Origin of the sequence: Mediterraneibacter gnavus ATCC 29149 (assembly GCF_008121495.1) — a bacterium.
In the GTDB taxonomy this organism is placed as follows: domain Bacteria; phylum Bacillota; class Clostridia; order Lachnospirales; family Lachnospiraceae; genus Mediterraneibacter; species Mediterraneibacter gnavus.
Genome location: NZ_CP043051.1, coordinates 917,110 through 1,032,452, shown reverse-complemented (window position 1 = coordinate 1,032,452; position 115,343 = coordinate 917,110). Strand labels below are relative to the sequence as shown.

The 115,343-nt window shown below is 43.4% G+C and carries 105 protein-coding genes and 3 pseudogenes (2 of these 108 only partly in view); 88 read left to right on the top strand and 20 right to left on the bottom strand.

Annotated elements, in window-relative coordinates; translation table 11 throughout:
• Window positions 1-29, top strand: the 3' end of a protein-coding gene (locus FXV78_RS05035) for a leucine-rich repeat domain-containing protein (RefSeq protein WP_039959987.1). The gene continues 883 nt to the left of window position 1, outside the view; the window shows 29 of its 912 coding nt (coding positions 884-912); its start codon lies beyond the left edge, outside the window; it ends in the stop codon at window positions 27-29.
• A 280-nt stretch (window positions 30-309) separates the two neighbouring features.
• Here FXV78_RS05035 and FXV78_RS05030 read toward each other — a convergent pair whose 3' ends face one another.
• Window positions 310-1,818 (bottom strand): MarR family transcriptional regulator, encoded by a 1,509-nt coding sequence (locus FXV78_RS05030; protein WP_004844586.1) that lies wholly within the window; start codon window positions 1,816-1,818, stop codon window positions 310-312.
• Window positions 1,819-1,926: 108 nt separating this feature from the next.
• Between FXV78_RS05030 and FXV78_RS05025 the strand changes: the two genes are divergently transcribed.
• The 13 genes from FXV78_RS05025 to FXV78_RS04965 all read left to right on the top strand — a co-directional run bounded on the left by FXV78_RS05025 (window position 1,927) and on the right by FXV78_RS04965 (window position 23,673).
• The gene (locus FXV78_RS05025; protein WP_004844086.1) at window positions 1,927-2,649 is read left to right on the top strand and encodes a hypothetical protein; all 723 of its coding nucleotides are present in this window, start codon (window positions 1,927-1,929) and stop codon (window positions 2,647-2,649) included.
• A gap of 19 nt (window positions 2,650-2,668) precedes the next feature.
• The gene (locus tag FXV78_RS05020; protein WP_004844087.1) at window positions 2,669-3,163 is read left to right on the top strand and encodes a hypothetical protein; all 495 of its coding nucleotides are present in this window, start codon (window positions 2,669-2,671) and stop codon (window positions 3,161-3,163) included.
• A 106-nt stretch (window positions 3,164-3,269) separates the two neighbouring features.
• Window positions 3,270-3,686, top strand: a complete 417-nt coding sequence (locus tag FXV78_RS05015) for a hypothetical protein (protein ID WP_009244115.1) — start codon at window positions 3,270-3,272, stop codon at window positions 3,684-3,686.
• A 215-nt stretch (window positions 3,687-3,901) separates the two neighbouring features.
• Window positions 3,902-4,153, top strand: a complete 252-nt coding sequence (locus FXV78_RS05010; RefSeq protein WP_009244114.1) for a hypothetical protein — start codon at window positions 3,902-3,904, stop codon at window positions 4,151-4,153.
• Window positions 4,154-4,158: 5 nt separating this feature from the next.
• Window positions 4,159-4,650, top strand: a complete 492-nt coding sequence (locus tag FXV78_RS05005) for a hypothetical protein (RefSeq protein WP_004844091.1) — start codon at window positions 4,159-4,161, stop codon at window positions 4,648-4,650.
• A 106-nt stretch (window positions 4,651-4,756) separates the two neighbouring features.
• Complete coding sequence (locus FXV78_RS05000) at window positions 4,757-5,197, top strand: phage holin family protein (RefSeq protein WP_039959990.1); 441 nt, start codon at window positions 4,757-4,759, stop codon at window positions 5,195-5,197.
• Window positions 5,194-6,456, top strand: a complete 1,263-nt coding sequence (locus tag FXV78_RS04995) for a glucosaminidase domain-containing protein (RefSeq protein ID WP_004844093.1) — start codon at window positions 5,194-5,196, stop codon at window positions 6,454-6,456. The genes FXV78_RS05000 and FXV78_RS04995 overlap by 4 nt, the downstream gene beginning before the upstream one ends.
• A 265-nt stretch (window positions 6,457-6,721) precedes the next feature.
• The gene (locus tag FXV78_RS04990) at window positions 6,722-10,795 is read left to right on the top strand and encodes a glycoside hydrolase family 98 domain-containing protein (RefSeq protein WP_039959992.1); all 4,074 of its coding nucleotides are present in this window, start codon (window positions 6,722-6,724) and stop codon (window positions 10,793-10,795) included.
• An 18-nt stretch (window positions 10,796-10,813) separates the two neighbouring features.
• Entirely contained in the window at window positions 10,814-12,853 is a 2,040-nt protein-coding gene (locus FXV78_RS04985) for a leucine-rich repeat domain-containing protein (RefSeq protein ID WP_004844095.1), read from the top strand.
• 108 nt (window positions 12,854-12,961) lie between these two features.
• Window positions 12,962-19,675 (top strand): glycosyl hydrolase family 95 catalytic domain-containing protein, encoded by a 6,714-nt coding sequence (locus tag FXV78_RS04980; protein ID WP_172624242.1) that lies wholly within the window; start codon window positions 12,962-12,964, stop codon window positions 19,673-19,675.
• A gap of 264 nt (window positions 19,676-19,939) precedes the next feature.
• A complete protein-coding gene (locus tag FXV78_RS04975; protein ID WP_004841948.1) occupies window positions 19,940-22,330 on the top strand; it encodes a glycoside hydrolase family 31 protein in 2,391 nt (796 codons plus the stop codon).
• A 107-nt stretch (window positions 22,331-22,437) separates the two neighbouring features.
• Window positions 22,438-23,439: an SPFH domain-containing protein gene (locus FXV78_RS04970; protein WP_004841949.1), complete on the top strand. Its 1,002-nt coding sequence runs from the start codon at window positions 22,438-22,440 to the stop codon at window positions 23,437-23,439.
• A gap of 48 nt (window positions 23,440-23,487) precedes the next feature.
• Window positions 23,488-23,673, top strand: coding sequence for a type II toxin-antitoxin system antitoxin (locus FXV78_RS04965; protein WP_009244104.1), 186 nt, complete (start codon window positions 23,488-23,490; stop codon window positions 23,671-23,673).
• A gap of 49 nt (window positions 23,674-23,722) precedes the next feature.
• On the opposite strand, the gene FXV78_RS04960 is transcribed toward FXV78_RS04965, so the two are convergent.
• Entirely contained in the window at window positions 23,723-25,228 is a 1,506-nt protein-coding gene (locus FXV78_RS04960) for a response regulator (RefSeq protein WP_004841953.1), read from the bottom strand.
• Complete coding sequence (locus tag FXV78_RS04955) at window positions 25,219-26,928, bottom strand: cache domain-containing sensor histidine kinase (RefSeq protein ID WP_039959536.1); 1,710 nt, start codon at window positions 26,926-26,928, stop codon at window positions 25,219-25,221. Before FXV78_RS04955 ends, FXV78_RS04960 begins: the two co-directional genes overlap by 10 nt.
• A 205-nt stretch (window positions 26,929-27,133) precedes the next feature.
• Between FXV78_RS04955 and FXV78_RS04950 the strand changes: the two genes are divergently transcribed.
• The 21 genes from FXV78_RS04950 to dnaB all read left to right on the top strand — a co-directional run bounded on the left by FXV78_RS04950 (window position 27,134) and on the right by dnaB (window position 50,404).
• Entirely contained in the window at window positions 27,134-28,450 is a 1,317-nt protein-coding gene (locus tag FXV78_RS04950; protein WP_009244101.1) for an ABC transporter substrate-binding protein, read from the top strand.
• A 79-nt stretch (window positions 28,451-28,529) separates the two neighbouring features.
• A complete protein-coding gene (locus tag FXV78_RS04945; protein ID WP_004841961.1) occupies window positions 28,530-29,417 on the top strand; it encodes a carbohydrate ABC transporter permease in 888 nt (295 codons plus the stop codon).
• Window positions 29,418-29,429: 12 nt separating this feature from the next.
• A complete protein-coding gene (locus FXV78_RS04940) occupies window positions 29,430-30,278 on the top strand; it encodes a carbohydrate ABC transporter permease (protein WP_004841963.1) in 849 nt (282 codons plus the stop codon).
• A gap of 19 nt (window positions 30,279-30,297) precedes the next feature.
• The gene (locus FXV78_RS04935) at window positions 30,298-32,292 is read left to right on the top strand and encodes a putative glycoside hydrolase (RefSeq protein ID WP_004841964.1); all 1,995 of its coding nucleotides are present in this window, start codon (window positions 30,298-30,300) and stop codon (window positions 32,290-32,292) included.
• Window positions 32,293-32,365: 73 nt separating this feature from the next.
• Window positions 32,366-33,238 carry a YitT family protein gene (locus FXV78_RS04930; protein ID WP_004841965.1) on the top strand — a complete coding sequence of 291 codons (873 nt, stop codon included), beginning with the start codon at window positions 32,366-32,368 and terminating at the stop codon, window positions 33,236-33,238.
• Between the two features lie 7 nt (window positions 33,239-33,245).
• Entirely contained in the window at window positions 33,246-34,664 is a 1,419-nt protein-coding gene (locus FXV78_RS04925) for a leucyl aminopeptidase family protein (protein WP_004841967.1), read from the top strand.
• Window positions 34,655-37,183, top strand: a complete 2,529-nt coding sequence (locus FXV78_RS04920) for a transglutaminase domain-containing protein (RefSeq protein WP_004841968.1) — start codon at window positions 34,655-34,657, stop codon at window positions 37,181-37,183. The genes FXV78_RS04925 and FXV78_RS04920 overlap by 10 nt, the downstream gene beginning before the upstream one ends.
• Window positions 37,184-37,409: 226 nt before the next feature.
• On the top strand, window positions 37,410-38,378 hold the full coding sequence (locus tag FXV78_RS04915; RefSeq protein ID WP_004841970.1) for a leucine-rich repeat protein: 969 nt from the start codon (window positions 37,410-37,412) through the stop codon (window positions 38,376-38,378).
• A 25-nt stretch (window positions 38,379-38,403) separates the two neighbouring features.
• A complete protein-coding gene (locus FXV78_RS04910; protein WP_004841971.1) occupies window positions 38,404-39,732 on the top strand; it encodes a vWA domain-containing protein in 1,329 nt (442 codons plus the stop codon).
• On the top strand, window positions 39,723-41,237 hold the full coding sequence (locus tag FXV78_RS04905) for an ATP-binding protein (RefSeq protein WP_004841973.1): 1,515 nt from the start codon (window positions 39,723-39,725) through the stop codon (window positions 41,235-41,237). The genes FXV78_RS04910 and FXV78_RS04905 overlap by 10 nt, the downstream gene beginning before the upstream one ends.
• Window positions 41,238-41,374: 137 nt before the next feature.
• Entirely contained in the window at window positions 41,375-42,286 is a 912-nt protein-coding gene (locus FXV78_RS04900) for a Cof-type HAD-IIB family hydrolase (protein ID WP_004841978.1), read from the top strand.
• A complete protein-coding gene (locus tag FXV78_RS04895; RefSeq protein WP_039959539.1) occupies window positions 42,268-42,903 on the top strand; it encodes a lactate utilization protein in 636 nt (211 codons plus the stop codon). Before FXV78_RS04900 ends, FXV78_RS04895 begins: the two co-directional genes overlap by 19 nt.
• 36 nt (window positions 42,904-42,939) lie before the next feature.
• Entirely contained in the window at window positions 42,940-43,728 is a 789-nt protein-coding gene (srtB, locus tag FXV78_RS04890; protein WP_105084796.1) for a class B sortase, read from the top strand.
• A gap of 3 nt (window positions 43,729-43,731) precedes the next feature.
• Window positions 43,732-43,920 (top strand): DUF951 domain-containing protein, encoded by a 189-nt coding sequence (locus FXV78_RS04885; protein WP_004841982.1) that lies wholly within the window; start codon window positions 43,732-43,734, stop codon window positions 43,918-43,920.
• 119 nt (window positions 43,921-44,039) lie between these two features.
• Window positions 44,040-44,327, top strand: coding sequence for a 30S ribosomal protein S6 (gene rpsF, locus FXV78_RS04880; RefSeq protein ID WP_024853895.1), 288 nt, complete (start codon window positions 44,040-44,042; stop codon window positions 44,325-44,327).
• Window positions 44,328-44,343: 16 nt separating this feature from the next.
• Window positions 44,344-44,790 carry a single-stranded DNA-binding protein gene (locus FXV78_RS04875; RefSeq protein WP_004841984.1) on the top strand — a complete coding sequence of 149 codons (447 nt, stop codon included), beginning with the start codon at window positions 44,344-44,346 and terminating at the stop codon, window positions 44,788-44,790.
• A gap of 39 nt (window positions 44,791-44,829) precedes the next feature.
• Window positions 44,830-45,096: a 30S ribosomal protein S18 gene (gene rpsR / locus FXV78_RS04870; RefSeq protein WP_009244089.1), complete on the top strand. Its 267-nt coding sequence runs from the start codon at window positions 44,830-44,832 to the stop codon at window positions 45,094-45,096.
• Window positions 45,097-45,256: 160 nt separating this feature from the next.
• Window positions 45,257-46,459, top strand: coding sequence for an AI-2E family transporter (locus FXV78_RS04865; RefSeq protein ID WP_004841993.1), 1,203 nt, complete (start codon window positions 45,257-45,259; stop codon window positions 46,457-46,459).
• A 98-nt stretch (window positions 46,460-46,557) separates the two neighbouring features.
• Window positions 46,558-48,597 carry a DHH family phosphoesterase gene (locus tag FXV78_RS04860; protein ID WP_148844602.1) on the top strand — a complete coding sequence of 680 codons (2,040 nt, stop codon included), beginning with the start codon at window positions 46,558-46,560 and terminating at the stop codon, window positions 48,595-48,597.
• A gap of 1 nt (window position 48,598) precedes the next feature.
• Complete coding sequence (gene rplI / locus FXV78_RS04855) at window positions 48,599-49,045, top strand: 50S ribosomal protein L9 (protein WP_004842004.1); 447 nt, start codon at window positions 48,599-48,601, stop codon at window positions 49,043-49,045.
• A 15-nt stretch (window positions 49,046-49,060) separates the two neighbouring features.
• Window positions 49,061-50,404: a replicative DNA helicase gene (dnaB, locus tag FXV78_RS04850; protein WP_004842006.1), complete on the top strand. Its 1,344-nt coding sequence runs from the start codon at window positions 49,061-49,063 to the stop codon at window positions 50,402-50,404.
• On the opposite strand, the gene FXV78_RS04845 is transcribed toward dnaB, so the two are convergent.
• Together FXV78_RS04845 and FXV78_RS04840 are read right to left on the bottom strand one after the other, a co-directional pair.
• The gene (locus FXV78_RS04845; protein WP_022038453.1) at window positions 50,395-51,045 is read right to left on the bottom strand and encodes a helix-turn-helix domain-containing protein; all 651 of its coding nucleotides are present in this window, start codon (window positions 51,043-51,045) and stop codon (window positions 50,395-50,397) included. The two genes, dnaB and FXV78_RS04845, sit on opposite strands and share 10 nt — an antisense overlap.
• A gap of 207 nt (window positions 51,046-51,252) precedes the next feature.
• Complete coding sequence (locus FXV78_RS04840; RefSeq protein ID WP_009244075.1) at window positions 51,253-51,423, bottom strand: DUF362 domain-containing protein; 171 nt, start codon at window positions 51,421-51,423, stop codon at window positions 51,253-51,255.
• Window positions 51,424-51,725: 302 nt separating this feature from the next.
• On the opposite strand from FXV78_RS04840, the gene FXV78_RS04835 reads away from it, so the two are divergent.
• The 6 genes from FXV78_RS04835 (at window position 51,726) to FXV78_RS04810 (ending at window position 55,759) form a co-directional block, all read left to right on the top strand.
• Window positions 51,726-52,886 (top strand): substrate-binding domain-containing protein, encoded by a 1,161-nt coding sequence (locus FXV78_RS04835; RefSeq protein ID WP_004842009.1) that lies wholly within the window; start codon window positions 51,726-51,728, stop codon window positions 52,884-52,886.
• 14 nt (window positions 52,887-52,900) lie between these two features.
• Window positions 52,901-53,500 (top strand): PHP domain-containing protein, encoded by a 600-nt coding sequence (locus FXV78_RS04830; RefSeq protein ID WP_004842010.1) that lies wholly within the window; start codon window positions 52,901-52,903, stop codon window positions 53,498-53,500.
• A 96-nt stretch (window positions 53,501-53,596) separates the two neighbouring features.
• Window positions 53,597-53,899: an ArsR/SmtB family transcription factor gene (locus FXV78_RS04825; RefSeq protein ID WP_004842012.1), complete on the top strand. Its 303-nt coding sequence runs from the start codon at window positions 53,597-53,599 to the stop codon at window positions 53,897-53,899.
• A gap of 80 nt (window positions 53,900-53,979) precedes the next feature.
• Window positions 53,980-54,993, top strand: coding sequence for a permease (locus tag FXV78_RS04820; RefSeq protein WP_004842014.1), 1,014 nt, complete (start codon window positions 53,980-53,982; stop codon window positions 54,991-54,993).
• Between the two features lie 84 nt (window positions 54,994-55,077).
• Window positions 55,078-55,500, top strand: a complete 423-nt coding sequence (locus FXV78_RS04815; protein ID WP_004842018.1) for an arsenate reductase ArsC — start codon at window positions 55,078-55,080, stop codon at window positions 55,498-55,500.
• Window positions 55,472-55,759 (top strand): hypothetical protein, encoded by a 288-nt coding sequence (locus tag FXV78_RS04810; RefSeq protein WP_131588773.1) that lies wholly within the window; start codon window positions 55,472-55,474, stop codon window positions 55,757-55,759. Before FXV78_RS04815 ends, FXV78_RS04810 begins: the two co-directional genes overlap by 29 nt.
• 4 nt (window positions 55,760-55,763) lie before the next feature.
• Here FXV78_RS04810 and FXV78_RS04805 read toward each other — a convergent pair whose 3' ends face one another.
• From FXV78_RS04805 to FXV78_RS04795, 3 genes are read right to left on the bottom strand one after another with little or no spacing between them, the layout of a single operon-like run.
• Window positions 55,764-57,167 carry a sensor histidine kinase gene (locus FXV78_RS04805; RefSeq protein WP_039959544.1) on the bottom strand — a complete coding sequence of 468 codons (1,404 nt, stop codon included), beginning with the start codon at window positions 57,165-57,167 and terminating at the stop codon, window positions 55,764-55,766.
• A 19-nt stretch (window positions 57,168-57,186) separates the two neighbouring features.
• Complete coding sequence (locus tag FXV78_RS04800; protein ID WP_004842022.1) at window positions 57,187-57,888, bottom strand: response regulator transcription factor; 702 nt, start codon at window positions 57,886-57,888, stop codon at window positions 57,187-57,189.
• Window positions 57,889-57,913: 25 nt separating this feature from the next.
• On the bottom strand, window positions 57,914-60,289 hold the full coding sequence (locus tag FXV78_RS04795; protein WP_004842023.1) for an endonuclease MutS2: 2,376 nt from the start codon (window positions 60,287-60,289) through the stop codon (window positions 57,914-57,916).
• Window positions 60,290-60,416: 127 nt separating this feature from the next.
• Here FXV78_RS04795 and FXV78_RS04790 point away from each other — a divergent pair, with 127 nt between their 5' ends.
• The 3 genes from FXV78_RS04790 to rlmD all read left to right on the top strand — a co-directional run bounded on the left by FXV78_RS04790 (window position 60,417) and on the right by rlmD (window position 64,154).
• Entirely contained in the window at window positions 60,417-61,709 is a 1,293-nt protein-coding gene (locus FXV78_RS04790; protein WP_039959548.1) for a S1C family serine protease, read from the top strand.
• A 34-nt stretch (window positions 61,710-61,743) separates the two neighbouring features.
• Entirely contained in the window at window positions 61,744-62,685 is a 942-nt protein-coding gene (locus FXV78_RS04785; RefSeq protein ID WP_004842025.1) for a 3'-5' exoribonuclease YhaM family protein, read from the top strand.
• Window positions 62,686-62,759: 74 nt separating this feature from the next.
• Window positions 62,760-64,154, top strand: coding sequence for a 23S rRNA (uracil(1939)-C(5))-methyltransferase RlmD (gene rlmD, locus FXV78_RS04780; protein WP_004842026.1), 1,395 nt, complete (start codon window positions 62,760-62,762; stop codon window positions 64,152-64,154).
• A gap of 216 nt (window positions 64,155-64,370) precedes the next feature.
• Here rlmD and FXV78_RS04775 read toward each other — a convergent pair whose 3' ends face one another.
• Complete coding sequence (locus FXV78_RS04775) at window positions 64,371-65,123, bottom strand: hypothetical protein (RefSeq protein ID WP_004842027.1); 753 nt, start codon at window positions 65,121-65,123, stop codon at window positions 64,371-64,373.
• A gap of 112 nt (window positions 65,124-65,235) precedes the next feature.
• Between FXV78_RS04775 and FXV78_RS04770 the strand changes: the two are divergent.
• The 5 genes and pseudogenes from FXV78_RS04770 to FXV78_RS04750 all read left to right on the top strand — a co-directional run.
• Window positions 65,236-66,513, top strand: a pseudogene (locus FXV78_RS04770) (MSCRAMM family protein); the annotation flags it as partial.
• A gap of 126 nt (window positions 66,514-66,639) precedes the next feature.
• Window positions 66,640-67,050: a hypothetical protein gene (locus FXV78_RS04765; RefSeq protein ID WP_004842029.1), complete on the top strand. Its 411-nt coding sequence runs from the start codon at window positions 66,640-66,642 to the stop codon at window positions 67,048-67,050.
• 23 nt (window positions 67,051-67,073) lie between these two features.
• Window positions 67,074-67,331, top strand: a complete 258-nt coding sequence (locus FXV78_RS19025) for a hypothetical protein (protein WP_039959549.1) — start codon at window positions 67,074-67,076, stop codon at window positions 67,329-67,331.
• 213 nt (window positions 67,332-67,544) lie between these two features.
• Window positions 67,545-67,637, top strand: a complete 93-nt coding sequence (locus FXV78_RS18950) for a DUF4357 domain-containing protein (RefSeq protein ID WP_242973168.1) — start codon at window positions 67,545-67,547, stop codon at window positions 67,635-67,637.
• 111 nt (window positions 67,638-67,748) lie between these two features.
• A pseudogene (locus FXV78_RS04750) lies at window positions 67,749-67,937 on the top strand (terminase large subunit); the annotation flags it as partial.
• A 42-nt stretch (window positions 67,938-67,979) separates the two neighbouring features.
• Here the strand turns inward: FXV78_RS04750 and FXV78_RS04745 are convergent.
• Together FXV78_RS04745 and FXV78_RS04740 are read right to left on the bottom strand one after the other, a co-directional pair.
• Window positions 67,980-68,309, bottom strand: coding sequence for a type II toxin-antitoxin system RelE/ParE family toxin (locus tag FXV78_RS04745; RefSeq protein WP_004842037.1), 330 nt, complete (start codon window positions 68,307-68,309; stop codon window positions 67,980-67,982).
• The gene (locus FXV78_RS04740) at window positions 68,306-68,611 is read right to left on the bottom strand and encodes a type II toxin-antitoxin system RelB/DinJ family antitoxin (protein ID WP_009244066.1); all 306 of its coding nucleotides are present in this window, start codon (window positions 68,609-68,611) and stop codon (window positions 68,306-68,308) included. Before FXV78_RS04740 ends, FXV78_RS04745 begins: the two co-directional genes overlap by 4 nt.
• Before the next feature lie 896 nt (window positions 68,612-69,507).
• On the opposite strand from FXV78_RS04740, the gene FXV78_RS04730 reads away from it, so the two are divergent.
• The 11 genes from FXV78_RS04730 to FXV78_RS04680 all read left to right on the top strand — a co-directional run bounded on the left by FXV78_RS04730 (window position 69,508) and on the right by FXV78_RS04680 (window position 79,438).
• Window positions 69,508-70,974, top strand: a complete 1,467-nt coding sequence (locus FXV78_RS04730; protein ID WP_004842039.1) for an anthranilate synthase component I family protein — start codon at window positions 69,508-69,510, stop codon at window positions 70,972-70,974.
• Window positions 70,971-71,540 carry an anthranilate synthase component II gene (locus FXV78_RS04725; protein ID WP_004842042.1) on the top strand — a complete coding sequence of 190 codons (570 nt, stop codon included), beginning with the start codon at window positions 70,971-70,973 and terminating at the stop codon, window positions 71,538-71,540. The genes FXV78_RS04730 and FXV78_RS04725 overlap by 4 nt, the downstream gene beginning before the upstream one ends.
• Window positions 71,541-71,543: 3 nt before the next feature.
• A complete protein-coding gene (gene trpD / locus FXV78_RS04720; protein WP_004842043.1) occupies window positions 71,544-72,569 on the top strand; it encodes an anthranilate phosphoribosyltransferase in 1,026 nt (341 codons plus the stop codon).
• Between the two features lie 2 nt (window positions 72,570-72,571).
• Window positions 72,572-73,354 (top strand): indole-3-glycerol phosphate synthase TrpC, encoded by a 783-nt coding sequence (trpC, locus tag FXV78_RS04715; RefSeq protein ID WP_004842048.1) that lies wholly within the window; start codon window positions 72,572-72,574, stop codon window positions 73,352-73,354.
• Entirely contained in the window at window positions 73,351-73,959 is a 609-nt protein-coding gene (locus FXV78_RS04710; RefSeq protein WP_004842050.1) for a phosphoribosylanthranilate isomerase, read from the top strand. The genes trpC and FXV78_RS04710 overlap by 4 nt, the downstream gene beginning before the upstream one ends.
• Window positions 73,956-75,146 (top strand): tryptophan synthase subunit beta, encoded by a 1,191-nt coding sequence (gene trpB / locus FXV78_RS04705; RefSeq protein WP_004842051.1) that lies wholly within the window; start codon window positions 73,956-73,958, stop codon window positions 75,144-75,146. The genes FXV78_RS04710 and trpB overlap by 4 nt, the downstream gene beginning before the upstream one ends.
• Window positions 75,139-75,909, top strand: coding sequence for a tryptophan synthase subunit alpha (trpA, locus tag FXV78_RS04700; protein ID WP_004842052.1), 771 nt, complete (start codon window positions 75,139-75,141; stop codon window positions 75,907-75,909). The genes trpB and trpA overlap by 8 nt, the downstream gene beginning before the upstream one ends.
• A gap of 88 nt (window positions 75,910-75,997) precedes the next feature.
• Window positions 75,998-76,672 (top strand): response regulator transcription factor, encoded by a 675-nt coding sequence (locus tag FXV78_RS04695; RefSeq protein ID WP_004842054.1) that lies wholly within the window; start codon window positions 75,998-76,000, stop codon window positions 76,670-76,672.
• Window positions 76,673-76,759: 87 nt separating this feature from the next.
• A complete protein-coding gene (locus FXV78_RS04690; RefSeq protein ID WP_004842055.1) occupies window positions 76,760-77,677 on the top strand; it encodes an ABC transporter ATP-binding protein in 918 nt (305 codons plus the stop codon).
• Window positions 77,670-78,521: an ABC transporter permease gene (locus tag FXV78_RS04685; RefSeq protein ID WP_004842056.1), complete on the top strand. Its 852-nt coding sequence runs from the start codon at window positions 77,670-77,672 to the stop codon at window positions 78,519-78,521. Before FXV78_RS04690 ends, FXV78_RS04685 begins: the two co-directional genes overlap by 8 nt.
• Window positions 78,522-78,523: 2 nt before the next feature.
• The gene (locus FXV78_RS04680; RefSeq protein ID WP_004842057.1) at window positions 78,524-79,438 is read left to right on the top strand and encodes a sensor histidine kinase; all 915 of its coding nucleotides are present in this window, start codon (window positions 78,524-78,526) and stop codon (window positions 79,436-79,438) included.
• Window positions 79,439-79,642: 204 nt separating this feature from the next.
• On the opposite strand, the gene FXV78_RS04675 is transcribed toward FXV78_RS04680, so the two are convergent.
• The 3 genes from FXV78_RS04675 to FXV78_RS04665 are packed head-to-tail and all read right to left on the bottom strand — an operon-like array spanning window position 79,643 to window position 81,928.
• Window positions 79,643-80,431 (bottom strand): ABC transporter permease subunit, encoded by a 789-nt coding sequence (locus FXV78_RS04675; protein ID WP_004842059.1) that lies wholly within the window; start codon window positions 80,429-80,431, stop codon window positions 79,643-79,645.
• Entirely contained in the window at window positions 80,428-81,309 is an 882-nt protein-coding gene (locus FXV78_RS04670) for an ABC transporter ATP-binding protein (protein WP_004842061.1), read from the bottom strand. Before FXV78_RS04670 ends, FXV78_RS04675 begins: the two co-directional genes overlap by 4 nt.
• 4 nt (window positions 81,310-81,313) lie before the next feature.
• Window positions 81,314-81,928, bottom strand: a complete 615-nt coding sequence (locus tag FXV78_RS04665; protein ID WP_004842062.1) for a TetR/AcrR family transcriptional regulator — start codon at window positions 81,926-81,928, stop codon at window positions 81,314-81,316.
• Window positions 81,929-82,199: 271 nt separating this feature from the next.
• Here FXV78_RS04665 and FXV78_RS04660 point away from each other — a divergent pair, with 271 nt between their 5' ends.
• The 9 genes and pseudogenes from FXV78_RS04660 to FXV78_RS04620 all read left to right on the top strand — a co-directional run bounded on the left by FXV78_RS04660 (window position 82,200) and on the right by FXV78_RS04620 (window position 88,862).
• Window positions 82,200-82,598, top strand: a complete 399-nt coding sequence (locus FXV78_RS04660; protein WP_004842063.1) for an RrF2 family transcriptional regulator — start codon at window positions 82,200-82,202, stop codon at window positions 82,596-82,598.
• Between the two features lie 211 nt (window positions 82,599-82,809).
• Window positions 82,810-83,820, top strand: coding sequence for a helix-turn-helix domain-containing protein (locus tag FXV78_RS04655; protein ID WP_004842065.1), 1,011 nt, complete (start codon window positions 82,810-82,812; stop codon window positions 83,818-83,820).
• Between the two features lie 17 nt (window positions 83,821-83,837).
• Window positions 83,838-84,167 carry an MFS transporter gene (locus tag FXV78_RS04650; protein ID WP_004842067.1) on the top strand — a complete coding sequence of 110 codons (330 nt, stop codon included), beginning with the start codon at window positions 83,838-83,840 and terminating at the stop codon, window positions 84,165-84,167.
• 121 nt (window positions 84,168-84,288) lie between these two features.
• Complete coding sequence (locus FXV78_RS04645) at window positions 84,289-84,930, top strand: endonuclease III domain-containing protein (RefSeq protein ID WP_004842068.1); 642 nt, start codon at window positions 84,289-84,291, stop codon at window positions 84,928-84,930.
• Window positions 84,931-84,932: 2 nt separating this feature from the next.
• On the top strand, window positions 84,933-85,610 hold the full coding sequence (locus tag FXV78_RS04640; protein ID WP_004842069.1) for a YoaK family protein: 678 nt from the start codon (window positions 84,933-84,935) through the stop codon (window positions 85,608-85,610).
• A 142-nt stretch (window positions 85,611-85,752) separates the two neighbouring features.
• A pseudogene (locus FXV78_RS04635) lies at window positions 85,753-86,752 on the top strand (MATE family efflux transporter).
• A gap of 178 nt (window positions 86,753-86,930) precedes the next feature.
• Entirely contained in the window at window positions 86,931-87,875 is a 945-nt protein-coding gene (locus FXV78_RS04630; RefSeq protein ID WP_039959552.1) for an L-lactate dehydrogenase, read from the top strand.
• 94 nt (window positions 87,876-87,969) lie between these two features.
• Window positions 87,970-88,257: a hypothetical protein gene (locus FXV78_RS04625; protein WP_004842076.1), complete on the top strand. Its 288-nt coding sequence runs from the start codon at window positions 87,970-87,972 to the stop codon at window positions 88,255-88,257.
• A 2-nt stretch (window positions 88,258-88,259) separates the two neighbouring features.
• Window positions 88,260-88,862 (top strand): LysO family transporter, encoded by a 603-nt coding sequence (locus FXV78_RS04620; protein WP_004842077.1) that lies wholly within the window; start codon window positions 88,260-88,262, stop codon window positions 88,860-88,862.
• Between the two features lie 213 nt (window positions 88,863-89,075).
• Here the strand turns inward: FXV78_RS04620 and FXV78_RS04615 are convergent, their stop codons facing one another.
• Genes FXV78_RS04615 through FXV78_RS04595 form a run of 5 tightly spaced genes read right to left on the bottom strand, consistent with a single transcriptional unit; the run spans window position 89,076 to window position 94,560 of the window.
• Entirely contained in the window at window positions 89,076-89,885 is an 810-nt protein-coding gene (locus tag FXV78_RS04615; protein ID WP_004842080.1) for a Cof-type HAD-IIB family hydrolase, read from the bottom strand.
• 3 nt (window positions 89,886-89,888) lie between these two features.
• Entirely contained in the window at window positions 89,889-91,259 is a 1,371-nt protein-coding gene (locus FXV78_RS04610) for a UDP-N-acetylmuramoyl-tripeptide--D-alanyl-D-alanine ligase (RefSeq protein WP_004842082.1), read from the bottom strand.
• A 27-nt stretch (window positions 91,260-91,286) separates the two neighbouring features.
• A complete protein-coding gene (locus FXV78_RS04605; protein ID WP_004842084.1) occupies window positions 91,287-92,342 on the bottom strand; it encodes a D-alanine--D-alanine ligase family protein in 1,056 nt (351 codons plus the stop codon).
• Window positions 92,343-92,356: 14 nt separating this feature from the next.
• Window positions 92,357-93,805, bottom strand: a complete 1,449-nt coding sequence (locus FXV78_RS04600; protein ID WP_004842085.1) for a nicotinate phosphoribosyltransferase — start codon at window positions 93,803-93,805, stop codon at window positions 92,357-92,359.
• Window positions 93,806-93,825: 20 nt separating this feature from the next.
• Window positions 93,826-94,560 (bottom strand): lysophospholipid acyltransferase family protein, encoded by a 735-nt coding sequence (locus FXV78_RS04595; RefSeq protein WP_004842087.1) that lies wholly within the window; start codon window positions 94,558-94,560, stop codon window positions 93,826-93,828.
• 169 nt (window positions 94,561-94,729) lie between these two features.
• On the opposite strand from FXV78_RS04595, the gene FXV78_RS04590 reads away from it, so the two are divergent.
• The 13 genes from FXV78_RS04590 (at window position 94,730) to FXV78_RS04530 (ending at window position 108,218) form a co-directional block, all read left to right on the top strand.
• The gene (locus FXV78_RS04590; RefSeq protein ID WP_022036959.1) at window positions 94,730-95,164 is read left to right on the top strand and encodes a protease complex subunit PrcB family protein; all 435 of its coding nucleotides are present in this window, start codon (window positions 94,730-94,732) and stop codon (window positions 95,162-95,164) included.
• 9 nt (window positions 95,165-95,173) lie between these two features.
• Window positions 95,174-96,736 carry a DUF3794 and LysM peptidoglycan-binding domain-containing protein gene (locus tag FXV78_RS04585; RefSeq protein ID WP_004842090.1) on the top strand — a complete coding sequence of 521 codons (1,563 nt, stop codon included), beginning with the start codon at window positions 95,174-95,176 and terminating at the stop codon, window positions 96,734-96,736.
• Between the two features lie 80 nt (window positions 96,737-96,816).
• Window positions 96,817-97,692 (top strand): 4-(cytidine 5'-diphospho)-2-C-methyl-D-erythritol kinase, encoded by an 876-nt coding sequence (gene ispE / locus FXV78_RS04580; RefSeq protein WP_004842092.1) that lies wholly within the window; start codon window positions 96,817-96,819, stop codon window positions 97,690-97,692.
• Between the two features lies 1 nt (window position 97,693).
• Window positions 97,694-98,365: a GntR family transcriptional regulator gene (locus FXV78_RS04575; protein WP_009244029.1), complete on the top strand. Its 672-nt coding sequence runs from the start codon at window positions 97,694-97,696 to the stop codon at window positions 98,363-98,365.
• 109 nt (window positions 98,366-98,474) lie between these two features.
• On the top strand, window positions 98,475-99,101 hold the full coding sequence (locus FXV78_RS04570; protein WP_039959554.1) for a stage II sporulation protein R: 627 nt from the start codon (window positions 98,475-98,477) through the stop codon (window positions 99,099-99,101).
• Window positions 99,102-99,128: 27 nt separating this feature from the next.
• Window positions 99,129-100,307 (top strand): cation diffusion facilitator family transporter, encoded by a 1,179-nt coding sequence (locus FXV78_RS04565; RefSeq protein WP_004842098.1) that lies wholly within the window; start codon window positions 99,129-99,131, stop codon window positions 100,305-100,307.
• A gap of 31 nt (window positions 100,308-100,338) precedes the next feature.
• Entirely contained in the window at window positions 100,339-101,040 is a 702-nt protein-coding gene (locus tag FXV78_RS04560; RefSeq protein ID WP_022036965.1) for an acyl-[acyl-carrier-protein] thioesterase, read from the top strand.
• A gap of 46 nt (window positions 101,041-101,086) precedes the next feature.
• Window positions 101,087-101,908 carry a CvfB family protein gene (locus FXV78_RS04555; protein ID WP_004842100.1) on the top strand — a complete coding sequence of 274 codons (822 nt, stop codon included), beginning with the start codon at window positions 101,087-101,089 and terminating at the stop codon, window positions 101,906-101,908.
• 70 nt (window positions 101,909-101,978) lie between these two features.
• Entirely contained in the window at window positions 101,979-102,215 is a 237-nt protein-coding gene (locus tag FXV78_RS04550) for a hypothetical protein (protein WP_004842101.1), read from the top strand.
• A gap of 116 nt (window positions 102,216-102,331) precedes the next feature.
• Window positions 102,332-105,805: a DNA polymerase III subunit alpha gene (locus tag FXV78_RS04545; RefSeq protein WP_004842102.1), complete on the top strand. Its 3,474-nt coding sequence runs from the start codon at window positions 102,332-102,334 to the stop codon at window positions 105,803-105,805.
• A gap of 84 nt (window positions 105,806-105,889) precedes the next feature.
• On the top strand, window positions 105,890-106,903 hold the full coding sequence (gene pfkA, locus FXV78_RS04540) for a 6-phosphofructokinase (RefSeq protein WP_009244023.1): 1,014 nt from the start codon (window positions 105,890-105,892) through the stop codon (window positions 106,901-106,903).
• 12 nt (window positions 106,904-106,915) lie between these two features.
• Window positions 106,916-107,746, top strand: a complete 831-nt coding sequence (gene murI, locus FXV78_RS04535; protein ID WP_004842104.1) for a glutamate racemase — start codon at window positions 106,916-106,918, stop codon at window positions 107,744-107,746.
• Between the two features lie 10 nt (window positions 107,747-107,756).
• Window positions 107,757-108,218: a YwiB family protein gene (locus tag FXV78_RS04530; RefSeq protein ID WP_004842105.1), complete on the top strand. Its 462-nt coding sequence runs from the start codon at window positions 107,757-107,759 to the stop codon at window positions 108,216-108,218.
• A gap of 46 nt (window positions 108,219-108,264) precedes the next feature.
• Here the strand turns inward: FXV78_RS04530 and FXV78_RS04525 are convergent, their stop codons facing one another.
• The gene (locus FXV78_RS04525) at window positions 108,265-108,717 is read right to left on the bottom strand and encodes a hypothetical protein (RefSeq protein ID WP_004842106.1); all 453 of its coding nucleotides are present in this window, start codon (window positions 108,715-108,717) and stop codon (window positions 108,265-108,267) included.
• Window positions 108,718-108,876: 159 nt separating this feature from the next.
• Here FXV78_RS04525 and cls point away from each other — a divergent pair, with 159 nt between their 5' ends.
• From cls to FXV78_RS04495, 6 genes are all read left to right on the top strand, one after another.
• Entirely contained in the window at window positions 108,877-110,355 is a 1,479-nt protein-coding gene (gene cls, locus FXV78_RS04520) for a cardiolipin synthase (protein WP_004842108.1), read from the top strand.
• Window positions 110,356-110,492: 137 nt separating this feature from the next.
• Window positions 110,493-111,665, top strand: a complete 1,173-nt coding sequence (gene tig / locus FXV78_RS04515) for a trigger factor (RefSeq protein WP_039959559.1) — start codon at window positions 110,493-110,495, stop codon at window positions 111,663-111,665.
• Between the two features lie 111 nt (window positions 111,666-111,776).
• Window positions 111,777-112,649, top strand: coding sequence for an aldose 1-epimerase family protein (locus FXV78_RS04510; protein WP_009244019.1), 873 nt, complete (start codon window positions 111,777-111,779; stop codon window positions 112,647-112,649).
• Between the two features lie 9 nt (window positions 112,650-112,658).
• Complete coding sequence (locus tag FXV78_RS04505) at window positions 112,659-114,032, top strand: MATE family efflux transporter (protein WP_004842112.1); 1,374 nt, start codon at window positions 112,659-112,661, stop codon at window positions 114,030-114,032.
• Window positions 114,033-114,078: 46 nt separating this feature from the next.
• On the top strand, window positions 114,079-114,534 hold the full coding sequence (gene bcp / locus FXV78_RS04500) for a thioredoxin-dependent thiol peroxidase (protein ID WP_004842114.1): 456 nt from the start codon (window positions 114,079-114,081) through the stop codon (window positions 114,532-114,534).
• Between the two features lie 285 nt (window positions 114,535-114,819).
• Window positions 114,820-115,343, top strand: the 5' portion of a protein-coding gene (locus FXV78_RS04495; protein WP_004842117.1) for a hypothetical protein. Its footprint extends 307 nt past the window's final position; the window shows 524 of its 831 coding nt (coding positions 1-524); its start codon is at window positions 114,820-114,822; its stop codon lies beyond the right edge, outside the window.

Here is a 115,343-nt window from a genome sequence, read left to right as displayed (position 1 = left end):
AGTTACCATCGGAATATATGTTGTATTAATCTGAGAAGATTGTGTTTGATGAAAGTCAATAAAGAGTAAAACAGTAAGAAACTGTCGATATACAGAGGAAACTGCCACTTCTGATGTATATCGGCAAGAGGGGGGATAAAAAATCTGTGATGAATCATTTTTATTATACGATGAAAATCTATATCGGAAGCTATCCATCAGAAATCATTGGACGTGAAATGTTGGAAATTGCAGATGAGATTTCTTCTATTTTAGGCCACTTATAAATGATTTTCTACGCAAAATGGCAAAATTTCGGCATCAGGAAAATCAAGATGTAAGCGCCGGAACAAGGATAAGGTTTTTTATCGATAAACCAGCAGCTATGATCTCTTTTCCAAGAGCCGTTATCAAATATTTATAGGATCCTGGGATTTTTTCAATCAGTCCATGGACTTTCAGACGTTTAAAGATCCTTGTCATGGCAGACGGAGTGATTTTCGGAAGATGCTGGCGGATCTGTTTTCCTTGTATCCCGAATGTCATGTATTCCCCTTTGCTGATGGCTTCCAGTACAGACAGATCACGGGAATCAAAAAAGTTGAATCCGCGATAGGTTCGTTCCTTTTCCCTCCGGGAATGACTGACTTCATCCAATTTCTTCCTGCCGCTGCTGTGATCATCAAAGGATGAGATAAATTCAAGGTATCTGTAATTCGCAGATTTCAGGATTGTGAATAACTGATATAAGCTGTAAATACTCTTTTTTAAAGGGGCTTTCCGAATATCGGATGTTCCATCCCTATGCTGAACTTCCCGCTCCACACGGAACGTACTGATATCATTGCAGGTGCTTTCAATTCGCAGTACACAGCCAAACTTGTCATACATTTTTATGGACACATCACCCATGTGGTGCTTGATCCTCGTTCCGAGGATGCGCTGATTATAGTTTGTGCCAATCTCTTTGGTACAGTTATAAGTGATTCGCTGTCCAAGGAAAGTGGCGATGTTGTCAGGCTTCACAGTATATATCGCAGTGTGGATGATTTCATCATAGATTGGTGCCAGGTATTCCGGCTTACGGAACATGATATCCGTGGCACATTCGATCTGCTGAACCGTCCAGGTATAACCCAGCCCGAGAGATTCCGGAACGGGACTGTAGCGTCTGGCAAAGACATCGAGAACTTTATGGAGCCCTTGCGGGTTGATACGGTCAGAAAGTTTCTGAGCAGTTTCAATATCGGAGATTTCAAGGAACGCGTTGTCCTGCATCCGGTAAGAAAGCTGTTTTTTATCAAGCTTATAGGCGAGCAGGTTATGACCGTTCATGTAAAACTGAAGACGGAAAGGCGGCCATGTAGGGACACGAAGATAGCAAAGGCCAAGTTCCCTGTCGATAAAATAGAAATAGTAATGAAGACACTTGCTCTGGTCAAACTTCAGGAAGGTCTTCCCAGTTGTTTTATCATGCCAGGGCCTGTAGGTATTACAGCATTCCATAGCAGAAAAGATATGGATCAGACCTTCCGTTTTTCCGGTTTCGGCAATGATGTTCTGGATGCGGTCATCTTTTCGAAAAGCATGGAGTTTTCGGATGAACTCAATTTCCATTCCATTTTCGTGAGCAATCTTTTCCGCATTCTGACGGACCTGTTCCGTAAGGGGCTGGGAGAAACTGGTGGGATAATCAAAAATACGGATACCGTTGAGTTTCATATAGGCAGTCATTGCTTCCGCATGGCTCCAGTTTGGGATATATCCCTGAATGATCATGCGGTCATAACAGGTAATGATGCCATGAATTTTATCAACGTATTTATCAGTGAGTAACATATAAAAACCCCCTTTTTCTTTAGAATAACACAAGGGGTAGAAAATAAAAATAACTTTTCCGGTTTATCCGGGTTAGGATGTACTTATGAAAAATTAGGATATTCATTATTGCATCCAGATTATGATTATAAGCAAATTGGAAAAAGTTTCCGTAATGGAAAAAAGGGGAGAACAAAATTTATAAATTTACAAATTCCTATGTTGTATTATGGCGAAGAAACAGATTCTTCGCCAACGATAGAATTTGAATGCCATATGAAAAATAAGGATATATTTCCGTATTTTTCAATTGAACTTGATTATACATTTCATAGTGATTATTTAATAGCTGAAGTAAATGTTAGAAGAGATTTATTAAAAACAGAGTTGTCATTGAAAGAATTTGAAAAAATTTTGATGGTGTTTGAAAACAGAAAATATAGGGTAAATTCTGCGTTTGTGCACTGTTACGGCGGAAATCATCGAAGATTTTTGATGTCAGGTATTTATAATGGATTGAATACGATAGAAGACGTGCGAATTGCAAATCATATAGGAAACTACAGGAATCATTGGAAGAATAAAATGGTAGGTGTATTTTATATGAATTGTGTTAGAAAAGAAGGGATGCCAGATTCAGTGTTCCATGCTATATGCAAGATTGTTGGAAAGAAAAATGCAATCCAGGAGAATAATCTGGTTCTGTTTAAGCTTCCACAATGTCCGATGTTGTATCGAATGAATCGCTATTTTCCCACATATAGCAGATGGATTGTGAAACATATTTTACAAAAAGAAAAAATATGCGAAAAAGATATGACATGGATAGCGGCGATATTAGATTTAATTTGATATACGAAGGGAAATTTTTATGAAACCATTTAAGTGGATGTTTGAAGAACAAAATGCAACAGAGATAGAGTATAAGGGCAAGCAAGTAAGTTCATTTTATCGATACGATAAAAAGGGGAAGTATCGACTAAAATTTACTTTTGTAAGTACTAATTCGCAACATGAACAGTCAATTATTTTACATTTGGATGGATTTAAGGGGAAAATATTCTGGAATGGAAAACGTTTGAAAAAGGAAAGGAGAAGATTTCCGCAGATTATTTTTGAGGAAACCTGGGCTCCGAAAGAATTTGAACTAGAAATCATTTTGGAAGAAGGAGATATTGGGATTAGCAACGGGTGTTTAAGACCTAGATCAGATATGATCACTTGTTTCGTAGAAGGCTGCGCCATGATCAAAGAAGAATTGGGCGAGGATAAGTTTCGGTTTTACTGCAACGATATTGATTGGGATGATGACTTTGACGATTTGATTTTTGATCTTGAAATCGAAAAGGTGGCGTATGAGGAATAAGTATTGTTATTGTTAAGTAAATCGTGTTTGATTAAGATATAGAATTGTCAAATGGATGGATTACAGGACGTTCAGTTTGTTGGGGATTATTTGTGAGGAGATTTTAATGAAATTTGTTTATACATCTGATAAAGATGATGAAATAGTGAAACACGAAAAAATAATGTTAGAAAAATGTTCGAATATTCTTGACAGTTATAGAGCAATATTTAAGGAGTACAATTGTTCATTGGAAGTAGGATACGGATGGGAAAATTTCTTAAAAAAAGAACATTCAACAAATAGGCTGCCTTTTAAAAATGGGTATGAGTGTTATATTTATTGCGAGGTACAGAAAGATGGTACAGAGGTACGTATAGGAAGTAATGATGGCGAAGTGGATTATTATGTATTATCAGTTTCATGGACAGTATCATCCATAGAAAGGCGGTTTTTTAAACTCAATGTATCCTTGAGTTCGGATACCGACGATATTGAAAATGATATGAACGAATTATTTCAATTATTATCTAATGGAAAATAGATGTGGTATACACATCACCGTAAAGTAAACTGTCGATATACAGAGGAAACTGCCACTTCCGATGTATATCGGCAAAAGAGGAATTTATGAAACCATTTTAAAGGATGTTTGAAGAACAAAATGCAACAGAGATAGAGTATAAGAGCAAGCAAGTAAGTGCATTTTATCGATACGATAAAAGGGAAAATATCTGAATGGCTGTAAGGAGAAGACATATGAAATTCACAAATACATATCGTTATGTGGTATTAAAGCAGGTAATGTTCTTGATTCTATTCTTAATTATTTTAGTGTGCATGATTAAAATAGATTTAGAATACTTAAAACAAGAAGTGCGTATAGTCTTTGCGTTTGTAATATACTTTGCCATAAAAATAGGTTTATTTTTTATTGACAGATTATGTGGAGTGCAAAAAGAAAAGATGCAGTATCATGGCATGAAAGCAGTTTATGATGAAAAGGGATAAACATTATGGATCACATTTGGACGATAGAAAACTGGGAACAGAACATTGATTTTATGGAAGAAGGTCATCGGACGGGCTTCAGGCTTCGGTTTGATAGTGGGATAGATCCGGAGGTACGAAGGGCATGTAAAGAGTTTGCGGCATTTTTGAGAAAAGAATATTTCTTTCCTCTCAGAGTTGTTGCCTACATAAAAAATAAAAAGAAAATACGGGCAATGGACGGGGATCTGGTATATGGGACATTCTGGAGTATGGAAGATGATTATACAGTGGAACCGTATATCCGGGTTGCGGCAGGAGACTATTTAGATTTATGTGACAAATGGGGAAAGGACAGTGCATTGACGGCAATCTTGCTTACAATAGGGCATGAACTGACACATTATTTTCAGTGGATCAACGCATTGGAATTAACCCCGATCGGGATGGAGCGTCAGGCAACAAAATATGCAAGATATGTGTTAGACGATTATGCAGAAACAAGGGAGCATCCTTGAGTGAGGATCGAATGAAAAAAGGAAAAGAAAAATGAGTGGCAGAGTAGAACATTCTTTGAAAAGAATGCCGTCTATTCTGCTTTTTTAATTGAAGGTGGTGAAGGATATGAAGCAAATGGTGACGAGCTTGTTTGGAATGTTTGGGAGTGCAGTTGCCCTTTTATTTGGCGGATGGGATGTCGCACTGCAGACATTGGTTCTTTTTATGGGAATCGACTGGATCACAGGCGGGATTCTTCTGCCGGTGATTTTTAAGAAAAGTCCGAAGTCAGAAAATGGCAGACTGGAGAGTCGTGCGGGCTGGAAAGGGCTGTGCCGAAAAGGAATGACACTGTTGTTTGTTTTGATCGCAGTCCGTCTGGACCTTTTGATGGGGACAAATTATCTGAGGGATGCCGTGTGCATTGCGTTTATCGCAAATGAAGCATTGTCTATTCTGGAAAATGCCGGGCTTATGGGGATGCCCATTCCAGAAGTACTCAGACAGGCAATTGACATTTTAAATGGAAAAGCAGAGAAATATACAGAAAGCAGGGGAGAACGATGAAGAAAGAGGAATTTATTCAGAAAATCGCAGGATATGTAAAGAAATATGCGGCTGCATATGAAATCAAAGTATGCAGTCCCATCATTGCACAGGCAATTTTGGAGTCCGGCTGGGGAGAATCCAGGCTGGCGAAAGACTATCACAATTATTTTGGGTTGAAATGTGGGACGAAATGCCAGGGGAAGTCCGTCAATCTGGCAACCTGGGAGGAATACGAAGCCGGAACGGCAACCGTGATTTCCGATTATTTCCGGGTATTTGACAATATGGAAGAGGGGGTGAAAGGATATTTTGAACTGCTTCAGCTTCCACGTTATCAAAATCTGAAGGGAATCACAGAACCCAGACGATATCTGGAAACCATTTGGGCAGATGGGTATGCGACTAGTTCTGTCTATGTGCAGAAAAATATGGAACTGATTGAGCAGTATCAGTTAATGAAGTATGATGAAAATGCATCGGGAAGAAGCGCTCAGGATGTATTGAACGTGATGCGTTCGTGGATTGGCTACAGTGAAGCAAACGGGAAGTTCCGGCAGATTATTGATCTGTATAATTCGCATCAGCCACTGGCGAGGGGATATGCCGTACAGTATACCGATGAGTGGTGTGATACCGCAGTTTCTGCAGCAGCGATTCAGGCAGACTGTGTGGACTTGATCGGAACAGAATGCGGATGTGAAAAGCATATTGAGATTTTCAAAGAAAAGGGAATCTGGATCGAAGATGGAACCATAGTGCCACTGCCCGGAGATATCATTTTGTATAACTGGGATTTCCAGGTACAGCCAAATGACGGGTATTCCGATCATATCGGGTATGTAGAGTCTGTTTCAGGCCAAATGATCACAGTGATGGAAGGGAATTATAATGAGGCAGTGGCAAGACGAAAAATTCCGGCAGGTTGGGGGCAGATTCGCGGATATGCAAGACCAAAGTATGCAGAGGGCGTGACAGGGCAGCCGTCCAAAAGTATTGAGGAAGTTGCCGGGGAAGTGATACAAGGAAAATATGCAAACGGTAAAGAACGAAGAAAGAAGCTGTGTGATATGGGATACGATCCGGATGCTGTTCAAAGGGAAGTAAACAGACAGTTGAGTCAAAATGAGGCTCCGGCGGAATATTATGTTGTGCAGGAAAATGATACTTTATCAGAGATTGCAAAGTGTTTTGCAACAACTTATCTGGAACTGGCAGCATGGAATGGAATTGCAGATCCGAACATGATCTACGTTGGACAGAAAATCAGGATTCGATGAAGAAATATTGGCAGAAATGATTGAAAAATTACCGTAAAAATTTGATGTGAAAACGTAAAATGTAAAAAATAGACAAAATAAATGAGCAAAATCTATTGTGATAGTAAAGAAAGTACAATTTCTGGTAAATATATTCCATATTAAAGGAGGGAACAGTATAGTACTCTAGAATTCAAGCGGGAAAATCCCAGACATGTAAGGAACCAGAAAAAATAAAGCATTTTCTGGTTTTACTTTCATGTGGAAGAAAAGGAGGAAAATGAGGATGAAAACCAGAAAAGAAGGGAGCAAAGCCAGATTACTCGGACTGTCATGCATGGCGCTTGTGCTGACGGCATTTGGGGTAACAGGAGTCCGTGCAGATGCGGCAGATGCAAAAAAAGCACCGCCACTGGTCAATCTGGCAGAGGAAAAGGATGTCAAAGTCACAGTCGGGGAAAATATGGATCTGAAAAATGCGGATTTATTAACCGACGGTGACAAATATTATCTGCAGCATGATGCTACAGGTAATAAAGAGGGAAACAACTGGGAGAATTATCAGGAACAGGGAACAGAAGTCACCAGCACTGCAGAAGGAAAAAACGGGGTGTGGGTACAGGTGGATCTGGGTGCATCCTATCCGTTGGAAGTCATCAACCTGAAACGACAGGTATATGATGGACAGGCGACAATCGGAAATGGAAATCCGAGTGGTCAGGGAAAACGTCTGAAAGGAACCAAGATTTCTTATAAAAATACTGCCATTGTGATTGGAAACGAAGAGGATTTATCGGACGGTCAGATCGTTTATTATGAAGGAAATCCGACACTTCCGGATGGAGTGAAACAGCCGGAGAATGTTTCAAAGCCATACGAAGAAGCGATGGGTGGACAGTGGTTCTATATGGATTATGCAAACAAGAATGGACTTGGGGCCACAGAGCTTGGAACAACAAAAGAGGCACGTTATATCAGAGTGTATACAGAGAATCCAAAAGGTGCCGCAGTAAAATTCATGGAACTGGGTATTTATGGATATGAAAATGAGCAGGATGTGCAGTCACAGGATGGTCCAAGACGTGTGATCGATAACGAACATCCGATGATGATCGCAACAGCGTATTCCAACGATGTCTATGAGATAGGACAGGAAGAAGGACCAGAATTACAGGGATCTAACACAGTAGACGGAAGATGGAATGCTATTCCGGATGATCTGAAAGAGAATAACGTTTTGCTGTTACATACAAACAACCTCAGACAGTTTGCTCCGGATCATATCGGACAGGCTTATCTGCAGGCATTCCATGAACATGGGCTGCAGATTGCCTATGAACAGGGAGCGCCGATTATGCTTCTTGGATTGACAGCAGCTGCAACACCGGAAAATGGAGGAACACAGTACAATATTACAGCGGATATGGATTACGGCTGGTTGGATCTGATGTACCGTATGTATCCGAATATGCAGGGTGTGTTCAATACAGAGAACTTCTGGGCAGGTATTCATCCTCCATGCGAAGGAAGCGCTAAGATGCTGGAGATTGCTGACCGATTCGGTGGATTCTTTGTATGGTCAGATCAGGATCACGGTTCTACAGTGACGAATATTGTCAGCAATGCAAATATGAAAAAGGCACTGGAAAAACACGGAGATGCATTCTACTTGATTTATAAGAACACAAGTTCAAATCAACCGGATGATTTGAAAACAAGCAGTTTCTTCCAGGGAAGCTGGCTGGCAGGATATACCGGAGGCTGGGGAATGCTTTCCGATACCTGGGCATGGGACAAGCAGTTCTCAAAACTCTGGCAAGGAGCTGGAAGCTATAACAACTGGCAGAGACTTTGTGGAGAACCGGAAGCATTGCTTGGAATGCAAATGATGAGCACCTATCTGGGCGGTGGTGTGATCTACACGTTTGAGTTCCCGGAAATCGTATATGGAACAAGCAACACGAACAGTCCGGCAAATACACATGTCCTGACAGAACTGTTCCGTTACATTGTCAATCATCCGGCACCGTCCAAAAAAGAGATCATGGAAGAGACCAAAGCGGTTCTCTATGGAAATGTAAGTTCTGATTTTTACAGTGGTTTATCCGGAAAACCGACAGGATTCCAGATTTATGAAACAGGACGTTATGGCATTATTCCGGTTATTCCGACATGGGGAACCAGAGCGGAAGTAACAAAAAAACTGATTCAGGAAGCAGACAAACTGGGCGTAACCCCTCCGAATGTACTGGATGTCAAAGACAAGAATCTGTCCGGACAGGCAAAACAAAAGTATTTCAAAGATCTGTATCCAATCGAATATGTAGGAAATGCATTTGCTGACAAATGGGAGGGCACATGGTATCTCTACAACAATAAAGTTAATACAAATGAAAAGCAGCATGCAATTTTACCTCTGGAAGGGGAAGAAGAAAGCGCACGTCTGAAAGTAGAGATGGAGCCTCACGAATTTATGATCATGAATGAATCTGGAGACGGAACAGCGATGGATATCACGCTGAATAACTACAGGGTAAATAAAGATGAGATTATTTTTGATAATAAATTCGGCTTAACGTGGACAGGTGATTTTTCACCGGGACAGACTACAATTAATGGAAAATTATCAGTATATAAATATATGGATGAGTACAATGTGGTAAATGCGCCGGAAGGAAAATTGTCTCCGGAAGATAATGAGCTGCGTACCACTACATTTGAACTGACAAAACTGGCGAAGGAACCAAAAGTGCAGGTTGTAAAGGGACAGCAGCCGGACACAGACGGACAGCCGCAGTACACAGAACCAAAAGTAGAATTTAACGAAGAAACAGGAAAAGCAGTTATCACGATCCAGACAAACGGCTGGGTGGATCTTTCCATTACAGGTCTGGAGTTTGTATATGATGAGAATGCACAGAAAATAGAAGATGAGCCGATCAAATCTGAGAGAACCAATCTGGCAAGAGGCAAAAATGTGAGCTTTTCAGAAGATGCAAGTGAAGCTTCCAGAAGAGACGATGCTGTAGATGGAAATAAGACGAATCCTGATAACTACTCAGATCCTGGCAGAAATAACGGAGGTGCACAATGGCTGCAGGTAGATCTTGGTGGGTTACATCATGTTGAGGAAGTGAACCTGTATCGGTATTGGAATGGAACGCGTAAATATCATGATACCGTCGTACTTCTGTCACCGGACAGTTCCTTTGATCCTACTAAAACGTTGGTGCTTTGGAACGGAAATCGGGATGCAGACAGAGAGTGGCCGGCATCTTTAAGTGGAACACAAGGAGAGACACACAAACTTCCAAAAGGCGAAAAAGAAGAATACATCGAGACAAAAGATGGAAAAAACATGAAAGTGTATGGTGAAGGTGTATCTTGGTTAGATACGGACACAAAAACACCATTGCCGAAAGATGGAGAACATTTTGATGCGGGATACATCCGCGTATATATGAACGGAAGTACAGAAGGAAATACAAACCACGTTGTAGAACTGGAAGTAATGGGCGAAACAGGGGATGTGGTGATCAAAGATGAAGAAGCACCAACTGTGCCGGGCAATCTGAGAGTCGTATCTCCGAAGGCATCGGAAGCAGAAATTCGTTTCCTTCCGTCAGTAGATAATACAGGAGTCGAAAAATACAAAGTAAGCTGGAGTAAAGGCGGAGAACAGGTTGGTTTCCGTGAAGTTACACAGACTGCGCTGATCTTAGATCCGTTGGAGGCTGGCAGCGAGTATACTGTTCAGGTAAAAGCTGTGGACAGATATGACAATGAATCTGAAGCGGCAGAAGTATCCTTTACAGCAATGGATATTCAGGTAAGCGCAGATGTTGCTTCCGGACAATATGATTCTGCACAGCAGGTGACATTGACAGCAGGTGAAGGAGCAGAGATTTATTATACTCTGGACGGCAGTCAGCCATTTGAGAAAAATAAAGAAGTTTCTGAGTCCGCTAAAAAATATGAAGGACCGATTACAGTCGAGAAAAATACAATTCTGCGGGCAGCAGCAAGAAAAGATGGGGTAGAGTATGGAACAGGTTCCTGGTATTACCTGATCGGAGCGCAGAGTCAGGACAACTGGGAAACACCGAAAGCTCCAAGCGACGTGAGAATTGACAGCAAATCTTCGTCTTCTGCAAATATCAGCTGGGCTGCGGAAGAACCGGGATGTACATACCGTGTGTATGCAAATGGTAAGATGGTATGGGAAGGAAAAGAAATGAATCAGACGATTCAGGAGCTGACCCCGCTTACTACATATCAGGTTTATGTAACTGCAGTAAATGAGAGAGGAATTGAATCTCTCCGTTCAGAAACAGTAGAATTCGTCACTATGGCACAGTAGATAGTAGGAGGGAAAAAGATGAAAATAAAGAAATTAACTGCGTACCTGCTGATGTCCGGAATGATTTTAGGAACGATGAGCAGCGATTTGTATACGATCAAAGCACAGGCTGTAGAAACAATAGAAGAAACAGAGGATAAGACACCGGAAAATGAGACACCTCAGATACCGGAAACTCCTGAACAGCCGGAGACAGAACCAGAGAATGAAGAAGTGACGGAAGCAGCACCGGTGGGAGAAATTGAACTTTCTGCAGAACAGTTTCCGGATCAGGTGATACTGACATTTGCAGGAACCTGTGACAAAGATGGAAATGGAAGCCTGTCGGAAGCAGAGTGCATGGAAGTGGAAGAACTGGCAATGCCGAATGCAGGAATTACCGATTTAAAAGGTGTGGAGAATTTCCGAAATTTGCAGCGCGTGGATGTCAGCCAAAATGCGATTGGGGATTTTGCACCGGTAAAAGATCTGTCATCTCTGCAGATTTTGAAAGTAAACGGAAATCCGGCTTCCGTGCTGGATGTGACAGGATGCAGCAGTCTGAAAAAGCTGTATGCTCAAAATAGTACATTTTCAGAGCTTCATGTGACAGGACTTGGAAGTCTGGAAGAAGTACGGATTGAAAATAATCATCTTACAGATCTGGATCTGACAGGCCTGACTTCACTGCGTGCATTAAGCTGTTATGGAAATCAGCTGCATACACTGGATGCAAGACCGGCAGCGGCTCTTGAAGTGCTTCAGGCAGACAGTAATGGAATGGAAAGCCTTCTCGTAGAAGGACTTGGAAATTTAAAAACACTTCATTGTCAGAATAACAACCTGCAGCAGATCTCACTCTCAGGTCTGGGAGCATTGGAGGAATTTAACGCAGCAAATAACAGTCTGAGAGAACTGATCGTGGATGAAGCAACTGCATTAAAAACGGTTCTTGCAGGAAATAATCAGTTATCCGGAGAGTTCCGTTTCGGAACAGCAAAACAGGTCAGTGTGGAAAACAACCAGATCACAAATCTGATCGGGGTAGAAGAAAATATTGCATACTTAAATTTTAACAACAACCAGCTTACCAGTCTTAAGATGGACAGTGCTGCGCCGGAAAGTGTTTATGGAAACGGAAATAACCTGTCACTGCTGCAGTTTGGAGATGTTTCAAACCTGAAAACATTGTATTGTGCAGAGAATCATCTGGCATGGACAGAGTCAGGAAAGGCTCTGGATTTACAGTTATCTCCGCAGACGATCGAGTTAAAACGGAAATATGACGGTGAAAAGTACTGGACAGATTTAAATGAGGTACTGACACCTCAACAGCTGCAGAGAACGGAAGTTCTGATGGGAGAAAACAGTCAGATTGCTTCATTTGACAAAGAGAGCGGAAAAGTATTCTATACAGGACCGGCTTCTGCACTGGAATATTATTTCACAGCAGGTGATGTCGGAGAAGACGAAGGAAATGCACGGATGCTGGTGCAGGCAAAACTGACAGAAGAAACGCACGTTCCGGGTGCACAGGAAATCTTAAACGACATCCTGGCAAACAATAAGATTCCATCAGAAGTGAAAGCAGGAACAGAAAGACTGGTTCTGCCGGAAGTTCCGGAAGGAAGTAAGATCGAGATCGTGGCAGTGAATCCGGAAGGAATCATCGGACTGGATGGAAAGGTAACAACACCGGAAAACGATACGGATGTGATCGTGACCATTCAGGTAACGGATACAAACGAAGCAACAGCCAAAGCTGATGTGAAGGTTCTGGTAAGAGGAGAAAAAGCAGATCCGGACGACGATAACAACGGAAATGATAACAACGGCGGAAATGACAACAACAGTGGAAACAATAACAATGGCGGAAGCAATAACGGCGGAAATAACAATACAGGAAACAATGGTGGAAGCAGCAACGGCGGAAGTCATAACAATGGAAGTACATCCGGTTCACACTCTCAGAGTGTGCAGACAGGAGACAATGCCAATGTGATCATGTGGGCAGTACTTCTGGTGGCAGCAGTAGCAGCTGTTGGCGCAGTAGTGATTATCAGAAGAAAGAAAAAATAATCAAAACAGAATCGGAAACAAGATATACGGATTCCTCATATATGGGGATTCGTATATCTTACTTTTCAGAGGAAATTTAAAACGGTATAAGTTGAGAAAAGGAGCATTATGATTAAAAAAAGAATCAGACAATTCCTTGCAGGTATTTGCACTATACTGGTGTTACCAATAGGACCGGTATGTGAAGTTTTTGCGAAAGAAGAGAAACAGGAGAATTCGGTATCGACGGAGTCGATTAGTCAATCACTAAAATTATGGTATACGTCACCGGCAAATATCAATACACAGGAAACTAATGGTGGAGAGTGGATGCAACAGTCATTACCTTTGGGAAATGGAAATCTGGGTAATCTGATTTTTGGGGGAATTTCGAAAGAGCGAATACATTTTAATGAAAAGACGCTCTGGACAGGAGGTCCTTCTCCGAGTCGTCCGGGGTATCAGTTTGGGAATAAGGCAACAGCATATACGGATGAAGAAATTGAAAATTACAGAAAACTTTTAGATGATAAATCAACAAAAGTATTTAATGATGATCAAAGTCTCGGTGGATATGGTATGGGAGCACAGATCAAATTTCCGGGAGAAAATAATCTGAACAAAGGAAGTTATCAGGATTTTGGAGATATTTGGCTTGATTTTTCTAAAATGGGACTTCAAGACCAGAATGTAAAAAATTATCGGAGAGAGCTGGATCTTCAAACTGGGGTTGCATCAACAGAGTTTTCTTATGAAGATGTGAATTATAAAAGGGAACACTTTGTAAGTAATCCAGATCAGATCATGGTTACAAAGCTTTCAGCATCAGAAAGTGGAAAGCTTGATTTGAGTGTAAAAATGGAGCTTAATAACAATGGATTAGAAGGGAAAACTACATTTGATCCGGAAAATCAAACCTGTACAATTGAAGGAAAAGTTAAAGATAATGATTTAAAATTTTACACAACAATGAAACTTGTCCTCGAAGGGGGAGATCTAGAGGTAGATGAGAAAAATCAGGTCTATCAGATTGAGGATGCAAACCAGGTCATGATTGTAATGGCGGCAGAGACGGATTATAAAAATGATTATCCAACTTACCGTGATAAAGAGAAAAATCTGAAAAAAATGGTAGATGACCGTGTCAATAGCAATGCCAAAAAATCATACCAGAAATTGAAAGAAAAGCATATTGCAGATCATCAGAAATTGTTTGATCGAGTGAGCTTAGATTTAGGTGAACAGCGCACTAACATTCCGACAAATCAGCTTGTAGATGAATATCGAAATGGAACTTACTCTCATTATCTGGAAGTGCTTGCATTCCAATATGGACGCTATCTGACGATTGCGGGGTCCAGAGGAACACTTCCAAGTAATTTAGTTGGTTTATGGACAGTAGGGGATTCTGCCTGGACCGGGGATTATCACTTTAATGTCAATGTGCAGATGAACTACTGGCCGGTTTACACAACAAATCTGGCAGAATGTGGAGTTACCTTTGTTGATTATATGGATAAGCTAAGAGAGCCGGGGCGTTTGACAGCAGAGAGAGTTCATGGAATTGAAGGGGCAGTGGAAAATCATACTGGTTTTACAGTGCATACAGAAAATAATCCATTTGGGATGACAGCACCGACAAATGCACAGGAATATGGATGGAATCCAACAGGAGCAGCGTGGGCAATTCAAAACCTTTGGTGGCATTATGAATTCACTCAAAATGAAGATTACTTAAAAAATACTATCTACCCGATTATGAAGGAAGCTGCACAATTTTGGGATTCTTATCTTTGGACATCCGAGTATCAGAAAATCAATGATGAAAGTTCGCCATATAATGGACAGGATAGATTAGTGGTAGCGCCAAGTTTTTCTGAGGAACAAGGACCAACGGCGATTGGTACGACTTATGATCAGTCACTTGTCTGGGAATTATATAAAGAATGTATTCAGGCAGGTAAAATTGTTGGGGAAGATGAAGCATTATTAAAATCTTGGGAAGAAAATATGCAGAAGTTGGATCCGATTGAGATTAACGAGACAAACGGTATCAAAGAATGGTATGAGGAGACTCGTGTTGGGCAAAAGAATGGTCATAATCGTTCATATGCAAAAGCGGGAAATCTGCCGGAAATTGAAGTGCCAAACAGTGGATGGGATATTGGGCATCCGGGAGAACAAAGGCATTCTTCTCATCTTGTTGGATTGTTCCCGGGGACATTGATCAATAAAGAAAATAAAGAGTATATGGATGCAGCAATTCAATCGCTGACAGAGCGTGGGGAGTATTCAACTGGCTGGTCAAAAGCAAACAAAATCAATCTTTGGGCCAGAACAGAAAATGGAGAAAAAGCATACAAGCTTTTAAACAATCTGATCGGCGGAAATTCTTCAGGGTTGCAGTATAATTTGTTTGATTCTCATGGCTCCGGTGGTGGAGAAACTATGAAGAATGGGAATCCTGTATGGCAGATTGATGGAAACTTTGGGTTGACATCTGGTGTTGCAGAGATGTTGGTACAGTCCCAGTCTGGGTATACGCAGTTTCTTCCGGCAATTCCAAATGCATGGGAAGAAGGAAATATCCAGGGATTGAAAGCACGTGGTAATTTTACCATTGGAGAAAAATGGGCAAACGGAGTAGCCGAGACATTTACAGTACGTTATGATGGTGAAAACGAAAGCAATACATTTACAGGTTCTTATAAAAATATTACATCTGCAAAAGTATATGAAGATGGAAAAGAGATTTCTGTAAAGAAAGATGAAGAAAAAGGACGTATTTCTTTTAAGGCAGTTTCAGGTAGAACATATACCATCGATATGTTAGAAACAAATATGGATGAATTAAAAGAACAGGCAACAGCATTTTTGAAACAGATTCATCCAGATCTTGTTAAAGTAAAAGAAGAATTGGGGGCAGCAATCGAACAGTCTTCAAAAGAACTGGGAAGCGTTCTGACAAAAGCAAAACAGATGGATCGGTTGTATCGCGCTTATCTGGAAGAAGCAGAAAAGGTTTATTATCTTACTGATAAAGAAGGACTGACATATGTACAGATTGATCAAATCTATACTCAATTAAGAATGCTGCGAAGGACTTTGTTGGAAAATACAGGAGATCTTGAGTATTATAAAAATGAAGAGAATCAGCTTTCAGTAATTGTAAATCAACTGAAAAAACAGATGGAAAACAGAGAGGTTATATTTAGTAAAGATTCTGGAATTATTGATTCAGAAAATCTTATACTGACTTTGAGTAAAAGTGAACAGGCATCGGATTATGACATTCGTTATACAATAGATGGAAGTATTCCAAGGAAGAGTTCTTCACTTTATGAGCAGCCACTGCAGTTAAGCAAGGAAGAGGATTCTGTTGTCAGAGCGGCACTGTTTTATAGAGGACAAAGAGTAAGTCCTATATATACGAAGACATATGTGACACAGGCAATTCCAATTCAAGATGTGACGGTATCCCATGAAAGTGTTTGGGGAGAAATCTATACAAAAGAAAAAATGGTTGACCGAAATTCGACAACAAGATGGGCATCTAAGGATGTAGATTCTTCTGAGCCAATGGAGATTACATTGACATTGGAAGAAAAAGAGTTGCTTAATCAGTTGGAGTTTGATTTATTTGTATCAAAAAATAATGGAATCGGATCATTTGAAATTCAGGCACTGACAGATGGAGAATATCAAACAGTGTATGAGGGTGCCAAAATGGGGGATATAGAGGATAAAGTAGGTGATATGGATGGTTCCAGTGCAGGGTATCATGCATATTGTCTGGCAAAATTCCCGGAAGTGACAACGGATTCTTTAAAAATTATATTGAAAGAGGGATTTGTAGGCGAGCCTTCATTGTATGAAGTGACACCATTGTTAGTAAATGGAAAAACAGATAATGTAGGTGATGCATCAGAGTTAGAACGTATACTTGAACTGGCTGAAGCAGCAGACAGGACATCACAGGAGTATGAAAATGCTCCACAGGAACTGAAAGGGGCGTTTGAAGAAAGTATTTTAGATGGAAAAGAAGTAAAGACTGCCACACAGGATGTCATAGATTCCAGAACTGAATTTCTTTTGAACAGATATAATCGACTTGGATTTGGAGAAACGGATAAAACTGCATTGGAAGCACTCATCGTTAAGGGTGAAGAAGCACTGGGTGGTGAATACACAAATGACTCTCTCTATCAGCTGAAAAAGGTTCTGAGAGAAGCAAAAGAAATGATGGAAGATAAAAATGTAAAACAACCTGCAGTCGATAGAATGGTACAGAAGCTGAAAGATGTATTGAATAATTTGGAACAGGGAGGATTTGAAGAGATACAGATTCCTTCCACAGATTTACAGGGAAGTGAAAAATGGATCCAGGCAGGAAGCTTTAAAGCAACGGAAGATGAGAATGCAGGAGCATTGATCGGTAAGTTTACGGGACATTCCATCCGTGTTGCGACTGTAAAAGGAAATGATCATGGAGTCATAAGGGTAACAATTTTGGATTCATCTGACAGACAGATTTATCAAAAGGAAATTGACACCTATGCGTCAGAACGAGAAGATGGAGCAGAACTGATGAATGAAGAATTTGAAGAGGGAACTTACACAATTCAGTTTGAGCGTGTTGGAAAAAGTTCACAGGCGCAGGAAAAAAGAGGATGGGTTGAAGTTGGAGCGCTTACAGTCCGTAAGGAAAAGAAAGAATCAGTAGACAGGAGTAAATTGCAAAGAGAAATTCAGATTTGTGAAAAATTAAATTCTGAAGATTATACAAAGGAAAGCTGGGAGAAGCTCCAGGCAGTCCTTGAAAGTGCAACAGTGCTTTTGAAAAAGGCAGATGAAGAGACGTGTACTTCTGAGATGAACGATAAGGCGGTAGAAGTAAAGACAGCGAGAGAAAATCTTCAAAATGTCATGATAGATACATCTGTATTAAAAGAGGTACTTCAGACGGCAAAAGAAATTTCAGAGGAAGGATACACAAAAGAGAGTTTTGAGGCATTGCAGGAAAGTATTCAGGAAGCAGAAAAATTGTTGAGTGGTACTTGTACACAGGAAGCAGTAGATGATATGATAGCTGTTTTGAAACAGCGTATTCAGGGGTTGCGTGCAGATAAGACAGAACTTCAGAAAAAATATGATGAAATTAAAGATGTGACACAAGGACAGGTGACAGATGCATCTTGGAAAGAATTTGCAGAACTTAGAGAGCAGTCAAAGGTTATATTAGATAACGAGAATGCAACACCAGAAGAAGTAGCTGAAATTCTGGAAAAGTTAAATCAGTTTGAATTCGTATATGAAGAGGAAAAATTCCATGTAACGATCAAAACCAATGACAACAGCATGGGAACTGTAACCATTGATTCAGCAGACGGAAGCTACAAAAAAGGGGAAAAAGCAGAAGTCATTGCAGTGGCAAATGAAGGATTCCGCTTTGTGAACTGGACCGATGCAGAAGGAAATGTGCTCAGTGACTCCAACCCATATGTATTTGAAGTGACAAAAGATGTGGATCTGACTGCAAACTTTGAAAAGATTCCAGTGGAGAAATTTACATTTACAGCCGCAGCCAATGATGAGAGTATGGGATCTGTTATCGTAGAACCACAGCAGGATTCTTATGAGGCAGGGACAGAAATCAAAGTCAGTGCAGTTCCGGCAACAGAAGACTACGAGTTCGTAGGCTTCACGAAAAAAGGAACACAGGAAGTGGTAAGTAAAGATAATCCGTATGTATTCCAGATCCGGGAAAATATGGAGCTGACTGCAAATTTCAAAGAAGTAGAACATTCTTATCTGATTTATGCAGAGACTGCAGATGTGCAGATGGGAACTGTCACAATGGATCCTGCAAATGAAGGAAACATCTACAAAGAGGGAACAGAGATTACGGTGAAAGCAGAGCCAAAGGATGGATATGAGTTTGCCCAGTGGTTGGAAGTGACAGAAGCAGATGGAGAAGAAGTTCTGACACCAGTAGAAGGCGCTCAGGCAGAATACAAATTTCATGCAGAGTCAGACCGTGTACTGCGTGCCGAGTTTAGACTGGCTTCGGTTCCGGAAACATATTACCGTGTTGTGGTACAGTCCAATGATGAGAACATGGGAACGGTTTCCATGGATAAAGAGGATGGCACATACAAAGAGGGTGCGACAGCATCTGTGAAGGCAGAAGCCAAAGAAAGATTTGAATTTGTGGGCTGGAAAGAAAAAGGACAGACCGAATATGTATCGAAGGATGCAGAATATCAGTTTAAAGTGACAAAGAACATCGAGCTGACCGGAGAATTCAAAGCCGTGGAAGTGCCGCATATTCCGAGTGCACAGGAAATCTTAGATGACATTCTGGCAAACAATAAGATTCCATCAGAAGTGAAAGCAGGAACAGAAACTCTGGTTCTGCCGGAAGTTCCGGAAGGAAGCAAGATCGAGATCGTGGCAGTGAATCCGGAAGGAATCATCGGACTGGATGGAAAGGTAACAACACCGGAAAACGATACGGATGTGATCGTGACCATTCAGGTAACGGATACAAATGGAGCAACAGCCAAAGCTGATGTGAAGGTTCTGGTCAGAGGAGAAAAAGCAGATCCGGACGACGATAACAACGGAAATGATAACAACAACGGAAATGATAACAACGGCGGAAATGACAACAACAGTGGAAACAATAACGGCGGAAGTCATAACAATGGAAGTACATCCGGTTCACACTCTCAGAGTGTGCAGACAGGAGACCATGCCAATGTGATCATGTGGGCAGTACTTCTGGTGGCAGCAGTAGCAGCTGTCGGCGCAGTAGTGATTATCAGAAGAAAGAAAAAATAGGTTGAAGCAGATGAAAACCTGTCGTATGCTTAGAGCAGACGGCAGGTTTTGTGATAGAAATAGCAGACGGCAGAGGTCGTATTATGTACTGCATGCTGATTGTAGACGATGAAGATCAGGAACGTTTAGAATCCAATCTTTTCTGAAGAAGGCAGGGATTGACTCTATATGACCAAGGTGAATAATTATTCTCTGCAGAAATATTTGATCACTGGTATTGTCGTGGGAAGTGTAAAAGAATAAACAAAAAGAAGGGAAGTTGTTATGCAGAAGATATACAGAATCAAGACATCACCCTGTGCGAGACAGGAAAATATGATCATAGGAAATCAATACAGAATCACAGTACTTACGGAAGGGCTGGTGAGACTTGAGTACAATGCAGATGGAGAGTTTGAGGACAGAGCCACGCAAATGGTCTTATGCCGGGATTTCCCCGAGGTGGATTACCGCGTCATTCATACAGAAAACGGGATAGAGATCAATACCTCCCGCCTACATCTTGTATATGATGAAAAAGAGTTTTCATCTGGCGGTCTTAGTATACATGTGAAAGGAAGTGTGAACAGTACCTGGCACTATGGAGAACAAATCTGTGATCTTGGTGGTACAGCGCGGACTCTGGATGGAGTTGATGGAGAGATCAGATTGGATCATGGTGTTGTGTCGAGAAATGGATTTTCTCTTCTGGATGACAGCAACTCCCATGTATTACTGGAAGATGGATGGATCAAGTCGAGAAAAAAAGGGGGAAAGGATCTTTATTTCTGGGGATATGGTCACGATTATAAGGAGGCTGTTGCTGACCTGATCCGTCTTTGCGGAAAAACACCTATGTTGCCGAGATTTGCACTTGGCAACTGGTGGAGCAGATTTTACCGATATAATGAAGAGAGTTATCTTTCGCTTATGGATCGATTTGAGCAGGAGAATCTTCCATTTACAGTTGCAGTGATTGATATGGACTGGCATCTGGTGGATATCGATCCCAAATATGGAAGCGGATGGACCGGATATACGTGGAACCGGGAATTATTCCCAAATCCAACACGATTTCTGGACAATCTACATACAAGAGGGATGAAAGTGACTCTGAATGTACATCCTGCAGGTGGAGTGCGCGCCCATGAGGAGATGTATGTAGAGATGGCAAAAGCTCTGGGAGTAGATTATGCGAATGAGGATCCGATTTTATGTGATCCGGCAGATCCCCGATTTTTGGAAGCATATTTTCAGTATCTGCATCATCCGAGAGAGGAAGAGGGGGTTGACTTCTGGTGGATCGACTGGCAACAGGGGGAAGTTTGCAGGGATGAAGGACTGGATCCACTCTGGATTTTTAATCATTTTCATTTCCTGGACTCTGCAAGAGAGGGGAAAAGACCTCTGACATTTTCAAGATATGCAGGGCCTGGAAGTCACAGATATCCAATCGGATTTTCAGGAGATACAATCGTAACCTGGGAATCTCTAGATTTTCAGCCCTATTTTACACTTACGGCTTCGAATATAGGATATGGTTGGTGGAGCCATGATATCGGTGGTCATATGCTGGGATATAAGGATGATGAAATGACGGTAAGATGGGTACAGCTTGGCATCTATTCGCCGATCATGAGGCTTCATAGTTCCAGCAGTGAATTTAATGGAAAAGAACCATGGCGTTATAAGAAAGAAGCAGAAATGGTGATGGATCATATGCTGCGGGAACGGCACAGGATGATCCCGTATCTTTATACAATGAATTACAGGAGCTATTGCGAAAATAAACCTTTGATATCACCCATGTACTACAACTGGCAGGAATGTAATGAGGCTTATGAAAAGAAGAACCAGTATCTCTTCGGAACTTCTCTGATGGTTGCTCCGATAACAGCACCGCGGATAGAAAAAATAAATATGGCGAAAGTACAGGTATGGCTGCCAAAAGGACGTTGGTATGATATTTATACAGGAATGATATACGATGGGGACAGAATTCTGGATCTGTACAGAGGGATTGAGAGTATTCCCGTTTTTGCTTCCGCAGGAAGTATTCTTGCGTTTACAGACGAAATCAGTGCAGTGCAGGCACAGAAAAATCCAAATTCCTTACATCTCATGGTCTATGCAGGGCAAAATGGTGAGTTTGAGCTGTATGAAGACGACAATGTGTCCTGTGCATATGAGGAGAGAATCTGTTGTACAACGAAGATGGTGTATTGTGAAGATGAAAAACCAATCTTTACAATATATCCGTCTGCAGGAAATCGGGACCTGATTCCTCAGAAACGGAGTTATACAGTTGAAATGACTGGTTTTGAAAATTCCGGTGAAACGGTCGTGGTCAGAAAAAATGGTGTAGGAACAGATGCTCAGATATCTTATGACAGATGGAAAAAAGCAATTGTAGTAGAGATACCAGAGACAGAAACAGATGCGATGATCGAAGTGAGTTTGGAACATACGGCTTCCGGAGCCAGAAATGATGTTGTGGAGAGATGTTTTGATTTTCTGAATCAGGCAGAGATAGAATTTGTGCAGAAAGACAGGTTATACGAACTAATACGGTCAGAACGTCCGGCTGCGGGGATTTTGTCAGAACTGTTTGCAATGGATATCAGCAGAGATTTAAGAGGTGTTCTGGTTGAAATTCTTACGGCACAGATTGTGTAAATACTGACAGAAAAAATCGTTTCACCTCATTGACAACTCCTGATACGAGTGCTACTATGATGATATCAAAATGATATCAAATAAATTCATATGAGGAGGACAAGAATATGGATGGAGAGAAAAGTGTAGTACAAGATGAAAAAGTATTGAAAGCAAAGAGTGGATATGCCATGCTTTTACTTGGTATCATCGGGATGCTGCTTGGTGTGGCTGTGATCATTGCGGGATGCATGGTGTTTGGTCAGACAGGTGAGACGAATACGGCGCTGTTGGCAGGTTCTATTATTCTTGGAGTGTTACTGATTGTGGGATTTATACTCGAACTTTGCGGATTGAGAGTATTGAATCCAAATGAAGCCTATGTATTTGCCCTGTTTGGAAAATATTACGGAACGATCAAGACAGCCGGATTTTTCTGGGTAAACCCATTTTGTGAAGCGATCAACCCATCTGTACGTCCGGCAGCACCGGTTGTTACATCCTCAGGCCTTGCCAATCCGGCAGCTCTCTCAGGAAAAGCAAAGAAAGTGTCATTGAAGACACTGACGCTGAACAACGAAAAGCAGAAAGTCAACGATGAACTTGGAAACCCGGTAGAGATCGGCGCAGTAGTGATCTGGAAAGTGACAAATCCGACCAAAGCGGTGATCAATGTGGAGAACTATAAGAATTATCTGTCCATTCAGTGCGATGCGATTATCCGTAACACGGCAAGAATGTACCCATATGATACCAGTGAAAAAGGAGATGAAAAGTCCTTAAGAGGAAGCTCCCAGGAGATTGCTGAGATCATGTGCAAAGAATTGCAGGAGAAAGTTGAGAATGCGGGAATCAAGATTCTGGAAGTCCGCATCACACATCTTGCTTATGCACCGGAAATTGCATCTGCAATGCTGCAGAGACAGCAGGCGGCAGCGATCATTGATGCAAGACAGAAGATCGTGGAAGGTGCTGTCGGCATGGTAGAGATGGCACTTGACAAATTGAACGAGAATGATATTGTAGAGTTGGATGAAGAAAGAAAGGCAGCGATGGTGAGTAACTTACTGGTCGTACTTTGTGGAAACAAGGATGCACAGCCGATCGTAAACAGCGGAAGTCTGTATTAGGACGATTGTGTACAGTATATATAAAATAGTTAGAAGGTGGGACACATTTTGGAAAATGAAAAGAAAGAAAAAAGTAAAGTGAAAAAACAGGTTCCACTGAGACTTTCCAAGGAGCTTTACGATGAGATCGCACAGTGGGCAGAGGATGAGTTTCGTTCGATGAACGGACAGATCGAGTATCTTCTGACAGAGTGTGTGAAGTGGCGGAAGCGGTCTGGAAAGAAGGATGAGTAATATCATTTATATACAGAAAAGCTAGGGATGTCGTTTGACATCCCTGTTTTTAACTGTATTTTGCCGCATATTCTTTTGGAGAACACCCGCAGGCTTTTTTGAATTTCTTACTGAAGTAGTACACATCCGAATATCCGGATGTCTCTGCAACTTCGGAAATTTTCATCGTGCCTTCTTTCAGAAGTTTCTGAGCAGCGCTGATCCGGATATCGGAAATGTACTGGAGTACAGAGGTATGTTGTACTTTTTTAAATACGCTTCCCAGGTAGGAAGGATGCAGCTGAAAATTCGCAGCCACCTGAGAAACGGAAAGGGAAGCATCTGTATAATGATTTCCGATATACTCCATGATCCGGCGGCAGAGCGCGATATCTGACGGAACGGCCTCCATTTTCTGAATGCACTGCAGTCCGTAAAACAGGACTTCATTTTTCAGATTCTCCAGAGAATGTTCGGTATCCAGTATGGAAGCGGAGAACTCGGTCACGGGCTGAGCCAGATTTTCCGGAATATGAAAATACACATGGTACACAACAAAAATCTCGTGGATTACAAGGGAAAGATACTCACTGTTTTTCTTCTGACTGATGGAAAGGAACAGTGTTTCCAGATATTCCAGCAGATCTTTGCGGTTCTGGGCGTGCAAAACTGTAATAAAGTGCTTCCGCATTTTTAAGAGTTCCTCGGAAAATCCGGGTCTTTCCGGATGGGAATAGCTGATACAGAGATTGGATTCCCGGGAAAAATAGCGTTCTGTCAGAAGGTGCAGGCAGCGGGTGTAATATGGCTTCCAGTCGGTTGTAACAGGAAAGATATTTTCAATATACAAAAATGTATATTCGTTTTGCTGTGCAATAAAATCCGTAAAACAACTTCCGATATGGAGTAGTTTTTCTTTGTCGGAGAGGAAAATCTGCAGCATGTAGATGTATTCGCTTTCCTGCATATATTCGCAGAGAAAATCCTGTCCGCGCAGACGATCCACCAGCTGTAATACTGCATCGTGAGTGTGTTCCGAAACATAGACACTGCAATAGATGCTGTATGCCAGATTTTCAAATTCCGGATGCTGTACACACAGATCGGAATAGGAAAGCACGCCGTCCCGGATATTGGCAAGCATACTGCACAGATGAAAGTGCTCATAATGCTTTAATGTATGGCGGGTCTGTTCTTCAAAATGGATGGCCTGGATACATTCAGACAGCGCCCGCTCCAGCTCTTCGGCGGCAACCGGCTTCAGCAGATATTCTTTTACCCCGTACCGGATCGCGGTGCGCGCATATTCGAAGTCATTATAGCCCGATAAAATGAGCATATGCACAGAAGGAAAATGCTCTTTGATATATCTGGCAGTTTCGATTCCGTTCATCTGCGGCATTTTGATATCCAGAAGCAGCAGATCTACGGGTTCTTTTTCCAGATGGTCGATGACCTGCTGTCCGTTTTCGGCTTCTCCGGCAAAAGTAAGATTTAGTTTTTCCCAGGGTATGATCTTTTTTATGCGCTGACGAATAAAATATTCATCATCTGCAATCAATAGTTTCAATGACATGGCAATCCCTCCTGTTTGGGTAATGTGATCACGGTGATGCAGCCGCCGGTTTGGGGACTTTCCATAGATAGTCCATAACCCGGTCCGTAGTAGAGCAAAATTCGCTGCTGGATACTTTTGATTCCGAAGTGGTCGGCATCCTGCTGCCAGATTTTTTCGTAGTCTTCTTTTGAAAATCCACGTCCGTTGTCTGAAATCGTAAACCGGATACAATCCCCAGCATCTTCCGCCTCAATATGAAGAATTCCGTGCCGGTCAAGTCCCTTGATCCCATGGTAAATACTGTTTTCCAGAATCGGCTGAAGCAGCAGTTTGATGCAGCTGTAGTTTTTTAACGCTTCCGGACAGGTGATGGTGAAATCGAATTTATGGAAATAGCGAATCTGCAGGATTTCCAGATATGCTCTGGAAATTTCCAGTTCCTGTCCGATGGAAATATGCATCTTTCCATTGCTTAAGCTGGAGCGGTAAAAAGAAGAAAGATTCATAACAAGCTGAATCAGAGTTTCTTTTTCATCAAGCTCCGCCAGAGCGCAGATGTTATCCAGAGTATTGTAAAGAAAATGAGGATTTACCTGCTGCTGAAGGAGGTTGAGGGAAAGCTGCTGTTTGAGTTTTTCGGCTTCGATCAGGTCGTCTCTCATTTTCGTCTGGATCGCGATCATACTGTTGAAAGAGCTGAGAAGCGAAGCAACCTCGTCATTACACGGAATCTCACGGATTGGAACCCAGTTTCCCTCCTTGACTGTCTGAATATGCGAGATCAGATAGCTTAACGGATAAGTGACTTTCTGTGCAATATGGTGAGAAGCAAATACGCAGAGCACCATAACCAGTGCGGCGATCAGCAGAGACAGGCAAAATATCGCGAACAGAGGCGCCAAAAAGCTGACGATCGGAATCTGGTTTAAAACATACCAGTCAAGGGTAGAAAAAGGTGTGAAAAACAACAGATTTCCGCCTGCAAAAAAATACTGGGAATCCAGATTTTTAAGAATGAGATCCATATATTCATACTGGCTGTCCAGTTCGGGACTGCCGTTACTGCTCTGGATCTGTCCGTTTTTATCGATCAGAAACAGTTCATTGGTTGTATTGTATTGTTTATAAATACCGGAAATCTGTGTTTCCGGTATGGAAAGCTCTACATATCCGAGCATTCGTCCGGAATTGATATTATAGAACGGGCGAATGTAGGAGAGGACTTTTACCTCTTTATGTCTGTCGTTTAGGTGTCGTTTCATACCAACCTGCCAGACAGGAGAAAGAGCCGGATCACTGAGGTTCATCTGACTTGAGTCCGGCTCGGTAGATACCAGAAGAAGTCCCTGATCGGAATACAGACTTACAGAATGGATGAACGGTGTAGACTGTATGATCTGTCGGATATGCTGTTTGACATTGGTTGTTGCATTGGAAGAATACTTTGCGGCAAGATAGTCTTTCATATATTCCTGTACAGTGTCATCAGACAGAATAGTTTTGGAATAATTTTCCGTGGCATCCAGATAATATTGAAACTGTCCGGAAATATAGCTGAGCTGCTGCAGAGCATTTCTTCCCTCCAGTCGAAAAGAATGCTTCAGAAATAAACCGGAGATCCCTAAAAAAAGCAAAACCATGAACAGGATAGAAGTCATGGATATGCTTCGGAAAAAGCTAAAGCTGATGGAATTTTTGTTGTGTTTGATCTTTTTCATTGCAGGAATTCTCCATAGTATAGTCGATGTAACAGAATTAAAATCATTATAGAGAATGTAGGAAGAAATGTCAAAATAAGTTTATTTGAGATTCCATATTGAAAAAGAACAAAAAATATAGAAAATGAACATTGTGAAAAACCCGCTTATTTTCTATACTAGGTGCATCACATAAATGTTTCAAAGGAAAACGGAGGAAAAAGGAATGAAATTGAAAAGAATCACAGCGGCGCTGCTGGCAGGAGTGATGTGCGTGGGACTTCTGGCAGGATGCGGAAGCAAAGGGGACGGAGACGAAAAAGGTTCAGGCGATAAGATTACGATTCGTCTGTTGACAAGAATGGCAGGAACGACAGCGCAGGTGGATATCTACAATGATATTCTGGATGAATTTAAAGAGAAACATCCGGAAGTGACGATCGTTGATGATTCACAGGGGGATGAATCTGCATTCAACAATATTTTATCGACAGATATTGCATCTGGAACAATGGCAAATATTTTCCGTATCCAGGGTGTTGCCAATCTGTCAGAATATATCGATAACGGGCTGATCCTGGATGTACAGCCATATTTAGACGAAGATCCGGAATGGGGCGGCGGATTTACAGAGGGAGCGCTCTCTTATTATCAGGTGCCTGGAAAAGAAGGAACTTATGCGATTCCGATGGAATCCGGACTGATCGGAGTTTATTACAACAAAGATTTGTTTGAAAAAGCAGGCGTGAAGGAATTCCCTGAAACATGGACAGAATTTCTGGATGCGATCAAGAAGTTAAAAGCCAGCGGTGTGATCCCGATCGCAATGGGAACACAGACAACTTATATGGCAGGACATCTTCATGATCAGATATTCTACAAATGGCTCGGAACAGATGCTGCGAAGAAGTTAGGTTCCAGAGACATGAAATGGACAGATCCGGAAGTGGTAGAGACACTCCAGTTTGTACAGGATCTGATCGATGCAGGCGCATTTGACAAAAATGCAGCAGGTATGACAGACAATATTGCAATGACACAGTTCCAGCAGGGAGAAGCTGCGATGGTAATCACAGGTCCATGGAATATCGGAACTTTTGAAGATCCGGCAGAGACACCGGTATGTGACAGCATTGAAGTTGCAAAATTCCCATACTTTGAAGAAAAACCGGAGTTTAAGAATGAAGATATGCAGACATTGTCTCCGTATATGATCAGCGGAAAACTGGAAGGAAAAGAACTGGAGCTTACACTGGAACTCGTAAAAATGCTGACAGACAAAGATGCAGCGAAGAGATTTGCAGAGGAAGCAGCCTTCTTGATTCCGAGAACAGACATTGATCTGGATGAAAGTGCGATCTCTCCACTGTTTGCCAAAAATGTAGAGCTTGGCGGAACATCTGAGGGAATCGGAGTCGATGTATTTGATTTTGATCCGCTGGCTTCTATGCAGGATCGAACAAGAAACTCTATCTCAAGCATGTTCACCGGAGAAAAACCAGACAGCGTTGCAAAAGAGATTCAGAGTGAGATTGATAAATAGGTATCAATAAAATAGGACGTACAAAAATGCCCTGTCAGCTTTGTGCAGGGCATTTTTTTAAAGAACAGGAGGTTTCCGGATGATAAAGTTAAAAAGTAAAAAGACAAGAATGGGCATTATGCTGTTTCTTGTTCCGGCACTTGTGATCTATCTGGTATTTCAGATTATTCCGATTATCGGTTCCATCTATTTTTCTCTGGTTGACTGGAACGGAATTGCAGGATCTGCGCCGAAATTTGTAGGACTGAAAAATTATATCGATGCATTTCACAATGCAGATTTTATTCTTTCTTTAAAGAACATGGCAAGAATGGTCATCATCAGTGTGATCTGTCATACCCCGATCGCACTTCTGATGGCAGTTGCGATCAATACAAAGTGTAAAGGCTACAGGATCTTTAAGGCGTTGTTCTTCGTACCGACTGTATTCCCGCTGACTGCAGTTGGTCTGATGTGGTATTTCATCTTCATGCCGACCGGATCTTTCAACTCTCTGCTGGAAGTGATCGGACTCAGCGATCTGGTGATGCCATGGCTGGTAGATCCTGCAACAGCGATGAATACGATCGTATTTGTCAATGTCTGGGCAGGTGTTGGTTATTACATGGTTATTATTTTAGCCGGTCTGACGACCATCCCGGATGATGTATATGAAGCGGCAGCGATCGATGGAGCAACATCGATCCAGAAATTCTTTAAGATCACAGTTCCAATGCTGAAACCGATCCTGGCAATGTGTATTCTGATGGATATCATCGGATCTGTCAAAGTATTCGATCTTGTATTTGCCATGACAGGAGGCGGACCGAACGGTCTGACCAACCTTCCGACAACATTGATGTACAATGAGGCGTTTAAGTACAACCATTACGGAGTAGGAAGCGCGATCGGAATCATTATCATGGTGATCTGTATTGTGGGTACGGTTGGAAGCAATCTGATCACAAACAGAAAGAAAGCGGAGTAGGGGGAAGAACACATGAAAAAGAAAGTAAAAACTCGTAAGAAAATTACGCTGCAGAGTGTGATCATGTATATTCTGCTGATTTTGACAGCGCTGATGTTTGCAACCCCGATGTTGTTTACCCTTTTGTCTTCCATTAAGACAAAAGTAGAAATTTTTGCGAAACCATTCTCCTGGCCGGAAGTCCCGCAATGGTCCAACTATGTGGAAGCCTGGACAAGTGCCAACATGAGTCACTACTTTTTAAACAGTTTGATTCAGGCAGGAGCGACAGTGATCGTACTTGCGATCGTGTCTACAATGGCAGCCTACGTACTGTCCAGATTTGATTTTAAATGCAACAAATTTTTACTGTTATTCTTTATGCTGGGAATGATGGTTCCGGTACATACTGTACTTGTTCCGGTTTCTTACATTATCGGAGCGCTGAATCTGAAAAATAATATCCCGGCGCTGGTTATGATCTATGTGGCATTCAGCCTTCCGTTCAGTATTCTGGTCGTGACCAACTTTATGAAGGGTGTGAACCGTTCTCTGGAAGAAGCAGCTCTGATCGACGGAGCAACCTATTTCCAGATTTATAAAAATGTGATGCTGCCGATGACAGTACCGGCAATTTCCACGATTTCTATTTTTAACTTCCTGGGTGCATGGAACAACATTCTGTTCCCGCTTCTGTTCATCAATGACAAGAACTTAAAGCCGATCGCACTGGGACTGTTGAACTTCAACGGAGAGCGTGGAAGTGATTATGGCCCGCTGATGGCGGCAATCGTGATCACAGTTGCTGTTCCGCTTGTGATCTACCTGTTATTCCAGGAAAAAGTAGAAGGCGGTCTGGCAGCGGGAGCTGTGAAAGAATAGGCATGAGGAGGAAAATAAAATGAGCAAGATCAGATACAGACAGGTGCATCTGGATTTTCATACAAGTGAGTACATACCGGATATCGCAGCAGATTTTGACAAAGAAGAATTTGCAAAAACATTGGAAGAAGCACATGTAGATTCCATTACATGTTTTGCAAGATGTCATCATGGATGGCTGTACTATCCGTCAAAAAAATTTCCGGAGCTCATCCACCCGGGATTGAAGAACAAAAACTTTTTACTGGAGCAGATCGAGGCGTGTCATAAGAGAGGGATCAAAGTGCCGGTTTATACAACTGCACAGTGGGATGGAAGAATCATGCGCGAGCATCCGGAGTGGCTTGCAGTAGATGAAAATGGAGAATTTATTGATACCCAGGGAGTTCCGGCGCCGCATTTTTATCACACGATCTGTCTGAACAGCGGTTACAGACAATTTTTCAAGGATCAGCTTCAGGATATGATCGAGGTGATCGGCGTGGAAAATCTGGATGGAATTTTTATGGATATTCTGTTCCAGGTAGACTGCAAGTGTGAGCATTGTGTGAGGAAGATGCAGGAGCTTGGAATGGATACCGAATCCAAAGTGGAACGGATGCGGTACGCAGAGCATATGCTGGATGAATTTAAGACGGAGATCAGCGAATTTATCCACAGCATGGCGCCGGAGGCAACGATCTTTTACAATGGATCTCATGTGGGACCAAGAAGCAAGAACAGTTTTAAAGAATACAGCCATCTGGAGCTGGAATCTCTGCCAAGCGGCGGCTGGGGATATGATCACTTCCCGGCAACCAGCAGATATGCCCGTAATCTCGGAAAAGAGATGATTGGAATGACCGGAAAATTCCATACATACTGGGGAGATTTCCATTCTCTGAAAAATCAGGCAGCGTTGGAATATGAATGTTTCCATATGCTGGCAGTGGGAGCAGGATGCTCCATCGGAGATCAGCTTCATCCAAGAGGTGTGCTCTCCAAAGGCGCTTACGACCTGATCGGGAATGTTTACAAAAGCGTAGAGGAAAAAGAGCCGTATTGCCGGGATGTCAAAGCACGGACGGAGATCGCAGTGATCACACCGGAGGAATTCTATCCGGAGGATGCAAAGGATTCTGTTCTGTCACCATCTTTGATCGGAACGGTGCGTATCCTGCAGGAGCTGGGCTATCAGTTTGATATTATTGACAGTCAGATGCCGCTGGATGATTATCAGGTAGTGATTCTTCCGGACTGCATTTATCATAATGAAGATCTGAAACAGAAGATGGAAGCATATCTGGCACAGGGTGGTCATGTGATCGGTTCTTTTGATTCCTGTCTGCCAAAAGACGGAAGTGAGAGCATTTACGGTGTGGCATTTGAGAAGGAATCGGAATATTACAGAGAATTTGTGATGCCGAATGACGTGATCGGAAAAGATCTGCCAAAAGAAGAGTTTGTCATGTACTTGAGAGGATATGATGTAAAACCGGTACATGCAGAAGTGCTTATGGATAAGATAGAGCCGTATTTTGACAGAAAAGGAAACACCTTCTGTTCACACCAGCATGCACCGTCTTCCGGGAAAGTGGGAAGCCCGGAGGTGACGATCTGGAACAATGCGCTGTATTTCTCCCACCCGGTTTTTGCACTGTACCGTAAAAATGCGGCAAGATGGTGCAAGCTGATGGTGAAAGATGCGCTGGAATATTTCATCGGAGAAAAGCTGGTCAGATATGAAGGCCCGTCTACACTGAATATTCAGTTGAATGCGCAGGAAGAGAAAAACAGAGATGTTCTGCATATCCTGCATTATATTACGGAGAAGAGATCGGAAGACATCTATACCGTAGAAGACAAGATTCCTTTGTATGATCTGGAAATTCAGGTAAATACAGATGGAAAACAGGTAAAAGAAGTCAGAAGTGTTCCGGATGAAACGCCGCTTTCTTTTGTTCAGGAAGGCAAATACGTTAAATTTTCGGTAAAAAAAGTAGACGGACATCAGATGATTTGTATTCAATATTAAAAGAAGGGGATGTTCTGGAAATTTGTATAGGGATACAGGTTTTCAGACATCCCTTTTCTACAGGAGGTTCAAGGTGGAAGCAAAAAACTGGAAGACAGAAAAAGAGACCATCATCCGTTGTGTGCTGTTAAATCTGGCAGGCGTTTTTATTTATGCGGTTGGAATCAACAGCTTTGCGGCGCCGCACAAGATTGCACCCGGAGGGGCAAGCGGCATTGCGATCCTGATCAATTATCTGACAGGATGTCCGATCGGTCTGTTTGTCTTTGTATTTAATATTCCGCTGCTTCTGATCATTGTGGTCAAAAAATATTTTCCGCGTTCTTTCGTGTTTCGCACCCTGGCGTCTACCGCTCTGCTCTCCATTGTGACAGATCTGGTGATCGTCAGGATTCCGGTATACAAAGGAAATCCTCTTCTGGCGGCTATGTTTTGCGGAGCCATGATGGGGATCGGTCTGGCGCTGGTGCATATGGGACAGTCCAACACCGGGGGCATTTCTCTTCTGGGACTGATCATGCAGAAATGCAATCCGCAGTTTCAGGTAGGCGCCTGGATCTCGGGATTGAATATTGCGGTTGTACTTGCCTCTGCAATGGTATATCGTAATATTGAAAGCTTATTATATGCGGTTGTGACGGTGTATATTTCGGGAATGTTCATGGATCATATGCTGGAGAATGCAGATGCAAAAAATCTGATGATCGTGATTGCCGAATCTACCGATAAGGTACGTCAGGTATTTCTGGACAGGAAGATCGGCGTGACCGTATTAAAAGGAGAAGGCGGTTATTCCAGTGAGGTACAGCGTGTGGTGATGTGCGTGTCAGAAAAGAAGGAATGCGAGCTTTTGCAGAAGCGGATCCACAAAGTGGATGACAAAGCACTGGTGATTATTACAGAAGCGGAAAAAGTAGCAGGAAAAGGATTCAAACATTTGACATAGAAGGAGGATGACGAACGTGATTGTATTAGCAGAACAAAAAAAGGCATCCGTACGGGTGGCATTTATCGGAAAAAAAGAGGCAGAAAATCTGACATACGTGTCAGCAGATTATCAGGCAGTATCCAGAGTGGGCGGTCTGGATGAGAATCTGACGGTTTATATCGGACAGGGGAAGGAACCGCTTACGATCCGTAACATTCAGGAACTGTCCGCAGGAGCAGCCGGCGCGGTGAAAGGAATGGGGATCAAGGCGTATGAGATGGACATCCGTCCGTTTCTTGAAGCAGCAGGTGTGCGGGCAGTCAGCGCCGTGATCGAAGGAATTTATACCGGAGCTTATGAAATCTGTCTTCCGGGAGAGGAACCGAAAGAAATTCCGGATGTGACACTGACTGGAATCGATGAAAATCTGTATCCGGCAGCACAGGGGGAATTAAAACAGGGGATTTCTCTGGCAGAGGCACAGAGCTGGGCAAGAAATATGGTGAATGCACCGGGAAATCTGTTTCATCCGATGGACTTTGCAAGAGAGATCATGGAGCATATGAAAGAAACATCTGTAGAATGTGAATTGATCGTATACAGTAAATTAAATGCAATGGGCATGGAAGCGCTGACCAGTGTGGGAAAGAGCAGTGAGAATCCACCGTGTATGCTGGTAATGCGCTATCGTGGGGACGAAGAGGCACCGGTAACCGGACTGGTTGGAAAGGGAGTGACCTGTGATACCGGCGGGTACTGTCTGAAACCGGCAGGATCCATGATGGGGATCAAAGGCGATATGGCAGGCGGTGCGGCAGTTGCGGCGGCAATTTATGCACTTGCAGCAAATCAGGTCAAGGTCAATGTAACCGGCGTAATCCCAATGTGTGAAAACAGGATCAGCCCGTCTGCGCTGGTTCCGGGAGACGTGATCGGTTCCTATGGCGGAAAGAAGATTGAAATCTGTAATACGGATGCGGAAGGTCGTCTGATCCTTGCCGATGCTATGGCATATATGGTGAAGGATGAGCATGCAGACCGGGTGATCGATATTGCGACACTGACTGGTGCAGTTGTGGGAATGCTTGGATTTTCCACAGCAGGATTGTTATCAGATGACGATGCGTTCTGCGGAGCATTTTTAAAGGCAGCACAGACAAGCGGAGAACGCTACTGGAGACTTCCGATTTTTGAAGAACAGAAACAGATGATCGAAAGTAAGATTGCGGATATCAAAAATATGGGACGGGATTACTGCGGAACGATCACGGCAGGTCTGTTCATTCAGGCGTTTGCCCAGGGACGTCCGTGGATCCATCTGGATATCGCGGGAACCGCATGGACAGACAATCCGTTGTACCAGGGACAGCCGCAGGGAGCGACTGCTGCGGGAACATCCAGCTTGTATTATCTGTTGGCAGGAGGAGAAGAGACATGTTTTTAAAAGAGACAGAAGAAAATATCCGGAGGCAGTTTGCTGTTTTCACGGAAAAATTTGAGAGAGCAGGAAAAGAGATTGAGGCCAGGATTCATGCAGAGCCGGCAGATATTGCACTGCTTTTAAAATATTTATACGCCAATATGCCGTTTAGTGATGTGGCAGATTATTCCTACGAGATGTTTCGAGAGTTTGCAGCACATGGTGCACAGTTAAGAAAAGAACAGATCTGGAAAGGAGAAACCCGGATTCCGGATGAGATTTTTCTGGACAATGTGGTATTCCACCGTGTCAATACCGAAGGAATTACTTCCTGCAGACCTTTATTTTACGCACAGTTACAGGAGAGAGTTGCAGGAAAACAGATGGAAGCAGCGATTCTGGAAACAAATTACTGGTGTGCCGAAGAAGCCACTTATCAGGCAACGGATGACCGTACCATCTCTGCAGAGGCCGTGTATCGAAACGGGATCGGACGCTGCGGAGAAGAGTCGGTATTTACGGTAAATGCGCTGCGCAGTATCGGAATCCCGGCAAGGCAGGTATATGCGCACCGCTGGGCACATTGCGATGACAATCATGCCTGGGTCGAAGTATGGTGTGAAGGAACGTGGCATTTTCTGGGAGCCTGTGAGCCGGAAGAGATTCTGGATCTGGGATGGTTCGTCAATGCATCTTCCCGCTCTATGATGATCAATTCCAGAATTTTCGGTTCACAACAGGCAGACGGAGATGTGATTGAACATCCGGATGTGACCTCAGGGGTGAACCAGCTTTCCAGATATGCAAAAACAGTTGATCTGGAGCTGTTTGTGACAGAAGAAGACGGAACTCCTGTGGCAGATGCGGAAGTTAGCTTTGAACTGTTGAATTATGCAGAGCTGGTTGCAATCTCCCGAAAGAAAACAGATGCAAACGGGAAGGTCGTGCTCAGGACCGGAAAAGGAAGCCTGTTTGTTTCCGTGTGGAAGGAAGATAGACATGTGACTGCCATTTTGGATACGCGTGAAATTTCTGCGCAGACACTGGTTCTTGCAGGAAAAAAAGCAGAAAAATCAGCAGAGGAGTGGGTGGCGTTCGATATGATCGCACCTTCGGATGCTCCTGTCAACACGAAAAGACCGACAGAAGAGCAGAAGCAGACAGGTGCGCAAAAATTCCGTCAGGCGACAGAAAAGCGGCTTGCGAAAGTAAACAGTTTCTTTGGAGAAGAAGCAGGGAACGCACTGGAAAACAGTAAGGGAAATCATCAGGAAATTCAAAAATTTCTCGATGCAGAAACACCAAATGCACTTTGGAAAAAGGCGCTTCTGGATCAGTTGAGCCTGAAAGATTTCAGAGACTGTAAGGCGCAGGAACTTTTGGAGCATCTTGAGGAGGCATGTGTATGGGGACATACATTTCCTTCGGAGATTTTTGCAAAATATGTTTTAAATCCAAGGATTTCAAGGGAACAGCAGAGTGCGTACAGAAGAAAAATTCAGGCATTTTTTACAGAAGAGCAGAAAACACAGTTTCAGAAGAATCCAAGAGAGATCTGGAATTGGATCTGCAAAAATATTCAGGAAGAACCGGCATATGAATATGAAGAGCTTTTAACAACCCCGGCGGGAACGCTTCGCTATCAGAGGGCAAGTCTGGAATCGAAGAAGGTGTTGTTTGTGGCGATCTGCCGTACACTGGGCGTTCCGGCAAGATTAAATCCACTGGATGGAGAAATGCAGTATTATGGGGAAAACGCATTTTTGAATGTGGAAAACTCTGAAAAAACAGAAGAAGTATGTGAAAAAACAGCGCAGATTCATTTGAAATCCGGGGATGATACGAGATGGGTCTATATGCAGAACTGGACGATTGCGAAAAAATCAGAGACAGGTTATCTCTGGCAGACCCTGCAGCTTGGGGAAGGATATCAGGGAGAGGCAAAGCTGGAAGTGGAAGCGGGGACATACCGTGTGATCACAACAAACCGTCTGCCGAACGGGAACCAGTTTGCTGCCTGCACAGAATTTGACATCGAAAATGGTCAGACAAAAGAAATCCAGCTGACTCTTCGAAAAGCGGAGCTGAAGGATATGCTGGAAGAGATTCCGCTGGAAGAATTTGCGGTAGAAGATGAGCAGGGAATAAAAATTTTGGGAAGTCAAAAAGTCAAAGAGGGAACCTCGTTGTTTATCTGGCATGAGGTTGGAAAGGAACCAACGGAACATATTTTAAACGAACTCCGTGAGAGAAGTCAGGAATTTGCAGCGCTTGGAAGCCGGGTAAATCTGATTTTGAAACATAAAGAAGATCAGGCAGATCCGACATTTGCAAAAACAAAGGCAGAGCTGCCGAAAGCAGCGGTGTACTATGATGAAGGAACGGAAAATATCAATGTACTGGCGCGCAGAATGTATGGGGACCCGGATAAGCTGCCGCTGATTCTTGTTGTAAAAGAAGGAATGCAGGGTGTGTATTCGGCAAGCGGATATAATGTAGGAACCGGGGATATGCTGCTTCGGGTTCTGAATAGCGGGATATAGGCAGCTAATATATTAATGATCGAACAGTTAGTTGAAAAAATCTCAAACGATACATGAAAAACTTATTTCTGAAAAACAGTCCTATCGCAAGGTAGGGCTGTTTTTTCAGTATCATACACTTTCCAGGATTCTTTCATTAACCGTTGTCTTAAGTTGTTGAATTTGACAATCCATGATAAACTAAATTCTTAGTAAGAACAATCCGCAGGAGGAAAAAAGCAGTTCTATGAAAATACATTACAGAGTATCTGGAGAGGGGATAGAGATCGTCCGGTGTTTCGGGACAGACAGTCAGGTTGTCATTCCGGAGCAGATTGAGGGGAAACCGGTAATAAAGGCAGCGCCCTATGCGTTTTCTGCAAGAAAAGACAAGGAAGAGATTGATGTACAGACATATGATACGGATCAGATCGGACAAAGGTCGGCAGAGGAAAAACTGCTTGCAGGCGATGCGGTGGAGGAAGTCGTTTTTCCCGATACCATGCGGGAGATCGGGCGTTATATTTTCTATGGATGCAGAAACTTAAAAAAGCTGGAGTTCTCGGACAATCTGATGCAGATCGGAAGCGGAGCGTTTACAGTGTGCGGAAATTTACAGAAACTGATTGTTCACTTGCAATTTGGAAGTAAAAGCTGTGTAAAAGAGATTCTGGGAGAGCTGTGGCAGAGAATGGATGTGACTTTCGTTTACGAAAACGGAGCATTTGGCGGTCAGAAAGCGGAGTTGGTATTCCCGGGGCATTATGAAGAAGCAGTGGAGAATACGCCAGCCCGGATTTTGTATACCCAGCATCATGGTTCGGGAAACAATTACCGGCAGTGTTTTCTGGCAAAGGAGTTGGATTACGAGAAATATGATGAATTGTTTTCTATGGCAGTGGTGATGGAAAAGCTGCCTGTACTCATTGATCTGTGTTTCGGGAGGCTTTTGTTTCCCATCCGGCTTTCGACAAGGGGAGAAACAGCTTATCTGGGATATATCAGGTCCCATCTGGAAGAAATCGTTCCATATCTGATCAAGAATGAACAGACAGAAAGGATACGCTTGATTTCCAGAGAAAAACTGTGGACATCAGAGGGGCTGGACATGGCGATCGAGTGCGCTTCCGACAAGCAGAAGTCGGAGATTTTAAGTCTGCTTATGAATGAACGGCAGCAGATGCAGCCGGTCAGAAAGAAAAAATTTGTGTTGTAAATGTACAATATAATAGAAGGGATATATGCGTATGGAAGAAGAAAACAGTAGAGAAGCAGCCGAAAAGCTTCAACAGATCGGCAGCAGTATTTTAGGTGCTGCAAGGGATGAGCTGTATCTGGGAATGCGTTTTCTGGATGTGGCGCTGAGCAGTTTTGTATATCAGATGGATTCGTCTGTCAGTCCCTTTGGAACGGATGGAGCAGTGATATATTTTCACCCGCAGCAGCTTGGGGGCTTGTACCGGCAGAATCGGATTCTTGTGAACCGGGGATATCTGCACATGGTGTTTCACTGTATTTTCCGGCATTTTATCAAACAGGGCATGGACGGGCGCTATTGGAATTTGAGCTGTGATATTGCAGCAGAGCATATGATAGATGGGATTTATCACAGAAGTGTCCGATTTTCCAGGAGTCTTCTCAGACGGGAGACCTACCGGAAGCTGGAAGCAGAGAAAAAAGTTCTGAATGCCGAGCGTATCTATCGGATTCTGACTGCCTGGGAGTTAGAAGAGAAAGAATTGTTGAAGCTGGAGCAGGAGTTTTATCAGGATGACCACAGATACTGGGAGAATCAAAAACCGGATCAGAAGCCAAGCCCGCAGATGAACCAGAAATGGCAGGAGATCAATGAAGAGATGGAGACCGATCTGGAGACATTTTCAAAAGAGGCATCCAGGCAGACCGGAGATTTTCTGGATCAGGTAAAAATCGAAAACAGGAAACGACAGGATTACCGGGAATTTTTACGGAAATTTGCGGTGTTTAGGGAGGAAAACGGTGTGGATCCGGATACGTTCGATTATACGTTTTACAGTTATGGACTTCAAATGTACGGAAATATGCCGCTGATCGAACCGCAGGAAACAAAAGAAGTCAAAAAAGTTGCAGAATTTGTGATTGTGATCGACACATCCATGTCCTGTTCCCAAAATCTGGTACGAAAATTTCTGGAAGAGACATATGGCATTTTGTGTGAAGAGGACAGCTTTTTTAAAAAGACCAACATTCATATCCTGCAGTGTGATGAGACTGTGCAGTCCGACCAAAAGATCACAAGCAAAGAAGAATTGAAAGAATATATGGAGCATCTAAAGTTGTACGGAGAGGGCGGGACGGATTTTCGTCCGGCATTTGCATATGTGGATCAGATGTTGGAAAATCATGAATTTGAAGAATTGAAGGGACTGCTCTATTTTACAGACGGTTACGGAATCTATCCGGGGAAAATGTCGGCATACAAGACGGCATTTGTATTTATGCAGGAGGATTACCGGGATGTGGACGTGCCGGCCTGGGCATTGAAACTTATTATAGAAGAATCAGAAATGGGAGGAGATACATGGATATAAAGCGAGCAAAACAGGAAATTAAAGATTCTATTGAGGCATATTTGGCCAAAGATGAATTTGGAGATTATCGGATTCCGGCGATCCGCCAGAGACCGATCTTTCTGGTGGGACCTCCGGGAATCGGAAAAACACAGATTATGGAACAGATTGCGAAAGAATGCCGTATCGGGCTGGTAGCATACACGATCACACATCATACAAGACAGAGTGCGGTAGGGCTGCCGTTTATTCAGGAAAAAGAGTACGGTGGGAAAACGGTATCTGTAACAGAGTACACGATGAGTGAGATTATCGCATCTGTGTATGACAAGATTGAGAAGACCGGAATTCGGGAAGGAATCTTGTTTCTGGATGAGATCAACTGCGTGTCAGAGACGCTGGCGCCGACGATGCTGCAGTTTCTCCAGGGCAAAACATTTGGAAATCAGAAGGTGCCGGAAGGCTGGATTATCGTAACAGCGGGAAATCCACCGGAGTACAACAAATCCGTGCGTGAATTTGACGTGGTGACACTGGATCGTATCAAACGGATCGATGTGGAGGAAAATTTCGAAGTATGGAAAGAATATGCATATCGTCAGGGAATCCACCCGGCAGTGATCTCTTATCTTGAAATCCGCAGAAAGAATTTTTATCGGATTGAGAATACAGTAGATGGAAAAGTATTTGCGACAGCAAGAGGCTGGGAAGATTTATCCCAACTGATACAGGTGTATGAGATGTTGGAAAAGACAGTGGACAGGGATGTGGTCTATCAGTATATCCAGCACAAGATGATCGCAAAAGATTTTGCAAACTATCTGGCGCTTTATTATAAGTACAAACAGGATTATGCAGTGGAAGATCTGTTAAAAGGAGAATGGAATCCGTCCATAATTCAGAAGATCAAGAATGCGCCGCTGGATGAGCATCTGAGCATCGCAGGACTTTTGAGCGGCCGTCTTGGCGAGGCGTTTGCAGCCTGTTATCGGGCAGATGCAATGGTCACGAAAATTTATGAATACATGCTTTTATATCGGGAGCATCAGAAAGAGTGGTCTTTGGAAACGGTGATCGGACAGATTACGCAGGATCTGGAAGCAGGAAAAAAAGCGGAGCAGCTGACCCGCACAGAAGAGAAAACCATGCAGAAGGCAGAAGCGTTTTTTGAAACTGCCAGAATCCGTGTGAATGAGTCATCCGGTTCCAAAGAAGCGGTCTATGAGGAAGTCAAAGCACAGTTTGAAGCGGAGGCAGAGAGGCTGGAGGAACAGACAGAAGAGGCAGCCGGTATGCTGCAGCATGTGTTTGCGTTTCTGGAAGCTGCATTTGGAGAGAGCCAGGAGATGGTGGCATTTATTACAGAATTAAATGCGAATTACTACAGTGTGTGGTTTATCAAAGAAAACGGATCCGATGCGTACTATCGGTATAATAAAGGGCTTTTATTTGAAGAACGGCAGCAGAAGATCCTCGGGCAGATGGAGGAAGTGGAAACATTGTTAAATGCCGGGATTAAATCGTAAATTGTCATAAAAATCAGATGAAAAATCGTTGACTTTCTGTTCGACAGTCATTATGCTAATTCTTATGGACATATGAAACAACAGAAAATTACTGGTGGGAACAATAACATCAGAAGAATGGAAAGCAGGAGAACACCATGATAAAAGTAATAGCAAGCGATATGGATGGAACTCTTCTTGGTAATGACCATAAAGTAGCGCCTGAGACATTAAAAGCAATCCATGAGGCATGCGATGCGGGAATCCGTTTTATGATCGCCACAGGACGAAACTTTAAAGGCGCAATGGAAGAATTAAAAGAAACAGATATTGTCTGTGATTATATTGTCGGAAGCGGAGCGGAAGTGCGGGATCAAAAGCAGCAGATCGTCAGTACAGCACCGCTTTCGATGGAGTTGTGTGAGGAGATTTACGAAAATCTGAAAGAATTTCCGGTTTCGATCATTTTCAGTTCCGGAGATTATGACTACCGGATCGGAACGAAAAAAGAAATCGAAGAAAGTTTTTTGAAACAGATCCAGCTGTTTCATATGGATACCGGTCAGGATACGGATGAGAGTGCTGTTTTATCTTCCCCTCTCTATCGGAGAATCGTAGAAAATACGAAGATCATCTCCGAATTTCAAGAACTGGAAGAGTCGCAGGTATCAGTCTACAAAGTATTTTTGTATTCCAACGACCTGGAAATGCTGGCAAGGATCAGCAAAAAACTGGAGAAAAATAAAAAACTGGCAGTGGCTTCCTCTTTTAAGACAAACTTAGAGATTACGGCAGTGGAGGCACAGAAAGGACCGGTCTTAAAACAGTACATCGAATCACTGGGGTATACGATGGATGAGGTGATGGTTCTTGGAGACAGCCTGAATGATTATTCCATGCTGTCTATGGATTTTGGAGCAACAGTGGCGATGGAGAATGCAATGCCGGAAGTGAAGACGGTTTCAAAATATATCACAAAGTCCAATGAAGAGTTTGGAGTTGCATATGCAATCTACGGAGTGCTTGCACAGATCAGAAAGGAGAATGCAGGATGGATGTCAGAAGTATGAGAAACGCTGTCCTTGGGGCAAGGGTTGTGAATGCCTTAAAGAGCAGAAATATGGATGCATATTATGTAGAGACAAAGGAAGAGGCAGTCGCAAAAGCTCTGGAGCTGATGCCGAAGGGAAGTACGATCAGCTGGGGCGGAACGATGAGCGTGGCAGAAGCCGGACTGATGGATGTCATTCGAAACGGAGATTACACGTTATATGACAGAGATCAGACAGAGACGTCAAAAGAGAGAGAAGAAATGATGCATAAAGCATTTTTTGCCGATTTCTTTCTGGGCAGCACCAATGCAGTAAGTGAAGACGGCGTTCTTGTGAATATCGACGGTGTGGCGAACCGGGTGGCAGCCTATGCGTATGGTCCGAAGAATGTTCTTCTGATCGTGGGGATGAACAAGGTTATCAAGACACAGGAGGATGCACTGCACCGGGCAAGAAATGAGGCAGCGCCGATCAATGCGCAGCGGTTTCAGAAAGAGACGCCGTGTGTTTCGGGCGGAACCTGTTTTGACTGCAAGAAACAGGGATGTATCTGTTCTCAGATCTTAATTACAAGATACAGTCAGATTCCGGGAAGAATCAAAGTGATCCTGGTGAATGAGTCTCTGGGATTTTAAAAAATAACAACAATGAAACAGGTAGAAGAGGTTGAAATGAAAGAAAAAAAGCAGCAGAAAAGTAAAAAGAAAAAAGGCTGGGATCCATTATCACTGACAGTGCTTCTGATCGCACTTTGTGTGTTTGTGTTTTCCGCGTATCAGCTGGCAATGATGATGGTTCCGTACTACACTGGCGGTGAGGAGTATGACGAGATCAAAAATCTTGCCATCGTCAGCGACAAGATTGGGGAGGGAGTGGAAGAAGCTCCGAAGTTTCAGGTGGATTTCGACAAATTGATGCAGGAAAATCCGGATACCGTGGCATGGCTGCGCTTTGACCAGCCGTCGATCATCAGCTATCCTGTTGTGAAGAGTGCAGATAATAACGAATATCTGACAAAGACGTTTTCCGCAAATGACAACAAACTGGGAGCAATTTTCATGGATATGCGCAATCAGAATGATTTCAGCGACCGGAATACGTTTATTTACGGACACAATATGAAAGTCGGAGGAGAGATGTTCTCCCAGCTGAATGAATATGCAAGTGAAGATTTTTATAAGGCGCATCCGTATTTCTATATTTACACACCGGACAGAAAGACACGGACTTACGAGGTCTTTTCTGCAAGAGTAGTGAAGGATTCGGCAGAAGTCTATAACCTGAATATTACGACAGATGAAGAGTTTGAAGCATATCTGGCAGAGTGTAAGAGTACGTCCAATTATGTGACGTCTCCGGGAGTGGACAGAAATTCCAAGATCGTCAGTCTTTCTACTTGTACAAATGTCAATGAAGATGAAAGATTTCTTCTGCAGGGAGTTTTGATCAAAGAGGAGTAGGACATGGCAGACAGATTTGATGTGGGAGATGTAATCCGGATGAAGAAGCCTCATCCGTGCGGCAGCTGTGAATGGGAGGTGCTGCGTGTGGGAGCTGATTTCCGACTGAAATGTCAGGGATGCGGACATCAGATCATGGTGGCGCGCAGGCTGGTAGAAAAGAATACAAAAGAAATTAAGAAAAAGTCTTGAAACGAGCAGATTCTTATGGTAGAATAGGAAACTGTGACGTACTGCTGAATTATCAGCGGACACAATTTTCCTTGTTCCCGGAGGAGCCGGGAGCCAGAGACCATAAGGAGGTGCAGAACATGAACAAGTATGAGTTAGCTGTTGTTGTCAGCGCAAAAATCGAAGACGATGCCAGAGCTGCTGTGATCGAGAAAGTAAAAGAGATGATCACACGTTTCGGTGGTAACGTAACAGACGTTGATGAATGGGGTAAGAGAAGATTCGCTTACGAAATTCAGAAAATGAAAGAAGGATTTTACTACTTCGTACACTTCGAGTCTGACGCGAGTGTTCCAGGTGAGATCGAACAGCGTATCCGCATCATGGACAACGTACTCAGATATTTATGCGTAAGACAGGAAGCATAAGAGAAGAGAGGTATATATGAATAAAGTGGTTTTGGTGGGTCGCTTGACAAGAGACCCGGAAGTTAGATATTCACAGGGTGACAGTGCAACTGCAGTTGCAAGATATACAGTAGCAGTAGACCGCAGATTCAAAAGAGATGGAGAACCGACTGCAGATTTTATTCCGTGTGTTGTGTTCGGACGTTCTGCTGAGTTTGCAGAGAAATATTTCCGTCAGGGTATGAGAATTTCCGTTTCCGGAAGAATCCAGACAGGAAGCTACACAAACAAAGACGGTGTGAGAGTCTACACAACAGAAGTGATTGTAGAGGATCAGGAATTTGCTGAGAGCAGAGCCGAAAGCGAAGCAAACAGAAGTTCATTCCAGTCTTCACCGGCACCTGGCCCGGCACCAAGTATTGATGCAGGGGACGGTTTCATGAACATTCCGGATGGAATCGACGAAGAATTACCGTTTAACTAACTTCAAAAGCCATAGTTATCAAAACAGGAGGTAATGAAGATGGCTTACGAAAAAGGTAGCAGACCAGAAGGCGGCTTCAAAAAGAGAGGCCCTGCACGCAGAAGAAAAAAAGTTTGCGTATTCTGTGGAAAAGAGAATAACGAAATCGATTATAAAGATGTAGCAAAACTGAAAAAGTACGTTTCTGAAAGAGGAAAAATTCTTCCTAGAAGAATTACAGGAAACTGTGCAAAACATCAGAGAGCCCTTACAGTAGCAATCAAGAGAGCAAGACACATTGCTCTGATGCCATACGTACAGGACTAATCGCTTTTATAAACGAACAAAAGACTCCGGCTTGTCAGTGACAGGTTCGGAGTTTTTTTATATAAAAAGAGCAATAAAAAGTGGAACAAATGCAGCTTCTGTGTTAGAATGATGGAATCATGGAGAGAATCTGAACAATGACAGAAAGAGCAGGTAAAGTATGAATCTAAACAAAGAAAATTTAAAAAAGATACGGGGACTGATCGTGTTTACAGTGATTCTTCTGATCGCATTGTGGAATTATTCATTAATTCTGGATGTGCTTGGACAGGGAGTGGGAATTGTATATCCGTTTCTTTTAGGCGGTGCAATTGCATTTGTGATCAATGTTCCGATGAGTTTTTTTGAAGAAAAGCTGTTTCAAAATCAAATGATGAAAAATAAAAAAGTGGCACAGAGGCTGGCGCGTCCGGTCAGTCTGATCATTACGCTGATCGTAGTAGTCAGTGTGATCGGGCTGGTGGTATTCGGAGTGCTTCCGAAGCTGGGGGACACTTTTATATCAATCGGGAAAGGGATACAGTCATTTATGCCGAAAGCGCAGAGCTGGGCAGAAGAGATTTTCCATAACAATAAGGAAATCAAGGAATGGCTGGACAGTCTGACGCTGGATTGGGACAAAATAATAAATGAAGTCGTGAAGTTTTTTACGAGTGGAGCGAGCAGCGTTCTTGGCTCTACGTTTGTAGTGGCAAGAAGGATTGCCAGTGGAATTACAACCTTTGTGATTGCGTTTGTTTTTGCGTGCTACATTTTGTTGCAGAAAGAAAAATTAAATATTCAGATCCGGAAAGTGATGTATGCATACATGAAAGAAGATCTGGTGAAAAAGGTTCTGGATGTTTGTTCTCTGAGTTACCGTACATTTTCGAATTTCCTGACAGGACAATGTCTGGAGGCCGTGATTCTGGGAACGATGTTTGTGATCTGTATGGGAATCCTGCAGATGCCATATGCGATGCTCATTGGTGTTCTGATCGCGTTTACTGCGCTGATTCCGATTTTCGGGGCATTTATTGGCTGCGTAGTGGGAGCATTTCTGATCCTGACGGTGGCGCCGATGAAGGCTTTGGTTTTTGTGATCATGTTCCTGATCCTTCAGCAGATCGAGGGAAATCTGATCTATCCGAGAGTGGTGGGCAGTTCTGTGGGACTTCCGTCTATCTGGGTGCTGGCAGCGGTCAGTATCGGAGCCAGTCTGATGGGAATCGTGGGAATGCTGGTTTTCATTCCAATCGTTTCCGTGCTGTATGCACTTCTCCGTGGGGATGTCTATGAGCATCTGGAAAAAAAGGGAATTGCTGTTGACCGGGAATCCGGTGAGATATATCGGCCGAAGGAACCGGATGTGGATGAAAGCTGACACGGAGACAAAAAAGTGGTATACTAAGACTGAGTTTGTGAAATCACAGCGTATGGGGAGGCTGTGCAAACGAAAGTATGGATAGAGGATAGGAAATCATGAAGAACAAAAACATGCGTTTAAAAGGGCAGCTGAGGATGTACATGCAGTGGCCGCTGATCATGACGATCTTACTGTTGGCAATGAATATCTGGATGTATATGACGGATCAAAAAGCCGGACTTACGATGACGGTATTCGTCATTATTTATGCAATGATCGTTGGATTGTTATATTTTTACAACCGCTCTCTTATTCTGGCAGATTTGATCCAGTTCTCAACACAGTACAAGGGAATTCAGAACACGCTGTTAAAGGAACTGACCGTTCCCTATGCGATCATTCTGGAGGATGGACATATTTTATGGAAGAACGACCGTTTTTCGGAAATCGTGGATGGAAGAGAAAAGTTTATCCAGAAGATAATCCCGGAATTGAACAAGGGAATTTTTCCGAAGGATGATGAGACCAGAAATGAGCTGGAGATCACATATAAGGAGCGGGATTATCAGGTGGAGCTGCGCAGGATTTCCCTGGAGGGCTTCAGCGAGAGCGAGCGGATGCTGCAGATTCCGAAAGAAAAAGAGTATTTTATCGCACTTTATATGAGAGATGTGACAGAACTGAATTCTTACATCCGTGAAAATGAAGATCAGAGGCTTATTGCCGGGCTGATCTACATTGACAACTATGATGAAGTGATGGAGAGTGTGGAAGAAGTCCGTCAGTCTCTTTTGGTCGCTCTGATCGACAGAAAGATCAATAAGTATATCAATGATGTGGACGGAATTGTAAAAAAACTGGAGAATGATAAATATTTCTTTGTTGTGAAAAAAGAAAGCTACCGTAAGTTTGAAGCAGATAAGTTTTCTCTCCTGGAAGAAGTTAAGCAGGTCAACATCGGAAATGCCCGATCCGCTACTTTGAGCATCGGGTTAGGACTGAATACAGCAACTTATGCGCTGAGTTACAATTATGCCCGTATGGCGATCGATCTTGCACTGGCAAGAGGAGGAGACCAGGCGGTGATCAAGGATTGTAAAGGAATCACGTATTTTGGTGGCAAGAAAGAGCAGACAGCTAAAAATACGAGAGTAAAAGCCCGTGTTAAAGCAGAGGCACTCAGAGAGTTCATTGTGGCAAAGGATCAGGTCATTGTCATGGGACATAAGATTTCAGATCCGGACTCCTTTGGAGCGTGTATGGGAATTTACAGAGCTGCTGTTGCTATGGAAAAGAAGGCGCATATCGTGATCAACGACGTGAGTACCTCGATCAAACCTCTGTATGATGAGATCGCGCAGAGCAGTGTGTATGGAAAAGATATTTTCCTGACTTCCGGGGAAGCGCTGGATTATATTTCAGACAGCGCTATGGTCGTGGTGGTAGATACGAACAAACCACAGATGACAGAGTGTCCGGAACTTTTAAAGAGATCTAAGACCATTGCGGTGCTGGATCATCATCGGCAGAGCAGTACGGTGATCGACAATGCGGTCCTGTCCTATATTGAGCCGTATTCGTCCTCCACCTGTGAGATGGTGGCAGAAGTCCTACAGTATATTGTGGATGATATCAAGGTGCCGTCCATTGAGGCAGACTGCCTGTATGCAGGAATCATGATCGATACGAGGAATTTTATGAACCGTACCGGTGTCCGTACATTTGAGGCGGCGGCATATTTAAGACGCTGCGGAGCGGACATTACCCGGGTCAGAAAGATGTTCCGGGACGATATGGAGTCTTACCGTGCCAAGGCAGAGGCGATGCGTATGGCAGAGGTCTACAGAGAACAGTATGCCATTGCAGAGTGTCCGAGTGACATTGCAAGTCCGACGGTACTGGCGGCACAGACAGCAAATGAGCTGCTGGATATCAATGGTATCAAGGCATCTTTTGTGCTGACAGTGTATAATGGAAGGATTTTCCTGAGCGCACGTTCTATAGACGAAGTAAACGTGCAGATCATAGCGGAAAAACTGGGCGGAGGCGGTCATATCAATTCAGCCGGCGCACAGTTTGAACATACAAACGTAAAAGAGGCGATCGAGGCGCTAAAGGTAACGATCGACCAGATGATAGAGGAAGGAGATATATAAAATGAAAGTGATTTTATTACAGGATGTAAAAGCTCTTGGAAAAAAAGGAGAGGTTGTCAATGTAAATGACGGATATGCGAGAAACTTTATTCTGCCGAAAAAGCTTGGGGTAGAAGCAAACGGGAAAAATCTCAATGACCTGAAGCTGCAGAAGAACAATGAAGCCAAGGTTGCACAGGAGCACCTGGATGCAGCGAAAAAACTGGCAGAGGAACTCAAAGCAGGAAAAGTCGTACTTACCATGAAAGTCGGTGAAGGCGGAAGAACATTCGGTTCTGTTTCCAGCAAGGAGATTGCAGAGGCAGTCAAAGAGCAGATGCATCTGGATATTGATAAAAAGAAGATTCAGCTGAAAGAGCAGATCAAAACACTGGGAACACATATCGTATCTGTAAAACTGCATCCGGAAGTGACAGCAGAGTTGAATGTTTCCGTGAAAGAAGCATAAGGGGAAATAGAGTTTATGGAAGCAGCGATTAAACGAATATTGCCCCACAGCACAGAAGCGGAGCAGGCGGTTGTGGGCGCCATGCTGATGGATAAAGATGCAATTATGGTCGCAGCTGAGATGCTTACAGGGGAGGATTTCTATCAGAGTGCATACGGAATGCTGTTTGATGCGATGGTAGAATTGTTTCAGGCAGGGAAGCCGGTGGATCTGATCACACTGCAGGAGCATTTGAAAGAGAAAAATGCTCCGCCGGAGATCAGCGGACTGGAGTTTGCAAGAGAACTTCTGGTCAACGCCCAGACCTCGGCAAATATTAAGTATTACGCAGAGATTGTCCGCGAAAAAGCAACTCTTCGGAAGATGATCAAGATCAATGAAGAGATTGCAAACAACTGTTATCTGGAGAATCAACCGCTGGATGTGATCATGGATGCTGCGGAAAAGCGGATTTTTGAACTGGCGCAGCATGGCAACAGCCAGGAATACACGCCAATTAAGCAGGTTGTTTTAAATGCGCTGGAAGTGATAGAAAAAGCGTCTAAGACAAAAGGAACGGTAACCGGAATTCCGACAGGCTTCATTGATCTGGATTACAAACTCTCCGGTCTGCAGCGTTCGGATCTGATCCTGGTGGCGGCGCGTCCGTCTATGGGAAAGACAGCGTTTGTACTGAACATTGCCCAGCATGTGGCGTTCCGTCAGGAGAAGGCCGTTGCCATCTTCAGTCTTGAGATGTCCAAAGAACAGCTTGTAAATCGTCTGTTCTCTTTGGAGGCTCATGTGGATGCGCAGATACTGAGAACCGGAAACCTGAAAGATTCGGATTGGGAAAAACTGATCGAAGGTGCCGGTACGATCGGAAAATCAAAACTGATCATTGACGATACTTCGGGTATTTCTATTACAGAGATGCGTTCCAAGTGCCGTAAGTACAAGTTAGAGCACGGTCTGGATCTGATCATCATCGACTACCTGCAGTTGATGAGCGGAAGTGGTGGAAGAAGCAATGAAAGCCGTCAGCAGGAGATTTCCGAGATCTCCCGTTCTCTAAAAGGACTGGCAAGAGAATTGAATGTTCCGGTGATCGCATTGTCTCAGTTGAGCCGTGCGGTAGAACAGAGAACGGACAAACGCCCGATGCTTTCCGACCTTCGTGAGTCCGGAGCCATCGAGCAGGATGCCGATGTCTGTATGTTTATCTATCGTGAGGATTATTATATTCCTGATACAGAAGACAAAAATATTGCGGAAATCATCATTGCAAAACAGAGAAACGGTCCGGTTGGAACCGTCAGACTGGCATGGATGCCGCAGTACACCCGTTTTGGAAATGAACTTCGTCAGGATCAGCAGTGATTGAACATATTTTTTAATCTGCCGAGCGGATGTTCGCGGGCCGCCTCTTTGCGGTTCGCCTGCTGCTGGCGGATCAGCGTGTCCAGTTTGCGGAAATGTTCTTCTTCCTGCCGTTCTTTTGCCTGGAAGAGGAAGTCCATTTCTCGTATGACATCAGTAGTGACAGACTTACTGATGTCTTTTTTTAATTCTTCATTGTTGGACACGACGACCTCTGTCAATACATCTCCGATTAGAGAACGGACCTGTTCCAGTTGAGTGACCGGCACGACTTCTGCTTCGGAGATGGCTGCTGGAGTTGACACAGCCGCCGGAGCGGAAACCGCAGCAGGAGCTGAAACAGTCGAGGCGGCCGTTTCTTTTTTCAGAGCTGCTTTTTTTAATGCCTCTGTCTTTTGAAGCTTCAGTTTGGTTGATTTTAATTCCGGAATGAGAGGCTTTAAGTCCTTTAAAAGCATTCCGGCATCTTTTAGTTTTTTAATACAGCAAAAGAGTTGTATATCATCTTCGGTATAATATCGATGTCCCATTTCTGTGCGTCCGATGACAAGCTCAAGCTCTTCCTCCCAGTAACGCAGAACGTGAGATTCTACATGAACCTGTTTTGCCGCTTCAGAAATCATAAATCTGACCTCGCCCATTAAAATATACCTCCTATGATCTGTTTTCGGTATTATTATAGCATGAGGGGGTGTAAAACGCCTTAGAAACCGTTCGTCAAATTGTGTCAGGAAGTGACTTGAGATTACTGGGAACAGCAGCGATTTTAAGGATATGAAAAAGAGCATCCTGAATCTGAGATTCAAAATGCTCTTTTCATGCTTGTGATCACTCGCAAATATTAAAAATTACTCTGCTGAAATAGCACCTGTAGGACAGGCAGCTTCACATGCTCCGCAGTCAACGCAAGCATCAGCATCGATTTCGTATTTGCCATCGCCTTCGGAGATAGCTCCTACTGGACATTCGCCTTCGCAAGAACCACAGCTTACACATTCATCACTAATTACGTGTGCCATAATATGTATCCTCCTTCTTTGGAATTACGATAAAGGATTACCGTTACCGTTACCAACATTCTAATACAAATGAGGAAAATATACAAGCATTATCATTGTGAATTTATGGTTAAAATCAAATGCAATTTAAAGAGTAAAAATATAAAATTTTTCGAAAATTAAGAAAATCTTTCTTTTTTTTTCACAGAAATCGTGTATAGTATACCTTATCGGACGAAGTCCGCCCGCCGAAAGCATGTATTACGGGATGCATAAGGGGGATAAGCTATTGTGAAAAGACAGTTTATACTGGAGGTTTTGATATGACAAGAAAATTAAGAGCAGTGATACCGACGATCTTGTGTGTTGCCCTGGCAGCCAGTGCCTGCAGCAAAAAGGAGGAGACTCCGACTTTTACAGGAGATAAGACTGAGGAGCCTTCGTATCAGGCTAATCTGGATTTTGTGACACCGGCAGCTTACAGCAATATACAGGGGCTTAATCTGGAGCCGGGTACTTATATATCGATCATCGGAAAGGATGAGAGCTCGTCTTATTGGAAAGAAGTAAAAAAAGGTGTGGAACAGGCGGTAAAGGATCTGAATAAGACTCTTGGATATAGTGGGGAAGATAAGATCAAGGCAACCTTTAATGCACCGGACGGAGAGGATATTGATGAACAGGTCAATATTCTGGATGAAGAACTGGCGCGGTATCCGGATGCGTTAGGAATCGCAAGTATTGATGAGGATGCATGTAAGGTACAGTTTGATGCGGCAGCAGAGAATGGGATTCCGGTCATTGCTCTGGACTCCGGAAATACGTATCAGGGAATCCAGTGTACTGTAAAGACGAACAATACAGAGGCTGCAAAAACAGTCGCATATCAGCTGTGCAATGGAATTGAGGATGCGGGAGAGGTTCTGCTTCTGGCGTCTGACAGTAATTCGGAAGTGGCAAAAGAGCGTTTGGCAGGATTTCAGGAAGAAATCAAGAGCGGACATCCGAATGTGCAGATTGTAGATACGATTTACTGTGACCAGATGGATGATCTGAAAAAAGAGATTGCAGAGCAAAAGAATGCTGCAAAGAAGGCAGAGGAACCAGAGATCACAGCAGATGATCTCAGCGATGAAGATGTGATCCTGTATTATATGGAACAGCATCCAAATCTCAAAGGAATGTTCGGAACGAATGTTACGGCAGTGCAGCTTGGATTGTCAGCCTTGAAAGAGGCAGAAAAGACAGATGAAATTGTTCTTACAGGATTTGATGCCGGAGAAGCTCAGATCGAGGCATTGAAAAATGGGGAGATTGAAGGGCTTGCAGTGCAGAATCCATTTGGAATTGGTTATGCTTCTGTAGTGGCAGCAGCAAGGAGTATCCTTCAGACAGGAAACGAAGCTCTTGTGGATACAGGATATGTGTGGGTGACAAACGAGAATATGGAAGATGCGTCCATTAAAAATATGCTCTATAAATAGAAGAGATTCTTCCTATGTTGTTGGAGAAGAAGATCACAAGGTTTTCTCTGACGGATTACGATACGATTGACGGAATCCAAAAAGCAAGGATGCTTAGCAGAGATCGGATCACATTTATTTCCGGGATTGAATTTACATGCCAGGAGAAGACTCCGGATGCGGTTTCTCTGCCATTTTCCATTCATCTGCTCGGCTATGGCTTTGATGAGAATGATCCGGATCTGATCAAAGCACTGGAGGCGCGAAAACAGAGGGTTCTGGAAGTGTTTGAGTCTTTGTTGAATGCCGCTAATATTTCAATAGAGCAGGCAATCCGATTGATTCATAAAGCCGGGGGACGTGCTGTGTGGGCACATCCCCTCTTTGTTTATCGCAATTTTGAAAAACGAAAATTGGAAAAAGAAGAAATTCAGGTGATTCTGCAATATTTAAAAACGTGCGGTCTGGACGGAATAGAAGCAAATTATTCAGCATTTGATTCTTCTGAAAAAGAATGGATATATAGGGTGGTGCAGGATGCAAAGTTATTTTGTACATCCGGCAGCGATTTCCATGGATCCAAGGGAAGGGACTTCATGGGAATGAAAGTATTGCATGAAGATTGGATCGGGTAAAAAGACATATTAAAAAAAGTTGATATATATATTGACAAAAGATGCATTCAGAGGTATGATACACATATCAAAAATATTTGATGTAAGGTGAAGGGTATGGATGATTATTCAAAAGATGTAAAGATTTTCAAAGCACTTTGTGATGAAAAACGACTGGCGATTTTAAACCATTTGAAAAGCGGTGAAAAGTGCGCCTGTGTTTTAATTGAGTATATGAATATCGGACAGTCCGCTTTATCCTATCACATGAAAATACTTTGCGAGTCAGGGCTGGTAGTCAGCAGGCAAGAAGGAAAATGGACACATTACAGTCTCAGTAAAAGTGGAAGTGAGTATGCTTCCAGACGTCTGTTGGAACTGACAACACCAGAAAGTGAAAAGCAGTCAAAATGCTGTTGATAGAGGTCATCTTCGGATGGCTTTTATAAAACCTCAATACATCAAAAAAAGTTGATATATCAAAGAAGAGGAGTGATTTTTTGGAATTTTTAAATACAATCTGGATATTTTTTCAGGATCAGATACTGGGGATGAAGTTTCTGAATCTGTTGATCGGCGATGTATTATCTGTGGCAGGTGTGGATATCGGCGGCCGCCTGGGCGGAAGTATTCAATTTTTTCTGTATGACGTGGTCAAAATTACAATTTTGTTATGCTTGTTGATTTTTATGATTTCATATATCCAGAGTTATTTTCCACCGGAAAGAAGTAAGAAGATTTTAGGAAAATTTGACGGAATAGGAGCAAATGTGATATCCGCTTTACTGGGAACAGTTACTCCTTTTTGTTCCTGTTCTTCCATTCCGTTGTTTATCGGATTTACAAGTGCCGGATTGCCATTGGGAGTTACCTTTTCGTTCTTGATCTCTTCTCCTATGGTTGATCTGGGAAGTCTTGTATTGCTGATGAGTATTTTTGGAGCGAAAGTTGCAGCAGCTTATGTTATTCTCGGGTTGGTCATTGCGGTTATGGGCGGGACATTGATTGAAAAACTGCATATGGAAAAATATGTAGAGGATTTTGTGAAAAATGCAAGAAGTGTTGATATCAGTTCACCGACATTAACCAAAAAAGACAGGGTACAATATGCCAAAAAGCAGGTGATAGGAACTTTTAAAAAAGTATTTCCATACATTCTGATTGGGGTAGGAATAGGAGCAGTGATCCATAACTGGATTCCGGAAAGTTGGATCGAGAGTGTTTTGGGAAGTCGGAATCCTTTTGGTGTGATTTTGGCAACGCTGGTTGGAATCCCGATGTATGCGGATATATTCGGTACAATCCCTGTTGCAGAAGCTTTGTTATCAAAAGGTGCAGAGCTGGGAACAATTTTATCATTTATGATGGCAGTAACAACATTAAGTCTGCCGTCTTTGATCATGCTGAAAAAAGCTGTAAAACCAAAATTACTGGTATTATTTATTGGGATATGCACGGCAGGGATTATCATTGTCGGTTATACTTTTAATATCTTCAGCGCAGTATTTATTTAAAGGAGAACGTGAATTATGGAATTATTTGAAAAAAAGGAAGAATGAATTAAAAAGAATATTGGAAGAGAAGGAGGCGTAACAGATATGGATAAAATGAAAGTGGCTTTTATATGTGTTCACAACTCATGTCGCAGTCAGATTGCGGAAGCGCTTGGTAAATATCTTGCAAGTGATGTCTTTGAAAGTTATTCTGCCGGAACAGAAACGAAACCGCAGATCAATCAGGATGCAGTTCGCTTAATGAAGGAAATATACCAGATTGATATGGAAGAAACACAGTACTCAAAGCTGTTGTTAGATATCCCTCCTGTAGATATTGTGATCACAATGGGATGCAATGTGAACTGCCCGACTGTTTCATGCAGGCACAGGGAGGATTGGGGATTAGAGGATCCTACTGGAAAAAGCGATGAAGAATTCCAGAAGACAATAAAACTCATTGATTCAAAAATTCTGGATTTAGCGAATAGAATTAAGGTTGATTTTATCACGCAAAGTGTCGTCTGAATCCATTGTTTCGTCTGGCTGCTGTAATACAGCAGCATCTGCGTTACTCGGTGTAGGAGGCGGATTTGCATTCTGCTATATTTTAAGCTTCATTCCGAAAATAAAAGAGGCACTCCCGATCCATTTGCTGGATGGGGTACCTCTGCTTGCGGGAAGTGTTGATATCAAGGACTATTTTGTGGCGATTGCAGTCACACTGCTTGGTGGTATCGTGAATCTTGCAGCAGCTGTTTTCATATTTAACAAAAGAGACCTGTAAGGATTTAAACCTTCGTCAGAGAGAAGATGAACTCTGTGCCAACGCCCTCTGTGCTGATGACATTGATATGTTCATCGTGAGCCTGAATGGCCTCTTTGACGATGGCAAGTCCGAGGCCGGTTCCTTTTTTATCCTTTCCGCGGGACAGGTCGGACTTGTAAAAGCGTTCCCAGATTTTATTCAGTTCTTTTTTTGGAATTCCCATTCCGGTATCCTTGACAGAAACAAAAACCTTCTCATTCTTTTCGGTGACCTCAATCGTGATCGAAGAGTCGTTTCCGCTGAATTTGATCGCATTATCAATGAGATTGTAAAGAACCTGCTGAATCTTCCGTCGGTCTGCATACACGAGAATATTGCCTGCCAGAAGCAGAAGCTCAATGGAAATCCGTTTGCTTGTGCAGGTGCCTTCGAAAGAGGCGGCAGTGTTCTTGATCATCTGCTGGATATCAAACTCTGTCTTGTCCAGGATCATTTCATTCCGGTCAAACTCGTTGAGTGTCAAAAGATCCTGTGTCAGATCTGTCAGACGTTCCGTCTCAAAGAGAATGATATTCAAATATTTCTGATGCAACTGGGGCGGAATCGTGCCGTCAGTCATCGCCTGCACATAGCCTTTGATCGAGGTGAGCGGAGAACGGAAGTCGTGAGAGACATTCGCTACAATCTTTTTCTGGTATTCCTCCATATCCTTCAGCTGTGAGGACATGTAATTCAGAGAAGCAGAAAGATATCCCATCTCGTCGTGCGTTGTTACAGGAATCTCATAGGTCAGATTTCCGGATGCATACTGAGTTGCCGCTTCTGTAATCTGTCTCAGTGGACGGAATACAAAAAATTCAAACCCAATCAGAAAGAGAAAGGACAGCAGATAGATCACGGCCATCGTAATGTATACCGGCAGGATCAGAGAATGGCATGTCTGCTTCAGGCTTTCGATCGGACGATGGATCAAAAGATAGCCCTGCACGGAAAAATCCTGGGTGACAGGTGCCATGACAGTGATTACATCTTCCTCAAAGTATCCATGATAATTTCCGGAGATAAACTGATTGTTTCCAATCTCGGCAGGGTCGAATTCCAGGATCTGTTCCGGGGCTTCGATTCCATCCAGAGGGGCAGAAGTAATCAGTGTGCCGTCTGTTTTGACAAACCAGACGGACGCGTTCAGATACAGCTGCATGGCCTGCAGCTGAGAATGAACAGACCAGGCTGAAAGATCATTTGAAAAGTATGAGGGCAGGTAGGAGGTCGCAGTCTGATTTGCAATCCGGTACATATTTTGTGAGGAATCCTGTTCCAGTTTATTGAGCAGAAGCTGATTCGACAAGAGGGATACCGTGAAAATACTGAGAAATCCAAAGATAATATACAGCATGATAAATTTTAAACGCAGTGTACTTTTCATAGTATCCATCCTTTTTTGTTTATTTTACTTCGAATTTGTAACCGATTCCCCATACGGTGCTCAGTCCCCAGCCCGGATGATCTTTGATCTTTTCGCGGAGACGTTTGATATGAACATCTACTGTGCGGGTGTCGCCGATGTATTCATAGCCCCAGATCTGATCCAAAAGCTGTTCTCTTGTAAATACCTGATTTGGAGAAGCAGCCAGAAAGTATAAAAGCTCCAGTTCTTTTGGAGGCATGTCAACGTTCTGGCCGTCGCACAGTACGGAATAGTTTGTAAGATTGATGGTAAGTCCGTCGTACTCGACACATTTTACCTTTTCTGCGGCAGGTGCTTCCGGCTTGACCGGCTGATAACGGCGCAGGACAGCACGCACTCGTGCTACCATCTCTTTGGAGTCAAACGGCTTCATGATATAGTCATCTGCCCCCAGCTCCAGTCCCAGTACTTTGTCAAATACTTCTCCTTTTGCAGAGAGCATGATGATCGGTACCTGTGATTTGGCGCGCAGTTCCCGGCAGACTTGATAGCCGTCGATTCCCGGAAGCATCAGATCCAGAAGAACAAGGTTTGGCTGATATGTCTCAAAGGCAGACAGCGCATCCTCCCCGTTTGACACAATTTTCGTATCAAAGCACTCTTTCATCAGATAGAGCGAGATCAGTTCTGCGATATTCTCATCATCGTCCACAATTAAAATTTTCTGTTTTGCAATCATAAATACTCCTCTCTTATAACCCCGTTTATTTTAACTCCACGATCGTGACGCCGGCGTCTCCTTCTCCGAATTCCCCGAGACGGTAGGACTTAACATGCTTCTGACGGCGCAGGAATTCGTGAATTCCTTTTCGGAGTGCTCCCGTTCCTTTTCCGTGTACTACCCGCACTGTGCTTAAATGGGACAGCAGAGCATCATCCAGATATTTGTCCAGCTCAGAAACTGCTTCGTCTACAGTCTTTCCAAGCAGATTGATTTCAGGGCTCACGGACAGAGATTTGCTCATTTTCAGCTTGCCTTTTGACGTACGTTTGAATGATTTTGGTGCATAAGGATTCGCCTCTTCGATAATCTCCAGATCTGAAATGTGAACCTGAGATCTTAAAATTCCCATCTGCACTGTCACATTGCCGCGGGAATCCGGAAGGGAACTGATGGTTCCGGTCAGATTCATGCTCAGTACTTTTACAGATTCTCCGAGTTTGAAATCAGTTGGTTTGTATTCCTTTTTCGGTTTCTGTACTTTCAAAGATGAAGATGCGGTATTTTCCTTCATCTTCTTGCGCAGACGTTCTCTTTCTTTTTCCATTTCGGCGGCTGAAATATTTTCTTTTCCGAATTTGCGGAAATTTTTAATCGTCTCATCAGCCACATCTTTGGCATCGCGCAGGATTGTATTTGCCTTTTCGCGGGCTTCGGCAAGAATCCGCTCTCTTTGTTCCTCGATGCGTTCTTGTTTTTGCTGCGCTTGACTTTTCAGTGCTTCGATTTCTTTTTTATATGCTGCAATCTCTTCCTGTTCTTTTTCGATCGTGCGTTTGCTTGTCTCCAGATCTGAGATCAGATCCTCAAATGAGACATCCTGTTCGGAAAGTCTGGTTTTGGCATCTTCGATGATATAATCCGGAAGGCCGAGCTTACCGGAAATCGCAAATGCATTACTCTTTCCCGGGATTCCGATCAGGAGGCGGTAGGTCGGGCGCAGACTTTCTACGTCAAACTCACAGCAGGCATTCTCAACTCCGGGAGTGGAAAGTGCGTAGACCTTTAATTCACTGTAATGAGTGGTAGCCATGGTGCGGATTCCACGTCCGTGCAGATAGGAGAGAATGGCGATGGCCAGCGCGGCTCCTTCGGTAGGATCCGTTCCGGCTCCAAGCTCATCAAACAGAACCAGAGAATTCTCATCTACATCATGCAGGAAAGAGACAATATTTGTCATATGAGAAGAGAAGGTACTCAAGCTCTGCTCAATGCTCTGCTCATCTCCGATATCTGCATAGACCTGTTTAAACACTGCCAGTTCAGAACGGTCTCTGGCAGGGATGTGAAGGCCGGACTGTCCCATCAGGGTAAAAAGTCCTACGGTTTTTAAAGATACCGTCTTTCCGCCGGTATTTGGTCCTGTAATGATCAGAAGAGAAAAATCGTCTCCCAGAGAAACCGTGATCGGAACTACTTTTTTTGGATCCAGAAGAGGATGTCTTCCCTCACGGATGTGAATGCGTCCATCTGTGTTGAGGAGCGGACGGCTGGCATTCATAGAAAATGCCAGTGCACCGCGGGCAAAGATAAAATCAAGATCCGTCAGAATATGGTAATCCGTGCGGATCTCTTCAATATACTGCGCGGTCTCTTCGCTGAGACGGGCGAGGATGACCTGAATTTCTTCCTGTTCTTTCGCATACAGTTCTTTGAGGTCGTTGTTCAGTTTTACGACTGCCATCGGCTCGATAAACAGTGTAGAACCGGTGGAGGACTGATCGTGGATCATCCCGTTGACCTGACTGCGGTACTCGGCTTTGACCGGAACACAGTAGCGGTCTCCGCGCATGGTGATGATCGGATCCTGCAGATAGGTGCGCAGAGAACCGTTCACCAGATTTGTCAGAGTTGCATGAACTTTATCGTTGATGTGTCCGATGCTGCGGCGGATATTCTTTAATGTGCTGCTGGCATCATCGCTGATCTCATCTTCCCCCTGAATACAGCGCTCAATCTCGGCAGTCAGAGGAAACAGAGGTTCCAGCTGTTCAAAATAGACATCCAGGCAGTCACAAAGCTCTTCCTGTGTGTCGTGACGTCCGTAAGCCTTTACTTTTCCGGCATTCTGTAAAACTTTGCAGATGCGAAGAAGCTCTCCGCATCCAAGTGCACCGCCGATCTCCAGACGTTTTAAAGACTCTCCGATGGGGAATGCATTGCCAAAAGAGATGCGTCCCTTTTTGACGATCCGTGTAAATGCCGCTTCGGTCTGCTCCTGTGCAGTGTTGATCTTTTCCGGATCGGTCATCGGTTTCAGCTTGCGGCAAAGCTGTTTTCCGCGCATGGAAGAAGCCTGTTCCTCCAAAAGCGCAGTGATTTTATAATATTCTAATTTTGTCAATGTTTTTTGATTCATATTCTTTCACCTTTTATAATTCGAACTCACAGCTATATTTTACCTTATTTGTGGGGGAATGAAAAGGATAAATATTGAACAATCCGGGGGAATCGGTTATACTATACAGCAGAGGAGATTAGCAATTATGCCGTGGAATGAAGACCCAAAAGAAAAGTCCCCCAAAGACTTGAATGAAGAGCAAAAAGAGGATAGTTTTTCTTTTCTGCAGGAGACGATCAAGCCGGAACCGATCACCGGAAAACAGGTGAGAAAACAGCTTCTGAAACTGGCTGTTTACGGAATCGTGGTAGGTGCGTTTGCCTGTCTGGGTTTCTATGCCCTGAATCCGTGGGTACAGAACTTATTTCCGGGATCTCCGAAAACTGTGATCATTCCGGAAGACAGTGAAGAGACGCATCCGGAAGAAGACGAGGCGCAGGAGCAGGATTCGCAGGAGAAAAATCTGAGAGCAGAAGATTATGAAGCCATGATGCAGAGTGTTTACCAGATTGCAGCAGAGGCCGCAAAAAGTGTGGTCACGGTCAGGGGTGAGCAGGATGCGGCGAATCTTACAAAGGATGTAAATGATGAAGATATGGGATGTACAGGGCTGATCGCAGCAGACAATGGACAGGAGCTTTTGATCCTCAGCAACAATTCTGTCTGCGGGGAATCCACTGTCTGGAATGTGCAGTTTTCAGATGGCAGCACCTGTGAAGCATCGCTGAAAAAGCAGGATAAAAACAGTCATCTGGCGGTGTTTGGTGTCAGAAGAAACCTGATTTCTGAAAGCACGTGGGATGAGATAAAAACAGCGGCTCTCGGAAATTCAAATATAGTGGCAGAGGGAGATCCGGTGATCGCCCTTGGAGATACATTTGGATATTCAGATGGAACAGGATATGGTATGATCAGTTCTAATGCACACGAAAAAGCAATTCCGGATCATACATTCAGCGTTCTGGCGACAGATATTCCGTCAGCGGATTTTAGTTCCGGTGTTCTGTGTAATCTGGACGGAGAGATCATCGGACTCATTGATTCCGAGATCTGGACAGAGAATCAGGGTCATACTGCCAATGCATATGGGATTTCTGATTTAAAACCGATCATGGAACTGCTTTTAAACAGTCAGTCGGTTCCCTATGCAGGGATTTACGGAGTGACGGTCAGCAGTGATATTTCGGAATCAAAGCAGGTGCCGTCCGGAATGTATGTGACCCAGATACAGGCGAACTCTCCGGCAATGGCAGCGGGAATCCAGAGCGGTGATGTAATCCAGTCTGTGGACGGCGAGGAGATTGCCTCTATGGCTCAGTATGAAAAGGTACTTCAGAAGTGTAAAGCGGGAGATACGATCCGGATTCAGGGAAAACGTCTCGGTGCAGGAGGATACGTGGAGATTTCGTTTCAGCTGGTACTTGACAGCCGTGAGTAAAGAATAGCAAAAATAGAGAGGAAACAAAATTATTATGAGATATATCAAGGATTTACATGAAGGCGAGACAATCAGGAATGTATACCTGTGTAAAGGAAAACGTTCCGCGGAGACAAGAAACGGAAAGCCTTATGACAATCTGATTTTACAGGATAAGACGGGAACACTGGATGGAAAAGTATGGGATCCGAATTCTCAGGGGATCGCAGAGTATGATGAGAAGGATTTCATCGAAGTATTTGGTGATGTGACAAGTTATAACGGAAGTCTGCAGATGAACATCCGTCAGATCAGAAAAGCAGAAGAGGGTGAATACAATCCGGCGGATTATATGCCGACTTCTGAGAAGAGTGTGGACAGTATGTATGAAGAGCTGCTCGGATTTATCCGTGGAATTTCCAACACGTGGCTGCGTCAGCTGCTGGAATATTATTTTGTGAAAGATGAGGAATTTATCCGCGTGTTTAAAGGACATTCTGCGGCAAAAACAGTTCATCACGGATTTGCAGGAGGACTTCTGGAGCATACGTTAAGTGTTGTGAAGATGTGTCGGTATTTTGCGGACACCTATGAAATCTTGAACAGAGATCTTCTTTATACGGCGGCAATGTGCCACGATATTGGAAAGACAAAAGAGCTTTCTGCATTTCCGGATAATGATTATACGGATGACGGACAGCTTCTGGGGCACATCATCATTGGTGTTGAGATGATGAATGATGCGATAAGAGAGATTCCGGGATTTCCGGAAAAGCTGGGAAGTGAATTGAAGCATTGTATTATTTCCCATCACGGGGAGCTGGAGTATGGTTCTCCGAAAAAACCGGCCCTCGCAGAGGCGATGGCATTGAATCTGGCAGATAATGCAGATGCCAAGATGCAGACTCTGACGGAGATCTTTAAAAATAAACCGGGAAATGACTGGCTGGGTTACAACCGGATGTTTGAGACAAACCTGAGAAGAAGTTCCATTTAGAGACAGAGAAACAAAAGAGGGTGACCAAAAGAAATTTTGTGCGCCCTCTTTTTTCAGATAAAGGAGAAAAATAGATGCAGAAGAATGATGTAGTAAAGGTGACGATTGAAGATATCGGAGTGAACGGGGAAGGAATCGGAAAAATTGACGGCTATACGCTGTTTATCAAGGATGCGGTCATCGGTGATGTGGTGGAAGCAAAAATCATGAAAGCCAAGAAAAATTATGGATATGCGAGAATGATGCAGATTATCGAACTGTCCAAAGACAGAGTGGAGCCGAAGTGTAAATTCGCAAGACAGTGCGGAGGATGTCAGATTCAGCAGATTTCCTATGAGAAGCAGCTGGAGTTTAAAAACAGAAAAGTGTTGGGAAATCTGGAGAGGATCGGCGGCTTTTCGCCAGAACTGCTGGAAAAAATTGCAGATCCGATCGTGGGAATGGAAATCCCATTTCACTACAGAAATAAGGCGCAGTTCCCGTTTGGAAAAGATAAAAATGGAGTGACAGTGACAGGGTTTTATGCAGGCCGTACTCACGATATTATTGCAAATACAGACTGTGCACTGGGAGTAGAGCAGAATCAGGAGATTCTGGAAACCATCCTGTCATTTATGGAGCAATATCAGATGGAGCCATATGATGAAAAAACAGGGAAAGGCTTACTTCGTCATGTCCTGATCCGGTATGGCTTTACAACCAAAGAGATTATGGTCTGTCTTGTCATCAACGCAAAAAAAATCCCTCATTGTGAAAAACTGGTTGAATTACTGCAGAAAATCGAAGGAATGACCAGTATCACGATCAGTGTGAATCAGAAAAACACCAATGTGATCATGGGAGATTCTTATGAAGTGCTGTGGGGACAGGCATTTATTACAGATTATATCGGTGAAATCAAATATCAGATCTCTCCGCTGTCCTTTTTCCAGGTCAATCCGGTGCAGACAGAGAAATTGTACGGACTTGCACTGGAGTATGCAGACTTAAAAGGAGATGAGACGGTCTGGGATCTCTACTGTGGAATCGGAACGATATCCCTGTTTCTGGCGCAGAATGCGAAACAAGTCTACGGTGTGGAGATCATTCCTCAGGCCATCGAGGACGCCAGAAAAAATGCGCAGATCAACGGAATCGAGAATGCAAAGTTTTATGTTGGAAAAGCAGAAGAGGTTCTGCCGGGATATTATGCAGATTATGCTAAGGCACATCCGGGAGAACAGGCTCACGCTGACGTGATCGTGGTGGATCCGCCGCGGAAAGGCTGCGAGGAATCTCTGCTTGAGACTATGGTGCAGATGCAGCCGGAGCGGATCGTGTACGTGAGCTGTGATTCTGCCACACTGGCACGGGATCTGAAGTATCTGTGTGGGAATGGGTATGAACTTGTGAAAGTGAGGGCGGTTGATCAGTTTTCGCAGACGGTGCATGTGGAGACTTGTGTGTTGCTACAAAGACGAACTATGTAGAAATCCTTAATTTTAGGCACTTTTTCAAGCATATCGTCTTTACGAGCGAGGGCGATAAAATCAGAAATAAAGAGATAAAAAACTATATCAATGTTTCAGTAGTAGTTGATATAGAGTGTGGGAACACAACAGAATAAGATTTACAAAGAAGGGTACTGGATAAAAACAGTATCCCTTCTTGCGTTTGGGCGTTCAGAAATGAGCGCCCTATTTGTTTTAGAAAAACTTTGTATAGATGGTCAGTCCAAAAAGTAAGATAGAAATAATGTAAACAGGAACAAAAGCAAATAGTTGTTTTTCCTTTTCTTCATACGTGTTAGACAACGGAATAAGCTTATATATTTTTAAAACTGTATGCTGAATCCAAAATAATTGGAGTATAAACAAAAACGACCAACCAATTATGTTAATTGAATAAAGCGGGTTCTGTATGTTAGTATTTATTTTCTCCAAAAGAGAATAATCAACCATTGCAAAACCAGCAATAGCAAAAAAATCTGCTACTATCTTCAAAGTAAAATATTTCATACTCATTAGGTTAGAAAATACAGATTGTTGTTTATTCCAACCACGTACAATAAAAATAATACACAGTAATACCAAAATTATAGATAACTGTAGCATTGTGTTCCGCATAGGGATATAAAAAATGGCAGTGATATCAGTAATAGAATGAATAGTATTCCTTTTTATGAAACTTACAAAATTTATTGCCATAGATACATAAATCAAAATTATGGCAAATTGAGTTATTCTTTTAGATTTCCAACGTGCATTTTGTATTGCTACATTATCTAATTTGTACATTGGAGTTGATGATACATTTATATCATATTTAGGATTGATTTGTTGAATTATATTATTCTGAATATATTGCTTCGTACTATTAGAAGATTTTTTGCAGAATAATTCATAAATTGTCAAACCAATAGTTATTATATTCAAACATATTGAAATGATTTCCAGCATAAGTTTCCCTCCTAATACGACATTATATCACATTTTCCCTTAGATGTTCAAAAGTGAACATCTATTTTTTTTTACCTATTTTTTTACAAAAAGCGAAAGGAGCATTGATTATATGAAAAAGATTATAAACCGTCTGCTTGCTGGCGTACTAAGTCTGGCTGCGGTTCTCACAACCTTGCCTGCTTCACAGGTACAGGCTGCGGAGAAGCAATACTGGGCGGACGCACAGGAAAAGGCAGGCTATGTAGAAAAGGTCATGAATGACGGCAGCATAGGTTCTACATTCCATGAGGGAATTATGACCGTGGATGGTGAAACCGCCTACTGCATTGACATCAACACCGATTTCCAGTCTGGCTATAAATCACGTTCTGACGCAAGCACCCGTATGAGTGCCGACCAGATCGCTGACGTTGCCCTCTCGCTGGAATACGTCAAGCAGTATGCAGCCAGCTACAGGGAGCTGAATTATAAACAGGTCTATCTATTGGAACAATGTGTTGTCTGGCAGCGGTTAAGCGTACATTTAGGATGGAACTGCGACCATGTACGTGCTGCCTGCGACGAAGTATCCAAAGCGGTACAGGACGAGGTATACGCTGGCGCAAGGGCATTTGTAAAAGCCAACAAAGGACGCTATGATTGCGGCGGCTATATCTATTCCGGCGACGGGCAGGAATTAGGACAATTCTGGGCGAAGCTGGATGTAGGAAATGCGGCACTTCAAAAGGTGTCCTCCAATCCGGGCATTACCAATGGAAACAACAGCTATTCCCTTGCTGGTGCGACGTATGGTGTCTTTGCTGATAAAGGCTGCAAGGAACAGCTTGCCACCCTTATGACAGATAAAGACGGGAACACCGAAGCGGTGGAAGTAAAGGCTGGTAAAGTCTATATCAAAGAGCTATCCGTTCCGGCGGCAGGTTTTCAGTTGGACAAGACAGTATATCCGTTGACTGTCAAAGCTGGTGAAATAGCTACCTTGAAAGTCAGTGATACGCCCAAAGTCACAACCACACTGATTGAACTTTTCAAGATTGATATGGAAACACAGAAAGACAACCCACAAGGGAACGCTTCTTTAGAGGGTGCAGAGTTTACATGGAAATATTATGACGGTTACTACAATAAAGACAATCTCCCTGCCGAAGCTAATCGTACATGGGTTACAAAGACAATCGCTGAAAAGGACAGCGACGGTACAATCCATTATGTTACAAAATTGGCGGACGCATACAAAGTGTCTGGCGACAGCTTCTATATGCAGGACGGAAAAGCGGTTCTTCCTTTAGGAACATTAACCGTTGAGGAAACAAAAGCTCCAAACGGCTACTTATTGGACGGTGCATATATGCAGGCTGGCGACAAGTCCGAACAGATAAAAGGCTTATGAATTTGAACTTGATAGCGAAGCCTTAGAAATATGCAGAAATGAAGATATAGACTGTGTTGTCTTGTATCTTGGTATGAATACTGTTAGATGTTTATGATACTGTGCTGGCAGGGGTGATGAGTATTGAATAAAGTAATTATATACTATGGTTCAAAGGAAAAATTCAATCAAATTATCCCAAAAGAATATAGAAATTTAACGGATTTAGTTTATGAATCTGATAAAGACGGAAAAATCATGAAATTGGTGATACCAACTCAAAGTGGCGAATATCCGAAAGAAGAAAAGGAAGAGAAAATATTTGTAAAAAACTTTGTTATTAGTTCAGATGAATATGCTGGGGTTCGAGAACATGTTATTACAAATTTTATTAACTTCCTTGCTAAGTTTGACGTGGAAAATTTGTATATTCAGAATCCACCACTTCAAATAAGCGAACAAATTATTAGATTGTATCCGAAAGCAGAAGTGAAATATCAAAAATATAAACAATTAACAACTTCTCATTTGCTTAAAATAAATGAAGAATATTAACGCTGGAAGATCAGCAACAAGCATTGTTGCTACTGACAGCGTATTTCTCTTTTAAGGGACAGTCTGAAACATGGCTGTCCTTTTCTCATTTAGAACTTACGAAATCCCACAAGGGGATGTATAAGCTCTCTTATGTGGTGCGTGTATCAGCTGATGATTTGGACGAATTAAAACGCCGTTGTGATGAAGTCAAAGATTTTTATGATGATTTGAATGTGAAGCTGGTGCGTCCTGCTGGGGATATGCTGGGGCTTGCATCTATCATTTTGGTGCAAGCGTAATTCATGGATAGCGTAGCAATATTTTGCGCTTACAATTCTTCTGTAGACGCAGTGGCGTGAACGTAGTGGGGGTGAGAACTGCAGATGGATTTGTTGTAAAAAAAGGAAGTACAATTTCAGACAAGACGACAAAGAGTTGTCCGGAGTATACGATTAAAAAAAAGGCAACAGTATAAGTCTCAAATCGATGAGAATTTTGTACTTCAGGAAGACATGCTGTTTAATACACCATCGGGTGCTGTAAGCTTTGTATGCGGAGCAAGTACAAACGGTAAAATATGGATAATGTGTGCGAAGATAATTTGACATACGGAGTATCGGAATTAGCAAAGAGAAGTAATATTGTATCCCTATCAGGATGGCCAGCTGCTTTTGCAATAATGTCGTATGCAATAAAAGAATTAGCATAAGTAAAGACTTCGCTGGATGATGGATAACATCTATATCCGCACGGATCCAGCAGGAAATATAAAGACAGACAAAGAAAAATCCACAGAGAAAATCGACGGTGCTGTTGCTACCATAATGGGACTTGACCGTGCGATCCGCTGTGGAAACAATACAGGTGCTTCTGTCTACGATGACAGAGGAATTTTGTTCATATAAAAATGGAGCCCTTGTTTTTTATACAAAAAGCTCCATTACTGTTTATTTATTTGAATTTATGATTCCTTCAATATCACGGCCACCGTAGAATATTCGAGCTACTGTAACTGCCCTTTTCTCGTCATCAACAAGATAATACACAATAAAGTTATCTACCGGAAGGTGATGCATTTTCATCGAATGCCAAGGCTCCCAGTCAACTAACGCATAACGAGCCGGCATGAAATCCAATGAACGAACCTCTTTTCGTATGTGGCCCAGCTGAGCAGTAGCAGTCTCCGGAGCCAGGAGTTCATTCGCAATGTACGAATAGATTTCACGTAAATCGTCAAGTGCATCTACAGAATAGCCGACCTTATAGCTATCCGTCATATGCCAAATTCCTTTGCAAGTGCCGCATCGATTTCATCTGCAGAATATACCTTTCCTGCTTTGATGGAATCAACACCCTTTTGGAGTTCTGCATCAAGCTGTTCTCTGGTCATTGCACCAACAGCTAATGGCTTAGAAGAAGGAAGTTTCAATTCAAATGGCATACCCTTCTTCAGTACAATCTGGCTATAAAGCATCTGAATTGCACTGGATGGAGAAATGCCAAGCTGAGAAAGAATGCTCTCAGCATTATCCTTGAGATTGGTATCTATTCTTGCATAAACAGCGGATGTATTTGCCATAGTATCGCCTCCTTTTTCTTTATTATATTCGCTTTTGCTTGCGATTGCAAGCATTTGCATAGATTGTTTTATGACGAAACTTTGAATTTTATACGCCCTTTGAGGCAGAAAGGAATATTTATGGGATTTTTATCAGGACTGTTTCATTCCAGAGACAAGCCCACCAACAGCACCAACGGCAGCGCCTATTGCTTTCTCTTTGGTGGAAGCAACTCTGGCAAAGCCGTTAATGAACGAAGCGCCATGCAGTGAATAACTAGAAAAATTATAGTGAAAGAAGATAATGGATATAGTTGAAAAGGAAAGTTAGGCAAAAGCTTACCATTATCGTAGAATATTTCTCTAACAAGGTTTCTCTAACAAGCGTAAAAAATATCATTGACACATTATTTCGTTTGTGCTAAAATCCAAAGCAATTTAACATAGTAAACCGTTGAAGCGGAGATAACGGCAATGATGCCTTTACAGAGAGTCTGAGGTGCTGAGAATCAGGCAAGAAACAAGTTGTCAAATGGACCGCTGAGGGTGCAGTCAAATGGGATCTTTTCCCAGAGTATTCTGCAACGTGTGGGCATACGTCAGTTGCCGGGGATATGTTGGTATCCTGCTAAGCGCACGGGTTATACCGTGAATCAAGGTGGCACCGCGGGTAGAGTCATACTGTAGATGCATCTATTCGTCCTTGACAGAGGCTATACTTCTGTCAGGGACGTTTTTTATTTTTATAAAGCTTCTTTGACGAGAGATATTAGTCAAAGGAGCTTTTTTAAAAGGAGGTTGCAATATGCTGTTGACGAGATATTGGCGGTGCTTTTGTGCGCCGGATATAGAATTTAAATAAGAATCTTGATCGTAACCGAAATTAATGTAATGTTATCAATTTGGAGGTGCAGGTAATGAAAATTCTTCCAACGTTAGCTGAAGTCAGAGAGATTGCTTCAGATGTAAACTACAATGTGCTGCCGGTCAGCTGCGAAATACTTTCCGATTTCACAACCCCCATCGAAATCATAAAGATACTGAAAAATGTATCGACTCACTGTTATATGCTGGAATCCGCCCAGGCGAACGAAACCTGGGGACGTTATACATTCCTCGGCTTTGATCCAAAGATGGAAATTACTTGCGTAGATGGTGAAATGAAAATCGGAAATCTGAAATTAAAAACCGAACATCCGTCCGACTATCTGCGGCAGATCCTTGCAGATTATAAAAGCCCGCGCTTTGATTATCTTCCGCCATTTACGGGAGGTCTTGTCGGATATTTTTCATATGACTATCTTGGTTACAGTGAACCAACAGTGAAATGCGACGCCAAAGACACAGAGGATTTTAAGGATGTTGATCTGATGCTTTTTGATAAGGTCATCGCTTTTGATCATCTCAGGCAAAAAATCGTTCTTATTGTCAATATGTCGCTTGATGATGTTGAGGTCAGATATAATAAAGCAGTTATGGAACTGAAGCGACTGATTGAACTTCTTAGAAATGGAGAAAAGAGGGGGGAGCCAGGCGGAAAACTTCTGGGAGAGGTTACATCGCTGTTTGGCAAAGAACAGTTCTGTGCCATGGTGGAAAAGGCAAAACACCATATTCATGAGGGAAACATCTTTCAAATTGTGCTGTCAAACCGACTGTCTTCTCCCTTTGAAGGAAGCCTGCTCAATACCTACCGTGTTCTCCGAACGATCAATCCGTCTCCTTATATGTTCTATTTTTCAGGAACGGATGTCGAGGTTGCAGGCGCTTCGCCTGAGACCTTGGTAAAGCTGGAAAATGGTGTACTTCACACCTTTCCTCTCGCTGGTACCAGACCGAGAGGAAAAAACGATGAGGAAGATAAAGCACTGGGAACAGAGCTGCTTGCAGATGAAAAGGAGCTGGCCGAACATAATATGCTGGTTGACCTTGGCAGAAACGATCTTGGTAAAATCAGTAAGTTTGGCACCGTTCAGGTGGAAAAACTGCATTCTGTTGAACGATTCTCCCATGTTATGCACATTGGCTCTACTGTACGGGGTGAAATAACAGAGAAACACGATGCACTTGATGCCATTGAAGCGGTATTGCCTGCCGGAACACTTTCCGGTGCACCGAAGATCCGGGCTTGTCAGCTTATCGGAGAACTTGAAAACAACAAGCGGGGAATCTATGGCGGCGCCATTGGATACATCGACTTCACAGGAAATATGGACACCTGTATTGCGATTCGTATCGCCTACAAGAAAAACGGGAAGGTTTTTGTTAGGAGCGGAGCCGGGATCGTGGCAGATTCCGTACCTGAAAAGGAGTATGAAGAATGCATCAACAAAGCCAGATCCTCGCTGAAAGCGTTGAAACTTGCACAGGAGGCAGAATTATGATCTTACTTATCGATAATTATGACAGCTTTTCTTATAACCTCTACCAGCTCATTGGCGAAATAGATCCGAATATCAAAGTCATCCGTAATGATGAAATGACAGTTGATGAGATAAAAGAACTAACACCCGACCGCATGATTCTTTCTCCCGGTCCGGGCAGACCTGAAGATGCAGGCATGATTGTTGAAGCCGTAAAAATACTCGGGAAGGAAATTCCGATTCTCGGTGTTTGTCTCGGACATCAGGCAATATGTGCGGCATTTGGTTCAACCATTACTTACGCAAAAGAACGAATGCATGGAAAACAATCGGATGTCAAATTTGACATAAATTGTCCGTTGTTTGTGGGTTGTCCTGAAACTGCTCCCGTTGCCAGGTATCATTCTCTTGCAGCAGATGCCGACACAATTTCCGAATGTCTGAAAATCACCGCTTTCACTGCGGACGGAGAGGTAATGGCAGTGCAGCATAAAGAATATCCGATCTACGGGGTACAATTTCATCCCGAATCCATAATGACACCGGATGGAAAGCAAATGCTTAGAAATTTTATAAAGGAGATATGAGTCATGATCAAAGAAGCCATTGTAAAAATCGTCAATAAAGAAGACCTCACTTACGATGAGGCATATTCTGTTATGAATGAAATCATGAGCGGTGAAACAACTGCGACGCAGAACGCTGCATTTCTTGCAGCTTTGTCAACCAAAAGTGCCAGAGCAGAAACAACCGATGAAATTGCCGGATGTGCGGCCGCTATGAGAGCGCATGCCATGAAGGTCGAAACAGGAATGGATCTTTTTGAAATTGTAGGAACCGGTGGTGATAATGCGCACAGCTTCAATATTTCCACTACATCAGCTCTGGTTGCCGCTGCAGGAGGTATGAAAGTGGCCAAACATGGAAACCGTGCAGCATCCTCACAATGCGGAACGGCAGATTGTCTGGAAGCCCTCGGCGTAAACATTCAGCAGAGCCCTGAGAGGTGCCTGGAACTTTTGGATGAAGTGGGAATGTGTTTTTTCTTCGCACAGAAATATCATACTTCAATGAAACATGTGGGAGCAATCCGCAAGGAGTTGGGATTCCGTACGGTGTTCAACATCCTCGGCCCTCTTACCAATCCGGGGACACCTTCTATGCAGCTTCTCGGTGTGTATGACGAGTATCTTGTGGAACCATTGGCACAGGTATTGATTCAGCTTGGTATCAGGCGCGGGATGGTTGTGTATGGGCAGGATAAGCTGGACGAAATCTCCATGAGCGCACCAACCACGATATGTGAGATTCGAGACGGCTGGTTCAAATCTTCAGTGATCACGCCGGAAGATTTCGGGTTCGAAAGATGTACGAAAGAAGATTTGAGGGGTGGTGCGCCTGAAGAAAACGCAAAAATTACCCTTGCAATTCTGAACGGAGAAAAAGGTTACAAGAGAAATGCTGTGCTTTTAAATGCCGGTGCGGCACTTTACATTGGTGGAAAATCAGACAGTATGAAAGAGGGTATCGCACTTGCCGCAGAAATCATTGACTCGGGTAAGGCGCTGGAAACACTGAATAAGCTCATTGAAGTCAGCAACCGTTCGGAGGTGTGAGTATGACGATTTTAGATCAGCTTACCGGCTGCGCCCGAGAGCGCACCGTGCAGGCAAAGTTAAGAATATCACTTGAAGAGTTGAAACAGCAGGCGTTATCCCTGCCGAAAGGCAATTTTACATTTGAAAAAGCAATCAAAAAACCGGGACTTTCTTTTATCTGCGAGTGCAAAAAAGCCTCTCCATCCAAAGGAATCATCGCTCAAGAGTTTCCATATCTGCAGATTGCAAAGGACTATGAAGCGGCAGGGGCAGACTGCATCTCGGTACTGACCGAACCAAAATGGTTTCTCGGAAGTGACCAGTATCTGAAAAAAATTGCCGACGCTGTTTCTGTTCCCTGTCTGCGCAAGGACTTTACGGTGGATGAGTACATGATCTACGAGGCAAAGGTGTTAGGCGCATCAGCGGTGCTTTTGATCTGCTCTATATTGAGTGAGGAACAAATAAAAGAATATATCAGCATTTGCGATGAGCTGGGACTTTCCGCTTTGGTCGAGGCACACGATGAATGCGAAGTGAGAATGGCATTAAATGCCGGGGCACGTATGATTGGAGTCAACAATCGCAATCTCAAAGATTTCTCGGTGGACACCGGTAATAGCGGCAGATTCAGAAGGCTGATTCCACGCGATGTGCTGTTTATTTCTGAAAGTGGTGTAAGCAGTGCCGAAGATGTAAGAAAACTCTGCGAGATCGGTGCGGATGCTGTTTTGATTGGAGAAACACTTATGAGAGCAGAGAATAAAGCAGCAAAGCTTGCCGAATTGAGAGGTGTGCTATGACAAAAATGAAACTCTGTGGACTGTTTCGTCCTTGTGATATAGATGCAGCCAATCAATTGAAACCAGAATATATTGGTTTTGTGTTTGCACCGAAAAGCAGACGATATGTAACGCCTGAAGAAGCAGCAGAATTAAAAAAACTGCTTGCTCCTACCATTCAAGCAGTTGGGGTATTTGTAAATGAAGCGGCTGAACGGATTGCGGCTCTCTTAAATAAAGGAATTATTGATATTGCCCAGCTTCATGGCGTTGAAGATGAAAATGAGATCAATCAACTGAGGGCGCTTACGGATAAACCGATCATCAAGGCTTTTTGTATAAAAAAGTCAGAAGATATTACAAATGCTGAATCCTGCTTAGCAGATTATATTCTGCTTGATTCCGGCGAAGGGACAGGAACTGTATTTGACTGGAAGAAGATACAAAACATACAAAGACCGTATTTCCTCGCTGGCGGACTTTCCATTGATAATGTAGAAAATGCGGTGAGACAATTAAACCCGTATGCGGTCGATGTCAGTTCAGGCATTGAGACAGATGGGCTCAAAGATAAAACGAAAATGGCGGCATTTGTTGCTGCTGTCAGAAAGGAAGAACGATTATGACGAATCCAAACGGACGCTTCGGGATTCACGGTGGACAGTATATTCCCGAAACATTGATGAATGCAGTGATTGAACTGGAAGAAGCATATAACAACTATAAAAACGATCCCGAATTTAACCGGGAGCTTACAGAACTTTTGAATGAATACGCAGGCAGACCATCCAGATTGTACTATGCAGAGAAAATGACCAAAGACCTTGGCGGCGCCAAAATATATCTCAAACGTGAGGATCTCAATCATACCGGTGCGCATAAAATCAACAACGTACTGGGGCAGGCTCTGCTTGCAAAAAAGATGGGAAAAACAAGGCTGATCGCTGAAACCGGAGCAGGTCAGCATGGTGTTGCAACTGCAACTGCTGCAGCCCTTATGGGGATGGAGTGCGTGGTGTTTATGGGCGAAGAAGATACCGTTCGCCAGGCGCTAAATGTATATCGTATGAGACTGCTCGGAGCAGATGTGATTCCGGTTAAAACAGGGACGGCAACTCTGAAAGATGCGGTTTCTGAAGCAATGCGTGAATGGACGTCCCGTATTTCAGATACGCATTATTGTCTCGGCTCAGTCATGGGACCGCATCCGTTTCCGACGATCGTGCGTGATTTTCAGGCAGTGATCTCCAAAGAAATCAAAGATCAGATGCTTGTCAAAGAAGGAAGATTGCCGGATGCGGTGATAGCCTGTGTAGGCGGTGGTTCCAATGCGATTGGCAGTTTTTATCACTTTATTGAAGATGAGAATGTCAGACTGATCGGCTGTGAAGCGGCAGGAAGGGGCGTTGATACATTGGAAACAGCAGCCACGATTGCAACCGGCAGACTTGGTATTTTTCATGGAATGAAGTCTTACTTTTGCCAGGATCAGTACGGTCAGATCGCTCCTGTTTACTCCATTTCCGCCGGCCTGGATTATCCCGGGGTAGGTCCTGAACACTCTTATCTGCATGACATCGGAAGAGCCGAATATGTGCCGGTCACGGATGATGAGGCAGTAAATGCATTTGAATATCTTGCAAAGACGGAAGGCATTATTCCGGCAATCGAATCGGCGCATGCAGTTGCTCACGCGATGAAGATTGCACCGGCAATGGATCCGAATAAAATCATTGTGATTACGATTTCAGGCAGAGGTGATAAGGACTGCGCCGCGATTGCCCGTTACAGAGGGGAGGATATTTATGAGTAACATTAAAAAAGCATTTGAAAAAGGAAAGGCTTTTATCGCCTTTATTACTTGCGGCGATCCGGATCTGGAAACAACAGCCAGGGCTGTCCGGGCTGCCGCAGAGAATGGTGCAGATCTCATCGAACTTGGCATACCGTTCTCTGATCCTACCGCAGAAGGTTCCGTCATTCAGGGGGCAAATTTAAGAGCATTAAAGGGAGGAATCACTACGGATAAAATATTTGCATTCGTAAAAGAGCTGCGGAAAGATGTAACAGTGCCGATGGTTTTTATGACTTATGCAAATGTAGTTTTCTCTTACGGTGCAAAAAAGTTTATTTCTGCGTGTCGAGAGATTGAGATTGACGGATTGATTCTTCCTGATCTGCCATTTGAGGAAAAAGAAGAATTTCATCCGATCTGCAGTCAGTATGGTGTGGATCTGATATCTTTAATTGCTCCAACCTCTAAAAACAGGATTGCAATGATCGCAAAAGAAGCGGAAGGTTTTATTTATATCGTTTCCAGTCTCGGAGTGACAGGTGTGAGAAGTGAAATCAAGACGGATTTGGATTCGATCGTAAAAGTGATAAGAGAAAATACGGATGTACCCTGTGCAATCGGATTCGGCATTTCCACGCCTGAGCAGGCAAAGAAAATGGCAGATATCTCGGATGGAGCCATTGTAGGCTCTGCGATTATCAAGCTTTTGGAAAAACATGGAAAAGAGGCGCCGGATTACATCGGTGAGTATGTAAGATCCATGAAGAACGCCATAAGATAAATCTGTTGTCAGAGACATCCAAACATGATAAAATGCCGATAAATAATAATTGTGTTAGAAGAGACTGACATTCTAAAGGAGTGAAAGCATGCATTCAATATTAATTGTAGAAGATGATATGAACATAAACGGGCTGTTAAAAGAGGCTCTTGAGAAAGCGGACTATCTCTGCACACAGGCATTTTCAGGAACAGAGGCGCGTATGCTTCTTGCAATGAACCGGTATTCGGTAGTGCTTCTGGATCTGATGCTGCCGGGAATTTCCGGGGAAGAGGTGCTGCAGGAGATCCGAAAGCAGGGAAATACTCCGGTTATTATTCTGACAGCGAAGGATACAATTGATGATAAGGTGGAAGTGTTGCAAAGTGGTGCGGATGATTATGTGACGAAGCCATTTGACATCAAGGAGGTACTGGCTCGTGTTGCAGTGCAGATCCGGAGAATGGAAGGGAGTTTCAGTGAAGGCAATTTGGTTTATCAGGGTTTGGAACTGGACAGAGAAAATTTTTGTGTGAGGGTGGATCAGACAGAGCTCCCGAAAATTACAAGGCAGGAGTTTTCTATTTTGGAGCTTCTTTTAAAGCATCCGAAAAAGGTATTCAGTAAAGAAGAGATTTTTGAGTATGCCTGGGAAGAGGCCTATATGGGAGAGACAAAGACGCTGGATGTACATATCAGCAATATTCGCAAGAAGATAAAATCTGTGACCAGCAAGGAATATATTGAGACGATATGGGGAATCGGATACCGTCTTCATCCGTAAATTTACTCTTTTTTTACTTTTTATTTGCGATGGATTAGGAGTTGCCTCGTAGAATAAGAGCAGATCAAAGGAAAAGGAGAAATAAGGATGAGCGAGTATTTACTGAGTACAAGCGGACTGACAAAGCAGTTCGGGCATCATAAGGCAGTCAACAATGTAGATCTGCACGTGAAAAAAGGTGCGATTTACGGATTTATCGGAAGAAACGGCGCCGGAAAGACAACATTTTTAAAAATGATCAGCGGATTATCAAAGCCGACCGACGGTGAGATCCAAATGTTTGGATATAGAAATGAGGAACTCAAAAATGTCAGATCCCGTATCAGCTGTCTGATTGAAGCACCTGGGATTTACGGGAATATGTCAGCGTATCACAATCTTGCGATCAAGTGTAGATTATTCGGAATCAATGATTCAAAATATATTGAGAATATTTTGAAGATTGTGGGGCTTTCGGAAGTCGGAAAGAAGAAAACAAAGCATTTTTCGCTTGGAATGAAACAGCGTTTAGGGATTGGGCTGGCGCTTGTGGGAGAACCGGATCTTCTTGTTCTGGATGAGCCGATCAACGGTCTGGATCCACAGGGGATTGCGGAAATCCGTGATATGCTGCTGCGGCTGAAAGAGGAGCAGAATATGACGATCATCATTTCCAGTCATATCCTGGAGGAATTATCAAAGATCGCGACACACTACGGAATCATTCACAACGGAAGTCTGATCCAGGAGCTTACAAGAGAAGAATTGATGACTCGCTGCAGTGAGCGGATGGAGCTTACGCTTGATGATCCGAAGGCGGCGCTTCCGATCCTGGATCAGATGGGATTTACCAACTATCAGGTTGTGAACCAGAGTACAATCCATATTTATGAGAGGCTGAATGAAAGTGCAGCTGTCAATATGGAGTTGGCAAAAGCAGGAGTTCCGGTAAAAGGGATCGGAATCACAAACGAAGAACTGGAAAACTATTTCTTGAATCTGACAGGAGGTGCCCACAATGCTTAATATGATTCGGATGGAACTATATCGGATGTTCAAAACAAAAAGTTTGTATGTGATATGGCTGGTTCTGGCGGCGGGAATTTTATTTACTACAGGGCTGTCAGCGGATGAAATGAAAACATATACAATGGAAGAAAAGCAGGAAATGTATGAATATGCGACAGGGCAGCAGAAAAGCGACACTGTCAATCTTGGAATGGACGTAACTGTGCCGACAAAACCGGGAGATACGGTTTCAGTATTTGACCTGTTTTATGGAAATATCAAAGGAAAGTTTCTCGCACTTTTTATGGTGATTTTTGCAGTGTTATATTCCACGGCAGATATGACGAGTGGGTTTATCAAAAATATTGCGGGGCAGGTAAGAGACCGCAGGGGACTCGTATTTGCAAAAGGAGTGTCTCTGTTTGTCTACACAGTTTTAACGATGCTGATTTTTACAGGGATTCAGACGATCAGCAATGCACTTTTCTTTGATGAGCTTGTATTTGGACCTGTAAAAGAATTTCTGCAATATGCGGGAATACAGACGCTGTTACATTTTGCACTGCTTATCATCGTGATGTGCATTGCGATCGTACTGCGCAACAATGTCATCAGTATGATGCTGAGTGTTTGTCTCTGTATGAATGTGCTTGTAATCTTTTACAGCTTTCTGGATAATCTGATCGCAAAGGCACATATCAAGAATTTTCATGTTCTGGAATATACAGTGACGGGAAATATCTCGTTCCTGGAAACAAATGTCACGGCAAAGATGGCAGTAACGGCATTGGCAGTAAGTATTGCATTTGTCATTGTGATGATCGAAGTATGCAGTACCGTATTTAAGAAGAGGGATATATAGGGATGTACATCGTGATTGGAGTGTTATCCATAGCAATTCTTATTTTCATATGTATATTGGTAAATTATAAGCGGCAGATAAAAGACATCTGCCGCCAATTGCGTTTCCTGCAGGAACATGAAAGTAATATGCTGATTACGAAAGAAATGCAATGGGGACATATTGGCGAGCTGACAGAGCTTTTGAATGAGATGCTGAAAGAAAGGAAAAAAGAGCGGACAGCCTATCGGAAGAAGGAGCAGATGATCGCGGATATTTATACGAATCTTTCTCATGATATCAGAACACCGCTTACTTCTCTTGACGGGTATTTTCAGCTTTTGGAGGAAGCGAAAGAAGAATCTGACAGAAAACGTTATATCGGCATTATTCAGGAACGAATCGGAAGCCTTAAGGAGATGCTTGAGGAATTATTTACCTATACAAAGCTCCAGAACGGGACATATGAATTAAAGCTGGAACGTCAGAATATGAGTCAGATTTTAAAAGAGACAGTATTTTCTTATTATGATAATTGGATGGAACAGGGAATTCGTCCGCAGTTTGAGATAACAGAAGAACCGGTGTGGATACAGGGCAACCGGCAGGCGCTGAGACGTACCATGCAGAATATCATCAAAAATGGACTGGATCACGGAAATAAAGAAATCAATATTCAGCTCACAAAGAATGGAAATGAGGCGGAGCTTGTCTTTCGAAATAAAGTGACAGATCCGGGAGAGATTGATATCAAAAGGGTGTTTGAACGATTCTATAAAGCGGACAGAGCAAGAAGCAAAAATTCTACCGGACTTGGGCTTTCCATATCCAGAGGCTTCGTCTGGAAAATGAACGGGGAGATTACTGCGGAAATAGAGGGAAACTGGTTTTGTATTAAAATCCGATTTGCTTGTGAGCAGTTTGAAGGAATCCATTGAATATACGGAAAATCTATTAAATCTGGAAGCATTGTCTATGCAGCTTTGAGACATACTATATAGAGGCAGACAAAGCTCGGTATGAAACGAAAAAACAGAGAAAGAGCCATTATACAGTGACAAGAGGGAAACGCTGAAGTGGATGGAATAGTCAAAAAATGCAGCCGCAGGTTACAAAATGCAGAGAACCTGCGGCTGTGTTTTTTATGCCTGAATATCTTTTCTGCTGTACTTCCAATAAGCGGTTAAAATCCCGATTACAGCAAACAGCATCCCCGTCAAAACCATACCGGTATCCAGACTGCCGTTTTCAACAATATCTGCTCCGTTTGCATAACCAAACGGGGTGATATATTTCAGAAATTTTGCCTGATCGGAGATATTGGCAATAATGTTCAGGAAATACATCATTGTGGCAATGCCAAGTCCGATGCCGAGTCCGCTGCGGCGCAGGAATGCGGAGATTCCAAAACAGATGCCGGCAAGCTCAATCTGGATCAGAAAATAGGCAAGATGCAGCAGGCAGATTTCTTTCCAGAGTATTTCTTCACCGATCAGTGAAATGGATCCAACGGAAAACAGGAACACGATCACATTCAATATCAGAAGCTGGAACAAGACAGAGGTCAGTTTTTCCGTGAGAATCTTTTTTCTGCTGATCGGGTGTGCGAATAAAAATTCTGCGGTGTGTTCTTTCTCCTCTTTGGCAAGGCTGCTGACTGCAATAAGAGATGCAAAGAATGCACCGCCCAGCCCTAAAATATTGCCACATTCTGTTGCGTAGAAACCGATCAGAGTGCCAAAATTCAGACGATCCATACCAAATGCTGAACTAAAGGCTCCCATAGAGGAGAACATTTCGTTCATGTCTTCCATTTCTCCCTTCATTTCCGGATACAGGAACACACAGATGATAATAAAAAATCCGATAGAAGCAGTCCAGACGGCAAGTGATTTCCATCCCTGTTTTAATTCATGCTTGATTAGAATCATACCTGTTCACCTCCGTTTTCATAGTAGTGCAGAAAAATTTCATCCAGATCAGGGTCCGAAATGGAAAGATCGGTGATCGTTCCGGCTGAGAGTGTTTCAAGGAGCCGATGGATATCTCCACCGTAAAGAAAGCTGAAAACACCGTCATTTTCCTTCAGGTCACGAATTTCTTCCAGAGAATCAAGCGATACCTGTCCCTGTACGCTGATCCGCTTGGCATTTGTTTTAGAAAGCGCCTCCACACGGTCACAGGCAATGATCCGCCCTTCTCGGATGATCGCGGCTCTCGTACAATTCCGTTGAATTTCTGAGAGGACATGGCTGGAAAGAAATACGGTAGCGCCCTGTTCATTGCGCTCCCGGATAATATGGAAAAACTCCCTCTGCATCAGAGGATCCAGACCACTTGTCGGTTCATCTAAGATCAGAAGCTTTGGCTGATGTTGGAGTGCAGATACGATTGCTACTTTTTTTCGATTATCGAAAGATAATTCATCGACCTTCCGGTTGACATCCAGCTGCAGGCGTCTGCATAGTATCTCTCTTTCCACAGAACAGTCTTTGTAATGAAGATCAGCAGATAATTTTAACAGGTCTTTGACTTTCATTCCACGGTAGAACACCGCCTCAGAAGGCAGGTAGCCGATGTGGGAACGAATTTTGGGATTGCGCTTCCGGATTGTCTCATCAAAAATCTTTGCCTGACCGGATGAGGGCGTGATCAGGCCGAGCAGTGTACGTATCGTGGTGGATTTACCGGCGCCGTTTGAACCGATAAAGCCAAAGAATTCCCCTTCTTTTACATCCAGGTTTAAATTTAAGATTCCCCTGGATTTTCCGTAATATTTGGTTAGATTTGATAGTTGGATCGCATTCATAAAGTTACCTCTCTTTCTGCAAGTAAATGGATTTCCAGAAATCAATCAGTTTTATAAAATCCGCTTCGATCTCATCAACATTGATATGATCATGCTGCAGCTTTTCCCAGATATATCCTTCAGATGCCCATAGCATATCGAGATACATCATTTCCAGATCAAGTCCTTCAATAAAATGTTCCGGATTCAGATTTAACAGGACGGTATTTGTCTTAAAATCAGCGTATTTTGCAATGCTTTCCTGAATCGCAGGGCGTACATCTGGATCTTTTTCATAATATGCTTTCATTACAAATGTACCCATATGCGGATATCGGCGCATGATCTCCAGCTTTGCCTGAAGACCTAAATTCATGGAATCGAACAGATCAGTCTGCTCATAACAGCCGCTTTTTTCCAGAGCCTCCATGGTAATCTGCGCACATTTTTCCCATAGAAAAAGATACAGTTCTCTTTTGTTGTAAAAATAGTGAAACAACAGGGATTTACTGATACCTGCAGCATCGGCAATTTCACTTGTAGGGCTCTTCTTATAAGAGTTCTGTGAGAATACACAAAATCCCGCATTGAGAATCGCCTCCTGTTTCTGGACGGGCAGTGCAAAAAATTTTTTGTTCATGATCTTCTTCCTCCTTAACCGCTGCGGTTAATTTTAATTATACGCCGTTGACCGTTTTTGAGAAGACCTAAAGAAAAAAGGATTGAAAAAATATCTTCGTCCGACAATGTATAAATTGAGAAATGCATGTAAGAACTGACTCCTTTCAGGTAAAAGTGTAGCGTGGCGGTTTAGTATGTATTATAAAGAAAGAGGCGAAAGACATGATGGTGGAAAAATATGACAGCAAAAAAACACTATTACTGTTCAGCCTTTTGAAAGGAGGAATAAGATGCAATTGAATATTGCAACAGACTATGCCATTCGTATAGTCATCTATATGGCAAAGCAGCGGAGAATAGTGTCATCCAGAGAGTTGTCAGAGAATCTGAAAATTTCACAGCCTTTTATTTATAAGATTATGAGGAAATTGAATCATGCGGGGATTTTGGCCATAAATACGGGAATTCATGGCGGGTATATTTTGCAAAAAGAGACAGAACAGATTAATTTATTCGAGATTATGGATACCATGGAAAGAACCATGAAATGGAATCGATGCCTTGAGGATGACCGGTATTGCAGCTGTTTTGCAACAGAGGCATGTCGTTTGAGAGAAACGTACCTCAAAATGCAGGAGCATTTTGAAAATGAACTAAAGGAAACTACAATACAGAAAATTATTAAGTGATATGTGTTTCATATCAAAATAATACACCAACAAAGACCCGCATGATCATTTAAAAATGAGATCTTGTGGGTCTTGTTGAGAATGCTGAAGAAGGTGACAGTATTTCTGAATTATGTTGGAAGTTCAAAAAGCAGCGTGGTAAAACAACTCTGATTATGTAATAATGAAGGAAAGTACCGTATGAATAGAAAATGAAAGAGGAGAGGGATATATGGATTTGAGTGAACAGGATTTAAAGAAAATCAAATCGTTACATGTGATGTTGAAAATGCCCATATGGATATTGGAAAGAGAGACAAATCGGGTTTTGAAAAGCTACAAATCAATTTATAAGCATCCGATTTCATATGAATTTAAAGAAAAAAATATTTCAGATGAGGTTGTACGGTTTTACAGCGGGATGTTAAATGAAATTTTTCTGTGCTTATGGTATCAGGATGTCAGAATTGTAATTGGAGCGTTTCGAATAAATAATGTTACCAGTACAGAGTTTTCTCATGTATATGACAATCTGACTCCGGAAAATAAGAAAATTTTGTCAGAAAAAGAATGCTGGGAATATTACTCTTCACTTCCGGTATATCCACTGGGAGATATTCGGGATTATCTGATTCTTCTTGGATTTTTGTTTGATATGAATTTGGAAGAGATTTATTCTGAAGAGCTGCATAAACAAGTGGGCGAAAATCAGCTGGAGTTGGTGCGGAAATCAGCAGAAGATACAGCATATGAGACATTCTGGGTAGAGCAGTATACATTTTATTATGAAAATAAGATCATGAATCTTGTCAGTCAGGGCGACCTGGAATTATTAAAAAGTGGTCTTGCAGAAATGGGAACGAGAGACACTGCAATCATACATTTTACAAAAGAGCTTCATGGTGTTTCCAATCAGGCAAGAACATCACTGATCCGATGTATCCTGCAACATATTAACTTGAAAATTTATGACACGATTAAAGTTACAGAGCTTGCAAAGCAGTTCTATTTGTCAGAAAGTGCTCTTCGTCGCAGATTTAAGGAGAAAGTAGGGATATCCATTAATGAATATGTCAATCAGAGAAAAATTGAAGAATCGAAGATGATGCTCCAGTCGGGCGTACCGGTAGGAGAAATCGCACGGAGATTGAGTTTTTATGATTTGTCACACTATTACCGGACGTTTAAAAAGTATACAGGTATGACACCGCAGTATTTCAGAGATACGAATGTTGTAGCATAGGAAAAAAGTGATATATTATGAGTATTTTTGGGTTTGTACTTCTTTTTGTATTACCCTCTTTTCCGGGTTTTGTGATGGGAGCGGGATTGATTGAATTTGGATTTGGTGTGGAACAATCTGCCACTTCAACCTGGATGTGCGATTGTATAGAAAGTGAGACAAGATCTGCTTACAGTTCGATCTTCAGTACGATTCAGAGTGTTGCCGGATTTATTATTATGAATCTTTTGGGAGTGCTGACCGAATGGAACGGAGTCAATGCGGCATGGTGTGTGGCAGCAGTGGCGATGGGAGTGGATATTGTGATATTGGTTATTTTTAGCAGGAAGTACAGAAATCGTGTATAAATGGAAGATATTAAAAAACAGTCGGCGTACCTGTTGGTATGTCGGCTGTTTTGTGCTATGATAAAAAACGGATTGTGAAAAAAATAAAAGTTTACCATAGTAAAAGAGGAGTTGATTACATATGACAAAAAAGCAACTTGCACTGGAGATCATAGAACGACTTCGCACGGCGTATCCGGATGCGGATTGTACGCTCGATTATGACCACAGTGAGGCGTGGAAGCTTCTGGTAGGAGTGCGTCTGGCAGCACAATGTACAGATGAGAGAGTCAATATTGTTGTAAAAGATCTGTATGCAAAGTTTCCAGATGTAAATGCACTGGCAGAAGCAGATCCACAGGAGATTGAAGCAATCGTAAGACCTTGCGGGCTTGGGAAAAGCAAAGCGAGAGATATCAGCGCCTGTATGAGGATTCTGCGTGATGAGTATCATGGAGAAGTGCCGGATGATTTTGATGCATTATTAAAACTTCCGGGAGTCGGAAGAAAAAGTGCCAATCTGATCATGGGCGATGTATTCGGAAAACCGGCGATCGTGACAGATACACACTGTATCCGTCTGGTCAATCGAATGGGACTTGTAGATGGGATCAAAGAGCCGAAAAAGGTAGAGATGGCTTTGTGGAAGATCATTCCTCCGGAGGAGGGCAGCAGCTTTTGCCATCGTCTTGTATATCATGGAAGAGAAATCTGTACTGCAAGGACAGCACCATATTGTGACAGATGTTGTCTGTTTGATATCTGCAAAAAAAGAGGTGTTTAGAAATGAAAGCAAAAGGACAGATGTCAGAATCCATGCCGCTGGCAATATTTCTTACATTGGCCGGTGGTTTGCAGGATGCCTATTCTTATAATTGCAGAGGCAAAGTATTTGCCAATGCCCAGACAGGAAATATTGTACTTTTGGGACAGAATCTTGCAGAGGGAAACTGGGGCGTTGCGCTTCATTATCTGATTCCGTTGCTGGCGTTTATCAGTGGTGTTTATGTGGCAGTCCGCATTCAGAATCTGTGCAAAGAAAGCGAAAAAATCCACTGGAGACAGATTGTGCTGGTCATTCAGATCATATTGCTGTTTTTGGTAGGCTTGTTTCCGCAGAGTATGAATGTACCGGCCAATGCGATGATGTCATTCAGTTGTGCGATGCAGGTAAATGCCTTCCGGAAATTCCACGGGATTCCGTGTGCAACGACCATGTGTATCGGAAATATGCGAAGTGCGACAGAAATGCTCTGTAAATATCAGGTAACGGGCAATCAGGAACTGAAGAAAAAAAGTATGCATTATTACTTTGTAATTCTGGTTTTTGCGGTTGGAGCGGCCATGGGAGCATTATTCATCCGGCAGATTGGTGATCGGACGATCTGGATTGCGGCGATACTGCTGCTGGCAGGATTTGTTTTGATGTTCATAAAAGAGGATAGAGAATACGTGAGAAGATAAATCTGCAAGATTTGTTCTCTATTCTTGCATAATAGAAACTATGGGTGTATCCTAAGAACGTATTTGATCAAAATGATTTGACAGAACATAAAGAGGGGGCAAAAAAGTGGATGCACAAAAGCATCTATTTGATAACAAGAAAATGGCGGCTCTATTGATTCCGCTTGCAATCGATCAGCTTTTGAATTCCTTTATGGGAACCGTGGATACTCTGGTAGTCAGTAATCTTGGTTCGGCAGCTATTTCAGCGGTGACGTTGGTGGATTCCATCAATATTCTGATCGTACAGGCATTTTTTGCACTGGCATCCGGGGAACGGTAGTCTGCTCACATTATTTGGGATGCAAAAAGCAGGATCATGCAAAAGAGGCAGCGAGACAGCTGATTTTTATCACATTTTGTTTGCCATGTTTGTAGTTATGTACAAACTTCGAAAACCAGATCTGGAAATCCCCGTGTACGATTACTTTACGATTCGTCCGCAGTGGAAAGAAATCAGAAGAATCTTGAATATCGGAATTCCTTCAGGAATTGAAAACAGTATGTTCCAGTTTGGAAAGCTGGCAATCCAGTCTACAGTTTCTCTGATGGGAATGGCTGCCATTGCGGCTCAGGGAATGGCAAATTTGATTGAAAATCTGAATGGAATCCTGGCGATCGGAGTTGGTGTCGGGCTGATGACCGTTGTGGGAGAAAGCCTCGGCGCCGGTCGTAAGGATGAAGCGATTTATTATGTGAAAAAGCTGAGTATTGTTTCAGAGGTCGTAATTGTAATTTCCTGTCTTGTGATGTATATTCTCGTCTATCCAATTACAAAATTCGGGGGAATGGAAGCGGAGAGTGCAAGACTTTGTATTCATATGGTAACCTGGATCACGATTGTCAAACCTGTTGCATGGGTATTTTCTTTCATTCCGGCATATGGATTCCGTGCGGCTGGAGATGTGAAGTTTACAATGACCGTATCAGTACTTTCGATGTGGTTTTGCAGAGTGCTTCTTGCAATGATTCTCGCAAGAGGATTCGGAATGGGACCGATGGCGGTATGGATCGGAATGTTTGCAGACTGGTCTGTACGTGGAATCATTTATGCGATTCGGCTGAAAAATAAAAAATGGCTGAATCATCAGGTAATCGGTTAAAAAAGAATAATTTCAGAAAAAAACAACATTCTAGTAGAGAGGTTACAAAACTGGAATGTTGTTCTTTTTTTAACACAATCAGGAAAATTCAGGAAAAAGAATTGCATAATTCCTAGTTTTATGGTAGGGTTTAAAACAGTAATAGTTATTATTTTAAACAAAAGTGAGGGAGATCGATATGATAAATATTCAAAAAGCAGCAGTGATAGGATGTGGATTTGTAGGAGCATCTACGGCGTTCAGCCTGGTGCAGAAAGGATTGTTTTCAGAGCTGGTTCTGATCGATGCGAACAAGGAGAAGGCGGAAGGCGAGGCTATGGACCTCAGTCATGGAAGACCGTTTGTTCATTCCATGAAGATTTACGCAGGCGATTATGATGATATCAGTGACTGTGCGTTGATCATCATTACAGCGGGAGCAAACCAGAAACCGGGAGAGACAAGACTGGATTTAGTACACAAAAATGTGGCGATCTTCAAATCAATTATTCCGGAGATTACAAAACGAAATTTTGAGGGAAACCTTCTGATCGTGGCAAACCCGGTGGATATTCTGACATATGCGGCATTGAAGATTTCCGGTTATCCAAAAGAGCGTGTGTTTGGAAGCGGAACAGTTCTGGATTCTGCAAGATTCCGCTATCTGTTGAGTGAACATCTGGATGTGGACAGCAGAAGTGTTCATGCGTTTATCATCGGAGAGCATGGAGACAGTGAGCTGGCTGTCTGGAGCAGTGCGAATGTTGCGGGAATTGATATCCATGATTTCTGTGAGCTGCGCGGCCATTATGAGCATGATGCGGCAATGGAGCGGATTTATAAAGAAGTTCGCGACAGTGCATATGAGATCATTGAGCGAAAGGGTGCGACCTATTACGGAGTAGCTATGGCAGTAGGCAGAATTGCAGAAAGTATTATCCGTGATGAAAATTCTGTTCTGCCAGTTTCCAGTCTGATGGAGGGCGAATATGGATTGGAAGATCTTTGTATCAGTGTTCCGACTCTGGTTTCCCAGAAAGGAGCAGAGCAAGTGCTTGAGATTCCATTGGATGAAAAAGAGCATGAGAAACTGAGACAGTCTGCCGCGGAATTGAAAAAAGTCCTGGAAACTCTGGACTTATAGGACATTGACGATAACATATTTTTCGTGATATCCTTGTACGAATGGGGTGTTTTTTATACACCTGAAAAGGAGAGAAAGAACGGGGATACAAACGATGGATGTTATTGTGATTATGTGTATTGGAGTGCTGGCCGGCAAATTTTTATTGCCACGCAATTTAAACAGGTGGAATCAGATCTTGCAGGTAGTGTGCACACTGTTTCTGATTTTTTCCATGGGAGTTCTGCTGGGAAGCCGGGAAAACTTTCTGGAAGAACTTTCTACATTGGGAATTCAGAGTGTGATTTTCTTTTTGCTGCCGTCTGTGGGATCGGTTCTTCTGGTCTATCCTCTGACCAGACGTTTTTTAGAAAATAAAAAGACTGGAAAGGGGAGAAAATAGACATGGTATATCTGGCAATTATTGCGCTGCTTGGCGGCATTGCCTGCGGAATGACAGGATTGGACGAGAACGTGATCGTATCCTGGATTACTTCGAATAAAGATATGATCTTATACCTGCTGATGTTTCTGGTAGGAATCAGCATTGGTTTTAATCAGGGGATTGTCAGTAAGATCAAGGAATATCATATTAAAATTTTTGTGATTCCCCTGGGAATCGTAGTTGGCTCTATTTTAGGAGGAATCGCGGGAGGACTTCTGACAGGGATGCCGCTTGGTGAGAGTACAGCAATTGCCAGTGGACTTGGATGGTACAGCCTTTCCGGGGTTACCATTGGCAATCTGGCGGGAGCACAGGCGGGAAGTATCGCATTTTTAAGTAATCTGCTGCGGGAGATTTTCTCCTTTTTCAGCATTCCGTGGATTTCGAAAAAACTGAATTATTATACCTGTATTGCGCCGGCGGGAGCAACCAGTGAAGATACAACACTGCCGATGATGATACGGTATACGAACGAAGAGACCGTGGTACTGTCTGTGTTTAACGGAGTGATCTGTTCCGCACTGGTGCCGTTTCTGATTTCGTTTTGTTATAATTTGTTTTAAAAGTAGGAGAACAGTGTGTAATCAATGTTTTGCAAAACAGGAGGTTTTACAAAATACTTACGAATCTTTAACAAGCTTAGCATGGATATAAAATGAAGAACATGCCATAATTAAACCCAGCGATAGTGGAACTGAAAGGAACCTTCATAAAAGGGGAAGCCTGCAATTTATAACGTGCAGCCTTCCCCTTCTTTTATAGTCTTTATAATCAGGTTACCGTAAAAACGTATTGATCACATGTAAAATCCCATCTTCATCATTGGATTTCGTGATAAAATCAGCCGTTTCTTTGACGATCGGCTGTGCGTTTTCCATGGCAACGCCAAGTCCGGCGTATTCGATCATGGAAATGTCATTGAAGCCATCTCCGCAGCAGATCATAGAATCTGCAGTCAGTCCGATGCTGTTTAGCAGTTTTTGCAGAGAGTATGCTTTGTCGATATTCTGTGGCATGATCTCCAGGAAAAACGGCTCAGACCGGTAAATATTCAGCAGCTTATGAAACTTCTGCTGGAGGTGCGGCATCAGTTCTTCCAAGATAGACGGTTCTCCTGCAATCAACAGTTTGTTGACAGGGAAAGTCAGTCGGGATACGAAATCCGGTACCTGTACGATTTCCATTTTATTGATAAAAGATTCTTTTTCGGTATATTCGTTGGAAGCAATACCGGACAGAATCTGGTTCCCGTCATAAGTCAGAATATCCAGTCCCGGATAGGTGGATGTAATTTCATAGATCGGCGCAATCACGTCGGCAGGCAGGGTACGATTATAGATGATCTCTCCGGTAGAGCACTGGGTAATCCTGGCTCCGTTGAAGGAGAGCATATATCCGCCGTATTTGGAAAGATTCAGCTTTTCTGCCAGAGGAACGATACCGTTGATCGGGCGTCCGCTGGCAAGTACAACTTTCTTTCCTTCCTCCTGAATCTCGATGAGTGCCTGTTTTGTCGGTTCTGTAAGTTCTTTTCTGGAATTGGTCAAAGTGCCGTCCAGATCAAGAACGAGCATCTGGTAGTCCATATGTTACCTCTCTTTTAGTACACTGACGATCTCGGAAAACTTCATACCGTTGGAAGCTTTGACAAGAACTGTATCCTTTGGATTTAAAATACGGTCTGCCTGTTCGAAAAAGTCATCTTTTGTTTCAAAATAAAATACCTGTGTTTTGGAACACTGTTCACTTGCACCGGTTGCCATATGTTCTGAGAGCTGTCCGATGCAGACAAGTATATCGATTCCAAGGCCGGCAGCATATTTTCCGACCTCATAGTGCATCTGTTTTTCTGTCGGCCCCAGTTCAAACATATCGCCAAGGACTGCAATCTGACGAGTGTCTGCCTTTGCAAGAACATCCAGAGATGCTTTTGTGGAAGCCGGATTAGCATTGTAGCAGTCATCAATGATCGTAAGGGAATCTGTCTCGATCAGATTGTTGCGTCCTGCCAGAGGAACCAAAGCTTCAATGCCGGCTTTGATCTCTTCGTCGTTCATTCCCAGTGCATACCCTGCGGCAATGCCGGCAAGTGCATTGAGAACCATATGTTCTCCCGGAATCGAGATATGTGCAGAGAAGGTTGAATTTGGTGTGTGGAAGACGGCATTGGTACCGCGCAGTCCGCAGGATTCTACCTGATCCGCATAAAAATCCCGGCTGTCATCCAGACCAAAGAAGACCGGCTGGATTCCGTTTGCAGGGTGAACGGTTGAGAGTTTATCATCATCCCCGTTTAAGATAATGGAACCGTTCGGGTTCATATAGAGGAAAATCTCCGTTTTTGCTTTCAAAATACCGTCTCTGGACTTTAAATGCTCCAGATGGGCAACTCCGATATTGGTGATGACGCAGATGTCAGGACGGGCAATCTTTGCAAGCCGTTCCATCTCGCCGAAATTGCTGATACCAAGTTCCAGCACGGCAACCTCATGTTCTTCGCGGATATTGAAGATCGTAAGCGGGAGCCCGATCTCGTTGTTGAAGTTCCCGGCTGTTTTCAATACGTTATATTTTTCTCCAAGCACAGATGCGATCATTTCTTTGGTGCTGGTCTTTCCCACACTTCCGGTGACACCTACGACTTTCAGATTAAGGCTTTTCCGATAGTGCTCGGCAATATCCTTCAATGCCTGTTCACAGGAGGTGACCAGAATGTATGGATAAGAGGCATTTTCAATCCGTTTTTCGGAGAGCGCACACAGAGCGCCGTCCCGGATCGTCTGCGGGATGAACATGTGTCCATCCACTCTTGCACCGCGAATGGCGATAAACAGACAGTCTTTTTCTACTTTCCGGCTGTCGATCACAACGCTGGAAACTTCTTTATAATAGCTTTCATCATCGCCGTAATAAATTCCACCACAGGCAACGGCGATTTCTTTCAATGTCATGTTTTTCATAAACGTTCCATCCTTTATTGTATTTGCTTACTGATATCTTGCTTCCATGGATTTCTGGATGATCAGCTCGCACAGATCTCCGTATTCAATTCCGTCTGCAAGTGCTTCTTTTGGAAGGAGGCTTGCAGAAGTCATGCCCGGAAGGGTATTCATTTCCAGGCAGTACAGATTGCCGTCTGCGTCCAGGATAAAGTCAGCCCGGCTGTATACGTTCAGCTTCAATGCCTGGAAAGCGCGGACTGTGAGAGCTTTCATGCGCTCTGCAATCTCTTCGCTGATATCGGCAGGGCATACTTCTTCAGTCGCATTTGCCTGATATTTGTTGGCATAGTCAAACCATCCGTTTTTGGGAATGATTTCGATCGGAGGAAGTGCTTTTCCATCGATCACGCCGCATGCAAATTCGCGGCCTTTGATGTAAGTTTCGACGACCACTTCGTTTTCATAACGGAAAGAATTTTTCAGTGCCTGACGGTATTCCTCTTCTGTATTTACAATATATACTCCGATGCTGGAGCCGCCGGAGCATGGCTTTACAACGACCGGGAAGGAAAGTCCCAGAGATTCCAGGGAACAGTCACTGTCTTCTTTATACAGGCAGACTCCGGAAGGTGTGTCCACACCGGCTTCCATAAAAATCTGTTTGGTGAGTCCTTTATCCATGGCAACAGCACATCCAAGCGAGTCAGGTCCTGTGTAGCGGATTCCGAGCAGATCAAATGAAGCCTGCAGCTTTCCGTTTTCTCCTTCTCCGCCGTGAAGTCCGAGGAAGGTCATATCTGCCAGGCGGCAGAGTTCGATGACATTCGGACCGAAGAAGCAGTCAGACTGGTCCGGACGGGAAGCTTTTACAGCTGCAAGATCCGGCTCTGTTTCGGAAATATTCTTTGCGATTTCCAGACCGTGTCCAGGCAGTGTAAAGACGTCTTCCAGATTCTCGGGTGCGTTCTCAAGGCCGAGAAATACGTCCAGAAGAAATGCATCGTGTCCTTTCTCCAGTAATGTTTTACAGATTCCGGCAGCAGAAGCGAGAGAAACGTCGCGTTCTGTACTGAGTCCACCGGCTAATACGATAATTTTCATGATGATCTCCTATCTTATTTATTTACTTCATTTAACAGTTTTGCTTTTGTGTCATAGAGCTTCCGGGACAAATCCACATAAACTTTGTGTGGATATAAGAGACGTTTTGTCTCATCCCAGAGAGTCTCTTTTTCCTGTTTGCAATATGCTGCGATCTCCATGACAGAAGGAGAAGTGTAGACACATTCTCCGTGGATGAAGATTGGTTGTAACATCTCACGCATCGTGTAGCTTCCGCCCGGAAGACGAGTCTTTTTCCAGGTTTCGTTTGGATCGAATAAAAGCAGTTCTTCGGATGTGTCATAGGTTTCGTCCGCAAAACAGATCAGATCCGCACGAAGCTTTCCGGTCTCTTTATCGTATACACGATAAATGGTTTTGTTTCCCGGATTCGTGATTTTTTCCGTATTCTCTGAAATCTTGATCTTCGGAAGGAATTTGCCGTCTTTTTCAATGGCAGCCAGTTTGTAAACGCCGCCGAAGGAAGGGCAGTCCTTGGAGGTGATCAGATGTGTTCCGACTCCCCATGAGGTGATCGCTGCACCTTGGATCTTCAGATCATTGATCAGCATCTCATCCAGATCGTTGGAAGCTGCGATCACGGCATCCTCAAATCCTGCGGCATCCAGCATGACACGTGCTTTTTTGGACAGGTATGCGAGATCTCCGCTGTCCAGACGAATGCCGTAGCTCTTTGGATGGATACCGGCGTCCTTCATTTCACGGAAGACACGGATCGCATTTGGAACTCCGGATTTTAACGTGTCATAGGTGTCCACCAAAAGGGTACATGCATCCGGATATAATTCGGCATAGGCTTTGAATGCGGTGTACTCGTCCGGAAAACTCATGATCCAGCTGTGGGCATGGGTTCCCATGATCGGGACATCAAACATCTTGCCGGCAAGCACATTAGATGTGCCGACACATCCGCCGATCATAGCGGCTCTGGCTCCATAAAGTCCGGCATCCGGTCCCTGAGCACGGCGGAGACCAAATTCCATGACACCGTCTCCCTGTGCCGCATGGACAACACGGGCTGTTTTTGTCGCGATCAGGCTCTGATGATTGATGATATTCAAGATCGCAGTCTCCACAAGCTGTGCCTCCATGATCGGAGCGATGACTTTTAAGATCGGCTCCTTCGGGAAGATCACACTTCCTTCCGGAATCGCGTAAATATTTCCGCTGAAATGAAATCCACTCAGATAGTGGAGAAAGTCCTCACTGAAAATGCCGAGTCCCCGCAGGTAATCTACATCTTCGTAAGAAAAATTCAGATTTTTGATGTATTCGATGACCTGTTCCAGACCGGCCATGATGGAGTAGCCGTTTTTTACCGGATTCTCCCGGAAAAATACATCAAAGATCACGGTTTCGTTTGCAGACTGTTTTTCAAAATAGCCCTGCATCATGGTCAGCTCATATAAATCTGTGAGCAATGTTAAATTATCTGCTCTCATAAAAAATCTCCTTTTTTAAATCAGATTAATTCTGCATTTTTATTGATCGTTTCCTGAATGATATTCTGTACATAAGCACCGATGTGTTTTTTGTCCTCCGGTGCAAGATCTTTTGGATAGATCGGTGTTCCGTATTCTACGACAACATTGACCTTTTTGATCCTTGGAAACTGATTTTCAAAGATCGCGGCAGTGTTGTTCATGGAAATCGGAACGATCGCACATCCTGTTTTGGCGGCGATCTTAAAAGCGCCCTCTTTAAAAGGAAGCATACTGAGCTCTTCGCCTTTGTTTCTCGTTCCCTCAGGGAAAATACAGATGGAAATTCCCTGCTTCACATAATCGATCGCCTGAAGGATGGTTTTCAGTCCCTCTTTTGGATTCTCACGGTCCAGAAACAGACAGTATACAAAGCGCATCCAGGTAGATAAAAGCGGAATTTTTTCCATCTCCTTTTTCGCCACATATCCGGTCAGTCTCGGACAGCGGGAGTACGTCAGAAGAATATCAAAGAAACTGCGGTGATTTCCGATAAACAGCACGGGCTCGTCCGGAATATTTTCGAATCCGATTACGGTCGTGTGTACACCGGTTACTTTTAAGATTGCTTTGAATCCCCACTGTACGATTCGAAGACAACTGTAGTCTCTTGCATTGCGGTTGAACTTTCCGATCAGCCATTCAATGAAAAATACCGGAATTGTCAGAATAAGAAACAGAATAAGGAAAACAACAACACAAATAAAACGAATCATGTTATAAACCTTCTCTCTTAGTTTTTTAGACGTTGGGGGCAAAGATGCCTGACATCTTTTTAGTCTAGTACAGATTATACTAAAGCATCCTGTGAAATACAAGTTTCGCGGTCATAAAAAGACAGAAATGTTAATAAGATAAATGGAAAGAGGGACTCCGGAGCAGAGGGTGAACAGAAAAAGAAAAAATAAAACATTCAAAATTGTGGTTTTGTGGATGATGATTCTGTCAGCGATCTGGCTGCCCTGCGGCTGTATCCGCAAAAAGCCGGAGATCACAGGGGAGAAAAGTGCAGCATTTCAGCTGATGAGTGAAAGAGAAATCCCGGAAGAACTAAAGGAATGGATGGAACAGGAGAAAGCCCATCCTTTTATGCTGACATATGCCGTGGAGCAGGATATTTACGCTGCCAGAAGCTACGGACCGCAGAATAAGACCGGATATCAGATCAAGGTCGATGCCGTCCTGGAGGGGGAAAAAACGGTGCGGATCCAGACAAGTCTTCTGGGACCGGAAAAAGGAGAGAAAACAAAGGATGTCGTAACCTATCCGTATGTGGTGGTGAAATTAAAAAAGACAGAAAAAGAAATTTTATTTGAGTAGGAGGAGTTTATGGAGCTGATACAGAAAACAATCCGTTATAATCAGGAAGGAAAAAAAACATTTGACCAGTTTTATCTGGACGAAGATTACAATGTTCCGGATGCAAAGCAGGATGTGCGGCGTATCATCAAGGGACAGGGAACTGTCAAGATCGAGGATGTCAAGCTGGTGGAAAATTATGTGCGGATTTCCGGAAAGCTGTATTTCCAGATTTTGTATGTGACGGATCAGGGAGAGCCGATGCCGGCAGTACTGGATGGCAAGATTCCGTTTGAAGAAATGGTGTACACGGAGGGAGAAGAGCGCACCCAGTATTTTGTCCGGAATATCCGGGTAGAGTTCGGTACGACCCTGGTACACTCCAGAAAGATCAGTATCCGCGCGATGATTGAGATGGAAGTCGGATGTGAAAATCTCATTGAAGAAGAGACGGCGGTGGATCTGGAGAGCAGTGCTTCTATTTACAAGAAGCAGAAACCGGTGAATCTCTTAAAGCTGCATACTGCGAAAAAGGATACATACCGCATCAAAGAAGAAATTACGATCCCCGGAACAAAAGAGAGCATCGGTCAGGTGCTTCTGACGGATATTACAGGGCGCAAGCTGGAAGTGCGGGCAGCACAGGATGAACTGCTTCTGCGGGGAGAACTGCAGATTTTCTGTATGTATCTCTCAGAAGAAGGAAAGACCGACTGGCTGGAGCAGAGTGTTCCTTATGAGGGACGAATCGAATGCAGCGGGGCGACAGAAGGGATGTATTATGATGTGCAGCACGCGCTGGAAGATACACTGGCAGATGTACGGATGGATGAGGACGGAGAGATGCGCATCATCGGGATTGAGGGAACCGTAAGTCTTCGGATCAATCTGTATGAAGAGGAAGAGCTGAATCTTCTGGAAGATCTGTACTCTCTGGAACAGAAAGTTTCGTATCAGACAAGAGAGGCAGTCTATGAAGAATTGCTTTTACAGAATCAGTCCAAATGCAAGATTGTAGAAAACCTGTCGCTTCCGGAGCTGAAAGACGATGTTCTGCAGATCTGTCACAGCTCGGGAAGTGTGCAGATCGAACATGTGGAGACAAGAGCGGAAAAACAGGGGGGAATCCTGATTGAAGGAATCCTGCATGTGTCATTTTTGTATCTGAAAGCGGATGATGCGCTTCCGTTTGGAAACTGGCAGGGAATGGTTCCGTTTTCTTATCTGCTGGAATGTCCGGATATGCCAAAAGACGTGCGGTATCAGTTATCCAACCGAGTGGAACAGATTTCAGTGACCATGACTGGCAGTGATTCAGTAGAAGTAAAGGCAGTTCTGGATTTTGATGTATTTTTAAGAAAAGAAGTGCCGATGCAGGTCATCACAGAAGTGTCTCTGGAGGAAACAGACCGGGAGGAACTGGCGAAAAAACCGGGGATCGTAGGGTATATGGTAAAATCCGGGGATGATCTGTGGACGCTGGCAAAACAATATATGACGACCGAGGAGAGTATCCGTCAGATCAACCATCTCGAAAATGGAAAAATCAAACCGGGCGATAAGCTCATCATCTGTAAAGAGATCGGAATGTAGAGATATATCGTTGATTTTTGAAGGCAAAATGGGTATACTATAAACACAAATGTATACAAGATACAAACGGAGGACACAGGATGAAACAGATAGAATTAAAGGCACTTGCCAAGATCAATCTGGGACTGGACGTACTGGGAAGAAGAGAAAATGGATATCATGATGTGCGGATGATCATGCAGTCCGTTTATCTGTATGATGATGTTGTGATCGTGAGAAAGGATCTGCCGGGCATAGAAGTGGAGACGAATCTGCATTTTCTGCCGACGGATGAAAATAATATCGCGTATAAGGCGGCAGCCATGCTGATGGAAGAATTTAAGCTTCCGGGCGGCGTCAGGATTGTTTTGAACAAGCACATTCCCGTAGCGGCAGGTATGGCAGGGGGGAGTTCCAATGCAGCGGCAGTTTTGTTTGGGATGAACAAGATGTTCCGTTTGGGCTTAAGTCAGAGATCTCTGATGGAGAGAGGTGTCCGTCTGGGAGCAGATGTTCCGTATTGTATTATGAGAGGAACGGTACTGGCAGAGGGAATTGGAGAGGAGCTGACTACACTTCCTGCACTTCCGGCGTGTACGGTACTGATCGCAAAACCGCCGATCAGTGTTTCTACCAAAGTGGTATATGAGGCACTGGATGCAAAAGAGATCGTGGATCATCCGGACATAGACGGGATCATCCGGGGGCTGGAGACGGGGTCTCTTTCCGAGATTGCCGCTCATATGGGCAATGTGCTGGAGGATGTCACGATTGGGATGTATCCGGTCATTGAAAAGATTAAGGATGAGATGAAAAAAGCAGGTGCGCTCAATGCGATGATGAGCGGGAGCGGTCCTACCGTATTCGGGATTTTTGAAAGCCGTGCGGCAGCGCGCAGAGCGCAGGAGCAGATCCGCAGGAAGGCACTGGCAAAACAGGTATATGTGACAAATGTGCATGGCGCAAGGAGGACATAAGATGGAACCGAAATTAGAAGTGACAATGGATGAATATCTTCCGCTTCGGGATGTGGTATTTAAGACACTCAGGCAGGCGATCCTGCGCGGAGAATTAAAGCCGGGAGAGCGTTTGATGGAGATCAAGCTGGCCAATAAGCTGGGGGTGAGCCGCACACCGATCCGGGAGGCGATCCGCAAGCTGGAGCTGGAAGGTCTCGTGCTGATGATCCCAAGACGCGGAGCAGAAGTCGCAGAGATCACGGAGAAAAGTCTGAATGATGTGCTGGAAGTCAGAAAGGCACTGGAAGAGCTTGCAGTTCAGCTGGCTTGTGAGCGGATGGATGAAGAAGGACTCGAAGCGTTGAAGAAAGCGGCGAAGGAGTTTGAAGAATCTCTGGGAAGTGAGGATGTGACCAGAATCGCAGAGGCTGATGTGGCATATCATGATATTATCTGTCGTTCTACAGACAATCAGAGGCTGATGCAGCTTTTGAATAATTTCAGAGAACAGATGTACCGCTACAGAGTAGAGTATCTCAAGAAGAAAGAATGTTATCCGCAGCTTTTGAGAGAGCATCAGGCGATCATCGAGGCGATCGAGAAGAGTAATAAAGAGACAGCATCTGAGATCATGGGACAGCATATTGAGAATCAGGTGACTGCAGTGACAGATTCATTGAGACATAAGTAAGGGCGTAGTGAAGGATTTCTTCACTACGTCTTAAATTACGGAAATTTGTATAAACTTCCTGTTTTTGGTACATACTTCGGATATCAAAATGAAACCGGAGGAGATACATATGAAATTTTCAAATCAGAACAGGAACAGAATCATTGCATTGCTGTCCATGCTGGCAGCGGGAATTCTGATCGGACAGATCTTTAGTACAGCAGAGAGAACAGTACAGGCAAAGGTACAAAAGGAACTGGCAGATGAGGTGCTCAGATTTCATGTGCTGGCAAACAGTGACAGTACCCTGGATCAGGAGATGAAGCTGTGTGTACGCAATGAGATTTTGGAATTTCTGCAGACCGAGATGCCAACAGGTGCAGGCGCAGAAGCGACAAAAGAGTGGGTGCGTTCCCACTGTGATGAAATTGAGCAGACTGCAGAAAAGTGCCTTACAGAAAAGGGATACGATGATCCGGTCAATGCGGCTGTGACAACCACCCATTTTCCGGAAAAGAAGTATCAGGATATGACATTTCCGGCAGGAAATTACGAAGCACTCCGTGTGGAGATCGGAAGTGCCAAAGGTCACAACTGGTGGGGAATGCTCTATCCGGAACTGGCATTTTGGGATGCAGTGCATACGGTAAATGAGGAGACGAAAAGTGAGAGAGACGGGATCCTGTTGTCAGAGGAAGAAAAAAAGCCGGAGAAAGTAAAATTTCGCTTTTACCTGCAGGAGATATTTCAAAAATAAAACAACAGAAGGAGACGAAAGAGAAGTATGACGGAATTTTTAGTCAGACATTTTGTGAAAGACTATGAAGCGGTAGAAAAATCTGCGGTCCGCACTGCATATGGAGTGTTGGCGAGTATGGTGGGGATTGTTTGTAATGTATTTCTGTTTCTTGTGAAGTTTATTGTGGGGCTTTTGCTGCACAGTGTTTCTGTCACAGCAGATGCGTTTAACAACCTGTCAGATGCGGCATCTTCGATCATCAGTTTTATCGGGGTGAAGATGGCGGGCAAGCCGGCGGACAAGGAGCATCCGTTCGGACACGGAAGGATTGAATATATAGCGGCTTTGATTGTATCATTTCTGGTACTGGAAGTGGGATTTACTTTTTTGAAGGATTCTGTTTCCAAGATCAGAACCCCGGAAACCTTGAATTTTCAGTTGATTTCGGTAGTGATCCTGATTTTATCCATCGGAGTTAAGCTATGGCTCGGTGTATTTAATAAAAAGCTGGGAAAGAAGATTGATTCCAAGGTGATGATGGCAGTCTTTACAGATTCTATGGGAGATGTGATCACGACCAGTGCAACGATTTTGTCTTTGGTGATCTTCCGGCTGACCGGGCTTAATATTGATGGGATTGTGGGGATCGGAGTCGCTCTGGTAGTTATGTGGGCCGGTGTCGGAATTGCAAAAGACACGCTGGAGCCTCTGATCGGAGAAGCAATCGATCCGGAAGAATATGATAAAGTCAAGCATTTTGTAGAGCGTTATCAGGGAATTGAGGGAACTCATGATCTGATCATACATAATTACGGACCGAATCAAAGTATGGCATCCATTCATGCGGAAGTGCCAAACGACGCGGATATTGAGGAAGCCCATGAGCTGATCGATCGGATCGAACGGGATGCGGTGGATGAGCTGGGAATTCTTCTGGTGATTCATATGGATCCGATCGAGATGAGGGATGAACAGGTGATGACGGTGAGAGGAGAAGTGGAAGCCGCATTAAAGGAACTGGATTCTCAGTGCAGCATTCATGATCTGCGTGTTGTCAACGGGATGGGGCAGATCAATCTGATCTTTGATATGGTCGTACCATTTGAATATGATGAGGAAGAAAAAAATAATCTGCAGCTTCAATTGATGGAAAAGCTGCAGGAGATTGATAAAAGATATCAGTGTGTCATTACGATGGAACACAGCTATAAGGCACACGTATAAGGAACAGGAACTGTTCGGGAAGGAAGAAAAGATGTACACATTTGACAGCAGAGTAAGATACAGTGAGATCGATCATACCGGGAATATGACCCTGCCGGCACTGATTAATTATTTTCAGGACTGCAGTACGTTTCAGTCTGAGGATATCGGGTTGGGCACAGAGGTGTTAAAGGCAAAGAAAAAAGCATGGATTTTGTCTTACTGGCAGATCGTGATCGAACGTCTGCCGGCATTGGGAGAGCGTATTACAGCAGGAACCTTTGCGACGGAATTTAAAGGCTTGTATGGAAACCGGAATTTTGTGCTCGATGATGCCCGGGGAAACCGGCTTGCGTATGCCAATTCTGTGTGGGTGTTTATGGATATGGAAAAAGGAAGACCGGCAAGACCTGAGCCGGAAGATGTACTTCCATATGGATCAGAGCCTGCGCTTGAGATGGAGTATGAAGACAGAAAGATCCGTCTTCCGGAAAATCTGGAGGAAAAACCATCGTTTCCGGTGAGGAAGTATCACATTGATACCAACGAGCATGTGAATAACTGTCAGTATGTACAGATGGCTCTGGAGGTTTTGCCGGAAGAGACAAGAGTCCGCCAGATCCGGGTGGAATACAAGAAATCAGCAGTTCTTGGAGATGTGATCTTTCCGAAAGTGGCAAGAGAGGAAAATCGTATTGTGACAGAATTGTGCGATGAAAACGGAAAACCGTATGCAGTGATTGAAATCAAGTAAGGGACCATGTTATACTGTTCAAAGAACGGTGAAGAGGAGATTTTAAATGAAATTAGGAGAAAAGCAGGTTTTAACTGTTGTAAAGATTGTAGATTTTGGTGTGTATCTGGGAAATGATGAAGAACGTGTACTTCTTCCGAAAAAGCAGGTACCGGAAGGAATTGAACCGGGGGATCCGGTGGAAGTATTTTTGTACCGGGATTCATCTGACCGTCTGATCGCGACGACGAATGAGCCGAAGCTGACTATGGGACATCTGGCAGTTCTGGAAGTGGCAGATACAGGAAAGATGGGAGCTTTTCTGGAATGGGGACTGGAAAAAGATCTGTTCCTTCCATTTAAAGAACAGACAGCAAAGGTACAGAAAGGAGATAAGTGCCTTGTTGCATTGTACGTAGACAAGAGCGGAAGACTCTGCGCCACCATGAAAGTTTATCATATGCTGCGTACAGACTCGCCGTATCAGAAAGACGATCAGGTAAAAGGAATTGTATACGACAGAAGTGATGAGTTTGGAGTTTTTGTTGCGGTGGATCATCAGTTTTCTGCAAGAATCCCGAAAAAGGATGTTTTTGGAAAAATCCGCATCGGTGATGAGATCGAAGCGCGTGTGACAAATGTAAAGGAAGATGGAAAGCTGGATTTAAGTGTCAGAGGGAAGATTCCGCAGCAGATGGATGCAGATGCAGAACTGATCTTGAAAAGAATCCAGTCTTATGACGGAGTACTGCCGTTTAATGACAAGGCAGATCCGGATACGATCAAGGCAGAGTTTGGTATGAGCAAGGCTGCATTTAAGCGTGCCGTCGGAAGACTGCTGAAAGAAAACCGCGTAAAAATCTTTCCGGACAGTATCCGAATTCGCTAAAAAGCCTTGCAATCCATGGTAAATAGGCTATAATGAAGAAAGAAATAGAGAAGAAAGGGGACAGATAGAAATGAAAGTACAGAATATTACAGACATAGACGCATTTTTTAAAGTAGTAGACAACTGCAAAGGAAGAGTAGAACTGGTAACAGGAGAGGGAGACAGACTGAACCTGAAATCCAAACTTTCCCAGTATGTATCTATGGCAAATATTTTCTCAAACGGAGAGATTCCGGAGCTTGAGATCATTGCTTATGAGCCGGAAGATACAGAAAGACTGATCAATTTTATGATCAACGGTGAATAAGAATATCTCAGATTTTGAATCGCCGGTTTTGACAGACACGAGAAGATGTAAGGGCAGTTCTCTGTAAGGGAACGCCCTTTTTAGATTTACAGCAATACTGGATATAGAGGTGAATTATGAGTTTTGCGCATTTACACGTCCATACGGAGTACAGTCTTTTGGACGGTTCCAACAAAATAAAAGAATATGTATCCAGAGTTAAAGAACTGGGCATGAACAGTGCTGCGATCACGGACCACGGGGTTATGTACGGTGTGATCGATTTTTACAGGGAAGCCAGAAAGCAGGGAATCAAGCCGATTCTCGGCTGTGAAGTTTATGTGGCGCCGAATTCCCGGTTTGACCGTGAGACTGCCGGTGGAGAGAGCAGATATCATCATCTGGTACTTCTGGCAGAAAACAATACGGGATATGCCAATCTGATGAAGATCGTTTCCAGAGGATTTACAGAAGGGTATTATTATAAGCCCCGTGTGGATAAGGATCTTCTGCGTCAGTATCACGAGGGAATCATTGCCTTAAGTGCCTGTCTTGCGGGGGAGGTACAGCGGTATCTGAGCCGGGGACTTACCGAAGAGGCGAAGAAGGTGGCGCTGGAGTATCAGGATATTTTCGGAAAAGGAAATTTCTTTCTGGAAATGCAGGATCACGGGATCCCGGAGCAGCAGCTTGTAAACCAGAGACAGATCCAGCTTTCTAAGGAGACAGGGATCGAGCTTGTTGTGACCAATGATATCCATTATACGTACGCGGAAGATGCGAAGCCTCATGATATCCTGCTCTGTATTCAGACCGGGAAGAAGCTGGACGATGAGAACAGGATGCGGTATGAGGGCGGCCAGTATTATGTAAAGTCCCCTCAGGAGATGGAAGCGCTGTTTCCATATGCAAAACAGGCACTGGAGAATACGCAGAAGATTGCAAACCGGTGTGAGGTAGAGATTGAATTCGGAGTCACAAAGCTGCCAAAGTATGATGTGCCGGACGGCATGACTTCCTGGGAGTATTTGAACAAGTTATGCTGGGAAGGACTTGAAAAGCATTATGGAGAGCCTTCCAGGGAGCTGAAAGAACGGCTGCGCTATGAGCTGGATACGATCCGCAACATGGGATATGTAGATTATTTCCTCATTGTATGGGATTTTATCAAATATGCCAAAGATCACGGGATCGCAGTAGGACCGGGGCGTGGCTCCGCAGCGGGAAGTATTGTTTCTTATTGTCTGGAGATCACAAATATCGACCCGATCCGGTATCAGCTTCTGTTTGAGCGTTTTCTCAACCCGGAGCGTGTGACCATGCCCGATATCGACGTGGATTTCTGCTTCGAGAGACGGCAGGAGGTGATCGACTATGTTGTGCGTAAGTATGGAAAAGACCGGGTAGTCCAGATCGTGACGTTTGGTACGCTGGCTGCCAGAGGTGTGATCCGTGATGTGGGACGCGTGATGGATCTTCCGTATGCATTTGTGGATTCGATTGCCAAGATGATTCCGCAGGAACTCAATATCACGATTGATAAAGCACTGCAGATGAATCCGGAATTACGTAAAACATATGAAAATGATCCGCAGGTAAAACTGTTGATCGACATGTGCAAACGACTGGAAGGACTGCCGCGCCACAGCTCCATGCATGCGGCAGGGGTTGTGATCGGTCAGAGAGAAATTGATGATTTTGTTCCCCTTTCAAGAGCTTCTGACGGCTCGATCACAACTCAGTTTACAATGACCACTCTGGAAGAACTGGGACTTTTAAAAATGGACTTCCTGGGACTTCGGACGCTGACTGTGATCCAGAATGCGGTGCAGCTTGCAAAAAGCAAAAATCCGGAACTTGATATGGATCAGATTGACTATAACGACAAACAGGTACTTTCTTATATCGGAACCGGTAAGACCGATGGAATCTTCCAGCTGGAGAGCGGCGGAATGAAAGGCTTCATGAAAGAGCTCAAGCCAAACAGTCTGGAGGATATTATTGCCGGTATTTCCCTGTACCGTCCGGGTCCGATGGACTTTATCCCACAGTATATCCGGGGAAAAAATGATGCAGGATCGATCACCTATGACTGTCCGCAGCTGGAGCCGATTCTGGCGCCTACTTACGGATGTATTGTCTATCAGGAGCAGGTTATGCAGATCGTGCGTGACCTTGCCGGATACACACTGGGACGAAGCGATCTTCTTCGCCGTGCCATGTCCAAGAAAAAGGGCGATGTGATGCAGAAAGAGCGCCAGATCTTTGTCTATGGAGATGAGGAGAACGGTGTGCCGGGCTGTATTAAAAATGGAATTGATGAAAAGACAGCCAATAAGATCTATGATGAAATGATCGATTTTGCGAAGTATGCATTCAACAAATCCCATGCGGCGGCCTATGCGGTTGTTTCCTATCAGACAGCATACCTGAAATATTATTATCCGGTGGAATACATGGCAGCACTGATGACTTCTGTGATTGAAAATCCGTCCAAAGTGGCAGAATATATTTATGCCTGCCGGCAGATGAATATTCAGATTCTGTCACCGGATATTAACCGCGGGATCGGCAACTTTTCGGTAGACGGCAACAACATCCGGTACGGACTGGCGGCCATCAAGAGCATTGGAAGACCGGTGATCGCTGCGATCATAGAAGATCGGGATGAGTTTGGGCCGTTTAAAAATCTGGAAGATTTTATCAGTCGGATGTCATTCAAGGATGGACTGAATAAACGGGCAATTGAGCATTTGATCAAATCAGGTGCGCTGGACTGCCTGGGAGGCACGAGAAAGCAGTTTATGAGCATTTATGTTCAGATCGTCGATCACGTCAATCAGGAAAAGAAATATGCCATGACCGGTCAGATGACACTGTTTGATATGGTGGGTGAGGAAGAAAAAGAGCAGTTTGAAATCAAACTGCCGGATGTCGGGGAGTATTCGAAAGAGAATCTGCTGGCGTTTGAAAAGGAAGTGCTGGGAGCCTACTTAAGCGGACATCCATTGCAGGAGTATGAGGACAAATGGAGAAAATCCATTTCAGCCACCACACTGGATTTCCAGCCGGATGAAGAGACAGGCCGGGCAAAGGTACATGACGGAACGAGGGAGATCGTAGGCGGCATGATTACCGCAAAAACGATCAAGCATACAAAGACAAATCAGATGATGGCATTTTTGTCTCTGGAAGACCTGGTGGGAACGGTAGAGGTGATCGTCTTCCCGCGGGACTATGAAAAAAACAGAGAGTATCTGGAGATTGATAAAAAAATCTTTGTAAAGGGAAGAGTATCCGAGGAAGAGGAGCGGCCGAGCAAGCTAATCTGTGAGACGATCATTCCGTTTGAGCAGACCAAAAAAGAGCTGTGGGTGCAGTTTTCAGATAAAGAAGATTTTCTGCGAAATGAGCATATTTTATATGGATACCTGGCAGACTCGGAAGGAGATGACGAGGTTGTGATCTATTGTCAGAAAGAGCGGGCGATCAAGCGGCTTCCGAGAAACAGAAACATTCGGATCGGCCAGGAAGTATTGAGCAGATTGATGAATCATTACGGGGAAAAGCGAGTAAAAGTCGTAGAAAAATCTATTGATAAAGGAATATAAATAAGGTAGAATATACCCGGAGTGTTAAAAAATAGGCAAACTTTACTTTTGAAGAGTAGAAGAATTCAGAAAGGTGGAAAAGTTATGGCAAACAAAGCAGACAAAGAAAAAATGTTAGAAGAGATTGAAGATAGAGTTCGTACCATTGGAGTACTTACAAGTGGTGGAGATGCACCGGGAATGAACGCTGCGATCCGTGCAGTTGTAAGAAGAGCTCTTGCAAAAGGACTGAAGGTACGCGGAATCAGAAGAGGATATCACGGACTTTTAAAAGAAGAGATCATTGATTTGACGGCACGCGATGTGTCTGATATCATCCAGAGAGGTGGTACAATTCTTCAGACAGCACGCTGCCAGACAATGCGTACAGAAGAAGGACAGCAGAAAGCAGCAGCAATTTGTAAAAAATACGGAATTGACGGTCTTGTAGTAATCGGAGGAGACGGATCTTTTGCCGGAGCACAGAAGCTGGCGAACCTCGGAGTAAATACGATTGCTCTTCCGGGAACGATCGATCTTGACATTGCATGTACAGATTATACGATTGGATTTGATACAGCTGTCAATACAGCTATGGAAGCGATCGATAAGGTCCGTGATACATCTACTTCACACGAGAGATGCAGTATCATTGAGGTAATGGGACGTGATGCAGGATACCTTGCGTTGTGGTGCGGTATTGCCAACGGAGCAGAAAAGATTCTTCTTCCGGAAGAAAAAGACTATGATGAGCAGGCGTTGATCGAAGATATTTTGGAGAACAAAAAACGCGGTAAAAAGAATTACATCATCATCAATGCAGAGGGAATCGGTGATTCCATCAATATGGCGAAGAGAATTGAAGAAGCAACAGGAATCGAGACAAGAGCAACAATCCTCGGACACATGCAGCGAGGAGGAAGCCCGACATGTAAAGACAGAGTATATGCGTCTACAATGGGGGCACTGGCAGTTGACTTACTGTGCGAAGGAAAATCCAACCGTGTCATTGGATATCAGGATGGAAAATATGTAGATTTCGATATTGATCAGGCATTGTCCATGAAGAAGACAATTCCGGAGTATCAGTATAAAATCGCAAAATCATTTGCAATCTAGGAGAGAAAAATTATGAGTATGGAATGTGAGAAGAAAAAGGCTCCGATCGGAGTATTTGATTCCGGTGTAGGGGGACTTACTGTTGTACGGGAGATAACACGGCAGCTGCCGCATGAAAATATTGTATATTTTGGTGACACTGCCCGCGTTCCATACGGAAGTAAATCTAAGAGCAATATTATTCGCTTTTCTGAGCAGATCATCCGTTTTCTCAAAACAAAACAGGTCAAAGCCATTGTCATTGCCTGCAATACGGCAAGTGCACTGGCTTTGGATGCTGTTCGGGATGAATTTGATATTCCAATCATTGGTGTGATCGTTCCGGGAGCAAGGGCGGCAGTAGAAGCTACGGCAAACGGAGAGATCGGTGTGGTAGGAACGGATGCAACGGTGAAGAGCGGTACTTATACAAAGGTGATTCATCAGATGGATCCGAATATCCATGTGAGGGAGAAAGCCTGCCCGCTGTTTGTCCCTCTTGTGGAAGAAGGATTCAAAGAACATGTGGTCACAGAAGAGGTTATTGAATATTATCTGGAATCGTTAAAGCATACAGAGATCGATGCGATGATCTTAGGATGTACCCATTATCCGCTTTTACGTTCCAAGATCCGTTCTTATATGGGAGAACGAATCCAGATCGTCAATCCGGCCTATGAGACCGCCATGGATCTCAAACGGCTTCTTCAGAGTGAAGATATGGAAAATGACGGGGAAGAGGGCACAAGTAGCAAATATGAATTTTATGTCAGCGATGCGGCGGAAAAGTTTGTAAATTTTGCAAATACAGTGATGCCGTTTGATATTTCGAAAGCAAATATTGTGAATATAGAAGAATATTAGGGGAACACAGATGACAAAGGATGTATTGGTCAGTATTTCAGGGCTGCATATGGATATGGACGCCCAGATTCCGGGACCGGATGAGGATGATGTGATCGAAGTTGTGACACCGGCTACTTACTACTACAGAAATGGAAAACATTATATCATCTATGATGAGATCGTAGAAGGAGTCAGTGACACGATCAAGAATAAAATCAAAATATCAGGAACAGACAGTCTTGAGATTATGAAAAGCGGATTATCGAATACACATATGATATTTGAGAAAAACAAGAAGAATCTGACATATTACAAAACACTATATGGTCAGATGCTGGTAGGATTGAATACCAGAAATATGGAAATTGAAGTTTCGGATGAAACGATTAAAGTACGGGTGGATTATGAACTGGATGTGAATCATGAACCGCTTGCGAATTGTAAGATCCGAATGAATATTGTATCCAAAGGCAGCGGGATTGCTGTATAAAAAAGAGCACTGCAGCGCAGATTTTCTGCCGGCAATGCTCTTTGTCTTATTTGTTGTCTTTTTTGAATCTTGCAAAAAAGCCTTTTTTCTTTGCTTTTTCCGGAGCCTCGAGTGGTCCGCGAACACCTTTTACAGCAGTGATGTAGATGCCGCTTACGGTGGCTTTGACTTCTTTCTTGATTGGGATGAGGTCAAAGATCTTAGCATCACACATCAAAGTCATCACTCTTGGTCCGACTTTTGCTTTTACAACAGGTACTTTGGTACGTCTCAAATATTTTGGCGTATTCTCCAGCACTGCGGAAGGAAGATTGGCTTCTTTGAGTTTCATTTTCTTTTTATCGATGATCAGCATGTTGACAGTCTGCGCCATGGCATCCATCTGTTCCTGCTGTGCTGCCTGCTTCTTCTCTGCTTTTTTTCCGAAGAAATAAAGGCCGACGAGTACACCGATCAGAATCACAAGTACAACGATCAGTACGATCCATCCTGTAGACACGATAAAACCCTCCTAAAATTCTCTTTTTTCATAATTATGCATGTAATATTGTAACATTGTTTCCCTGGAAGTGCAAGAGATTTGGACGGCAGGGCTTTACTTTTCTTGGAGAAAACAGGTATACTAAGGAAATGAGAAAAAGATAGGGGAGAGGTATTTATGGCAGAAACGATATGGAACAGTGCAGTCAGTGTGTATCATTTTATGATGGACAATCTGGTTGTGATTAATATTTTGCTTTCTCTGGTCATTGTGTTTTTTCAGAGAAGATCTCCGCAGACGGTATGGACCTGGCTGTTATTGCTGTATTTTATACCGATTCTCGGATTTGTCCTGTATCTGCTGATCGGGCAGGATTTTCATAAAAGCAGGATGTTTAAGGCAAAAGAGATTGAAGGAGAGATAAAATATGCTGTGCGCAGGCAGGAAGAGACGATATACAGACGTAGGCTCCGCCTGACGAATCCAGCGGTGGCAAGATATCGGGATCTGATTTTATATAATCTGGAAGCAGGGCAGGCTGTTTTGACAGATAATAACGATGTGCGGATCTATACCGATGGAAAGGAAAAATTCAAAGCGCTGCTGGAAGAGATGCAAAAAGCAAAAAAATATATTCATTTTCAGTATTATATTATCCGTAATGATGAATTGTGGCAGCATATTGAGCCGGTGCTGATCAAAAGGGCGAAAGAGGGAGTTGAGGTCCGCATTTTGTTTGACAGTATGGGCTGTCGAGGGATGCATAACCGGGACTGGGAACGTCTGGAGAAGGAAGGAATCCACGTGGCAGAATTTTTCCCGGCGCTGTTTGGAAATCTTCAGCTTCGAATGAACTACCGGAATCACCGCAAGATTGTCGTGATAGACGGCAGGGTCGGATTTGTGGGTGGTTTCAATGTAGGAAGGGAATATCTGGGACTGGACAAAAAGAAGTTCGGTTACTGGAGGGACACCCATCTTTGTATCGAAGGGGCAGCCGTAACCTCTCTGGCCGTACGGTTTGTACTGGATTGGAATTATGCGGCAAAGGAAAATCTGTTTCAGGAGGATACCTTATTTGAGATTCCGAAGTATGAGCGGGAGGGAAGAGACCCGGTGCAGATTATTTCCAGTGGTCCGGACTCGCAGATCAAAACAATCCATGACAATTATCTGCGACTGATTCACAGCGCAAAAGATCATGTATATCTGCAGACACCGTATTTTATTCCGGATGATTCGATTCTGGATGCATTGAAGATTGCCGCCCGTTCCGGTGTGGATGTAAGGATTATGATTCCGTGCAAGCCGGATCATCCGTTTGTATACTGGGCGACCTATTCCTATATTGGTGAAATGGTGGAGGCCGGAGCAAAATGTTATGTGTATGACAACGGATTTCTGCATGCAAAGACAGTGATGGTGGATGGAACCGTAGCGTGTGTGGGAACTGCCAATATGGATTTTCGCAGCTTTGGATTGAACTTTGAAGTCAATGCAGTGGTATACAGCGAGGAGACAACGCAGAAATTGGAGCAGAGCTTTGAAAATGATATGACAAAATCTACACAGATCACGAGAAATGCGTATCACCAGAGAAGTCTTATCATCCGGGGAAAAGAGCAGTTTTCAAGATTGCTGTCACCGCTTTTATAAACAGACAGAAAAAACAGTGAAAATCTTATGAACTCTTAAGAAAAATGTACGTCTCATTCAACAGAATGTGGTATAATAAAAAACAGGCTGTCAAAAAGACAGGCAGAGGATCATATAGGAAATGGAAGGGCAAGAAGATGAAAAAGAAGTTAATTGCAGTAATTGCAGGTGTATTCCTGATGGGATCACTGACAGGGTGTTCCAGTCAGTTATCCAATGAGTATATTACGATTAAACAGTACAAGGGACTGGAAGTGCCGCAGGTGGAAGCAACTGAACTGACAGATGATCAGGTGACGAATTATGTGAATTATTTTCTGCAGGCAGATGCAACCAGAACAGAGGTGACAGACCGTGCAGCGCAGACAGGGGATACAGTCAATATTGATTATGTCGGAAAAGTAGACGGTGTGGAATTTCAGGGTGGTTCTGCCCAGGGAACAGACCTGGAGCTTGGTTCCGGTTCTTTTATCGGTGCAAACGGAGACTACCAGGGATTTGAAGACCAGATTGTCGGTCATAACAAAGGAGAGCAGTTTGACATTACGGTACAGTTCCCGGATACGTATATGAATACAGAAATGGCCGGAAAAGTCGCAGTGTTTACCATTACTTTAAATGGCATTTATACAGTAGATGTGCCGAAGCTGACAGATAAGTGGGTCAAAGAGAACAGTGTAGAAGCGACAACTGTAAAGGAATATAAAAAAGAGATCAAAGAAAAAATCGAAAACCAGCAGATGTACCAGAATCTTTTGAATGCTCTGGTGGATCAGATCGAAGTGAAAAAAGATCTTCCGAAAGATAAAATAAAAGAGCAGAAAGAGGCGATCATAAACCAGTATGAGAGTACAGCAGAATACTATCAGATGGAGCTGGGAGATTATTTGACTCAGTACATGGGAATGACAGAAGATCAGTTTAAAGAGAAGGCACAGACAGTAGCAGAGAATACCGTGAGAAATCAGATGGCAGTAGAGCTTCTCTGTGAGAAAAAGAATTTAGAACCTACAGATAAAGAGTATGAGATCGGGCTGAAGCAGTATGCAGCACTTGCCGGATATCGTACAGATCAGATTGCGGAATATGAAGAGAAAAACGGAAAAGAAAACATCGAGCAGTCCATCATGCAGGAAAAAGCTGCCAAGTATCTGCAGAAGAGTTGTGTTCAGGTAGAGCAGGAAGACGAAACGACGAATGAAAATGCGAAAGATACACAGAACAGCACAACAGAGAACAAAGATCAGAATACCGATCAGAGTTCGGACGAGAGTTCAGATCAGAGCAGTACAGATAATGCACAGGAATAAAAAGAGAGCGCCGGAAAACAGATTTTGTTTTTCCGGTGCTTTCTGGTTGTACTGACAGGCAGAATGGTGTACAGTTGTAGTAGACGAATGAAAAGAAGCGGAGGGAGTTTTATGAAATTGGAAAACGCATGCCTTTGTGTGGAAATCGCAGAAAAAGGCGCAGAACTGACAAGAATTTTTAACAAAAAGACAGGAGCAGAGATCTTGTGGAACGGAAATCCTGAATTTTGGAACCGGCATTCTCCGATCCTGTTCCCAAATGTAGGGAAGACACACGGAAATACTGTTCTGATCAAAGGAACACAGTATCCGACGTCTCAGCATGGATTTGCAAGAGACAGCCAGTTTCGTTGTGTAAAATCTGCAGCAGAGGAAGCGCAGTTTTTATTTTGTTCGAATGAAGAGACGAGAGAAGTGTATCCCTATGACTTTGAGCTGTATATCACATACCGTCTGGATGGAAAAAATATTTTTGTAGACTGGAAAGTAAAAAATCCATCAGAAGAAACGATTTACTTTACGATCGGAGCACATCCGGCATTTATGTTTGAAGGCGCAAAGGAGACGAAAGACGACTATCTTCTGTGGTTTTCGAAGATGGAAACGCTGGAATGCTGCGGGCTGAATCTGGAATGCGGAACAGGCCTGCCGGAAGAAAGCTATTCTCTGGAACTGGAGGACGGATATCTGCAGCTTTCCGAAAAATTGTTTGGGGTGGATACACTGATCTGTGATGATTATCAGTTAAAAGAAGTATGGCTGTGCAAAAAGGATGGAAGAAAGCCATATGTAGGCGTAAAGAGTGAAGGATTTTACAGTTACGGAATCTGGTCACCGAAGAATGCGCCGTTCGTATGTCTGGAGCCATGGGCAGGCCGTTGTGATGATACCGGATTTGATAAAGATATTTCTGAAAAGAAGGGAATCAATGCGGTGCAGCCGGGAGAGATATTTGAAAAAGGATACCAGATTCTGGTGGGATAGTGGTGCAGCATGAAAAAGACAAATGATTTTGGAAGGGATTCAGTTCCACTTTTAGTATTAAAGACATCAATTCCTTTTATGTTTGCCCAGTTCGTCAATGTGCTCTACAGTATTGTAGACCGGATCTATATCGGAAATATTCCGGGGATCGGCGGGGATTCCCTTGCAGGCGCCGGAGTATGTGCTCCGATCATTACGCTTTTGTCTTCGTTTGCTGCTCTGATCGGAATCGGAGGATCGGTTACGTTTTCGGTGAAACTGGGGGCAGGAGATAAGAAGAGCGCACAACGGATATTGGCGAATAGTTTTTCCATGCTGCTTATATTTTCCGCAGTGCTGACAGTTGTGTTTTTGCTGATCAAGGATTTTTTACTGAACTGGTTCGGTGCCAGTGAAGTGACGTTTCCATATGCGAATACATATCTGACGATTTATACTCTGGGAACATTTTTTGCCCTTGTGTCTATGGGCATGAACTATTTTATTACAGCGCAGGGATTTCCGTTTCTGGGAATGGCAACTACATTGATCGGAGCAGTGGTAAACATTGTGCTGGACCCGATTTTTATTTTTGTATTTGAAATGGATATTGCAGGAGCGGCTGTTGCGACAGTCATCGCACAGCTTTCGTCCTGTATTTTTGTACTTTTGACTTTACACAGTAAGAAGATGCAGATTCCGATCCATCTTGTAAAGCCGGAGTGGGAGATTGGGAAACGAATCTGTAAAATCGGTTTTTCGCCATTTTTGATCCTTGCGACAGACAGTGTGATCATCATTGCATTGAATGCTGTACTTCAGTATTATGGCGGCGAATCTCAGGGAGATACGCTGATCACGGCAGCAACGATCGTACAGAGCTATATGCTTTTGATTACCTCTCCGATGCTTGGAATTACGGGAGGATCACAGCCTTTGATCAGTTTTAATTACGGTGCGAACAAACCGGATCGTATCCGTAAGACAGTGAAGTGGGTATTGGTGCTATGTATTACATTTACAACGGTGATGTTCCTTGTATCCAGAATTCTGCCGCAGTATTTTGTGCAGATTTTTACAGACAATGCAAGATACCGGGAACTGTCCATATGGGGAATCCAGGTGTTTACATTGATGGTGATCCCACTCAGCCTCCAGTATGTGTTTGTGGATGCGCTGACGGCGCTTGGGATGACAAGGCTTTCCCTTAGCTTGTCACTGTTTCGAAAGATTGTGTATTTTGTGATGACATGTGTCCTGCCGATCGCGTTTGCGGCGAAGAGTGCATTTTATGCAGAGCCCCTCGCGGATGGAGCGGCAGCATGTCTGACCAGTCTGGTGTTCTTTGTGATTTACAGAAAGTATCTGAAAGGAGAAGGCAGACTGGGAGAGATACGGTTGTAAAGAAGGTTGGAATATCAAAAAAATCAGAAAACAGGAGGAAAATGCAATGTTACAAACAGGAACAAAAGCTCCGGAATTTACACTTCCGGATCAGAATGGAGAGTTACACAGTTTAAAAGATTACAGAGGGAAAAGAGTTCTTTTGTATTTCTATCCAAGGGATAATACACCGGGGTGTACAAAGCAGGCTTGCGGATACAGCGAACGTTATCCGCAGTTTGAAGAAAAAGGTGTGGTAATTCTTGGAATCAGCAAAGACAGTGTTGCGTCGCATAAAAGATTTGAAGAAAAACAAGGTCTGACGATTACATTGCTTTCTGATACGGAATTAGAAGTGATTCAGGCATATGATGTCTGGAAAGAGAAAAAGAATTACGGAAAAGTATCCATGGGAGTAGTAAGAACGACCTATCTGATTGATGAAGAGGGTGTGATCATTCAGGCAAACGATAAAGTGAAGGCAGCAGAAGATCCGGAGAAGATGCTGGCGGAGATTTCATAGGGGCCGATACAGTATATTGGGATACGGGGACAATAAAATAAGGACAGATGTGCGGGCGTGTTAGAGTTAACACGTCCGTTTTGATGTATAATTCGCGAAATTTACACGGTCTTTTCTGAAACAAATAACAAATAATTCCGTAAATGAGTATTGCTATCACATTAGCGTGATGAAATATACTCATTTACACGGAGAAAGGAAAGACCATGATGAAAAAAATTAATGAAGTAAGTCAAATTGTAGGGTATACTGTGTATATGATTGCACATAGGAGGAAATGAGAAAATGATAGAAAAGAAGAATGTGAAAAAACTGGCATGGGTGGCAGTGGCACTTGTGATAATGGTCCTTTCGATGACTGTTGTTTCAAAAGCGGCAAGCAATCCGGAAAACCATAAAAAAACGATAGAGGCACTGGATGAGAAGAAGGCAGATATTCTAAAACTAACAGCAACATCAGCGGCAGCATCAACAGCCATTGCGGCAATTCCCGGAGATGCGACAACACCGATAGCAAATAAGCTGACAGATTTAACATCATATTTTCTGATTATTCTGGTCGTTATATTTTTGGAAAAGTATTTGGTGACACTTACCGGATATGCAACGTTTTCTATATTGATTCCGGCAGCGTGTGTTTTGTTCGCGGCAGGAATCGGATTTAATCGAACGGTTTTGAAAATATTGGCAGCAAAAATAGCAGCATTCGGTCTTGTTATATTTATGATTATTCCATTCAGCATGAATGTTTCGGCAATGATAGAAAAAACATATGAGTCAACGATGGAAGAGACTGTAAAGGAAGCACA

Excerpts from the sequence above, each read along its gene's own strand:
- FXV78_RS05030 (WP_004844586.1), bottom strand. The coding sequence starts at position 1,818 with ATGTTACTCACTGATAAATACGTTGATAAAATTCATGGCATCATTACC.
- FXV78_RS05020 (WP_004844087.1), top strand. The coding sequence starts at position 2,669 with ATGAAACCATTTAAGTGGATGTTTGAAGAACAAAATGCAACAGAGATA.
- FXV78_RS05015 (WP_009244115.1), top strand. The coding sequence starts at position 3,270 with ATGAAATTTGTTTATACATCTGATAAAGATGATGAAATAGTGAAACAC.
- FXV78_RS05010 (WP_009244114.1), top strand. The coding sequence starts at position 3,902 with ATGAAATTCACAAATACATATCGTTATGTGGTATTAAAGCAGGTAATG.
- FXV78_RS05005 (WP_004844091.1), top strand. The coding sequence starts at position 4,159 with ATGGATCACATTTGGACGATAGAAAACTGGGAACAGAACATTGATTTT.
- FXV78_RS05000 (WP_039959990.1), top strand. The coding sequence starts at position 4,757 with ATGAAGCAAATGGTGACGAGCTTGTTTGGAATGTTTGGGAGTGCAGTT.
- FXV78_RS04995 (WP_004844093.1), top strand. The coding sequence starts at position 5,194 with ATGAAGAAAGAGGAATTTATTCAGAAAATCGCAGGATATGTAAAGAAA.
- FXV78_RS04990 (WP_039959992.1), top strand. The coding sequence starts at position 6,722 with ATGAAAACCAGAAAAGAAGGGAGCAAAGCCAGATTACTCGGACTGTCA.
- FXV78_RS04985 (WP_004844095.1), top strand. The coding sequence starts at position 10,814 with ATGAAAATAAAGAAATTAACTGCGTACCTGCTGATGTCCGGAATGATT.
- FXV78_RS04980 (WP_172624242.1), top strand. The coding sequence starts at position 12,962 with ATGATTAAAAAAAGAATCAGACAATTCCTTGCAGGTATTTGCACTATA.
- FXV78_RS04975 (WP_004841948.1), top strand. The coding sequence starts at position 19,940 with ATGCAGAAGATATACAGAATCAAGACATCACCCTGTGCGAGACAGGAA.
- FXV78_RS04970 (WP_004841949.1), top strand. The coding sequence starts at position 22,438 with ATGGATGGAGAGAAAAGTGTAGTACAAGATGAAAAAGTATTGAAAGCA.
- FXV78_RS04960 (WP_004841953.1), bottom strand. The coding sequence starts at position 25,228 with ATGTCATTGAAACTATTGATTGCAGATGATGAATATTTTATTCGTCAG.
- FXV78_RS04955 (WP_039959536.1), bottom strand. The coding sequence starts at position 26,928 with ATGAAAAAGATCAAACACAACAAAAATTCCATCAGCTTTAGCTTTTTC.
- FXV78_RS04950 (WP_009244101.1), top strand. The coding sequence starts at position 27,134 with ATGAAATTGAAAAGAATCACAGCGGCGCTGCTGGCAGGAGTGATGTGC.
- FXV78_RS04945 (WP_004841961.1), top strand. The coding sequence starts at position 28,530 with ATGATAAAGTTAAAAAGTAAAAAGACAAGAATGGGCATTATGCTGTTT.
- FXV78_RS04940 (WP_004841963.1), top strand. The coding sequence starts at position 29,430 with ATGAAAAAGAAAGTAAAAACTCGTAAGAAAATTACGCTGCAGAGTGTG.
- FXV78_RS04935 (WP_004841964.1), top strand. The coding sequence starts at position 30,298 with ATGAGCAAGATCAGATACAGACAGGTGCATCTGGATTTTCATACAAGT.
- FXV78_RS04925 (WP_004841967.1), top strand. The coding sequence starts at position 33,246 with ATGACGAACGTGATTGTATTAGCAGAACAAAAAAAGGCATCCGTACGG.
- FXV78_RS04920 (WP_004841968.1), top strand. The coding sequence starts at position 34,655 with ATGTTTTTAAAAGAGACAGAAGAAAATATCCGGAGGCAGTTTGCTGTT.
- FXV78_RS04915 (WP_004841970.1), top strand. The coding sequence starts at position 37,410 with ATGAAAATACATTACAGAGTATCTGGAGAGGGGATAGAGATCGTCCGG.
- FXV78_RS04910 (WP_004841971.1), top strand. The coding sequence starts at position 38,404 with ATGCGTATGGAAGAAGAAAACAGTAGAGAAGCAGCCGAAAAGCTTCAA.
- FXV78_RS04905 (WP_004841973.1), top strand. The coding sequence starts at position 39,723 with ATGGATATAAAGCGAGCAAAACAGGAAATTAAAGATTCTATTGAGGCA.
- FXV78_RS04900 (WP_004841978.1), top strand. The coding sequence starts at position 41,375 with ATGATAAAAGTAATAGCAAGCGATATGGATGGAACTCTTCTTGGTAAT.
- FXV78_RS04895 (WP_039959539.1), top strand. The coding sequence starts at position 42,268 with ATGGATGTCAGAAGTATGAGAAACGCTGTCCTTGGGGCAAGGGTTGTG.
- srtB (WP_105084796.1), top strand. The coding sequence starts at position 42,940 with ATGAAAGAAAAAAAGCAGCAGAAAAGTAAAAAGAAAAAAGGCTGGGAT.
- FXV78_RS04885 (WP_004841982.1), top strand. The coding sequence starts at position 43,732 with ATGGCAGACAGATTTGATGTGGGAGATGTAATCCGGATGAAGAAGCCT.
- rpsF (WP_024853895.1), top strand. The coding sequence starts at position 44,040 with ATGAACAAGTATGAGTTAGCTGTTGTTGTCAGCGCAAAAATCGAAGAC.
- FXV78_RS04875 (WP_004841984.1), top strand. The coding sequence starts at position 44,344 with ATGAATAAAGTGGTTTTGGTGGGTCGCTTGACAAGAGACCCGGAAGTT.
- rpsR (WP_009244089.1), top strand. The coding sequence starts at position 44,830 with ATGGCTTACGAAAAAGGTAGCAGACCAGAAGGCGGCTTCAAAAAGAGA.
- FXV78_RS04865 (WP_004841993.1), top strand. The coding sequence starts at position 45,257 with ATGAATCTAAACAAAGAAAATTTAAAAAAGATACGGGGACTGATCGTG.
- FXV78_RS04860 (WP_148844602.1), top strand. The coding sequence starts at position 46,558 with ATGAAGAACAAAAACATGCGTTTAAAAGGGCAGCTGAGGATGTACATG.
- rplI (WP_004842004.1), top strand. The coding sequence starts at position 48,599 with ATGAAAGTGATTTTATTACAGGATGTAAAAGCTCTTGGAAAAAAAGGA.
- dnaB (WP_004842006.1), top strand. The coding sequence starts at position 49,061 with ATGGAAGCAGCGATTAAACGAATATTGCCCCACAGCACAGAAGCGGAG.
- FXV78_RS04845 (WP_022038453.1), bottom strand. The coding sequence starts at position 51,045 with ATGGGCGAGGTCAGATTTATGATTTCTGAAGCGGCAAAACAGGTTCAT.
- FXV78_RS04840 (WP_009244075.1), bottom strand. The coding sequence starts at position 51,423 with ATGGCACACGTAATTAGTGATGAATGTGTAAGCTGTGGTTCTTGCGAA.
- FXV78_RS04835 (WP_004842009.1), top strand. The coding sequence starts at position 51,726 with ATGACAAGAAAATTAAGAGCAGTGATACCGACGATCTTGTGTGTTGCC.
- FXV78_RS04830 (WP_004842010.1), top strand. The coding sequence starts at position 52,901 with ATGTTGTTGGAGAAGAAGATCACAAGGTTTTCTCTGACGGATTACGAT.
- FXV78_RS04825 (WP_004842012.1), top strand. The coding sequence starts at position 53,597 with ATGGATGATTATTCAAAAGATGTAAAGATTTTCAAAGCACTTTGTGAT.
- FXV78_RS04815 (WP_004842018.1), top strand. The coding sequence starts at position 55,078 with ATGGATAAAATGAAAGTGGCTTTTATATGTGTTCACAACTCATGTCGC.
- FXV78_RS04805 (WP_039959544.1), bottom strand. The coding sequence starts at position 57,167 with ATGAAAAGTACACTGCGTTTAAAATTTATCATGCTGTATATTATCTTT.
- FXV78_RS04800 (WP_004842022.1), bottom strand. The coding sequence starts at position 57,888 with ATGATTGCAAAACAGAAAATTTTAATTGTGGACGATGATGAGAATATC.
- FXV78_RS04795 (WP_004842023.1), bottom strand. The coding sequence starts at position 60,289 with ATGAATCAAAAAACATTGACAAAATTAGAATATTATAAAATCACTGCG.
- FXV78_RS04790 (WP_039959548.1), top strand. The coding sequence starts at position 60,417 with ATGCCGTGGAATGAAGACCCAAAAGAAAAGTCCCCCAAAGACTTGAAT.
- FXV78_RS04785 (WP_004842025.1), top strand. The coding sequence starts at position 61,744 with ATGAGATATATCAAGGATTTACATGAAGGCGAGACAATCAGGAATGTA.
- rlmD (WP_004842026.1), top strand. The coding sequence starts at position 62,760 with ATGCAGAAGAATGATGTAGTAAAGGTGACGATTGAAGATATCGGAGTG.
- FXV78_RS04775 (WP_004842027.1), bottom strand. The coding sequence starts at position 65,123 with ATGCTGGAAATCATTTCAATATGTTTGAATATAATAACTATTGGTTTG.
- FXV78_RS18950 (WP_242973168.1), top strand. The coding sequence starts at position 67,545 with ATGCTGTTTAATACACCATCGGGTGCTGTAAGCTTTGTATGCGGAGCA.
- FXV78_RS04745 (WP_004842037.1), bottom strand. The coding sequence starts at position 68,309 with ATGACGGATAGCTATAAGGTCGGCTATTCTGTAGATGCACTTGACGAT.
- FXV78_RS04740 (WP_009244066.1), bottom strand. The coding sequence starts at position 68,611 with ATGGCAAATACATCCGCTGTTTATGCAAGAATAGATACCAATCTCAAG.
- FXV78_RS04730 (WP_004842039.1), top strand. The coding sequence starts at position 69,508 with ATGAAAATTCTTCCAACGTTAGCTGAAGTCAGAGAGATTGCTTCAGAT.
- FXV78_RS04725 (WP_004842042.1), top strand. The coding sequence starts at position 70,971 with ATGATCTTACTTATCGATAATTATGACAGCTTTTCTTATAACCTCTAC.
- trpD (WP_004842043.1), top strand. The coding sequence starts at position 71,544 with ATGATCAAAGAAGCCATTGTAAAAATCGTCAATAAAGAAGACCTCACT.
- trpC (WP_004842048.1), top strand. The coding sequence starts at position 72,572 with ATGACGATTTTAGATCAGCTTACCGGCTGCGCCCGAGAGCGCACCGTG.
- FXV78_RS04710 (WP_004842050.1), top strand. The coding sequence starts at position 73,351 with ATGACAAAAATGAAACTCTGTGGACTGTTTCGTCCTTGTGATATAGAT.
- trpB (WP_004842051.1), top strand. The coding sequence starts at position 73,956 with ATGACGAATCCAAACGGACGCTTCGGGATTCACGGTGGACAGTATATT.
- trpA (WP_004842052.1), top strand. The coding sequence starts at position 75,139 with ATGAGTAACATTAAAAAAGCATTTGAAAAAGGAAAGGCTTTTATCGCC.
- FXV78_RS04695 (WP_004842054.1), top strand. The coding sequence starts at position 75,998 with ATGCATTCAATATTAATTGTAGAAGATGATATGAACATAAACGGGCTG.
- FXV78_RS04690 (WP_004842055.1), top strand. The coding sequence starts at position 76,760 with ATGAGCGAGTATTTACTGAGTACAAGCGGACTGACAAAGCAGTTCGGG.
- FXV78_RS04685 (WP_004842056.1), top strand. The coding sequence starts at position 77,670 with ATGCTTAATATGATTCGGATGGAACTATATCGGATGTTCAAAACAAAA.
- FXV78_RS04680 (WP_004842057.1), top strand. The coding sequence starts at position 78,524 with ATGTACATCGTGATTGGAGTGTTATCCATAGCAATTCTTATTTTCATA.
- FXV78_RS04675 (WP_004842059.1), bottom strand. The coding sequence starts at position 80,431 with ATGATTCTAATCAAGCATGAATTAAAACAGGGATGGAAATCACTTGCC.
- FXV78_RS04670 (WP_004842061.1), bottom strand. The coding sequence starts at position 81,309 with ATGAATGCGATCCAACTATCAAATCTAACCAAATATTACGGAAAATCC.
- FXV78_RS04665 (WP_004842062.1), bottom strand. The coding sequence starts at position 81,928 with ATGAACAAAAAATTTTTTGCACTGCCCGTCCAGAAACAGGAGGCGATT.
- FXV78_RS04660 (WP_004842063.1), top strand. The coding sequence starts at position 82,200 with ATGCAATTGAATATTGCAACAGACTATGCCATTCGTATAGTCATCTAT.
- FXV78_RS04655 (WP_004842065.1), top strand. The coding sequence starts at position 82,810 with ATGGATTTGAGTGAACAGGATTTAAAGAAAATCAAATCGTTACATGTG.
- FXV78_RS04650 (WP_004842067.1), top strand. The coding sequence starts at position 83,838 with ATGAGTATTTTTGGGTTTGTACTTCTTTTTGTATTACCCTCTTTTCCG.
- FXV78_RS04645 (WP_004842068.1), top strand. The coding sequence starts at position 84,289 with ATGACAAAAAAGCAACTTGCACTGGAGATCATAGAACGACTTCGCACG.
- FXV78_RS04640 (WP_004842069.1), top strand. The coding sequence starts at position 84,933 with ATGAAAGCAAAAGGACAGATGTCAGAATCCATGCCGCTGGCAATATTT.
- FXV78_RS04630 (WP_039959552.1), top strand. The coding sequence starts at position 86,931 with ATGATAAATATTCAAAAAGCAGCAGTGATAGGATGTGGATTTGTAGGA.
- FXV78_RS04625 (WP_004842076.1), top strand. The coding sequence starts at position 87,970 with ATGGATGTTATTGTGATTATGTGTATTGGAGTGCTGGCCGGCAAATTT.
- FXV78_RS04620 (WP_004842077.1), top strand. The coding sequence starts at position 88,260 with ATGGTATATCTGGCAATTATTGCGCTGCTTGGCGGCATTGCCTGCGGA.
- FXV78_RS04615 (WP_004842080.1), bottom strand. The coding sequence starts at position 89,885 with ATGGACTACCAGATGCTCGTTCTTGATCTGGACGGCACTTTGACCAAT.
- FXV78_RS04610 (WP_004842082.1), bottom strand. The coding sequence starts at position 91,259 with ATGAAAAACATGACATTGAAAGAAATCGCCGTTGCCTGTGGTGGAATT.
- FXV78_RS04605 (WP_004842084.1), bottom strand. The coding sequence starts at position 92,342 with ATGAAAATTATCGTATTAGCCGGTGGACTCAGTACAGAACGCGACGTT.
- FXV78_RS04600 (WP_004842085.1), bottom strand. The coding sequence starts at position 93,805 with ATGAGAGCAGATAATTTAACATTGCTCACAGATTTATATGAGCTGACC.
- FXV78_RS04595 (WP_004842087.1), bottom strand. The coding sequence starts at position 94,560 with ATGATTCGTTTTATTTGTGTTGTTGTTTTCCTTATTCTGTTTCTTATT.
- FXV78_RS04585 (WP_004842090.1), top strand. The coding sequence starts at position 95,174 with ATGGAGCTGATACAGAAAACAATCCGTTATAATCAGGAAGGAAAAAAA.
- ispE (WP_004842092.1), top strand. The coding sequence starts at position 96,817 with ATGAAACAGATAGAATTAAAGGCACTTGCCAAGATCAATCTGGGACTG.
- FXV78_RS04575 (WP_009244029.1), top strand. The coding sequence starts at position 97,694 with ATGGAACCGAAATTAGAAGTGACAATGGATGAATATCTTCCGCTTCGG.
- FXV78_RS04570 (WP_039959554.1), top strand. The coding sequence starts at position 98,475 with ATGAAATTTTCAAATCAGAACAGGAACAGAATCATTGCATTGCTGTCC.
- FXV78_RS04565 (WP_004842098.1), top strand. The coding sequence starts at position 99,129 with ATGACGGAATTTTTAGTCAGACATTTTGTGAAAGACTATGAAGCGGTA.
- FXV78_RS04560 (WP_022036965.1), top strand. The coding sequence starts at position 100,339 with ATGTACACATTTGACAGCAGAGTAAGATACAGTGAGATCGATCATACC.
- FXV78_RS04555 (WP_004842100.1), top strand. The coding sequence starts at position 101,087 with ATGAAATTAGGAGAAAAGCAGGTTTTAACTGTTGTAAAGATTGTAGAT.
- FXV78_RS04550 (WP_004842101.1), top strand. The coding sequence starts at position 101,979 with ATGAAAGTACAGAATATTACAGACATAGACGCATTTTTTAAAGTAGTA.
- FXV78_RS04545 (WP_004842102.1), top strand. The coding sequence starts at position 102,332 with ATGAGTTTTGCGCATTTACACGTCCATACGGAGTACAGTCTTTTGGAC.
- pfkA (WP_009244023.1), top strand. The coding sequence starts at position 105,890 with ATGGCAAACAAAGCAGACAAAGAAAAAATGTTAGAAGAGATTGAAGAT.
- murI (WP_004842104.1), top strand. The coding sequence starts at position 106,916 with ATGAGTATGGAATGTGAGAAGAAAAAGGCTCCGATCGGAGTATTTGAT.
- FXV78_RS04530 (WP_004842105.1), top strand. The coding sequence starts at position 107,757 with ATGACAAAGGATGTATTGGTCAGTATTTCAGGGCTGCATATGGATATG.
- cls (WP_004842108.1), top strand. The coding sequence starts at position 108,877 with ATGGCAGAAACGATATGGAACAGTGCAGTCAGTGTGTATCATTTTATG.
- tig (WP_039959559.1), top strand. The coding sequence starts at position 110,493 with ATGAAAAAGAAGTTAATTGCAGTAATTGCAGGTGTATTCCTGATGGGA.
- FXV78_RS04510 (WP_009244019.1), top strand. The coding sequence starts at position 111,777 with ATGAAATTGGAAAACGCATGCCTTTGTGTGGAAATCGCAGAAAAAGGC.
- FXV78_RS04505 (WP_004842112.1), top strand. The coding sequence starts at position 112,659 with ATGAAAAAGACAAATGATTTTGGAAGGGATTCAGTTCCACTTTTAGTA.
- bcp (WP_004842114.1), top strand. The coding sequence starts at position 114,079 with ATGTTACAAACAGGAACAAAAGCTCCGGAATTTACACTTCCGGATCAG.